The organism is Mumia zhuanghuii (assembly GCF_042681565.1).
Lineage (GTDB): Bacteria > Actinomycetota > Actinomycetes > Propionibacteriales > Nocardioidaceae > Mumia.
In genome coordinates this window covers 880,086-994,739 of the sequence record NZ_JBHUFT010000008.1, presented here as the reverse complement: position 1 = coordinate 994,739, position 114,654 = coordinate 880,086, and the positions used below count along the sequence as shown (strand labels likewise).

The following is a 114,654-nucleotide window of genomic DNA, read 5'->3' as shown; positions in this document are numbered from 1 at the left end:
AGACCTTCGGCCCGGGCAGCTGACCGCCCTCGCCGGGCTTGGCACCCTGCGCCATCTTGATCTGGATGTCGTCGGAGTTCGTGAGGTACTCCGCCGTGACGCCGAAGCGACCCGACGCGACCTGCTTGATCGCGCTGCGACGCTCCGGGTCGTAAAGACGCTCCGGATCCTCGCCACCCTCGCCGGTGTTGGACTTGCCGCCGAGGCGGTTCATCGCGATAGCGAGGGTCTCGTGCGCCTCCTGGCTGATCGACCCGTACGACATCGCACCGGTCGAGAACCGCTTGACGATCGCGGAGACCGGCTCGACCTCGTCGATCGGCACGGCCGGGCGGACGTCCTCCCTGAGCTTGAGGAGCCCACGCAGCGTCATCAGCCGCTCCGACTGGTCGTCGACACGCTGCGTGTACTGCTTGAAGACGTCGTAGCGGCCCGCGCGCGTCGCGTGCTGGAGCCGGAAGACGGTCTCGGGGTCGAACAGGTGCTCGGCACCGTCGCGGCGCCACTGGTACTCGCCGCCGACGTCGAGCTGGCGGCGCGACGCGGAGATGCCGGACGTCGGGTACGCCTTGGCGTGCCGCATCCGCACCTCCTCCGCGACGACGCCGAGGTCGATGCCGCCCAGACGCGAGGTCGTCCCCGTGAAGTAGCGGGCGACGAGCTCGCCGGACAGGCCGACGGCCTCGAAGATCTGCGCCCCCGTGTACGAGGCGACCGTCGAGACGCCCATCTTGGACATCACCTTGAGCACGCCCTTGCCGAGCGCGTAGCGCAGGTTGGCCACGGCCTTCTCGGGTGCGACTCCGTCGACGTAGACGGCGCTGCGGGCGAGGTCCTCGGCCGTCTCCAGCGCGAGGTACGGGTTGACCGCCGACGCGCCGTAGCCGAGCAGCAGCGCGACGTGGTGCACCTCGCGGACGTCGCCGGTCTCGACGAGCAGGCCCACGCGGGTGCGGGTCTTCTCGCGGACCAGATGGTGGTGCAGCGCGCCGGTCATCAGCAGCGACGGGATAGGAGCCAGCTCGTGGTTGGAGTGGCGGTCCGACAGGACGATGATGCGCGCGCCGTCGGCGATCGCGGCGGAGACCTCGGTGCACAGGTCGTCGAGGCGTTTGCGTAGCGCGTCCGCGCCACCGCCCACCTCGTACAGACCGCGCACCACGTACGTCGACAGGCCCGGCATGTTGCCGTGCCGGTTGACGTGGCGGATCTTGGCCAGCTCGTCGTTGGTGATCACCGGGAAGGACATCTGCAGCTGGCGGCACGACGCCGGCGTCGCGTCGAGCAGGTTGCCCTCGGCGCCGACCGTGCTCAGCAGCGACGTGACAAGCTCCTCGCGGATCGCGTCGAGCGGCGGGTTCGTGACCTGCGCGAACAGCTGGTTGAAGTAGTCGAACAGCAGTCGTGAGCGGTTCGACAGCACGGCGATGGGCGTGTCGGTGCCCATCGAGCCGATCGGCTCCGCACCCGTGCGCGCCATCGGCGCGAGGAGGATGCGCAGCTCCTCCTCGGTGTAGCCGAAGACCTGCTGGCGTCGCGTCACCGACGCGTGGGTGTGGACGACGTGCTCGATGTCGGGGAGGTCCGAGAACCGGACCAGGCCCGAGTAGAGCCACTCCTCGTACGGGTGGTCGCCGGCGAGCGCGGACTTGATCTCGTCGTTGCCGACCACGCGGTGCTCGTCGAGGTCGAGCAGGAACATCTGCCCGGGCTCGAGGCGGCCCTTGCGGACGATCGTCGCGGGGTCGAGGTCGAGGACGCCGGCCTCGGAGGCGAGCACGACGAGCCCGTCCTCGGTCTGCCAGAAGCGGCCCGGGCGCAGCCCGTTGCGGTCGAGCACCGCCCCGATCTGGGTGCCGTCGGTGAAGACGACGCAGGCCGGTCCGTCCCAGGGCTCCATCATCGTGGAGTGGAACTCATAGAAGGCCCGCAGCTTCGGGTCCATCTCGGGGTTGTTCTCCCACGCCTCCGGGATCATCATCATCACGGCGTGAGGGAGGCTGCGACCGCCGAGGTGCAGCAGCTCGAGCGCCTCGTCGAACGACGCCGAGTCGGAGTCCTCCGGGTCGACGATCGGGAAGAGTCGCGTCAGGTCGCCGGGGATCAGGTCGGATTCGAGCAGCGCCTCACGCGCCCGCATCCAGTTGCGGTTGCCGCGCGCGGTGTTGATCTCGCCGTTGTGCGCGATGAAGCGGAACGGGTGAGCGAGCGGCCAGCTCGGGAAGGTGTTGGTCGAGAACCGGCTGTGCACGACCGCGAGCGCCGATGCGATCCGGGGATCGGTGAGGTCGGCGAAGAAGTTGTCGAGCTGGTCGGTCGTCAGCATGCCCTTGTAGGTGAGCGTGCGCGCGGACAGCGACGGGAAGTAGACGTCAAGCTCGTGCTCGGCGCGCTTGCGCAGCGCGAACGTCACCCGGTCGAGGGCGATCCCCGCACGCTCACCGGCCGCGTCGGCGACGAAGAGCTGGGCGAACGACGGCATCGCGCCGCGCGCGGTCGAGCCGAGGATCATCGGATCGATCGGCACCTCGCGCCATCCGAGGACCTCGAGGCCCTCCTCGGCCGCGAGCGCCTCGACGGCCTTGCGGGCTGTCGCCGCCGCGTCCGTGTCGACCGGCAGGAAGCCGATCCCGACCGCATAACAGCCGGCCTCAGGCAGCACGAAGTCGACCACGTCACGCAGGAACGCGTCAGGCACCTGGATGAGGATGCCGGCACCGTCGCCGGAGTCGACCTCCGCGCCCACGGCACCGCGGTGGTCAAGGTTGCGCAGGGCGGTCAGGCCCTGCGCGACGATCTCATGGGTGGCCTGGCCCGTCAGGGTCGCGACGAAGGCGACGCCACAGGCGTCGTGCTCGTCCTCGCCGGAGTAAAGGCCTTGAGCTGGGGGAATCCCGCGCATGCCGCTTCTCCCGTCGTCATCGCTATGGCGCTGCGGACGGGGGCTCGCAAGACTGAGTTGCTCAAAAGTGCGAGATGCCGGTCCGTCAGCGGGGAACAACCACACCGAAGGGACGACCTTGGCCCTCACATGGCCTGCCCAGGTTACACGATTGTTGCCGGCTCCGACTCTGCGGTACGTCTCGTCCGTACGGGGACACCGGAGCGTGTCAGGCCGAGACTCCGCCGACCAACGTCCCGACCAGGAACGTCAGGCCCGCGGCGGCACTGCCGAGAACGAGCTGACGCAGACCGCCGAACCACCACGGGCGGTCGGTGATCGCCGTGACGAGCGCCCCCGTCCCGAACAGCGCCAGCAGCGACACGGCGACCGTCGGCACCATCGACGTGATGCCGAAGATCAGCGGTAGCAGCGGGATGAGCGCGCCGACGGCGAACGAGAGGAACGAGGAGACCGCCGCGAGCATCGGCGAGGGGAGGTCCTCCGTGTCGACACCGAACTCCTCGCGGGCATGAACCCGTACGGCGTTGTCAGGGTCGCTGTGGATCTGCTGGGCCACCTCGCGCGCCACGCTCTCGTCGACGCCCTTCGCGACGAACATCGACGCCAGCTCGGCCTGCTCCTGCGCGTCGTGACGCAAGATCTCGCGCCGCTCGCGCTCGACCTCGGCACGGGCGAACTCGGCCTGGCTGGCCACCGACGTGTACTCGCCGACGGCCATCGAGAAGGCACCGGCCGCCAGCCCGGCAACGCCGGCGATGATCACCGGCTTGGGGTCGTCCGTGCCGCCCGCCATGCCCATGATGAGCGCGAAGTTCGACACGAGACCGTCAGAGGCGCCGAACACCGAGGGGCGCAGCCAGCCGCCCGTGACGTCAGGATGCTCCTTGCCGATCGTCTCGGGATCGGGGAGCGGGTACGGCTCCCCGGACGACTCCTGCGGCGCCCGTGCCTCGGTCATGCCACGAATCTACGACCGGGAGCCGTCGCCGTCATCCAAGGATGGGCTTGCCTCAGCCGTGTCGTCAGACACGTCCCCCTTGGGCTCCGCGTCATCCTTGACCGCCGCGTCGCCGTCACCGGCGTCGGACGAGTCGTCGGCGTCGTCGTCCGCCGCAGAGTCGTCACGAGAGGCAGACGGGTCGACCTGGACGACCGTCTCGCGTGCACCACGGCCTGTCTTGGTGAGCCACACGAACAACGCGACGGCCGCGACGAACAGCACCAGCGACGTCCACTGGTTGAGGCGCAGGCCGAGGAACTCGTGGGCGGTGTCGATGCGCATGCCCTCGATCCAGAACCTGCCCGCGGTGTAGATCGCCACGTACAGCGCGACCACGCGGCCACCGCCCAGCTTGAAGCGGCGATCGGCCCAGATGAGGACGAAGAACCCGGCGAGGCTCCACAGCGACTCGTACAGGAAGGTCGGGTGGAACGTCTCGAACTGCTCGTAGCCGACCGGTCGGTGCGACGCGTCGATCTCGAGGCCCCACGGGCTGTCGGTCGGGCTGCCGAAGAGCTCCTGGTTGAACCAGTTGCCCCAGCGACCGATCGCCTGTCCGAGCAGGACACCCGGCGCGAGCGCGTCGGCGAACGGCGCGAACTTGATGCCGTGGCGACGGCAGCCGATGTAGGCCCCGAGCGCGCCGAGCGCGACCGCGCCCCAGATGCCGAGGCCGCCCTCCCAGATGTAGAGCGCCTTGATCGGTTCCCGACCCTCTGCGAAGTAGAGCTCGGGGTTGGTGACGACGTGGTAGAGGCGAGCGCCGACCAGGCCGAACGGGATCGCCCACACGGCGACGTCCGCGACCGCGCCGGGCTTGCCGCCCCGGGCCTGGAACCGCTTCTCGCTGACCCAGATCGCAGCGACGACGCCAGCGATGATGCACAGGGCGTACGCGCGGAGCGGGAACGGGCCGAGCTCCCAGACGGACTGGGACGGGCTCGGGATCGAGGCGAGGATCACGGGAGGGCTCCCTTGTCAGGGGTGGGAACGAGGGTACGGGCGCGCTCGACGCCGGCACGCAGGTCCTCGGCCAGGCGGCGTACGCCGGCGATGCCGCGGGCGGTGTCGGTGCCCGCGTCGAGTAGCTGCGAGACGAGGGCAGAGCCGACGATCACGGCGTCGGCGAACGCGCCGACCTCGGCCGCCTGGTCACCGTTGCTGACGCCCAGCCCCACGCCGACCGGGATGTCGGAGTGGGTACGGACGCGCGCGACGAGCGCCGGCGCCGCCGTGCTGGTCGCGGCGCGCGCACCGGTCACACCCATCACTGCCGTCGCGTACAGGAAGCCACTGGAGGCCTTCGCGGTCATCGCGAGGCGCTCGTCGGTCGAGGACGGGGCGACGAGGAACACGCGGTCGAGCCCGTGCGCGGACGACGCCTCGACCCACTCCCCCGCCTCGTCAGGGATCAGGTCAGGCGTGATGAGCCCCGCACCGCCGACCGCTGCGAGCCGGGAGGCGAACGTGTCGACGCCCACCCGCTCGATGGGGTTCCAGTAGGTCATCACGAGCGTCGGCGCACCGGTCGCGGCGACTGCCTCGACGGTGTCGAACACGTCGGCGATCTTCGTACCGGCCGCCAGGGCCGCGTCAGCGGCGCGCTGGATCGTCGGGCCGTCCATCACCGGGTCGGAGTAGGGGAGACCGATCTCGACGATGTCGACACCGCCCTCGACCATCGCCACCATCGCGTCGATCGCGGTCTGCTTGTCAGGGAAGCCGGCGGGGAGATAGCCGACCAGGGCCGGGCGGTTCTCCGCGCGCGTGCGCGCCAGCAGGTCGGCGAGCGCGCTCATGCCTTGCCTCCGTCGTCGAGCAGGCCGAAGTATTCCGCGGCGGTGTGCACGTCCTTGTCGCCACGCCCCGAGAGGTTGACCAGAATGGTCGCCGGCCGTCCCAGCTCCTCGGCGAGCTGCGGCGCGATCCGCAGCGCACCCGCGATCGCGTGCGCCGACTCGATGGCCGGGATGATGCCCTCGGTCTTGCAGAGCAGGTCGAACGCGGCCATCGCCTCGTCGTCGGTCACCGGCTCGTACGTCGCGCGACCGGTCTCCGCGAGATAGGCGTGCTCGGGTCCGACGCCGGGATAGTCGAGCCCGGCCGAGATCGAGTGCGACTCGATGGTCTGACCGTCCTCGTCCTGGAGGAGGTAGGAGCGGGTGCCGTGCAGGACGCCGACGTCACCGGCCGTGATGGTGGCCGCGTGGCGTCCGGTCTCGAACCCGTCGCCACCGGCCTCGAAGCCGTACAGGCGCACCGCCTCGTCGTTCAGGAAGCCGGCGAACAGCCCGATCGCGTTGGACCCGCCGCCGACGCAGGCCACCGCCGCGTCGGGGAGGCCGCCGATCCGCTCGAACGACTGCGCGCGCGCCTCGTCGCCGATGCCGCGGGTCAGGTCGCGCACGATCTCGGGGAACGGGTGCGCGCCCGCGGCCGTGCCGAGCAGGTAGTGGGTGTCGTCGACCGTGCTGACCCAGTCACGCAGGGCCTCGTTGATCGCGTCCTTGAGCGTACGGCTGCCGGTGGTCACCGGGATCACCGTCGCGCCCAGCATCTGCATGCGGGCCACGTTGAGGGCCTGGCGCTGCGTGTCGACCTCGCCCATGTAGACGACGCACTCGAGGTCGAGGTAGGCGCAGGCCGTCGCGGTCGCGACCCCGTGCTGGCCGGCACCGGTCTCGGCGATCACGCGGTGCTTGCCCATCCGCTTGGCGAGCAGCGCCTGACCGAGCACGTTGCGGACCTTGTGGGCGCCGGTGTGGTTGAGGTCCTCGCGCTTGAGGAGGATCCGAGCCCCCGCCCGCTCCGACAGCCGCGTGGCCTCGTACAGCGGGCTCGGGATGTTGGCGTACTCACGCAGCATCCGGTCGAGCTCGGAGGTGAACGTCGGGTCGACGAGCGCCTCTCGCCAGGCGCGCTCGAGCTCGTCGAGAGGCGCGATGAGCGCCTCGGGCATGAAGCGCCCGCCGAACCGGCCGAAGTGGCCGTGCTCGTCGGGGAGGCTCGAGGGACGCGGGTCGGCCGAGGCCGAGGTGCTGGTCATGCGTCGATCCTTGCAGGTGGCGTCAACAGGTGTGTCGACGAGGACGGTGAGGGCCGAAGAAGTCGTCCACCGTCACCATCGGTGCTGCAGAGCGGGGTGCGACCCGGCCGCAACCAGGTCGGCGACGGTCGAGCGCGGGTTGCCGCCCGTCACCAGCGTCTCTCCGACCAGGACGACCTGTGCGCCCGCCCGGGCGTACTCGATGACGTCCTTGGTGTCACGCACTCCCGACTCGGCGACCTTCACGACCGAGTCAGGGATCAGCGGAGAGAGCCGGGAGAACGTGGTGCGGTCCACCTCGAGCGTCTTGAGGTTGCGGGCGTTGACACCCACGAGGTCGGCGCCGGCCGCGACCGCGCGCTCGACCTCCTCCTCGTCGTGCACCTCCACCAGCGGGGTCAGGCCGATCGAGCGCGCACGCTCGATCAGCGACTCCAGCGCCGGCTGGTCAAGTGCGGCGACGATCAGCAGCGCCATGTCGGCGCCCGCCGCACGGGCCTCCCAGAGCTGGTAGGAGGTCGTGATGAAGTCCTTGCGCAGGACCGGGCAGTCCACCTGAGCCCGGACCGCCTTCAGATCGTCCAGGCTGCCGGAGAAGCGCCGGCGCTCGGTCAGCACCGAGATCGCGGCCGCGCCGCCCTCGGCGTAGTCCACAGCCAGGGCTGCCGGATCCTTGATGTCGGCGAGGGAACCCTTGGACGGACTGGCTCGTTTGACCTCTGCGATGACCGAGACCCCGTCGGCGCGGAACGCCGGCATGGGGTCGAGCGCGAGGTCCTGACGGCTCGCACGCTCCTTGAGATCGTCGAGCGGGACCGCGGCCATGCGGTCCCCGAGGTCCTCGAGCACTCCTTCGAGGATGTCGTCGAGTACGGACATCGCCGACCTGCCTTCCCACCCGTAGACACCGCGTCGCGCTCGCCGCTGCGCCGCAGTCTGTCCTTCCCAGGGTAGCCAGCCGGGTGTGGGGAGGATCACCGCCCCCTGGTGGCATGGCTGTGCGGCAGAATGCACGCTGCGACGCCGCGCTACCGTGCGGCGCTCGGACGAGAGGACATCTGTGAGCGCTCCCCCGCCGCCCGGCCCGTACGGGTACGGCACGCCGCCCCCACCTGGCGGGTACGGCGCCCCGCCCCCACCCCCGGGATGGCATCCTCCTCGCCCCACCTCGCAGAAGGCCGTCTGGGCGTTCGTGTGCAGCCTGATCGGCGTCGTCCTGTGCTGCTTCCCCGTCGGGATCGCCGGCATCGTCCTCGGCGCGCAAGCCAAACGCGAGATCGCCGAGTCGTACGGGCAGCTGGACGGCGCAGGCCTGGCGCAGGCGGGCTTCATCGTGGGAATCGTCGTCACCACGATCTCCGCGCTCTACCTGCTCTTCACGCTCGGGACCTTCTTCCTGCCGCTGGCCCTGCTGAGCGCCTGACGGGGGCTTTCTCTCCCCCACCGACCGCTACGGCACAATGGCGCACTCCGAGCCCTGACGAAGGAGCACCATGAGCTATCCCCCTCCGGGCGGCCCGACGCCCCCGGGCAACGAGCCCCCGAGCTACAACCCGCCCCCGGGCGGTGGGTACGGCGGACCTCCCCCGGGCTACAACCCGCCCCCGGGAGGTGACCCGTACGGCGTGCCGCCGCAGACCTCCAACAAGGCGATCTGGGCGCTCGTCACCGGCCTCCTCGGCCTGCTGTGCTGCGGTGTGATCGGCATCGCCGGCATCATCCTCGGCAACCAGGCGAAGGCAGAGATCGAGGCCTCGCAGGGTCGCCTCACCGGCACCGGCATGGCCAAGGCGGGGTTCATCCTCGGCATCGTCTCGATCGTGCTGACCGTCCTTGGCGTCCTCCTCTACGTCGGCCTCTTCGCGACCGGAGCGATCGACGCCGAGTCCGGCACGTACTGAGCCGTACCGGCACGGCGAGGCGCCACCCGCTGTCCGGGGTGGCGCCTCGTCACGTCTGCGGGCCGGTCGCTGCTGCTAGGACGCGAACCAGGCGCCCCACGGGGTGTTGCGCAGGAGCGTGAACACGAGTGCGACGCCGAGCACGGCGACCCCGACGCGCGACGTCAGGACGATCATCCGCGCCCGCGGGTCTCGCAACCGCCGAGGGAGCCACGCCACCCAGGCCACTACGAGCGCGACAGCGAGTGCCACCGCGAGGATGTTGCTCGACGCGGCTGTGGCGATGTCGAGGTCCGTCAGCGCGTGCGCGGCACGCAGTCCGCCGCACCCTGGGCAATCGAGCCCGGTGAGCAGCGCGAACGGGCAGTAGCCGTAGCTCCCGGAGACGTTCGGGTCACGGAAGTGCAGCAGCGCGGCCGCCGCGAGGCCGCCGCCCCCGACGAGCAGCGGCGTCCGCAACGCCTGCCACCGCGAGACGGGGCGGGCTGCGGTCGCGGTCGTGGTCACGCCTTCACGACGACGGACGACACGATCATGTCGTGCCACGTCTGCTTCTTGGCGTCCCACAACGGCCACAGTACGTCGAGGAAGCACGCGTTCGCGAGGACGGCGTACAGGACGTAGCGGAGCACGCCCTTGGCCGCGCCCTGCGGCTCCCCCGTGCGCATCTCGATCACCTTGATGCCGAGCAGCTGCTTGCCGAGGCTCTGACCGCCCTGCCCCTGACGGATACCTTGGTTCCAGATCTGGAAGACGAGGCCGATCAGCACGCCGAGCAGGATGAGACCGAGCCCGAGGGCGAACTGGCCGCCATTGGTGATCTCGCTCCTCGTCTCGTCGAGCGAGGTGTTCGTGGTCTCCGTCGCCCCTGCGAGGACGATCACGCCGACGATGACAGGCACCACGGTCAACAGCGAGGCGATCAGGCCGTCGATGAGGACGGCGGCGACGCGTGCCCACCAGCTCGCGTACGGCGACGGCGGCACGTACTCCGGGACCGGGGCGTAACCGCCGCCCCCGTACTGGCCGAACTGCGGCGGCTGTTGGCCGTACGGCCCCTGCGGCGGCGGCCCGTAGGGACCCTGCGGGGGCTGTTGGGGGTACGGAGGCTGGTCGGAGGACACGAGGACTCTCCCTTCGTCGCCGGTGTCGCAGACGTCGGCGTGCGGTCTAGGGGAGCAGTGTCCCGTAGATCAGTGCGCCTTGACGCCCAGACCCGCCGCGGACATCACCTTGGCGACGACTGCGGAGCCGAGGGTCAGGGCGACGCCGACCCAGAAGAGCACCCAGTTCGGCCCCATCAGCAGCGCCACTCCGCCGACCGTGAATCCGATCAGGCAGATGACGACCGCGGTCCAGGCTGCGGGGGAAGAACCATGCATCGTTCTCAAAACCTCTCTGGGGCGACTGGCGCTCGGGGATAGTGCCCAAGCCTAGACTGTCGGGTCCTCGCCACGGTCGAGTGCCTTCCACGGGTCGTCGTCGACGGTCTCGGCCCGCTGCTGGCCGACAGACTCGTAGCGGCTCCCCATCGACGGCCACGCGCGGCCCCAGCGCACGACCGCCGCACCCGCCGCCGCGCTGACCAGCAACGACACGAGACATGCCCACCGCCAGGCGGTCGTCGACGCCTCGTCGGCGAGGCGACTCTGCAGCGCGGCGTCTCCGGCCATCGCGGGCGACTCGGCCAGCGAGGTGACGAGCGCGTCGTGGACGGCGTCGCCGCCGAGCGCTACCGCGACCGCGGCCGCCAGCGAGGCGAGCGTCACGACGACGCCGACGGCCGTACGGACCCGGCCGCGCGACGCCAGCACCGCGACGATGCCGGCGAGTGCCACCAGGGCGAGCCCGCCGACGACCGGGAGCGCCTCGTTGCCGTTGACGCTCACCACGTCGCGCGCCAGGCCCTCGGTCTCGACGGTGACGCGCGACCACGGCTGCGAGGCCGTGAAGAACGCGGCAGCACCGCCCACGACGCCGAGAAGGACGGTCGAACCGTAGCCGCGAGCGCTCACGCCGGCGCCTCCAGGAGCACGTCGTCGTCGAAGCAGGTCGTGGCACCGGTATGGCACGCCGGACCGGTCTGCGAGACCGTGACCAGAAGGGTGTCGCCATCGCAGTCGAGGCGGACCTCGCGGACGTGCTGGACGTGGCCGGAGGTCGCGCCCTTCACCCAGTACTCGTGGCGGCTACGGCTCCAGAACGTCGAACGGCCCGTCGTCAGCGTCCGGCGGAGGGCCTCGTCGTCCATCCAGCCCACCATCAGCACCTGGTGCGTGTCGACCTCCTGGACGACGGCAGGCACGAGGCCGTGCTCGTCGCGCTTGAGCCGTGCGGCGATCGCGGGGTCGAGGCGAGCGGAGTCAGTCACGCGTCCCATTCTCCCAGGCCGTTCCAGGCTCGGCGTCGTCGATGCCCTCGCCGGAAGGCGCGGCCTCGATGCCGAGGTGGGCCTGCGCGACCCAGGAGGCGTGCAGCCGGGCGTAGACGCCGTCCTGCGCCACGAGCGCGGCGTGCGGCCCGTCCTCGACGAGGATGCCCGCGTCGAAGACCAGAACGCGGTCGGCGGCCTCGGCCGTGGAGAGCCGGTGGGCGACGACGACGGAGGTACGACCGGCGAGGAGCCGCTCCAGCGCCCGCGAGGCCCGCATCTCGGTCTGGGGGTCGACGGCGCTCGTGGCCTCGTCCAGGACCAGCAGGTCGGGGTCGGCGAGGTAGGCGCGTACGAGCGCGACGAGCTGCCGCTCCCCCGCCGACAGCGACTCGCCTCGCTGTCCGACCTCGGTGTCGAGCCCGTCGGGCAGCGACGCGAACCAGTCGTCGATGCCGAGCTCGGTGAAGGCGTGGCGCATCCGCTCTCGCGAGGCGTCGAGATCGCCGTAGCGCAGGTTCTCGGCGAGCGTCGCGTCGAACAGGAAGCCCTCCTGGGGCACCATCACGACACGTGAGCGCAGCGTGGCGAAGCCGATCGTCCGCAGGTCGACGTCGTCCAGCGTGACCGTGCCCGCCGTCGGGTCGGACAGGCGGGTCAGGAGCTTGGCGAAGGTGCTCTTGCCCGAGCCGGTCTCGCCGACGACGGCGACGCGCTGACGCGCCGGGATCGTGACGTCGACGTCGTGGAGCACGTCCGGCCCACCGGGATAGGCGAAGCGGACGTGGTCGAACCCGATCTCGAGCGCTCCAGCCGGCAGCGCGACACCCTCGCCGGGGTCGCGCACGTCAGCCGGGGTGTCGAGGATCTCGATCACCCGCCGCCACGAGGAGATCGCGTTCTGGGCCTCGGTGATCACCTGGGTCGCCGTCTGCACGGGGCCGACGAACAGCGACACGAGGAACGCGAACGCGATGACCCCGCCGAGCGTGAGGTCGCCGGCGACTCCGAGCATGACGCCGACGACGATCACGGCCGCGTTGGCCAGACCGCCCGCGACGCCCGCAGAGGCGAAGGTCCCCGCGACGAGACGCTGGGCGCGGATGTTGGCTCGCAGGTTGACGTCGATCGCCTCGTCGATCCGGCGCTGCGTGCGGCGCTCCACCCCGTACGCACGAACCACCGAGGCACCCACCACGGGCTCGGCGATGACCGCCAGCATCGTGCCGACGGTCGCGCGGGCATGGTCGTACGCCCGTGCCATCCGGCCCTGAAGCGCCACGAGCGTGACGACGAGCGGGACGAAGCAGATCCACACCACGATCGTCAGCTGCCAGCTGTAGAACGCCATGATGACGGTCGCGACCGCCACCTGACCGAGACTGGTGACGATCATGATCCCGTTGAACTGGAGGAACAGCGAGACCTGGTCGATGTCGGAGGTCACCCGCGACACGAGGGCGCCACGGCGCTCGCGGTCCTGGGTGAGCACGGAGAGGTCGTGGACGTGGCGGAACGCCTTGACGCGCAGGTCGGTCAGGCCGCGCTCGCTGGCGACGAACAGGCGGATCTTCATCGCCCACGCGCACACCGCGGTGAGCAGCACGATGCCGGCGGCCACCATGCTCCAGCGCACCACCAGGCCCTCGTCGGGTCCGCCTTCGACGGCGAGCCCACGGTCGATCGCGACCTGGACGACGACCGGGACGACGGCGCCGCCGACCGTGCTCAGCGCCGCGAGCAGCAAGGTCAGAGGGAGCCCCGTGGCGAGGGAAGGCGTCAGCGCGAAGCCACGACGGAGCACGCCGAGGCCACGCACGCGCGGGGTCTCGGCTCCGCCCACGGCGCTGCTGGTCGTGGTCACCCGGGTGCTCACGGTGCCTCCCGGGTCGTGTCGTACGCCTGGACGATGTCGGCGTACTCGGGCGAGCGCGCGACGAGCTCGGCGTGCGTCCCGCGGTCGACGACGCGGCCGCCCCGCAGGAACAGGACCTCGTCGGCGAGCGCGATGGTCGCCTTGCGGTACGCGACGACGAAGACCGTCGGCCCGCTGCCCGACGCCGTCGAGCGCGCCAGCGCAGACAGGATGCGCTGCTCGACGTCGGGGTCGAGCGCGCTCGTCGCGTCGTCGAGGAGGAGCAGCCGAGGGTCACGGACGAGCGCCCGCGCGAGCGCCAGGCGCTGCCGCTGGCCGCCGGACAGCGTCGTGCCCCGCTCCCCCAGCCGGGTGTCGACACTGTCGGGCAGCGCGTCGACGAACTCGGCCGCCTGGGTGAGGGCGAGCACCTCGCGGACCCGTGCGTCGTCGACGTCCGCGCCGAGCGTGATGTTGTCGCGGACGGTGTCGTCGAAGATGAACGTGTGCTGCGGCACGAGGGCGACGGCCTCGGCGAGCGCCTCGTGCGACAGGGAGGCGATGTCGGTGCCGTCGAGGAGGATCCGGCCGTCGTTCGGGTCGACCAACCGGTCGAGGAGCGAGGCGAGCGTGCTCTTGCCGGAGCCGGTGAGCCCCACGATCGCGGTCACGGTGCCCGGCTCGAGGGTGAGATCGAGGTTGTCGAGGACGGGGCGGCGCGCCTCGTACCCGTACGACACGTCCTTGACCTCCACCCGCAGCGGGCCGTCTCCGGCCAGCGCGGCTTGGCCGTACGGCATGTCACCGGTGGCGCGCAGCACGGCCTGGACTCGCTCCCAGCCGACGACCGTACGAGGCAGCTCGCCCAGCACCCAGCCGAACGCGCGGACAGGCCACCCGACGACCGTGAAGAGGTAGGCCACCTGGACGACCGCACCGGCCTCGATGTCGCCGGCGAGGACGCGCTCGACCCCGAGGACGACGACGAGGAGCACCCCGAGGTTGGGCAGCATCTCGATCACGGGATCGAAGATCGAGCGGATCCGCCCGGCCGCCACGTTCGCGTCGCGCAGCTCCTCGGCCGTGGCGGCGAAGCGTGCGGTCTCCTCCGCCTCACGGCCGAGGGTCTTGACGACGAGCGCGCCGTCGAACGACTCGTGAGCGACGGCGCTGACGTGCCCGCGCAGCTCCTGGGCTCGGGTGACGCGCGGCGAGAGCAGGCGCTGGTAGCCGACGTTGATCGCGAACAGCGCCGGGAACACCACCAGCCCGACCAACGTCAGGACCACGTCGGCGGTGAGCATCACGACGACCGCGGTGACCAGCATCGCGATCACGCCGACCGCCATCGGCAGGGGCATCATCACGCCCCAGGTCGCCTCGACGTCGGCGTTGGCGTTGGAGAGGAGCTGGCCGGTCGGGTGGCGCGAGTGCCACGACATCGGGAGCGCGAGGTAGCGGCGCGTGACGCGGCGCCGGTACGAGGCCATGAGCCGGTAGTAGACGATGCCGCCGATCAGCCGGCGCATGATCACGCCCCAGGCCCGCAGCAGCGCGACCGAGAGGAACAGCAGCGACGCGATCACCGCCGCGCCGGTGACGATCTCGCCGTCGCGGAACGACGGGGTCACGACGTGGTCGGTGGCCCACCCGAGGACCCACGCGTCGGCGACGGTCATCGCGCCGTAGACCAAGGAGCCGATGACGGCGAGGGTGAAGCGGCGCTTCTCCTCGGCGACGCCGACACCGATGATGCCGAAGCCGCGGCGGGTGACGCTGCGCGCCGGACGGACACCGCTGGTCGAGCGGCCCTCGCCGCTGGTCGAGCGGCCCTCTCCGCTGGTCGAGCGGCCCTCTCCGCTGGTCGAGCTCTGTCGAGACCTCACCGTACGACGTGCCCGGCGGCGCGCAGTGCGTCCTTGACCTGACCGATGGTGAGGACGCCGAAGTGGAAGACGCTCGCCGCGAGCAGCGCGTCAGCACCGGCGTCGACCGCCTCGCAGAAGTGCGCGGGTGTGCCTGCTCCCCCGCTGGCGATGAGCGGGACGTGGGTGACGGCGCGCGCGGCGCGGATCATCTCGAGGTCGAATCCGTCGCGCGTCCCGTCGGCGTCCATCGAGTTGAGCAGCACCTCGCCGATGCCGAGCTCCGTGGCCGTCCGGACCCAGGCGATCGCGTCACGCCCAGCCGACGTACGGCCGCCGTGGGTGGTGACCTCGAAGCCGGAGGGCTGGTCCGCGGCGCGGCGGGCGTCGACGGACAGGACGAGCACCTGGTTGCCGAAGCGCGCCGCGATCTCGGCGATGAGCTCGGGCCGCTGGAGGGCCGCCGTGTTGACGCCGATCTTGTCGGCGCCGGCGCGCAGGAGGCGGTCGACGTCGTCGACGGTACGGATGCCGCCGCCGACCGTGAGCGGGATGAACACCTCCTCGGCCGTCTGCGCGACGACGTCGAACGTGGTCGCGCGCGCGTCGGAAGAGGCGGTGATGTCGAGGAAGGTCAGCTCGTCGGCACCCTCGGCGTCGTACACACGTGCCATCTCGACGGGGTCCCCCGCGTCACGCAGGTCGACGAAGTTGACACCCTTGACGACGCGCCCGGCGTCGACGTCGAGGCACGGGATGACGCGGACGGCCAGGCTCACGAGGCTGCGCCCTCGGTGCTCTCGCCGATCTGCGCGACCGCCGCGAGGGCGTCGGGGAGCGTGAAGTTGCCGGCGTACAGAGCGGTGCCGATGATCGCGCCCTCGACGCCCTCGTCGACGAGGCCGGCGATCGCCCGCAGGTCGTCGAGCGTGGTCACGCCGCCCGAGGCGACCACAGGTCGGTCTGTCGCCGCGCACACGTCGCGGAGGAGCTGGAGGTTGGGGCCCTGGAGCATGCCGTCCTTGTTGACGTCCGTGACGACGTAGCGCGCACAGCCCTCGGCGTCGAGACGGGCCAGCACCTCGTACAGGTCACCGCCCTCGCGGGTCCAGCCGCGCGCGGCGAGCGTACGGCCGCGGACGTCGAGGCCGACCGCCACCCGGTCGCCGTACGTGGCGATCGCCTTGGCGCACCAGTCCGGGTTCTCGAGCGCGGCCGTGCCGATGTTGACGCGACGACAGCCCGTCGCCATCGCCCGGTCGAGCGAGGCGTCGTCGCGGATGCCGCCGGACATCTCGACCTTCATGTCGACGGCGGCCACGATCTGCGCGAGGAGCTCGGCGTTGGAGCCGCGCCCGAAGGCGGCGTCGAGGTCGACCAGATGCAGCCACTCCGAGCCGCCGTCCTGCCAGCGCAGCGCCGCCGAGACAGCGTCGCCGAACGTTTTCTCAGAGCCGGCCACCCCCTGGACGAGCTGGACGGCCTGTCCTTCAATGACGTCGACGGCGGGGAGGAGTTCGAGCGTGGTCACGTCCTCGATCGTACCCACGGCCTAGGACACGCCCGGCCCTGCCCGCACCTCGGACCCCGGGTCACTCCCGGGCGCCCCCGGGTCACTACGCCACGGACACCGGGTGCCGGACGACCGCCGAGAACAGGTAGCCGTTGTCGTTGTACGGCACGGTCTCGGGCTGCGTACGGCCGGCGCGGTCGGTGGCGCGGGCCAGCAGGACGTGTTGGCCGGAGGTCCGGGGACGCCATGGGTACGCCCACTGCGCCCACCCGCCGCCGTGCCCGCGCCGCGTCAGCTGCGCGTTGTCCCACGACTCTCCCCCGTCGGTGCTCACCTCGACGCGCGCGACGGGCGCGGCTCCCGACCATGCGCGGCCGGTGAGGACGGTACGGCGGCCCACGGGGAGGACGGCGTCACGAGCCAGCTCGAACGCCGACTTCACCGGCAGGACGGTCAAGGGGGGCGAGTCGACCGGGTAGTCACCGCCCGTCATCCGATACCACTTCGTGTTCCATGGCGACGTCAGCGCCGCCCGCGAGACCTCAAGCTCGCCTAGCCACTTGATGTTGGCGATCCCGACCCATCCCGGCAGCAGGAGCCGTACGGGGAAGCCGTGGTCGGGCAGCAGCGGGCGTCCGTTCATCGCGTAGACGAGCAGGGCGTCGTCGAGCGCCTTCGAGACAGGGAACGGGCGCCGGACACGGCCGTAGTCGACTCCCCCGCTCACGAACGGCGCATCGAGCCCGGCCGCCTGGACGTCCACGGCGTCAGGCCGCACTCCGAGCCGCCGCAGCACGGTCGCGAGCGGGACGCCGGTCCAGCGGACCGTGCCGACGGCGCCGAGCTGCCACGCAGTCCCGCTCGCGGGGGTGCCCTGCTGGCTCGCGAAGAAGCTGCGCCCGTTGCCCGTGCACTCCAGCAGGCTCGTGACCGTACGAGACGGCAGCCGCAGGAGGTCGTCGTACGAGAGGACGTGCGCGCGCTCGGGCGTCCGGGCATCAGCGAGGCCGTCACCGAAGATGCGCAGCGTGTATGACGCCGGATCGATCGTCGGCGTGGTCGTGTGGTTGCGGACGAACAATCGCTCGGTCGCCGTCAGGTAGCGGCGAGGATCGACAGAGTCCCATCGCATCTCGGCGTTGGTCCCGTAGGTGACGAACCACTCGGGCGGGAGCGGCTTGAGGATCGGGCCCGCCACCGCCGGCGTGAAGGGAGAGGTCAACGGCGACGGCGTTGCGGCGGCGGCACCGCTGCCCACCGTACGGGCGGCGACGAGCGCGGCGGCTGTCCCGCCGCCGAGCCGGAGAACGTCGCGGCGGGCGAGGGAGGGCGAAGGCGCAGGATCGGGCGACATGCCCGCGAGGCTAGGGACGCGAGGGCGCCCGGGGCAGGGTTTCGCGCACGCGGATCGGAAGCCACGGTGACCCGGCGCCGCCAGAAGGCGACCCGGCGTGCGCAGGCAGCGACCCGGCCCGGGCAGAGACAGACCCGCGGGCGTTAGGAGAGGGAGGTGACCCAGTTGCGCAGCAGCGCGGCGCCCGCGTCGCCGGACTTCTCCGGGTGGAACTGCGTCGCCGACAGCGGACCGTTCTCCACCGCCGCAACGAAGCGGTCGCCACCGTACGAGGTCCAGGTCACCCGCGCCGGCATCGCCGGGTTGGGCTCGTCGAGCTCCCAGCGGCGCACACCGTACGAGTGCACGAAGTAGAACCGCTCGTCCTCGACACCGTCGAAGAGCACCGAGCCTGCGGGGACCTCCACGGTGTTCCAGCCCATGTGCGGCACGATGTCGGCCTCGATCCGCTCGACCGTGCCCGGCCACTCGTCGCACCCCTCGGTCGTGACGCCGTGCTCGATGCCGGTGCCGAAGAGGATCTGCATGCCGACGCAGATGCCGATCACGGGCCGACCGCCCGCGAGCCTGCGCCCGATGAGGCGCTCACCACGGACCGCACGCAGACCCTGCATGCACGCCGCGTACGCGCCGACACCGGGGACGACGAGCCCGTCGGCCTCGAGCGCCGTATCGAAGTCCGACGTCAGCGTGACCTCCGCCCCGGCACGTTCGAACGCGCGCACGGCAGACCGCAGGTTGCCCGACCCGTAGTCGAGCACGACGACGTTCGGTGCCATCTAGAGCGCGCCCTTGGTGCTGGGCACCCCGGTCTCGCGGGGGTCACGCTCGACGGCCTGACGCAGCGCACGCGCCACCGCCTTGTACTGCGCCTCGGCGATGTGGTGCGGGTCGCGTCCCGCTACCAGGCGGACGTGCATCGTCAGCCCCGCGTGGTGCGCGAGCGACTCGAGGACGTGCTGCGTCAGCGAGCCGCTGTACTGGCCGCCGATCACGACCGTGACCTGCGACTCCGGCTCGCCGGTGTGCACGAAGTACGGGCGGCCCGAGACGTCGACGACCGCCTGCGCGAGCGCCTCGTCGAGCGGCACAAGCGCGTCGCCGTACCGGCGGATGCCCGCCTTGTCGCCCAGCGCGGCCTTGATCGCCTCGCCGATGCAGATGGCCGTGTCCTCGACGGTGTGGTGCGCGTCGATGTGGAGGTCGCCCTCGGAGCGCACCGTGAGGTCGATCAGCGAGTGCCGTGAGAGCGCCGTCAGCATGTGGTCGTAGAAGCCGACCCCGGTCGCGATGTCGTGCGCGCCGGTGCCGTCGAGGTCGACCTCGACGACGACGTGGGACTCCGACGTCTTGCGCTCGACACGGGCGCGACGGGGACCGGCGGTCTCGATCGTCGTGGTCATGCGTCCTCCTGGTCGGTACGTCCGTCGGTCGAGCCCGTCGAGACCCCGTCGGTCGCGACCACGCCGCTCAGCGCCTCGCGGAACGCCGCCATCTCCTCGGGCGCGCCGATGCTGACGCGAAGCCAGCCGTCGGGCCCGGTCTCGCGGATCAGCACCCCCCTGTCGAGAAGACCCTGCCACACGGCGTGCCGGTCGGCGAACGTCCCGAACAGCACGAAGTTGGCGTCGGAGTCGACGACGTCGTGCCCCCGCTCGCGCAGCCAGGCTGCCGTCTCGTCGCGAGTCGTCCGCAGGTCCGCGACGCGCGCGAGCATCTCGTCGGCATGCCGCAGCGCCGCGAGGGCGACGGTCTGCGTGACGGTCGAGAGGTGGTACGGAAGGCGCACGATGCGCAGCGCGTCGACGATCGCGGGATCGGCGGCGAGGTAGCCCAGCCTGCCTCCGGCGAACGCGAACGCCTTGCTCATCGTGCGCGTCACGACCAGTCGCGGGTAGTCGCCGAGCACCGACAGGGCGGTCGGCGTCCCCGGACGGCGGAACTCCGCATACGCCTCGTCGAGCACGACGATCCCCGGCGCGGCGTCGCACACCGCGCGCACCGCGTCGAGCGTCAGCGACTCGCCCGTCGGGTTGTTGGGCGAGGCGAGCAGCACCACGTCCGGCTGCTCCTCGGCGATCAGCGCGAGCGCGGCGTCGACGTCGAAGGTGAAGTCGTCGGCGCGGCGCCCGGCGAGCCAGCGCGTGTGCGTGTTGCGGGCGTATTCGGGATACATCGAGTACGTCGGCGTGAACGACGCCGCCGTGCGTCCGGGGCCGCCGAAGGCCTGCAGGATCTGCTGCATGATCTCGTTGGACCCGTTGGCGGCCCAGACCGAGCCCGCACGCAAGCCGTGCCCGAGGTAGCCGGCGAGCGCCTCGCGCAGCGCCCACGCCTCGCGGTCGGGATAGCGGTTGAGCTCGGTCGCGGCCACGCGCAGCGACTCCGCGATGTCGTCGGCGGTCGCCTTGGACGGGCCGTACGGGTTCTCGTTGACGTTCAGCTGCACCGGCACGTCGAGCTGCGGCGCGCCGTACGGCTCGTACGGGCGCAGGTCGTCACGGATCGGCACCCAGTCGGGGAGGGTCACGACGCGCTCCCCTCAGGGGCGTCGAGGCGCACCGTCACGGCCTCGCCGTGCGACGGGAGGTCCTCGGCCTGAGCGAGCACCACGACCTTGGGACCGATGTCGCGCAGCGCGCCCTCGTCGTACGAGACGACCTGCATGCTCTTGCAGAACGACCGGACCGACAGGCCCGACGAGTGGCAGGCGCACCCGGCGGTGGGAAGCACGTGGTTCGAGCCAGCGGCGTAGTCGCCCAGCGAGACCGGCGACCAGCTCCCGACGAAGACCGCGCCCGCGTTCTCCACGCGCGACGCCACCGCGGCGGCGTCGGCCGTCTGGATCTCGAGGTGCTCCGCGGCATAGGCGTTGACGACGTCGAGGCCCTGCGCGACGTCGCGGACCAGCACGGTCGCGGACTGCGGCGAGGTGAGCGCGGTCTCGATGCGCTCCGCGTGCTTGGCAGCCGGCACCTGGCGCGCGAGCTCCGCGTCGACGGCGTCGGCGAGCGCGACGCTCGGCGTGACCAGCACCGCGGCCGCGAGCGGGTCGTGCTCGGCCTGGCTGATGAGGTCTGCTGCGACGAACGACGGCACTGCGGTGTCGTCGGCGAGGATCGCGATCTCGGTCGGACCGGCCTCGGAGTCGATGCCGGTGACGCTCTGCACCAGTCGCTTGGCGGCGACCACGTAGATGTTGCCCGGTCCCGTCACCAGGTCGACCGGCTCGCACGGAGCAGCCCCGTACGCGAACATCGCGATCGCCTGCGCACCGCCGACCGCGTACACCTCCTCCACGCCGAGCAGCGCGCACGCCGCGAGGACGGTCGGGTGCGGGGCGCCCCCGAACTCCTGCTGCGGCGGCGTCGCGAGCGCCAGCGAGGACACACCCGCCACCTGGGCGGGGACGACGTTCATGAGGACGCTGGAGACGAGCGGGGCGAGACCGCCCGGCACGTAGAGACCGACACGCCCGACCGGGACGATCCGGCGCTCCACCCGCGCCCCGGGCGCGACCGCGGTGACCACGTCGTGCTCGAGCTCGGCCTCGCACGTCGTACGCAGCCGGACGATCGACTCCTCCAATGCCTCGCGCACGTCCGGCGCGAGCGTCTCGAGGGCCATCCGGATGTCGGCCGGGTCGACGGCGAGGGTCTCGCGGCGCACGTGGTCGAACCGCTCCGTCGCGTCCAGGACCGCCTCGACGCCCCGGTGTCGCACGTCCTCGACGATGGGCCGGACGACCGCGACGGCCGCCTCGACGTCGAACGGCGCGCGCGGGAGCACCGCACGGTATTGCGCGGCGGTCGTCCCGGCAGGAGTGTCCCGCAGGTCGGTGCGACGGATCATGGGTCAAGTCTACGGAGGCCGGATGGGCGACACCCACCGCCGCATGGCGAACATGCCGATCCTGACTCCCTCGCGTGGTTAGGCTGGCGACGTGGCCCGCTCGATCCCGCTGTTCCCGCTCGGGAGCGTCGTCCTCCCCGGACAGACGCTGTCGCTGCACGTCTTCGAGGACCGCTACCGCGAGCTCGTCGCCTACCTCCTGACCCTCCCCGAGGCCGAGCGCCGGTTCGGCATCGTCTCGATCCGCGAGGGGTACGAGGTCGGCGAGAGCGGCGTCCAGTCGATCCACCGGGTCGGCGTCGAGGTCGCCCTCACCGACGTGACCGGCTACGACGACGGCCGGTACGACCTCACGGTGGACGCGATCGGGCGGATCCGCCTCGACGCGGGCGTGACCGGCGAGAGCTTCATGTGGGGGCACGTCGAGGATCTGGACGAGCCGGTCGGGGAGGACGTCACCGTCGCCGCCGACCGTGCGCACGCCGTGTTCGACGCCTACCGGATCGAGCTCAACCGCTTCCGGCTGGACGCCCAGGTCGAGGAGCTGCCGGGCGACCCGGTCGACCTGTCATACCTGCTCGCCTCCAGCGCCGTCCTCACACTGCCCGACCGGCAGGAGCTGCTGGAGGCCGACGACGCCGCCGAACGGCTGCGCTACTACCACCACCTGATGGTGACCGAGATTGCCGCGATGCGTGCCGTCCCCAGCCTCCCCGCCGTCGACGTCGCACGGACGTCCTGGTCCCCCAACTGACCCCGTGGCCAAAAGCATTCCGCAGGCACGCCGGCGACCAGTGTGCTCGAGAAGGCGGGAGTCGCCTGGACGGCGCACCCGTACGACCACGACCCGCGCGCCGTCTCGTACGGGCTCGAGGCCGCCGAGGCGCTCGGCGTGCCCGCCGCTCAGGTGTTCAAGACCCTCCTCGCCGACTGCGACGGGACGCTCGTTGTCGGTGTCATCCCCGTCGACGCCCAGCTGGACCTGAAGGCGCTCGCGAAGGTGGTCGGCGCCAAGAAGGCCTCGATGGCCGATCCCGCGCTCGCCGAGCGGGTGACCGGCTACGTCGTCGGCGGGATCGCGCCGCTCGGTCAGAAGCGTGCCCTGCGCACGGTCGTGGACGCCAGCGCCGAGGAGTGGGATCTCGTGTACGTCTCCGGTGGCAGGCGCGGGTACGACATCGGCCTCGCCCCAGCCGACCTCGTCGCGCTCACCCGCGCCACGCTCGCCCCGGTCGCGCGGCGCTGAGCGGCCCGCCCGCAATCGCGCGGCGCGGCCGTCCGCGCGTTGCTAGAGTCCGCGCGTGCCGGTTCGGTCTGAGGAGGGCGCCGCGATCCGTCGGCCAGGCCGATGGGTGCTCGAGCGTGCCGACGGGATCGGCGGGTTCACGACAGGTCTGCGCTGGGAACGCCACGACGGGACGTCCGCACAGTGGGAGTCTCGTACGGCGCGCCGCCGCGGACGCATCCAGGTGCACGGCGCGGAGGGCGGCACCTCGGCGGTCGAGGCCGAGCCCACGACCGTACGGCGCCTGCGACGACTCAACGTGGTCGCGGCCGTGTCGTTCGTGCTCGGCGGGTCGCTCTTCGCCCTCGGGGCCTACCTCGCGCAGGCGGGGATCGGCGCGGCGCGGACGGTGGACGACGTCTATCTCGTGGGAGGCGTCTTCTTCAGCCTCGGCGGGTACGTCTCGGTCCTGCAGGCGACGAACGCACCGACCGAGATCGACGAGCACGGCACCCTGCGGTCGGCGCGGTGGCGCTGGTGGAGGTCCCGGCCGCACGACCTCGGGTGGGCGAGTGCCGTGGTCCTCTTCGCCGGGACGCTGGCCTTCGGCGTCTCGCTGGTCGCCGCGTTCGCCGAAGACCTGACCGTACGACAGACCAACACGTGGATGTGGCTCCCGGACATGGCCGGCTGCGTGTGCTTCCTGGCGTCCGGCCACCTCGCCCAGCTGGAGATCGGGCACGGCCACGTGCGAGTGAGGAGCGCCGAGCTTGGCTGGTGGGTGGTCGCCGTCAACCAGGTCGGGTCGATCCTGTTCTTCTTCGCCGGCCTCGCCGCGTACACCCGTCCGGCGACCGAGGCCGTGCTCTACCTCGGCCTGGTCAACTGGGGGACGTTCGCCGGCGCGGCGGGCTTCGTGATCGGCGGGTTCCTGCAGATCTTCGAGAGGCCCGTCGCGCCGTCGGACAGGTGAGCCGGCGCCGTCAGCCGGGCTCGACGACCCCTGACGGCTTCGCCGGGTCCCACCGCAGGAGAGCGCCGACACCGTCGGTGAGGATCTCGTCGTCGTGGTAGACGATCGTGATCCCCGCATCCTGGACCGCAGCGGCGGTCCCGAGCGCCAGGTCCGCCCGCCGTGCCCGTGCGTCGCCGGACGACAGCTGTCTGATCTCGTCGCGGTGCATCGACAGCTCGAGCGGCTTGTCGCCGACCCAGACCTTGGAGTCGGCGAGCGTGCTCACCGGGCCCGCGGCCTCGTCGGAGATCAGCAGCTCCTCGACCTGGGCCTTGCGCAGGGCATCGAGCACACGGTTGATGCCGGTGACGGCCATCGCGTTGCGGCCCAGCTCCTGGCGGAACCGGTCGATCACCACCGACCGCCTGCGGACACGGAACTCCTCCAGCGCCTCGTCGATGCGCGTCTCGAAGGCACCGTTGACGCCGTTGTGACGGGCACCTCCCTGGACGTGCTCGGTCATCTCGCGTGCCGCGGCGCCCAGCGCGCCCTGCACCAGCGCCACCGCGCGTACGTCACCGGTCACGACGACCAGGTCGGGACGACGCTCGAGGACGATCCGGTCGAGATCTGCCGCGACCGTCTCGGCGTTGCGGTCCCAGGAGTCCTCGACCCTGCTCTCGATGCGCTTGTGCGACAGCCCGCCGCCCCGGATCTTGTTGAGCACGTCGTGCTCACCGTCGACGCTCTCGCGGTGAGGCTCGCCACCGACCGCGCCGGACGTCGAGTCGTACAGCGTGATGTCGGCACCCGTACGGTCGATCTCCGCGAGCAGATAGCGGACCGTGTCGTCAGCCTCGCGGGCCAGCGCGAACACGTCCGGGCCGATCGAGAGCACCGCCTCGTCCTTGCGAGGCGGGAACAGCAGCAGGCGATCCATGAGGATGCCGCTCTCCCCCGCGACGATCAGCCGCCCGTGCGGGCCCGAGGCCCGTGTCGGCTGCAGCGCCTGTTCCTCGAGGACGGCGGCCATCTCCTTGGTGATGCCCTGGCGGTCCAGGGACCGGCGAAGCTCCGACCATCGCGCGGCGACCGTTCTGTCTCCGCTCTCGGTGTCCCTGCTGGCATCCATCACCACCGTCGCCAGCATCTCGTCGGAAGGAAGCTGCTCGGTCAGCCACTGAAAGTGCATCCGCGCCCCTCTCTGCGTGGGTTCCCGGGACCTGCCGAGGCGACGCCGCGAGGCGGCCGCCGTCGTACGAGGTCACCGGCCTGCCTCCACCCTGCCCCAGGCAGGCGAAGCCGACAACCGCGATAGGCAGGCCGACGCATAGGCGCAGAGGGCCGGGGCGGTCAGACGGGCTCGGCGACGTGGATCTCCTCGACCGGCTCACGCAGGAGCATCAGCCAGGAGATCAGAAGGAGCGCCAACAGTGCGGCAACAGGCCAGACGAACAGAATCCCGTAGGCGTCGATCCCGAGCCGCGCGGGGACCTCGGCGCCGGCCGGCCGTGAGCCGACCTCTGGTGTGGGCGGCCCGAGCAGGACCCCGACACCCCACGCCACCAACGCGGCGACCGCGGCGCCGATCGCCGTACGGGCGACGACCCCGACCCCGCCCTCGCGCCCCCAGCGCCAGGTCGCGAACGCCGACCACACCGCCGCAGCGACCGCGCTGACCCACGCGTACGTGAGGAGGACACCGAAGGCCGCCGAGGCGGCGACCTCGTCGGCACTGAGTCCGGACCGGTCGTCGACCCGGACGACGGTGTACTGGAGGGGGTCGGCGAGCAATGCCCAGGCGACACCCGCCACAGCGCCGGCGACGAGGAAGCCGGCGATGGTCGCGACCGTCCCCCGAGTCGCGGAGCCCTCGGTCCTCACGAGGCGAGACACCCTGGTCCGAGCAGGGCCTTGAGGTCGGCGATCAGCGACGACGACGGGCTCACCCGCAGCCGTGCGTCGAGCCGCATGAGCTTGGTGCTCCTGGTGCCGACCAGACGCAGATGCACCTCGGTCGCGCCGGGGTGGCTCGAGAGCACGTCGCGCAGCTGGTCGAGGGTCGGCGGGGTGCAACGCGCTGTCGGCAGCGTGAGCACGACCGGGCCGTCGTGACCGACGCTGAGGTCGGCCGCGGTCAGCTCGGTCGCCGAGAGCTCCGGAGTGTCTTCCTTGCGCTTGAGCCGCCCCTTGACGACCACGACGGCGTCCTCGACGAGCAGGTGGCCCGACAGCGTGTAGACCGACGGGAACAGCATCACGTTGACCGCGCCCTCGAGGTCCTCGACGGTCACGATCGCCCAGGGGTCGCCCTTTTTGGTGAGTTTGCGCTGGATCGAGGTCACGAGGCCGGCGACGGTCATCTGCGCACCGTCGGGGCGCTCTTCGTCGGCGATCAGGTCACCGATCGTGCAGTCGCTGGCGGCGCGCAGGACGTGCTCGAGCCCGAACAGCGGGTGGTCGGAGACGTACAGGCCGAGCATCTCCCGCTCGTGGGCGAGGAGCGTCGTCTTGTCCCACTCGTCGAGGTCGGGGACGACGACCGACGTCCCTGCGAACCCGGCGTCGCTGTCGTCCAGACCGGCGAACAGCGAGTCCTGGCCGATCGCCTCGTTGCGCTTGAGGTCGATGTACTGGTCGACGGCGTCCTCATGGATCGTCACCAGCGCGCGGCGGTAGTGCTTGAGCGAGTCGAACGCGCCGGACTTGATCAGCGACTCGATCACCCGCTTGTTGCAGACGACCGGAGGCACCTTGTCCATGAAGTCGGAGAAGTCGGTGAAGGCGCCCTTCTCGGTCCGTGCCTCGGCGATCGCGTCGACGACGTTGTGGCCGACGTTGCGGACCGCCGACAGGCCGAAGCGGATGTCGGGCCCCACGGCGGTGAAGTTGGCCTCGGAGTCGTTGACGTCCGGCGGGAGCACCTTGATGCCCATGCGACGGCACTCGTTGAGATAGATCGCCGACTTGTCCTTGTCGCCGCGCACGCTGGTGAGGAGCGCGGCCATGTACTCGGCGGGGAAGTGCGCCTTGAGGTACGCGGTCCAGAAGGAGACCACACCGTACGCGGCCGAGTGCGCCTTGTTGAACGCGTAGTCGGAGAACGGCAGCAGGATGTCCCACAGCGTCTTGATCGATGCTTTCGAGAACCCGCGCTCCACCATGCCGGCCGAGAAGTTCGCGAACTGCTTGTCCAGCTCAGACTTCTTCTTCTTGCCCATCGCGCGGCGGAGCAGGTCGGCCTGTCCGAGCGAGTAGCCCGCGAGCTGCTGGGCGATCGCCATGACTTGCTCTTGATAGACGATCAGGCCGTACGTCTCGCCGAGGATGTCCTCGAGGGCCTCAGCGAGGTCGGGGTGGATCGGCTCGACGTTCTCGCGGCCGTTCTTGCGGCGGGCGTACTTGTTATGGGAGTCGGCGCCCATCGGGCCCGGTCGATAGAGCGCGCCGACGGCCGAGATGTCCTCGAAGCTGTCGGGGCGCATGCTGCGCAGCAGGGCCCGCATCGGACCGCCGTCGAGCTGGAAGACGCCGAGCGTGTCACCGCGCGACAGCAGCGCGAACGTCTCGTCATCGCGCAGCGGGAGGTCTTCGAGGACGACTTCCTCGCCCCGGTTGTTGCGGATGTTGTCGAGCGCATCATCGAGGACGGTGAGGTTGCGCAACCCCAGGAAGTCCATCTTGATCAGCCCGAGCGACTCGCAGGTCGGGTAGTCGAACTGGGTGATGATCGCGCCGTCCTGCTCGCGCTTCATCACGGGGATGATGTCGAGCAGCGGCTCGCTCGACATGATCACGCCGGCGGCGTGGACGCCCCATTGGCGCTTGAGGCCCTCGAGGCCGACGGCGGTGTCGACGACCTTCTTGGCGTCGGGGTCGGTGTCGTACAGCGACCGGAACTCGCCGCCCTCGTTGTAGCGAGGGTGCTCGGCATTGAAGATGTCCTTGAGCGGGACGTCCTTGCCCATCACCAGCGGCGGCATCGCCTTGGTGATCCGCTCCCCCATCGAGAACGGGTAGCCGAGCACGCGGGAGGCGTCCTTGACGGCCTGCTTGGACTTGATCGTGCCGTACGTAACGATCTGCGATACCCGGTCGTCGCCGTACTTCTCGGTGACGTATCGGATGACCTCGCCACGACGACGCTCGTCGAAGTCGACGTCGAAGTCCGGCATCGAGACGCGGTCGGGGTTGAGGAACCGCTCGAAGATCAGGCCGTGGACGATCGGGTCCAGGTCGGTGATGCGCATCGCGTACGCGACCATCGAGCCGGCGCCGGAGCCACGGCCCGGACCGACGCGGATGCCGTGCTCCTTGGCCCAGTTGATGAAGTCGGCGACGACGAGGAAGTAGCCGGCGAACCCCATCTTGAGGATGACGTCCACCTCGAAGTCGGCGCGCTTGCGCACGTCCTCGGTGATGCCGTCGGGATAACGCACGGCGAGGCCCCGGTCGACCTCCTTGAGGAGCCACGTCTCCTCCGACTCGCCCTCGGGGACCGGGAACCGGGGCATGAACGTGCCGTTGCCCTCGGTGAACTCGACCTCGCAGCGCTCGGCGATCAGGAGGGTCGACTCGCACGCCTCGGGTAGACCCGCATCGCGCTCCCACAGCTGGCGCATCTCCTGCGGGGACTTGATGTAGTAGCCGTTGCCGTCGAACTTGAACCGCGTCGGATCGGCGAGCGTCTTGCCGGACTGCACGCACAGCAGCGCCTCGTGCGCGGTGGAGTCGGCGGGGTGCGTGTAGTGCGAGTCGTTGGTCGCCACGAGGCGCAGGTCGAGGTCCTTGGCGAGCCTCAGCAGGTCGTCGCGCACGCGGGTCTCGATCGAGAGCCCGTGGTCCATCAGCTCCACGAAGAAGTTCTCGCGGCCGAAGATGTCCATGAACTCGGCTGCTGACTGACGCGCCTTGGCGTAGTTGCCGATGCGCAGCCAGGTCTGCACCTCGCCCGAAGGGCACCCGGTCGTCGCGATGAGGCCGTTGGCGTACTCGGACAGCAGCTCACGGTCGGCACGGGGCTTGTAGAAGAACCCCTCGAGCGACGAGCGGGACGACAGCCGGAACAGGTTGTGCATGCCGGCGGTGCTCTGGGCGAGCAGCGTCATATGGGTGAACGCACCCCCGCCGGAGACGTCGTCACCGCCGCCCTTGTTCCACTGGACGCGCTTGCGCTCCGTACGGTGCGTGTCGGGCGTGAGGTAGGCCTCCATGCCGATGATCGGCTTGACCCCGGCCGCCTTGGCCTTCTTGTAGAAGTCGTACGCGCCGAACACGTTGCCGTGGTCGGTCATCGCGATCGCGTCCATGCCCAGCTCGGCCGTCCGCGCGAACATGTCGGTCAGCCTCGCCGCGCCGTCGAGCATGGAGTACTCGGTGTGGACGTGCAGATGCACGAACGAGTCGGCGCTCGACATGGGGGTGGGGCCTCCTCAGGCACATGTTCGGGCGGGGAAGAGAAGTTCAGATTAGACGACCGGCACCGACAGATTCGACAGGCGCTCCGACGCAACCGCCACGGCGCCCGCGGGCACACTTCGGTCGGACTGGGGCACGGCTCAGTCGGCCGCGCGGATGACCTCGAGCGCGTGCTGGAGGTCATCGGGGTACGGGGACTCGAAGTCGACCCAGTCCCTCGTACGGGGGTGCTCGAACCCGAGCCGTACAGCGTGCAGCCACTGGCGCTCCAGGCCCACCCTCTTGGTCAGCGTCGGGTCGGAGCCGTAGAGCGGATCGCCGACGCACGGGTGCTTGAGCGCCGCCATGTGTACCCGGATCTGATGGGTGCGTCCGGTCTCGAGCTTGATCTCCACGAGACTCGCGAACCGGTGGGCCTCGAGCGTCTCGTAGTGCGTGACGCTCGCGCGCCCGTCGGCCATGACCGCAAACTTCCAGTCATGCTTGGGGTGCCGTCCGATCGGAGCGTCGACCGTGCCCTCGAGCGGGTCCGGATGCCCCTGGACGAGTGCGTGATAGGTCTTGTCCACCTCGCGGTTGCGGAACGCCCGCTTGAGCACCGTGTAGGCGTGCTCGGACTTCGCGACGACCATGAGGCCGCTGGTGCCGACGTCGAGCCGCTGGACGATGCCCTGCCGCTCCGGGGCTCCCGACGTGCTGATCCGGAAACCCGCGCCCGCGAGCCCGCTGACGACGTCCGGCCCGGTCCAGCCGACGCTCGGGTGGGCCGCGACACCTGACGGCTTGTCCACGACCACGATCTCGTCGTCGTCGTGCACGATCCGCAGGTTCTCGACGATCTCGGGGACGACCTCCGTGACGTCACGCTGACGCGGGATGGTGACCTCGAGGAAGGCCCCCGCCTCGACCCGGTCCGACTTGGCAGCCGGACGGTGGTCGACGGTCACGAGGCCGTCCGCAACCAGGTCGGCGACCCGGGTGCGCGACAGTCCAAGCAGCCGGGCGAGGGCCGCATCGAGGCGTTCGCCCGCGAGGCCGTCGGGCACGAAGTACGCCCGGTGCTCGGCCCCGACTGGATCAGCGGTCATGCCGGGCCCTTGTCCGGGTCGTCGGCGGCATCGCCGTCGGCGCTCCTGTCTTCGCCGGCGTCGGCTTCCTTCTTGGTGACCTTCGTCCCGTCCAGGCCGACTCCGCGGACCGTCTGGACCACGATGATCACCGCCGCCAGGTTGATCATGACGTCGGCGATGTTGAACACCGGCCAGTTGGGCGGCCAGTCCGGGAACTGGAGGAAGTCGACCACGTGGCCCTGCAGCGGCGACGGCTCGCGGAAGATCCGGTCGGTCAGGTTGCCCAGGGCGCCGGCGAGGAGGAGACCGAGGCCGATCGCCCAGAACGGGTCCCGCAGCTGGCGCGCCATCCGGATCACGACCACACAGACGGTGAGCGCGATGACCGTGAGCACGATCGTGAACCCCGTGGCCATGCCGAAGGCGGCTCCGGGGTTACGGACGAACGTCAGATGGAGGACGTGGGGGATCACGACGACCGGGTCCGCATCTTCGAGGCGGGCGACGGCGACGATCTTGGTGATGAGGTCGGTGAGGTAGCCGAGAACTGCCACCACCCCGAAGAGCACGATCCTTCTGGACCGTGCTCGGGGGTGGACGGAGTCGCTCTCGGGGGTCAGCGACGTTCCTCGCGTTGCTTGCATGTCATGCACAGTGTGGCACGCGGGAACGCCATCAACCGCATCTTCCCGATCGGCTGCCCGCAGTTCTCGCAGTTGCCGTAGGTCCCGGTCTCGATGCGCCCTAGTGCCTTCTCGACCTGGACGAGGAGGTCGCGGTGGTTCGCCACGAGCGACATCTCGGCGTCACGCTCGAGCGACGTGGAGCCCACATCGGCCTGGTCGTTGCCCGCGCCATCGACGCCGCCGCTGAGGAGATCGGCCAGCCCGCGCTCGGCGATCCCGATCTCGTCGAGGAGCCGCGTCCGGTCTGCCAGGAGGCCGTCGCGCACCTCTCCCAGCTCCTCGGCGGTCCACGGAGTCTCGTCCGACTTGACGGCAAGCGACCCGGGCGCTGCCACAGTGGGGTTGGTCACAGTCTTCTTCGCTCCTGTCGTACGGGGCTTCGACACCGTTCTCTTCTTCGGTGGCGCCGTCTTCTTCGCCGTCGTCTTCTTGGCGACGGACTTCTTCGTCACGGTCTTCTTGGCGGGCGCCTTCTTTGCGGGCGTCGCCTTCTTGGCCGTGGTCTTCTTCGCCGTGGTCTTCTTGGCGGTGGTCTTCTTGGCGGTGGTCTTCTTGGCGGTGGTCTTCTTGGCGGTGGTCTTCTTGGCCGTCGTCTTCTTCGCCGGCGTCGCCTTCTTGGCCGCAGTCTTCTTGGCCGGCGTCGCCTTCTTGGCCGCAGTCTTCTTGGCCGGCGTCGCCTTCTTGGCCGCAGTCTTCTTGGCCGTGGCCTTCTTCGCCGCGGTCTTCTTGGCCGGCGCCGCCTTCTTCGCCGCGGCCGTCGCCTTCTTAGTCCGGCTCGCGGCCGCGGACTTCGTCGCGCCGACCTTGCGTGCGGCAGCCTTGATCGCCGCGGCGCCACGGCCCACGGCGTTCGTTCCTCGTGTCTTGGTCGTGCTTGCCATCTCTGTGCCCCCTCGATGTGCACGAAATGCCACACATCGAGGCGATCCGATCCGGATTGCCTCGATGTGACGTGGTGCCCGAACTGTAGGCGCGCCTCGAGAGGTTCACAAGCCGATTTGCCGTGTGTCGCCCAGAGCGTTCGCTTCCGGACAACGACCGACACCAGAACTCGTCCCCCGTCACCACGTCGGGCGTACTGGACTAGACTTTGTCCCAGCCGCAGGTATCGATGGGGACACGCGACGCGCGACCACCTGTGCCGAAGCGATCTGGGGACGGTGGGAGCCCGGAGCACAGCGCATGCCGCATCACCCCGGAGCCGCCGGAAGAACCGCCCCGTACGGGTTGACCGTACGAGGCGCAGTAGACCCGCGCAGCGGCGCGCCAAGAGAGGGCGTACGCCTCGCCGTACGTCAAGGAGGGTGGTACCGCGGGGCCCACAGGCCTCGTCCCTTCGCCAAGCCGAGCACCGCTCCAGACTTGTCGGAGGAACACCGTGACCGCCGCGTACCGCCCCGTCCCCGCCCACGTGGACCTGCCTGCCATGGAGCGCGACGTCATCGCGCTCTGGGAGAGCGAGGGCACCTTCGAGGAGTCTCTCGCCCGCCGTGAGGGCGCGCCCCGTTGGACCTTCTACGAGGGACCGCCCACCGCCAACGGCACCCCTGGCGTCCACCACGTGGAGGCCCGCGTCTTCAAAGACGTCTTCCCCCGCTTCCGCACGATGCAGGGCTACCTCGTCGAGCGCAAGGGCGGCTGGGACTGCCACGGCCTCCCGGTCGAGATCGCCGTCGAGAAGGAGCTCGGCTTCAACGGCAAGCCCGACATCGAGGCGTTCGGCGTCGCAGAGTTCAACGCCAAGTGCCGCGAGGCCGTGCTGCGCAACGTCGACCTATTCGAGCAGATGACCGAGCGGATGGGCTACTGGGTCGACACCGACGACCCGTACCGCACGATGGACACCCCGTACGTCGAGAGCGTCTGGTGGGCGCTGCAGCAGATCTTCGACAAGGGGCTGCTCACCGAGGACTACCGCGTCGCGCCCTACTGCCCCCGCTGCGGCACCGGCCTGTCCGACCACGAGCTCGCCCAGGGGTACGAGACGGTCGTCGACCCCTCGGTCTACGTCCGCTTCCCCCTGACCTCCGGGCCGCTGGCGGGTGAGGCGTCGCTCCTGGTGTGGACCACCACGCCGTGGACGCTCGTGTCCAACGCCCTGGTCGCCGCCAAGGCCGACGTCACGTACGTCGCCGCGAGCAACGGCCACGAGACGCTGGTCGTCGCCGAGCCCCTTCTCGAGCAGGTGCTCGGCGAGGGTTGGACCGTCGACGCCCGGTTCGAGGGCACCGAGCTCGTCGGCTGGACGTACGACCGCCCGTTCGACCTCGTCGAGTGGCCCGGTCGCGCGCACTTCGTCGTCAACGAGGAGTACGTGACGACCGAGGACGGCACCGGCCTCGTCCACCAGTCCCCTGCCTTCGGCGAGGACGACTTCCAGTCGTGCCGCCGCAACGGCGTCGCGATGGTCAACCCGATCGACCCGACCGGCCATTTCGAGGCCGGGATCGACCTCATCGGCGGCGCGTTCTTCAAGAAGGCCGACGCCACCCTCGTCGACGACCTCGACTTCCGCGGACTGCTGTTCCGCCACGTCCCGTACGAGCACACCTACCCGCACTGCTGGCGCTGCCACACGCCGCTGATGTACTACGCCTCCCCCGCGTGGTACGTCCGCACGACGGCGGCCAAGGACGCGCTGCTGCGTGAGAACGAGGGCACCAACTGGTTCCCCGAGACGATCAAGTGGGGCCGGTACGGCGACTGGCTGCGCAACAACATCGACTGGTCGCTGTCACGCAACCGCTACTGGGGGACGCCGCTGCCGATCTGGCGCAACGACGTCGACCCGAGCAAGCTCGTCTGCGTCGGGTCGCTCGCCGAGCTGTCGGAGCTGACCGGCCGTGACCTGTCCGACCTCGATCCCCACCGCCCGTACATCGACGACGTCACCTTCACCGTCGACGGCGAGGAGGGCACCTACCGACGCGTCCCCGAGGTCATCGACGCGTGGTTCGACTCCGGCTCCATGCCGTTCGCGCAGTGGGGATACCCGCACCTGCCCGGGTCCGAGGAAAAGTTCCAGCAGGCGTTCCCGGCGCAGTACATCTGCGAGGCGATCGACCAGACCCGCGGCTGGTTCTACTCCCTGATGGCGGTCTCGACCCTCGTCTTCGACAAGAACTCGTACGAGAACGTCGTCTGCCTCGGCCACATCCTGGCCGAAGACGGTCGCAAGATGTCCAAGCACCTCGGCAACATCCTGCTGCCCGTGCCGCTGATGGACGACCACGGCGCCGACGCCGTCCGCTGGTTCATGGCGTGCTCCGGCTCGCCCTGGCAGGCACGGCGCGTCGGCCACGGCGCCCTCCAGGAGATCGTCCGCAAGGTGCTCCTGACCTACTGGAACACCGTGGCCTTCCACGTCCTGTACGCCCGTACGGCTGGCTGGTCGCCCGCAGACGGCGCTCCGCCGGTCGCCGAGCGCCCGGTGCTCGACCGCTGGCTAGCCTCGCGGACGCAGGAGCTCGTGGGCGAGGTGACGACCTGCCTCGAACGGTTCGACACGCAGCGGACGGGCGCACTGCTCTCGCAGTTCGTGGACGACCTCTCCAACTGGTACGTCCGCCGCTCGCGCCGCCGGTTCTGGGACGGCGACCCAGCCGCGCTCGCGACGCTGCACGAGACGCTGGACGTCCTGACCCGCCTGATGGCGCCGCTGACCCCGTTCGTGACCGAGCGGGTCTGGCAGGACCTCTTCCGCACCTCCGCCCCCGATGCCGCGCCCTCGGTGCACCTGGCATCGTGGCCCGTCGTCGACGAGACGCTGGTCGTGAAGGGGCTCGACGAGCAGGTCTCCCTGGCCCGGCGCATCACCGAGCTGGGCCGTGCGGCGCGTGCCGAGGCGAAGGTCCGTACCCGTCAGCCGCTGCGCCGGGCGCTCGTGCCCTCGCGCGCGTGGGACCAGCTCGGCCCCGAGCTGCGGGCGGAGGTCTGCGACGAGCTCAACGTCGGCACGCTCGAGTCGCTCGCCGGTGCGTCCGGCGACCTCGTCGAGTACTCCGCAAAGGGCAACTTCCGCAGCCTCGGCAAGCGCTTCGGCAAGCAGACCCCAGTGGTCGCGTCCGCTGTGGCGTCGGCGGACGCCGCCGCGCTTGCGGCCGGCGTCGCCGACGGCGGCGCGTACACGCTCGACCTCGAGGTCGACGGCGAGGACGTCTCGGTGACCGCCGACGACGTCATCGTCTCCGAGCGCCCGCGCGAGGGCTGGGCGGTCGTCAACGACCAGGGCGAGACGGTGGCGCTCGATCTCGAGCTCGACGACGCGCTGATCCGCGCCGGCGTGGCCCGCGAGGTCGTACGGATGCTCCAGGAGGCCCGCAAGAACGCCGGCTTCGAGGTCAGCGACCGGATCCGCGTCACCTGGGCGGCGTCGGGCGAGACGGCGGACGCCGTCCGCGCGCACACCGACCAGATCGCGGGCGAGGTGCTGGCGGTCGCGCTCGAGGAGGGCGCCGCCCTCCTCGACGGCTTCACCGCCACCGACGAGGACCTCGGCGTCACCGTCTCCCTCGTGAAGGCCTGACCGGCCGTTCGCTCCTCCCCTCCGAGCCCCAACGGCCACCCGCCACCCGGGCCCGCCCCGGCGGACGGGCAATACAGAAGGGCCCCGCTCGACCTCTCGGTCGGGCGGGGCCCTCTGCGTCGTACGAGTGGCTCAGGAGCGCACGTCGTCGTCGCCGAAGAGCGACTTGAGACGGCGCGGAGCGTGCTCCGGCGTCGACGAGTGCACGGCGGCCGGCGCAGCGGCCGTCGGCAGCGCTGCCGCGACCGACTGCTCACCCTCGAGGTTCGAGAGCTGAGCCTGGAAGTAGCTCTTGAGGCGGCTGCGGTACTCGCGCTCGAAGGTGCGCAGGCGCTCGAGCTCACGATTGAGGTCGTCACGCTCCTTCTCGATGTTGCCGAAGGCCTGCTGGCGGCGCTCGGCGGTCTCGGCATCAAGCTTCTGGGCACGCATCCGGGCCTCGCTCTCGAGGCGCTCGGCCTTGCCACGCGCCTCGTTCTCGACGCGGTCGGCCTTGGTGCGGGCCTCGCCGAGAATCCGGTCGGCCTCGTTCTTGGCCGCCTCGACGAGCTCGTCGGCGTTGTGCGTCGCGATCTCCAGCAGCCGTGCGGCGGCACTCGACGCGTCACCGACCGAGGTGGTCGGGGCGGGAGCCGGGGTAGGAACGGGCGGGGGCGGCGGCGGAGCAGCGATCGGGGCCGGAGCCGGGGCGGGCGCGCGGAAGGAGTCGAACGACGAGGTCGGCGAACCTGAGCCGGTCGAGGCGGCGGCAAGCTTGCTCCGCAGGTCCTCGTTCTCCAGGGTCAGACGCTCGAGCTCGGCCTCGACCTCGTCGAGGAACTGGTCGACCTCGCCCATGTCGTAGCCCTCACGAAGCCTGACCGGGGTAAATCGCTTGTTCCGCACGTCCTCTGGCGTCAACGGCATGGTCTCACCTCGGGGTCATGTTTCATCGGACAGTCCTGACAACGGTACTCGGTGGGGGAAACAGCACCTGCGGCACCCCGCGGGACACCACACTAGTGCGCGACCCCTCCACCGAAGAAGGGTCCTGCTCACCTGAAGAAGATCTGTGCATTGACGATCTGCAGGAGATAGAGCCCGATGAGCAGCACCATCGGCGACAGGTCGAGCGCCATACCGCCGAAGCGGATGGGCGGGATGACCCGGCGCACGGCGCGCATCGGGGGGTCGGTCACCGAGTAGACGGCCTCGCAGATGACGAGGACGAAGCCCTTGGGCTGCCACGAGCGCGACAGCACCTGAACCCAGTCGATGACGAAGCGGGCCAGCAGGAGCAGGATGCAGGCCCACAGGATGAAGTTGATGATCTCGCCGACAACGACCATGGACGTCAGTGTGCCTCGCGTCAGCTCTGGTTGAAGAACCCGCCCTGCGCGAGGCGCTGGCGGTCCTCGGCCGTGACGGTCACGTTGGGGGGCGAGAGCAGGAAGACCTTGTTGGTGATCCGCTCGATCGAGCCGTACACGGCAAAGATGAGGCCGGCCGCGAAGTCGACGAGACGCTTGGCGTCGTTGTCGTCCATCTCGGTGAGGTTCATGATGACGGGCGTGCCCTCGCGGAAGTGCTCGCCGATCGTCCGTGCCTCGTTGTACGTCCGCGGGTGGAGCGTCGTGATCCGAGTGAACTCGGCGGCCGCGGGGACCGCGGTCGGCCCGGGTGTCGGCGTCGGCCGACGCCGCTCGTCGATGCGCGCCACGGTCCGGGAGTCGGCCTCGTGCACAGCAGGACGTGCCGTTGTGCGACGGGATGTCTCGGCGTCCGCCTCGTAGTCGTCGTAGTCGTCGTACTCGCCCGACTGCTCGACGAGGCCGAGGTACTCACCCATCTTGCGCATCGCGCCAGCCATCGCCTGACCTCCTGGACCCACTGCGGGTTTGAACGGTGCTCACTGTCTCAGTCAACCTACCCGAGCGCGGGCCTCTCTCCGAGCACTGAACGCCCTATCCGTACGTGTGTCGCGCCGTGTCGTACGGCGGACTCGAGGTCGCCGCTCATGCCGGCCGAGATCGTCGTCGCGCCCGGGTACGACGCGGCCACGCTGGCCGAGATCTCGGACAGGCGGGCGAACGCGGGGTCCGGATCAGCGCCGAGCGGCGCCACCGCCATCACTCCCCCGAGCACGAGACCATCGGCGGCGTCGATGCGACCAGCGAGCGCGAGGATGTCCGCAGGGTCAGCCCCCGCGCGGCCGACCGGGTCGTCGTCACGCCCCTCGAGGTTGACCTGGATCAGCACCTCGACCTCGCGTCCCGCCAGCGCGGCGCCCCTTGCGAGCGCGTCGACGAGCCGAGGCCGGTCGACCGAGTGGACGACGTCCGCGTAGCGGGCGACGGCGCCGGCCTTGTTGGTCTGGAGCCCGCCGACGAAGTGCCAGCGCAGCCCTGCCCCCGCCTCACCGGCCTCCTCGCGCTTGCGGGCCGCCTCGGGGTGACGATTTTCACCGACGTCGGTGACGCCAAGGGCCGCGAGGTGCGCCACGTCGGAGGCGGGGTAGGTCTTGGTCACCACGACCATCGTCACGTCCTCGGGGGCGCGTCCCGCCTCAGTCGCGGCCGCCGCGATCCGCTGCCGTACGGAGGCGAGGTTGTGCGCGAGCTCCGCGCGCCTGTCGGTCACGGGCGGATCCGTACGAGGCCGCCGAGCCGGCCGGACTGCTCCCCTTGGCGCCGGTACGAGAAGAAGTCGGACTCTCCTTCGTACGTGCAGACCGGGAGGTCACCCGCGAGATCATGGACACGCGCGCCGGCCTTCTCGAGCTGCTCGGACGCTGCAGCGGCCAGGTCGAGCGCCGGGGTCCCCCACGACGTCTGTGCCCACGCGACCGGGAGCCGGCCGGCGACGTCGTCGCGCATCTGTGCGGGGACTTCGTAGCAGCGCCCGCAGATGCGCGGCCCGATCCAAGCCCTGATCTGTTGCGCGCCGAGGTCGCGCATCGCCTCGACGGTCGCTGTCGCGACATCGACGACGACACCGCGACGACCCGCGTGGGCGACTCCGACCACGCGCGCCTCGTCGTCAGCCAGCACGATCGGGAGGCAGTCGGCCACCCGGACGACGAGCACGGCGCCGGGCACAGCGGTGACCAGCGCGTCGGCCTCGGGGTACGGCTCGGTCGGGGAGCCGGCGGTGACGACGTGCACACCGTCCCCGTGGACCTGCCGCATGAGCCGGGCTTCGGAGGGGTCTCCTCCGAGGGCACGGGCGGCGGCCACGACGTTGCGTGCGACTGTCTCCGCGTCGTCGCCGTTGCCCGCCGCCAGGTTCAGCGACGCCCACGGACCAGCACTCTCACCGCCGTGCCGGTCCGTGAACGCGAGGTCGACGTGCGACAAGGACTCGTGGAAGGCGAACATCTACTACTTCAGGAAGTCGGGGATGTCGAGGTCGTCCTCGAAGGGGTCGGCCTGGCGCTTCGGCGCGACCGGACGGGTGCCGTTGCCGACGCCGGTGGCCGACGTGCCGTTCGACGACGGGCGATCGCTCGACGACTCGGCCGCGCTGGCCCGGACGCCGACAGGCATCCGCTCGTTGCCGTTCGATGACGACTCCTCGCGAGCCGCCGGCGTGGCCGGCGCCTCCTTCTGGACCGGACGCGCCGGCGCGGCGTCGCGGCGAAGCGCCGGGCGCGACGCATCGCGACGCTTGGGCGTGCCGCCGTCGAACCCGGCAGCGATGACCGTGACACGGACCTCGTCGCCGAGCGCGTCGTCGATCACGGCGCCGAAGATGATGTTGGCCTCGGCGTGCGCAGCCTCGCTGACCAGTGCCGCGGCCTCGTTGATCTCGAACAGACCCAAGTCGGAGCCACCCGCGATCGAGAGCAGCACACCGTGCGCGCCGTCGATCGAGGCCTCGAGCAGCGGACTCGACACCGCCATCTCGGCAGCGGCGACCGCACGGTCGTCGCCTCGGGCGGACCCGATGCCCATGAGTGCAGAGCCGGCATCGGACATGACCGACTTCACGTCGGCGAAGTCGAGGTTGATCAGACCCGGGGTCGTGATCAGGTCGGTGATGCCCGAGACGCCCTGCAGGAGCACCTGGTCAGCCTGCATGAAGGCGTCGATCATCGTGACGTTGCGGTCGCTGATCGAGAGCAGCCGGTCGTTGGGGATGACGATGAGGGTGTCGACCTCTTCGCGCAGCGACTCGATGCCGTCGTCGGCCTGGTTGGCGCGGCGGCGTCCCTCGAAGGAGAACGGCCGCGTGACGACGCCGATGGTCAGCGCACCGAGCGAACGCGCGATGCGCGCGACGACAGGAGCACCACCCGTACCGGTGCCGCCACCCTCGCCCGCGGTCACGAACACCATGTCGGCGCCCTTGAGGACGTCCTCGATGTCGTCGGCGTGGTCCTCCGCCGCCTGACGACCGGTGTCGGGGTTGGCGCCTGCGCCGAGACCCCGGGTCAGCTCGCGCCCGATGTCGAGCTTGACGTCGGCATCGCTCATCAGCAGCGCCTGCGCGTCGGTGTTGATCGCGATGAACTCGACTCCCTTGAGGCCAGCCTCGATCATCCGGTTGACGGCGTTGACACCGCCACCTCCGATACCGACCACCTTGATCACGGCCAGGTAGTTCTGAGCTGCCACGATGGTGCCCCTCACATGCTTGGTGTCTCGAGCCGGAACCCTAACCCTCTACTTCAGGGTTATAGTTATGTCAACCTCGGCGTTCTGTGACGAACTTACGGGGTGACCGACGGCCCTCGGCGCCGACACGCCGCCACAGCACGCGACGTCCCCGATTTGTGCACTTTGCCGTGGAATGCCCGAGCGACTGCACGGTTAGGTGCACAAATCGGGGACGGGACCTCAGCGTGCGAGCGGCGGGTGCGCAGACGACGTCGGGGTGCGCAGGAGGAGCCCGAGCACGACGTTGGCGGCACCGGCGACCACCCCGAACGCGACCACGCCCGGCATCGCGTCGTCGACGACAAGATCCTGGTACGACGCCACGGCGATCCAGCACAGCGGCGCGGCCGGCACCCACGCCAGCGCGAGCACGGTGAAACCGAGCACTCTGCGCCGCCACACCATCGCCGCCGCCACGCTCACCAGGACGAGCACCGCCACCGCGCCGACGAGCGACCAGAACAGCACCCTCTCGGAGTCGAGTGGGTCGGTCGAGAGCGCGAGACGCTTGGTCAGCTCAAGGAACGCCCACGTGGCGACCACGAGCGAGGCCAGGCCCAGCAGGACGCACTGCGCGATCCCGACGGCGATCGCGCCAGCGTTGGCCGACCGGCCCGGAGCGGCGACGCTCATGTCGCGCACGCTACTCGTGCCCACGAGGGCTCGCGATTCGTGCGCCGCTCAGGGGACGATCGTCGGCCGCTCCGGCGCACTGACGTCGTACGCCGTCGCCTTCTGCTTCAGCAGGGCGGAGAGCACGTCGGCCTTGAGCTCCGCGTGGTCCGCGCTCCCCCACGCGACCTCGGCGCCGTCACGCAGCTCGAGGGTGATCGCGTCACGACTGCTGACACGCACCTCGCGGACCTTGCGGGCGAGACCGGCGTCCATCGCAGCGACGGCCTGGGCGACCTCCCGCAGTGCCTCGGCGCGCGGGCCGGCACCGGACGCCAGCTCCACCGACGGCAACCTGCGGGGCGGCTTGCCGGCGGGCGGGTACACCACGCCGTCGGAGTCGATCAGCCGCACATCGTTGCGCCCGGCCAGGCGCGCCACCGGCCGGCGTTCGGTGACCTCGACCACGACCGTACGCGGCCACTGGCGACGGACATCGACGGAGGCGACCTGCGGAATCTCCTCGACTCGGTCGCCGACAGCGCCGAGGTCGAGCCGCGCCAGGGGGCGGCCGTCCGGCACCGCCGCCTGCGCACGGACGACCTCGGCACCGACGGTGCTCGCACCACGGACGTCGACGTGGTGGGCCCCCAGCACGGGCGTCTCGAGCACCGTCCACGCCACACCACCCGCGGCCGCGAGGACGGCGGCGACGAGGAGGTACGGACGCAGCCGCTGAAGGCGCGCCCGCCAGCGCCTCCCAGCGAACCGGTCCGTCACCGTCACCTCGTCCGGGTCCTCTCCTCCAGCCGCGCCACGAGGCGCGGGCCCACGGTCGTGATGTCGCCGGCTCCCAGGAGCAGGACGAGATCGCCGCGGCGGGCGAGCGACGCGAGCTGCGCGTCGAGCGTCGCCGGCGGCTCGCCGGCGTGCACGGCGTCCGCGGGCAGACCGACCGCCTCTCGGACGAGCGCGCCGGTCACCTCGGGATCGGGATCCTCGCGCGCCAGGTAGATCTCGGTCACGACGACCTCGTCGGCCGCACCGAGCGCCCGGCCCATCGCCGCGCCGAAGATCCGCGTCCGGCTCACCAGGTGCGGCTGGAACGCGACGAGCACGCGTGCACCGCCGGCAAGGGCCCGAGCCGCCTGGAGGTCGCCCGCGATCTCGACGGGGTGGTGGGCGTACGAGTCGTACACACGCACGCCGTCACCCTCGCCGATCAGCTCCATGCGACGGCTCGCTCCCGAGTACGCGGCCAGGCCGGCGGCAGCGTCAGCGAACGTCGCCCCGCACTCCAGTGCCGCGGCGAGCGCACCGAGCGCGTCGACGACGTAGTGCTGCCCCGGCACCTGCAGCATGACGCGACCGAGCTCGTCGTCGCCGCGGACCACCGTGAACGACGTGCCGCCCCCGGAGGTGAGCAGGTCCACGCCGCGCAGGTCGGTGCCCTCGGAGAGCCCGGTGCTGATGACGCGAAGGCCTCGCCGGCGCGCGCGGACGGCGAGCGCGGCGGCGCCCGGGTCGTCGGCACACAGCACGAGGAACCCCGCGGGATCGATCCGGTCGACGAACTCGGCGAACGCGGCCTCGTACGCCTCGGGCGTCCCCCACACGTCGAGGTGGTCGGCGTCGACGTTGGTGACGACCGCGCCGTACGGCTCGTAGACAAGGAAGGCGCCGTCGCTCTCGTCGGCCTCCGCGACGAACCACTGCCCCTGACCTGCATGGGCGTTGGTCCCGAGCGAGGCGACGGGCGCGCCGATCGCGTACGACGGGTCGAGCCCGGCACGGACCAGGGCCGTCGCGAGCATCGAGGTCGTCGTGGTCTTGCCGTGCGTGCCGGCGACGGCGACCACGTCGCGGCCGATCATCACCGACTGCAGACCAGCCGAGCGCGGATAGAGGCGAAGGCCACGCGCGCGCGCCGCGACGATCTCGGAGTTGTCGTCGCGTACGGCGGTCGAGGCGATCACCGTCTGCGCGTCGCCGAGGTTGTCGGCCACCTGACCGACGTGGACGACCGCGCCGTCCGCCTCCAGCGCCCGCAGCGTCGGCGAGTCCTGGGCGTCGCTGCCCTGGACGCTCACCCCGCGCTCGAGCATGATCCGCGCGATCGCGGAGAGACCTGCGCCGCCGATACCGATGAGGTGGACCGTGCCGAGATCCTCTGCGGGCTCGATCACGGAAGGGACGTCGATCCTCATCCCTGGCCCGCCTCGGAGCCGGCTGCGGCGAGGATCTCGCGGGCGAGCACGTCGTCGGCGTCGCGCGGCATCAGGTCGGAGGCCGCCGCGGACATCCGCTCGAGACGAGCGGAGTCGCGCAGCAGCGAGACGACGGCCGTCGCCACCCACTCGGGGGTCAGCGCCGCGTCCTCGACGAGGATGCCGCCCCCCGCGCCCACGACCGGGTGCGCGTTGAGGGCTTGCTCACCGTTGCCGATCGGCAGCGGCACGAACACCGCGGGCAGCCCGACGGCCGCGACCTCGGCGACGGTGTTGGCCCCGGAGCGGCACACGATCCCGTCGGCGGCCGCGTACGCGAGGTCGATCCGCTCGATGAACGGAAGGGTTACGTACGGCGGCTCGCCGGGCGCGCGCTCAACCTGCGCCTCCTCGACGCGACCGGCGGCGTGCAGCACCTGGATGCCGGCGGCGGCGAGCTCGTCGGCGGCACCGGAGACGGCTTGGTTGATCCGGCGCGCACCCTGAGACCCGCCGGTGACCAGCAGCGTCGGGCGGTCGGGGTCGAGGCCGAACTCCGCGCGCGCCCGCGCACGCTCCGCCTCCCGGTCGAGGTGCGCGATCTGCTCACGCATCGGCAGGCCGATGTAGCGCGAGTGGACGAGTGGGGTCTCGGGAAAGCTCGTGAACACCTGCTGCGTGAACCGCGCACCGAGCTTGTTGGCGACACCCGGAAGCGCGTTCTGCTCGTGCACGACGATCGGGACTTTGCGCTTGCGCGCGACGAGGTACGCCGGGACCGACACGTACCCGCCGAACCCGACGACGACGTCGGGGCGCACACGGTCGAACACCTCACCGGTCGCCTTCACCGTGCCCGCCAGCTTGCCCGGGACCTTCAGGAGGTCGGCGCCGAGGCTGCGGGGCAGCGGGACGGCCGGCACCAGCTCGAGGGGGTACCCGGCCTGCGGCACCAGCGTCACCTCCAGCCCACGCGGTGTCCCGAGCGCCGTGATCTCGGCGTCGGGAGCGAGCCGGCGAACCGCGCCCGCGGTCGCCAGCAGGGGTGAGGTGTGGCCGGCGGTTCCTCCGCCGGCCAGCAGGACGCGTAGCGCCACCAGGTCATCCTTCCTCTCGGACAGTGCGTCCGACGGGTCGTGGTGCGGGAGTCGAGGGTTTCTGCACTCCCCCGGGCTGCTGACCGGTGCGCGGGCCGCGTCGACGGCGGTGCACGCGCAGGGCAGCGGCCGCCCCCGGCTCGGTCCGCGCGAAGCTCGCCAGCAGGGCGAGCGCGATCACGGTCGGGACGAGTGCAGACCCACCGTACGAGATGAGCGGGAGCGGGATGCCGATGACCGGCAGCATGCCGAGCACCATGCCGATGTTGATGATCGTCTGGACCATCAGCCACACCGTGATGCCGGCGGCCGCGTAGCGGGCGAAAGGGTCACGAGCACGGCGGGCGATGCGGAACCCCACGTACGCGAGCAGCCCGAAGAGGATGAGCACGGACAGCGCCCCGACGAGCCCGAGCTCCTCCCCGACGACCGCGAAGACGAAGTCCGTGTGGGCCCCCGGGAGCGCCCCCCACTTCTGACGGCTGCCGCCGAGTCCCACGCCCAGCCACTGCCCGGTCGCCAGCCCCATCAGCCCGTGCGCGGCCTGGTAGCCGCTGCCCTGGGCGTCCGCGAACGGGTCGGTGAACGACGTGATGCGCTTGATCCGCTCGTCGCTGGACTGGACGAAGAAGAGCGCGATGGCGGCGGTGCCGAGCAGCGCGACGAGGAACGCGCGCCCCGGCAGACCGGCGACGAACAGCATCCCGAGGATGATCGCGAACAGCACGAGCGCCGTCCCGAGGTCACGCTGGAGCACGACGAGCATCGCGACGAAGCCGGTGACCGGCAGCATCGGGATCAGCACGTGCTTGGGGTCACTCAGGAGGCGCTGCTTGCGGGCGTAGAGGTCGGCGGTCCACAGCACGATCGCGAGCTTGGCGATCTCGGAGGGCTGGATGAGGAACGGTCCGCCGAAGTTCAGCCAGTTCTGGTTGCCCCGGACCTCGTAGCCCAACGGCGTGAAGGTGAGCGCGAGCAGCACGAGCGCGAGGAGCAGCAGCGGGTAGACGAACCAGCGCAGCACGCGCAGCGGGAGCTGCCAGGCGATCGCGCCCAGGACCAGCGCCGCCACGAGGAAGCCTGCTTGCCGCGCCGCGAGGGCGTACGGGCTGCCGCTGTTCTGGTACGAGGTGACCGAGCTCGCGCTGAGCACCATCACCATCCCGAAGCCCACGAGGAGCGCGGAGACGGCGAGGACGAGGTAGTACGACGTCAGCGGCTTCTCGAGCACCTCGCGAACGGTCGCGGTCCACGAGTGCCTGCCGGACCTGCTCACCGCGCGCCTCCCGATCTCCTCGACGTCGAGGGCGACGAGGTCACCGCCGCGACGCTGCGTACCTGGCCACGGCTGCGGCGAAGGAGTCCCCTCGTTCGGCGTAGCCCGTGAACTGGTCGAAGGACGCGCATCCTGGCGCCAGCAGCACGGTGTCACCCATCCGGGCGAACCCTGCGGCCGCGTCCACGACACGATCCATGAGCACATCCTTGCCCGCGTCGACCTCGACGACGGGTACCTCGGGCGCGTGTCGCCGCAACGCCTCGTGGATCGTCGCGCGATCAGCACCGATCAGGACCACGGCCCGCAGGCGGTCCGCCGCGCGCGTGACGAGGTCCTCGAATCGGGTGCCCTTGGCCTGACCGCCCGCGACCCACACGACCGAGGGGTATGCCTGGAGGGACGACAGCGCCGCGTGCGGGTTGGTCGCCTTGGAGTCGTCCACGTACGTCACGCCCTCGACCTCGTCGACGCGCTGGATGCGGTGGGCGCCTGGCTCGTAGCCGCGGAGCCCATTGCGCACCGCGGCCGGGGCGACGCCGTGCGCCCGGGCGAGCGCAGCCGCCGCCAGGGCGTTCGCGACGACGTGCGGTGCCGGAGGCTCGCCCGCGGGACCCGCGAGGTCGGAGAGCGTCGCGAGCTCGGCGGCGCTCGTACGGCGCTCCTCGACGAACGCCCTGTCGGCGAGCACATCGTCGACCATCCCGAGCATCCCGACCGAGGGGACGCCGAGAGTGAACCCGACCGCCCGCGCGCCCTCGGCGACGTCGGCCGCGCGGACCAGCTGCTCCGTCGCCGGATCGGCCACGTTGTAGACGCACGCCCGCGCGACGTGCTCGTAGATCCGCCCCTTGTCGGCCGCGTAACCGTCTCGACCTCCGTGCCAGTCGAGGTGGTCGTCGGCGACGTTGAGGACCGCTGACGCCTCGCAGGCGATCCGGTCGGCGAAGTGCAGCTGGAAGCTCGACAGCTCGACCGCCAGGACGTCGTAGCCGAGCGGGTCCATCACCGCCTCGGTGACCGGGACGCCGATGTTGCCGACCGCAGGGCCGCGTAGCCCCGCAGCGGCGAGGATCGACTCGAGCATCTGGACGGTGGTGGTCTTGCCGTTGGTGCCGGTCACCGCGAGCCATGGCGCAGCGCCGGGTGCGCGCAGCCGCCAGGCCAGCTCCGGCTCGGACCACACGGCCACGTCGCGCCCGAGCGCCTCGGCGACGATGGGCGTACGTGGGGGGAGCCCCGGGTACGGGACGAGCAGGTCCACGCGGTCGGGCATGGTCGCCGTGGCGCCGGAGCCGAGACGGACGTCGGCGCCCAGCACCTCGAGGATCTGGGCGCGGTCGCGCAGCTGGTCGGTGTCGCCGTCGTCGAGGATCGTGACCTGGGCGCCGACCTGGACCAGCGCGTCCGCGGCCGCATAGCCGCTGACGCCGAGCCCGGCGACCACCGCACGAACGCCTTCCCAGGAGTCCTCGCGGCCGAGACGGTCGACGTCTGGCGCACTCACAGGCCGCTGACCCACTCGGAGTAGAAGATGCCGAGTCCGAGCGCGACGAACAGTCCGCTGATGATCCAGAACCGGACCACGATCGTGATCTCCGCCCAGCCCATCAGCTCGAAGTGGTGCTGGAGCGGCGCCATCCTGAACAGGCGTTTGCCGCCGGACATCTTGAACCAGCCGACCTGCAGGATCACCGACACCGTGATGATGACGAAGAGGCCGCCGAGCACGAGCAGCAGGATCTCGGTGCGGGTCATGATCGCGAAGCCGGCGATCACACCGCCGAGCGAGAGCGAACCCGTGTCGCCCATGAAGATCTTGGCCGGAGAGGCGTTCCACCACAAGAACCCGAAGCACGCACCGGTCAGAGCTGCCGCGACGACGGCGAGGTCCAGCGGGTCTCGGACGTCGTAGCACTTGGGCCCGGGGTTGAAGGCGCAGGACTGGTTGCTCTGCCACAGGTTGATGAGCATGTAGGCGCCGAACACCATCACCGAGGCACCGGTGGCGAGGCCGTCGAGCCCGTCGGTGAGGTTCACGGCGTTGCTCGTGCCCCAGATCATCACGAGCACCCAGACGACGATCACGGCCGCCGGGAGCGTCCAGCCGGGGATGTCACGGATGAAGGAGATGCCTTCGGAGATCGGCGTCCGACCGTTGCCGTCGGGGAAGCTCAGGGCCAGCAGCGCGAAGCTCAGGGCCACGATCGCCTGCCCTGCCAGCTTCGCCTTGGAGCGCAGCCCGAGGCTGCGCTGCTTGATGACCTTGATGTAGTCGTCGAGGAACCCGACCAGCCCGAGTCCGACGAAGAGATAGAGCAGCAGCAGCGCGGAGGCCGACGGCGACGTCCCGGTGATCAGCTTGGCGAGCGCGTACGCGACCACGACCGAGACGATGATGACGAGACCGCCCATCGTGGGCGTGCCGCGCTTGGTGTGGTGAGAGGTCGGTCCGTCGTCTCGGATGAGCTGACCGTAGCCCTTGCGCACCAGTAGGCGGATCGCGAGCGGCGTGCCCAGCAGCGTGCCGATCAGCCCGAACCCGCTGGCGATCAGAATGGCCCTCATCGAGCGTCGTTCCCTTCGTCGTCGCTGGTGGACTCGGCGTCCGCGACTCTTCTCTGTGGGTCTGGCTCGGCCAGCAGCGTCGCCGCCAACCGCTCCAGACCGCTGGCCCGTGAAGCTTTGACCAGCACGATGTCACCCGCACGGAGGTATCCGCGCAACCACGCCAGCGCGTCGTCGAGGTCGTCGACGAGCACCGAGTCAGCGTCGGCGGCCGCGGCGGCCTCATGGATCTGATGCGCACCGACACCGACGGCGACGACCTGGGTGACACCGAGGTCGGCTGCGAGACTACCAACGGAGGCGTGCGCGGCACCCGCCGCACCGCCGAGCTCGAGCATCTCACCGAGCACCGTCACGACCCGCCTCCCGTGCGCCATCGCGACGACCGCGCGAAGGGCGGCGGCCACGGACTCCGGGTTGGCGTTGTAGGCGTCGTTGACGACCATCAGCCCGTCAGACCGGACGGACCGCTCCATCCGCCAGGCCGACCGGTTCGTCACGTGCGCGAGCGCCTCCACGACGGAGTCGAGCGAGAGCCCGGCAGCGAGCGCGGCAGCCGTGGCAGCCGCCGCGTTCGACGCCTGGTGGGCGCCCAGCAGCGGGACGTGCACCGCGGCTGAGAGCCCGTCGGCACGCAGGACGAAGCGGGGTTCACCGTCGTCGCCGACGCGTACGTCGTCGGCGACGACGTCGGCACCCGGCGTGGTGCCGTACGTCCGCACCGTCGCGACCGTGCGCGACCGCATGGCGGCGACCGCGGGGTCGTCGGCGTTGAGCACGGCCACTCCGTGCGCGGGGAGAGACTCGACGAGCTCACCCTTGGTACGGGCGATCGCCTCGACCGACCCGAACTCTCCGACGTGTGCCGTGCCGACGTTGAGGACGACGCCGATGTCGGGTCGGGCGATCGCACAGAGCGCGGCGATGTTGCCGACCGCGCGTGCGCCCATCTCGACGACCAGGTAGCGGGTCGCAGCCTCGGCGCGCAGCACCGTCAGCGGGACGCCGAGCTCGTTGTTGTAGTTGCCGGCGGTCGCCACGGTCGGTGCGCTCGCGTCGAGCACCTGGGCCAGAAGGTCCTTGACGCTGGTCTTGCCCTGCGACCCCGTGACGCCGACGACCACGCAGCCGTCGAGCCGGTCCCGGACGTCGCGTGCGAGGCGCGCGAGCGCTGCCTCGACGTCGTCCACGACCACGCAGGGACCATCGACACGACGCTCGCCGAGCACGGCGGCGGCACCTGACGCATAGGCAGCAGGCGCGAAGTCGTGACCGTCCACGTGCTCGCCGCGCACCGCGACGAAGAGGCCTCCCGACTCGACACGACGCGAGTCCAGGGTCGCGGGAGCCGTCACATCGACACCCTCGACGCCGTACGGAGTCCCGCCGACGATCTCGGCGACCCGTCCCAGTGCGGTCGTGATCACGCGTCGCCCCCGAGCCGGGTACGAAGCGCCTCGGACAGCACGCTCCGGTCGTCGAACGGGTGCACGACGTCTCCCACGATCTGGCCACGCTCGTGCCCCTTGCCCGCCACGACGACCACGTCGCCGGGACGTGCTTGAGCGACGGCACGGGCGATCGCTCCGCGGCGGTCGCCGATCTCGACGAGCTCGGCCGCGGCTCCTGCCTCGCGGGCTCCCTCGAGCACCGCGGCACGGATCGTCGCCGGATCCTCGCTGCGCGGGTTGTCGTCCGTGACGACCACCACGTCCGCCAGCTCGGCGGCGACGGCACCCATCAGGGGGCGCTTGCCGGGATCACGGTCTCCCCCGGCACCGACGACCACGAGCAACCGTCCGTCACCGAGCCCGCGCAGGGACGACAACACGGCCCGCAGCGCATCGGGCTTGTGGGCGTAGTCGACGATCGCGGTGAAGTCCTGGCCCTCGTCGACGGGCTCCATGCGTCCGGGGACGCCCTCGCAGGCGGCGATGCCGGCGAGCGTGTCCTCGACCGCTCGTCCCGTGGCCGTCACCGCCGCGAGGACGGCCAGGGCGTTGGCGACGTTGAAGCGGCCGGGCAGCCGGACCACGAGGTCGTGCTCGACCTCGTCCGGACCGACGACGCGGGCCCGGGACCCCGACGCGGTGGTCTCCAGCGCGACGACGCGCCAGTGCGCCTCCACGCGTCCCTCGAGCGACACGGTCGTCACAGGCAGGGACGTCGCGTCCGCGAGCCGTCGTCCGTACGGGTCGTCGATGTCGATCACCGCCTGCGCGGCGCGCTCGGGCGTGAAGAGCGCGGCCTTGGCGGCGAAGTAATCCTCGACGTCGGCGTGGAAGTCGAGGTGGTCACGCCCGAGGTTGAGGAACACCGCGACGTCGTACACAACGCCGTCGACCCGGTGCAGCGCGAGCGCGTGGCTCGAGACCTCCATCACGACGGCGTCGGCGCCGTGGGCCTCCATCACCGCGAACAGTGCGTGGAGCGCGGGTGCCTCGGGCGTCGTGAGGGCGGAGGCCATCGGGCGCCCGCCGAGGAAGGCACCGGTCGTTCCGATCGCACCGACCTGGTCGCCGCACGCCCGCAGCGCCGAGGCGGCGAGGTAGGCGCTGGTCGTCTTGCCCTGGGTGCCGGTGATCCCCAACGTCGTCAGACGCTGCGCCGGATCGCCATAGACCGTGACGGCCACGGCGCCGAGGACGGTACGAGGATCGTCCACGACCACCAGCGGGACCGTTGCCGGGCCGTCCGCGATGATCGCGGCCCCCTCGGCGTCGGTCAGGACGGCGACCGCACCGGCGTCGACCGCCTGTGCGGCAAAGCGCGCGCCGTGGGTGCGTGCACCCGGCAGCGCCGCGTACAAGTCACCCACGCGGACGTCCGACGAGGCGAGGGTGACCCCGGTCACGACGGTCTCGGGCGGTGCGCCGACGACCCGGCCGCCGATCGTCGTCGCCAGTGCGGTGACCGGCACGGGATCGACCGACGGTGGTCGGGTGTCGAGCGGGAGTGGAGGCTCAGCAGACATCGTGGCCGAGCGTATCGAGAGTCACCACTTGACCGGAGTCCTGGGCGCTCGCGACCCGCTCGGAGCGATGCCGTAACGCTGCAGCGCCTGCTGCATGATGTCCTTGAACACCGGCCCTGCGGTTCCGCTGCCCGAGCCCCCGCCACGCGGGTTGTCGAGCACGACGTACGTGAGGAAGCGCGGGCGCTCGGCCGGCGCGAAGCCGATGTACGACACGGTGTTCTGCCCGCGGACGTAGCGTCCCGTGTCGGGGTCGACCCTCCAGGCGGTGCCGGTCTTGCCCGCCACGCGGTAGCCCGGGACCACGGTGTCCGGGGCCGACCCGTCGGGGCCGGTCACCGCCTCCATCATGGTCGTGACCATCTTCGCGGCCTTCGGCGAGACGACCTCGCGGCTCTCGGGCGGCTCCTGGTCCACCGTCGTACCGTCGGCGCGGCGCACCTCGGTCACCAGCGTCGGCGCGGTGTAGCGGCCCCCGTTGGCGATGGCGGCGACGGCGGCGACCTCCTGCAGCGCGGTCACCGAGATGCCCTGGCCGAACGAGATCGTCGCGTGCTGCGCCGACGACCACCGCTCGGGCTCGGCGAGGATCCCTCGCGACTCCGACGGCAGCCCGACGCCGGTGGTCCGTCCGAAGCCGAACTTCGTCAGGTAGTCGTGCAGGGTGGCGTCGTCCATCTGCTGCGCGAGCGCGATCGTGCCGAGGTTCGACGACTTCGCGATGACCCCCGTCGCGGTCAGCTTGAGCCGCCCGTGGTCCCACCAGTCGCTGATGGTGAAGCCGTCGAGCCGCAGCTCGCGCGGCACCCTGACCTTGGTCTGCGGCGTCACGAGCCCCGCGTCGGCCAGTGCCGCCATCGTGACGACCTTCTGGACCGAGCCCGGCTCGTAGACGTTCTGGACGGCGCGGTTGTTCATCGACGCCGGAGTGACCGTCGAGCGGTCCTCGGCGTCGAAGGTCGGCAGCTGCGAGAGCTGGAGGACCTGCATCGACTCGAGGTCGACGGTCACCGCGATCCCCCAGTCGGAGCCGCTCTGGCGCACGGCCTCGGCCAACCGCTTGTCGGCGTACCACTGTAGGTCGCGGTCGAGCGTCGTCACCACGTCGGAGCCCGGCACCGGCTCACGCGTCGTCTGCCGCGCGAGGGGGATGCGCACACCCTTGGGCGACGTCTCGTACGTGGCCTTCCCGTCGACGCCGGTGAGCTCCTCGTCGTACTGCTTCTCCAGGCCGCTGGTGCCCTCGCCGGTCTCCCCCGAGACGAGCCCCACGAGCGTCGCGGCGAGGGTGCCGCCGGGGTACGTCCGCACCGCGTCGCGCTCGGTGGTGACGCCGTTGACGACACCCAGCTCGGTGAGCTTGGCCATCGCGGCGTTCGCCTGGTGAGCCGGGATCTTGCGCGCGACGTAGACGAACTGCGTGCCTTCGCGGCGCAGCTTCTCCAGGGCGTCGAAGTAGTCGAGATCGAGCTCCGCGGCGAGCACACGGGCGATCTCGGGTGCCTTCTCCGAGGTGAAGCGCGGGTTCGCGATGATCGCCGACGCGTCGAGCGAGGTCGCGAGCGGCTGGCCGTCCCGGTCGACGATCTCGCCCCGGTCGGCATGCAGCACGGCCGGCTGCATCGTCTCCTCGAGCGCCTTCGCCGCGTACGCGTTCGCGTCCACGCCCTGGATCTGGACGAGCCGTCCAGCGAAGACCACGAGGAGGGTCGCGACCACGACGAAGCAGAACCGCGCGCGGTTCCGCACCGCCGGGCTCACCCGCGGTCTCCCACCGAGGCGGGTGAGGGTCCTCCGACTCCGGACGCGGCGCGGCCGTCGCGCGACGCGGGCACCGGGTCGCCGACCACCGTGCCGTCCGGTAGGCGGAGGAATACAGGGTTGGTGTTGGGCACCATGCCCAGACCGGACGCCTGCTCGGCCAGCGCCGCCGGCGTCGAGCGCCGCTCGACCTCCAGTGCCAGTTGTGCGTGCTCGCTCTGCAGCGTCTCGGCCTTCTTCTCCAGCTTTGCGAGCTCGAACGCGCCGTTCTGCATCGACGTGTTGAGCAGCAGGAGGCCGATGAGGCCTCCGGCGAGCAGTGTGACGACCAGGAGCACGAACGGAGCGCGAGGGCTGCCCGTACGGGGTGCCGGGACGACCCGCAGGTCGCGGCGCGGCTGCTGCGCCGGGCGTACGGGCGCGCGGCGGGGCGCGTTCTGCGCGAGGCTCATACCGCCTCCCTCACTCGCTCGACCGCACGCAGCCGTACCGGCTTCGCGCGGGGGTTCTCGGCGATCTCTGCCTCCGATGCCGTCTCGGCGCCCCTGGTCAGCGACCTGAACCGCGGCTGCCGCTCCTCGGGCACGACCGGCAGCCCCGGCGGGACGTCCAGGGTCGTCACGGCGGCAAATGCCTTCTTGACGATGCGGTCCTCGAGCGACTGGTACGCCATGGCGACGACGCGGCCGCCGACGTGGACGGAGTCGAGCGCCTCGGGCACGGCACGGCGCAGGACGCCGAGCTCGTCGTTCACCTCGATGCGCAGCGCCTGGAAGGTCCGCTTGGCGGGGTTGCCGCCGGTCCGCATGGCGGCCGCGGGCAGTGCCTCGCGGACCAGCGCGACGAGCTCGTCGCTCGTGCGCAGCGGCGCGGTCTCACGGCGACGCACGATCGCGTCGGCGATGCGTGCGGCGTGCTTCTCCTCGCCGTACGCGCGCAGGATGCGGATCAGCTCGGCCTTGTCGTACGTCGCGAGGATCTCGGCGGCGGTGATCCCCTCGCGTCCCATCCGCATGTCGAGCGGCGCGGGGCGTGCGTAGGAGAATCCGCGCTCGTCGACGTCGAGCTGCATCGATGACACCCCGAGGTCGAAGAGCACGGCGTCGACCGTCGTACGGCCGGCTGAGGCGATGGCCTCGGCGATCTCGTCGTACACGCCCTCGAAGAACGTCACCCGGCCCTCGAACGGCGCGAGCCGCTCGCGTGAGAGCCGCAGCGCCTCCGGGTCACGGTCGATGCCGATGACGTGCACGTCCGTGAAGCGCGTCAGGACCGCCTCGGTGTGCCCGCCCAGCCCGAGCGTCGCGTCGACCAGGACCGCGTCGCTGCGGGACAGGGCGGGCTCGAGGAGCTCGACCGTCCGCTCCAAGAGCACAGGCACGTGCTGTGCCTCATCCATTCGTCCCGGCCCCCCTAGGACGTCCGACCACCATCTCGACCCCTCGTTCCGTGTGGTTCAGCGTGTGTCGCGCCTCGGGGCCGCTACCCGTGCGTCCCGATCGCCTGTGGTTCGTCCGACCAGGTCCCTGGCCGCTTGCCCTGGGAAGTCACCTCTGGCACCGGGGAAGTGGTGCCAGGTGGTGGAGCAAGCGGCCCAGAGGCCTCGTCGTACGACCCCGCTCAGAGCAGACCCTCGATCACCTCTTCCGACAGCGAGGAGAAGCTCTCCTCCTGCGCGTCGGAGTACTCCGACCAACGCGCCGCGTCCCAGATCTCGACCCGCTCCATCGCGCCGACCACGACGCAGTCGCGACCCAGACGGGCGTACTCGCGCAGCGGAGGCGGGACGGTGATGCGGCCCTGCTTGTCGGGCACCTCGTCCGAGGCTCCCGAGAAGAGCACACGGATGAAGTCGCGGGTCGCCTTGTTGGTGAACGGTGTCTTGCTGATCCGGTCGCTGAACTCCTCGAAGCTCGCCTGAGGCCAGACGTAGATGCAGCGGTCCTGCCCCTTCGTCAGCACGAGGCCCTCCGTGAGTCGGTCGCGGAACTTGGCGGGGAGGAACAAGCGGCCCTTCTCGTCGAGGCGAGGGGTGTACGTGCCGAAGAACATCGCACCGTAACCCCCCGTCTCGCCGCAGCCGGCGCGAGTCCGGCGACTGCTTGCTCCACTTTGCGCCACTGTACTCCACAACACACCACCGGCAACCGTTCTTGCACCCTGGCGCGCCCCGCCGCTCCCTGACACCGGGCAGACCATGGGTCGCCACCACCGATGCCCGTGATCGCAGCATTCCCCTCGCCCGGACCGCCGAGATGGTGAAGAGTGGAGCGTGGGTGGGGAGGACCGCGATCCCTCGCCGTCAGCGGGGCCCGTGGCATTGATCGCGCGGGTAGTCTCGGCATCCTGGGGGGGTCGCCGGGACAGCCGTCGCCCGCTCCGATGCGTGGATCCGAGGAGGACCGCAGTGACGACGACACCTCGGCGAGAGCCGCCAGCTCCGCCCGGCCCCGACCAGACCGACGAGCTCGTCGCCGCCGCAGGACGGCTGGCGGCCAACATCGAGACCGTCATCGTCGGCAAGTCCGAGGTGGTCCGCACCGCCGTCGTCGTGCTCCTCGCAGGCGGGCACCTCCTCCTCGAGGACGTCCCCGGGGTCGGCAAGACGATGCTGAGCAAGGCGCTCGCCCGCTCGATCGACGGATCGATGCGCCGCATCCAGTTCACGCCCGACCTGCTCCCGAGCGATGTCACCGGCACCTCGGTGTGGGACCCGGAGTCGCGCACGTTCGAGTTCCGACCGGGTGCCGTCTTCGGCAACGTCGTCGTCGGAGACGAGATCAACCGCGCGTCGCCCAAGACGCAGTCCGCGCTGCTGGAGTGCATGGAAGAACGCCAGGTCACCGTCGACAGCACCTCGTACCCGCTCGAGGACCCGTTCATGGTGGTCGCCACCCAGAACCCCCTGGAGATGGAGGGCACCTACCCGCTCCCCGAGGCGCAGCGCGACCGCTTCATGGCGCGCGTCTCGATGGGCTACCCCTCGGCGGAGGCCGAGGCCGCGATGCTGCGCGAGCACGGCGGTGCCGACCCGCTGTCCGACCTCGCGCCGGTCACCGACGTCAAGCAGGTCGCCGATCTCGTCGCCACCGTCCGTACGGTGCACGTCGCACCCGCGATCGAGCAGTACGCGGTCGCGCTGACCCACGCCACCCGCTCCACCTCACGACTGCGCCTCGGCGCTTCACCGCGCGCCACGCTCCACCTCGTGCGCGCCGCACGGGCACGGGCTGCCCTCGACCGGCGCCCGTACGTGCTCCCCGACGACGTCGCGGCATTGGCCGAGCCCGTGCTCGCCCACCGTCTGCTCCTCTCCCCCGACGCCGTCGTCGCGGGATGGCAGGCGTCGGACGTCGTCCGCGAGGTCCTCGCCGAGGTCCGCGTTCCCGAGCCCGGTCGGTGACATGCGCGCGACGCTCTCGGCGCTGACGTCCCGCGGCCGGGCGTTCGTCGCCGCGGGACTGACGGTCCTCGTCGGCGGCCTCCTCCTCGGGCTCGACGTCCTTGTCCGGATCGGGGTGCTCGCGCTCGCGCTGCCGCTCGTCGCCGTGCTCGTCGTCGCCCGCAGCCGCAGCACCGTCAGCGCCTTCCGAGAGGTCACGCCTCCCCGCGTCCCCGCCGGCACCGACGTGGAGGTCGCGCTCCAGGTCGACGGCGGTGGGCACGGCGCCTCGGGGACCCTGCTCCTCGAGGACCAGCTCCCCGACGCTCTCGGCGGTCGGCGCCGCTTCAGCGTCGTGAGCCGCGGCAGCCAGTGGCACTGCCTCGTCCGGTACGGCGTCACACCCCGGCGACGCGGCTTCCATGCGATCGGCCCGCTCACCGTACGTGTCGGCGACCCGTTCGGGTTCTTGTCGGTGGGCCGCACCTTCCACGCGACGACGCCGCTGGTCGTGACGCCGACGGTTCACCCGCTCGGCCGCATGTGGGCCGGTGGCGTCGGCGCCGAGCGCGGCGATCACCGTGTGCGCCTCGGCGCCATCGGCCGGCCGGACGACGCTTCTGTTCGCGAGTACCGCACGGGGGACGACCTGCGCCGGATCCACTGGCGGACCACCGCCCGTACGGGTGAGCTGATGGTCCGGCGCGAGGAGGAGGGGCGGCACGCCGACGTCACCGTCTTCCTCGACACCCGCCGCGACGTCCACCGACCGGGCAAGGACGGCACGTTCGAGTGGGCGGTCTCTGCCGCCGCCTCGGTCGCCGCCCACTTCTCCGGCAACGGCTGGGACGTCCGGCTCGCGACCGACACGACAGACTCCCACGACTCGGCCCCCGACGAGCTCGGCCTGATCCTCGACGAGCTCGCGGCCGTACGGACCTCCGCCCGCCGCACCACCGCGCTCGTGCCCGCCGACGTCCTGGCCTCGCGAGGGACGGTCGTCGCAATCGTCACCGGTGCCGACCCCGAGGCGCTCGACCACCTCGACCGGTGCTCGACCGCGGCCGGACGCCGCCTCGCGCTGGTCCTCGACGCCGACGGCTGGCTGTCGCGCGCAGGCGTCGGCACCGGTGCGTCGGCCGACCTCGCCACGACCGCCCGTTCGCGCGGGTGGGACGCCGTCGCCGTCGGTGGCGGACAGAGTGTCGGCGACGCGTGGCGCGCGCTCGCCGTGATCGCGGCCAAGGACTCCGTCCGATGACCGCCGCTCGTGCCGCGCACGCGGCCTGGACGGGTCTGTGGGTGTGGCTGCTCGCCGTCGCCGTCGGTGCCGGATTCGCTCCCCTGGTCGTGGACGGGTCCTTCCTCGCCGAGGGCGCGCTCGGTGCCGCCGCCGTCGTCCTCACCGGGGTCCTGCTGCGCGCCGTCGCCACTCCCCGCGCCCTCGTCGTCACCGGCCAGGCCGCGGTCGCCGTGGGCTGGCTCACCGCCGCGTACGGCGCGGGCACCGGCATCGCCGGCCTCGTCCCGACCGGTCGGACCGTGGAGCAGGCCCGGGCGATCGGCGAGGCGACCTACACGCACGCCCAGCGGTACGCCGCGCCCGTCCCCGACGCGCCGGCGCTCGACGCCACTCTCGCCACGCTGATCATCGTCGTCGCACTGGTGATCGACGTGATGGCCTCGGAGCTGCGCTGGACCCCCGCGCTCGGACTCGTGCTGCTCGCCGTCCTCATGATCCCGGCGACGCTGCTCGGCGGCGAGGTGCAGCCCTGGGCGTTCGTCCTCGGAGCGACGGCGTACGCGGCCCTGCTCGCCGTGACGCGGCGCGACGACACCGCGTACTGGGGGCCACGGATGGTCGGGACCACCGACGCCACGACGAGCATGCTTGCCCCCACCGCGCTCGCCCGGGTGGGGGCCTCGCTGCCCGCGGCGGGCATCACCGTCGCGGCCGTCGCGATCGCGATGCTCGTCCCAGCGCTGACGCCCGCAGCGTCCCAGAACCTGTTCGGTGGGGGCAGCAGCGGCTCCGGCGGCAACGGAACGGGCCTGGACAACCCCGTTCTCGACATGCGGCGCAACCTGCGCGGACAGAGCCATGAGGTGCTGCTCACGATGCAGGAGCTCGAAGGCTCTCCGCGGCCCCGCTACGTCCGGCTGGCCTCGCTCCAGTCGGTCGGCGCGCGCGGATGGACCCTCGGCGACCGGGTCGGCGCCGGTCAGGAGCTCGACGACGACCTTCCCGCCATCCCTGGCCTCAATGTCGGCGTGGGCCGGCGAGACGCCCGCTACTCCGTCGCGGTCTCGCCCGGGTTCGAGACCCGCTGGCTCCCTCTCGTCTACGCACCGAGCGCGATCACGCTCTCCGATCCCGAGGGCGTCGAGATCAACCGGAGCATGCTGGACGTCAGCCGCATCGCGCGGCTGGGGAGCTTCGCCGGCGAGACCTATGCGTTCGACGCGGTGCTCGCCCGACCCACTGAGAGCGACATGCGGACCGCACCGGCGTCGACCCTGACGATGTCCTCGTTCGTGGACCTCCCGAGCGGGACACCCGAGGTCGTCGCCGAGCGTGCGGAGGAGGTCACCGAGGGTGCCGACAACGCGTTCGACCGCGCAGTCGCCCTCCAGCGGTGGTTCCGCGAGGACGGTGGCTTCGAGTACTCCCTCGACCAGCGGGCCGGGTCCGGGATGGGGACGATCGAGGACTTCCTCACCGACGACCGGGTCGGCTACTGCGAGCAATTCTCGACCGCGATGGCGATGATGGCCCGCTCGCTCGGGATCCCCGCCCGCGTCTCGATCGGTTTCCTCTCCGGCGAGCCCGGCCGCGCCGCCGGCTCGTGGGTGTTCCGCGGGACCGACATGCACGCCTGGCCAGAGCTGTACTTCGCGGGGATCGGATGGGTGGCCTTCGAGCCCACTCCAGGCGGCAGCGGCTATGCGGCGCCGTCGTTCGCGGAGGGTGACCAGTCGGCCCCCACGGAGCCCGAGTCGTCGCTCGCACCGACCACGGCGCCGACGAACGCCCCCAACGCTTCGCAGGGTCGTGAAACCGGACCGGCATCCCAGGACGGTGCGGGCGACGCCTCGTCACGGATGGTGCTGCTCGTCGTCGTCGGCGTGGTGCTCCTGCTCCTTCTCGCCGCGCCTGCCGTCGTCCGCACCACCCGGCGTCACCGTCGCCTCCACGCAGGCGGCGGCGAGACGACGGTCGAGGACGCATGGGCGGAGGTCCGCGACACGGCGACCGATCTCGGCCTCGGCTGGACCGACGGCGCCTCACCACGCGCGACGGTTGCTCCGCTGCGCGCGCGGCTGCGCGACGACCCCGACATCCGTGGCGCGCTCGACACGCTGGTCGATGCCGTGGAGCGCAGCCGCTATGCCCCTGCGTACGAGCCCGTCGACCTCGCCGACGTGGTCAGCCGGCTGCGGACGGCAATGGCCGACACCACGTCACGAGGCCAGCACCTGCTCGCGGCCGTGCTCCCGAGATCGGTGCTCGCCGTCCGCGACCAGCGCGGGACGGCACGCGAGGCGGACGAGGTGCTGTCGTTGAGGGAGTGAGCTTGAGAAAGTGAGCTTGAGGGAGTGAGATGCGGGCGGTCAGGCGCCGGAGTCGCGGCGACGCTTCCAGCGCTCCTCCATGCGGTGCATGAAGGACTCCGAAGCGGGAGCACGGCTGGCTCCGTGACCCGGATGTGCCGGCGGCGCCTGGCGCGGGTCCGAGGGCGAGTCGACGTCTCGCGACTTCCAAGCAGTGAGGAAGAAGTAGGCGCCCGCGACCATCAGGACGAATCCGAGGACGCCCAGTGGCGTCGAAGCGGCGATCACGCCGGTCATGAGCAGACCGACACCGGCCACGAAGCCGATCGCCGCGAGAACGACGATCCGGCGTGCACGTGCCCGGAGCTTCGAGCCGCGCAAGGTCGACGCGAGCCTCGGGTCCTCCGCAGCGAGGGCATGCTCCAACTGCTCGAGCAACCTCTGCTCTTCCTCTGAGAGCGGCACTTCGGGCCTCCCTGACACTCGACCGGCCGTTGCCAGCACCTTCAGCGCCCAGTCTAGGCAGGCGCCCACGGCAACGCCACAGCACGGGCTATTGTTTGTCCGCACGGGGGCGTCGGTTCCCCCTCCCTGCCCTCGGAAGGACGTCGATGCTCCGCCTCACCGCGCTCGTCAGCTCTGCCACTCTCGTGCTGTCCAGCGCCCTTGTCGCGGTCGCCTCGGCCGCCCCGGCGACCGCGGCGCCCGCTGCCGCCTCGACTGCTGCGCCCACGGGCGTGCCCGCGTCGCTCGCCCGCGCGAAGGCGTCGAAGAAGGACCGGTTCTACCGCGCCACGACGCGTCCGGGCGATCGTGACCGTTCGGTGACCTCGATCAAGCACGTGCGCGAGCTCCAGTACCGCCTGCGTTGGGCCGGCGTCTACGGCGGCGCGGTCAACGGGACCTACACGGCACGCACCGAGAAGGCCGTCAAGAAGTTCCAGAAGCGGGTCGGGCTCAAGCGCACCGGCGTGGCCAACACCGCGACGTGGAAGCGACTCATCCAGAAGACGGTCCGCGGCAAGTCCAGCATCCCGAAGCGCTGCAAGTCGTCCGGCTGGCACGCCTGCTACGACCGCAATCGGCACCAGGTGGTCCTCTACAAGAACGGCACCCTCTGGAACTCCTGGCTCGTCCGCGGCGGCGCGTCGTCGTCCAAGACGCGCACCGGCTCGTTCTCGGTCTTCTTCCGCAGCAAGAGCCACGTCAGCTCGATCTACGAGGCCAAGATGCCGTACGCCCAGTTCTTCTCCGGGGGCCAGGCCTTCCACGCGTCGTACCTGATGATGGATCCGTTCGTGGGGCACAGCCACGGCTGCGTCAACATGTACATCCCCGACGCCAAGCAGCTGTGGGCACTGACGGCCAACAAAAAGCTCAAGGTCACGGTCTACGGCGCCTGGAGCTGATCCCCGCCCGGGCGCGGCGCGCTCACGCCCGGGCGATGACGTGCAGGGCGCCGGCGAGCTCTCGCAACCGGTGATCCGCGGCGGCGGCTTCTTCGAGCGACAGCAGTGCCTGACGGTCGGCCTCCGACTCGACGAGCGCCCTCGGGACGAGGTCGGCGAGCACGCGCACGCCGTCGGCGCTCTCGACGAGGAGCCCCTCGGACTCGATGAGCGCGACGAGCTCGACCAAGACGTAGCGGCGGGGCCCGTCGACCGTGCGGTCCCAGCCCTCGGCGTCGAGCGCAAGGAGCCGTCGGGCCCGTACGAGGTCGCCCGCCAGCGCTCGCGCCAGCACGGACCGGAGCCGGCCCGCGGCCAGGATGCTGGCGTGCCCGCCCGGCCGCAGCGCCCGCGCCACCGCGGCGAGCAACGCTGCCGGGTCGTCGACGACCTCGAGGATCCCGTGGCAGAGCACGAGGTCGACCTCGCCGTCCGCGACGTGCGCGCCGAGCTCGGACACGTCCGCCTGCACCTTGTCGATCCGAGCGGCGACGCCGGCAGCCGACGCGCGCTGGTCGAGCATCGCGAGGGCGTCGGCGCTGCGATCGACGACCAGCACGTCGTGGCCGCGCCTAGCCAGGTCTACGGCGCGCCCGCCGGTCCCACCACCGAGGTCGACGACCCGCAGAGGGCGTCCAGCGGTCTCCGCGATCGCGGCGAGCGTCGCGGCCACGACGTCGCTGGGACGTTCCGTGCGGGGCAACGATGACGGTTCACTCACCCGTCCACTGTCTCAACCCACACTGAGGGCGCGCCACCGCGAGCTGCCGACGCAGTACGGTCTCCCGTGTGAACGTCATGCATCCTCGGATCCAACAGGTCGTCGACGCGCTCGCCGCGCACGGAGTCGTCGATGAGGTCGTCCGCGTGCTCCCGGACTCCGCCCGTACGGCGCGTGAGGCGGCCCACGCACTCGGGGTCGAGGTCGGCGCGATCGCCAACAGTCTCGTCTTCGCCTCGGGCGGCGAGCCGGTGCTCATCCTCACGAGCGGGTCGCACCAGGTCGATACTGCCGTGGTCGCCGCCGCACACGGCATGGAGCCGCTGGAGCGGGCCGACCCCGCGTTCGTCCGCGCCTCGACCGGCCAGGTCATCGGCGGCGTCGCGCCGGTCGGGCACCCCCGTCCGATCCGGACCTTCGTGGACGTGGCGCTTCGCGACTACGACGTCGTGTGGGCGGCGGCGGGTCACCCGCACGCGGTGTTCGCGACCTCGTACGAGCAGCTGGTAGCGATCACCGGAGGGACGCCGACCGAGGTCAGCTGACCCGCCCAGACGAAAGGAGGAGGCGCCGGACGGGAGATCCGCTGGCGCCTCCGATGCCTCCCGCCCGGCCCGACCCCCGACGCGAGCCGGACGAGTGACATCGCAACCAGTGTGCAGCGGCCGGGCACCGACGCGCTATGGGCGTTCATACTCATTCCCTCCTGAGCACCCCGGGCCGTCCGAGCGCCCGCAGGCGGCGTTCGTCACCGCCGGACGTGTCGGTAGCCTGTCCGGGTGGCTGACGTGGTCGTGGTCGGAGGTGGGTTCGCCGGCATCGCAGCGGCCGTACGCATCGCCAAGCTCCGGCACCGCGTGACCCTCCTGGAGGAGTCCGAACGGCTCGGTGGCCAGCTCGTCCCGTACGAAAGCGCCGGCTGGTCGTTCGACCACGGATGGTCGGAGGTCACGCTCCCGGCGACGGTGCGCGACCTCTTCAAAAAGTCGGGCCGCCCGGTGGACCGTGTGCTCGACCTGGTCGCCCTGCCGGTCGCGCGCCGCCACGTGCTGGCCCGCGACATGGTCCTCGACCTCCCTACCGGGAGCCGCGGCGCCCAGACCGACACGATCGACGCGGTCCTCGGCAGCGGAGCCGGCGAGCGATGGACCAGATGGCTCGACGCCTTCGACGAGGTCTGGGAGGTGCTGCGACGGCACGCCCTCGAGCAACGGCTGGTCGGGCGTACGTCCTTCACCCGTGACCAGTGGCGCACGCTGAGCCCTCGCACCGGGCTGGAGCGCGCCGCTCGGCGCGCACTGCGTGATCCGTCGTTGCGCGCGATGGTGCTCGACCGCCACCGCCTCAACGGCCAGCAGCCCCGCGCGCTCCCTGCGTTCCTCGGCGTGTACGACCTGGTGGAGCGCTCCTTCGGACGGTGGCGGATCGACGGTGGCACGACCGCGCTCCTCGCCGCGCTCGAGAGGCGGCTGGAGGAGCGGCGCGTCGACGTCCGCCTCTCCACCCGCGCGCACGACGTCGTCGGCGCGAGCGCGGTGACCGGAGTCGTGACCGAGGGCGGCACGATCCGCGCCGACGTCGTGGTGTGGGCGGCACCGGGGCCCCCCGGAGGCCGCCAGGAGTGCGGGGCCCTCCCGCTCGTGCCCGCGGCACGGACGTACCTCGGGCTCGGCCCGCACGCCCCACGGCTCGTGCAGCAGACCGTGGTGCACGGCGGTACGCCGGTGCGCATCCTGCCGAGCGCGACCCATGCCGGCGACGGTCAGGCCTGGACGGTCGAGCACGTCGGCGCCGAGGATCCCCTCGTCAGCATGCGACGGCTCGGGATTGACGTCGAGGACCACGTCGTGCACCGCGAGGACGTCAGCGCGGTCGACCTCGTCCGCGGGGGTGCGCGATTCGGGTGGCAGTGGTCGGGCTGGCCTACGGCGTTCGCGGTGCCCGGAGTCGGCCCGCTGCGTCCGGGCTACCTGCGCGTCGGAGTCAACGCGCACCCGGGACCATCCACGGAGCTGGTCGCCCTCGGTGCAGCGGCCGCCGCCGAGACGCTCCGCCCGTGAGTTCGGCCGGTGTGGTCAGCGACGCGGCGTGGAGTCGCGCTCGGCGTGGCTCCACTCCTGGCGCAGCCCCGTGACGAGCGAGCCGAGGTAGCGCGGCCGCTCGATGCCGTCGTCCTCCACCTTGCACGCGGCGACCGCGAACGCGAGCACGACGAGCCCGCTCAACCACCACGCGACGACGAGCAGGTCGCCGCGGACGCCGACCTGCAGATAGCCGAGGGCACAGCCGACGAACACGGCGGCCCCGATCAGTCCGCCGAGCACCAGCATCCCCCGTTTGCGGTGCTGCTCCCGAGTCACGCTTTCAGGATCGCACCGGGAGGAGTCTCCCGCCGGACGTTGCACTCCCCGGCGGGTCGCGGCTCACACGACGGCGGCGTGAGCGAGGTTCTGGTAGATCTGCCGCGTCGCGCGGGACCGGTTGAGGGTGTAGAAGTGCAGCCCCGGCGCCCCCTGCTCGAGCAGGGTGTTGCACAGCTCGGTGGCGATCAGCGTGCCCTCGGCCCGCAGGCCATCCGGGTCGTCGACCCACGGCTCGAGGCGCGAGACCACCGATGCGGGGACGGGGTGCCCGGACAGCTCGGCCATGCGGGTGATCTGGGCGAGGTTGGTGACGGGCATGATGCCGGGCACGATCGGGATGTCGCAGCCGCGCGCCCGCACCCGCTCGACGAGCCCGAGGTAGTCGTCGGCGAGGAAGAAGAAGTCGGTGACCGCGAACTCCGCACCCGCGCGCGCCTTGGAGACGACGACCTCGGCATCGGCATCGAGGCCGGGGGCCTCGCGGTGACCCTTGGGGTAGGCGGCGGCGCCCACGCAGAACGTGCCGAGACCCGAGACCAGGGAGACGAGCTGGTCGCCGTGGTCGAGGCCGTCGGGATGGGAGGTCCACGGTGCGCCGGGACCGCCGACCGGGTCTCCGCGCAGCGCGAGGATGTTGCGCACGCCTGCCGCGGCGTACTGGCCCAGGACCGTCCGCAGGTCGTCGCGCGACTGCCCGACGCAGGTGAGGTGGCCGACGGGGCGAAGCGTCGTCTCGGTCGCGATGCGCTCGGTGATGCGGACCGTGCGGTCGCGCGTCGTGCCGCCCGCGCCGTACGTCACGGAGACGAAGGTCGGGCGCAGCGGCTCGAGCTCACGGATCGCCGTCCACAGAGTCCGCTCGCCAGCATCGCTCTTCGGGGGGAAGAACTCGAACGAGAAGCTCGCCGTGGGTGCGGCGATGTCCTCGCTGAGACGGCGTGCGGTCGGCATGCGGCCCACCTTAGCCGCGGCGCGGGCGCGCGCCCGCGCCGCGATCAGCTCGTGGGACAGCGCGGGTAGGGTGACGAGCGTGAACGACGCCGCCGCCTTCGCCGTCCGGGTCGGCGAGGAGCTCGAGGCGTTCGCCGCCCTCCAGCGCGAGCGCCTCGCCCTCCTCGGACCTCGCCTCTTCCCCTTCCTCGACGCCGCCGAGGCGTCCGCGCGCGGGGGCAAGCGCCTGCGCGCGACGTTCTGCCGAGCCGGTTGGACGGTCGCCGGCGGGAGCGGTGACGAGGCAGCGGTGGTCCGCGCGTCGGCAGCGTTGGAGTGGCTCCAGGCCAGCGCGCTGGTCCACGACGATGTGATCGACGCGTCGCTGACCCGCCGCGGCAATCCGGCCGCGCACGCCGCGTTCGCGATCGCCCACCGCGAGCAGGGCTGGCAGGGCTCCCCCGAGGCGTACGGCACCGGCGCGGCGATCCTGCTCGGCGACCTGCTCCTGTCGTGGTCGGACGAGATGTTCCGTACGGCCGGCTTCGCGCCCGAGGTCGTCACACGCGCCACCCCGTACCTCGACGCCTGCAAGACCGAGGTCGTCGCGGGCCAGTTCCTCGACCTCGTCGGCGGCGCGATCGGGCAGAGCTCGGTGGACGAGTCGATGCGTGTCGTGCGCTACAAGGCCGCGAAGTACACCGTCGAGCGACCGCTCCACCTCGGTGCTGCCCTCGCCGGCGCACCCGCGCAGACGCTTGACGCCCTCAGCGCGTACGCGCTCCCGGTCGGGGAGGCGTTCCAGCTGCGCGACGACGTCCTCGGCGTCTTCGGCGACCCCGAGATCACCGGCAAGCCCGCGGGCGACGACCTGCGCGAGGGCAAGCAGACGGTGCTCGTCGCCCACGCCTACGAGCGCGCGACGCTCGAGCAGCGCGCCACGCTCGATCTCGGGATCGGCGATCCCGACCTCTCCCCCGCCGCCGTCGACGGGCTGCGCGACGTCATCCGCGACACCGGTGCGCTGCGGCGGCTCGAGGACGACATCGCGGCACTCGAGGACCAGGCCGCGGCTGCGCTCGCCCTCGCACCGCTCGCCCCGTACGCGGACGAGCTCGCCGACCTCGCGTCGCGGGCCGTGCGACGGACGGCGTGACGCGCGTCTCGTACGCCGCCTCAGAAGCCCAGGGCCTGCGCCCGCCTGCGGACCTCGCGTCCGCGCCCCTCACGCAGCGCGTCGACCGGTCGACCCGGCAGGGTGTCGTCGGCGGTGAACAGCCACTCCGCCGCTTCCTCGTCGGTGAAGCGTGCGTCGTCGAGCAGCACCAGGGTGCCGCGCAGGCCTTCGAGCGGGGCGGAGTCGGCGATCAGCAGAGCGGGGATGCGCGGGCGCGACGAGGACGCCGACCGTACGGCCAGGAGCTCCCTCTCGCGGATCCGCTGCCGTATGCGGCTCACCGTCGTCTCGAGCTCGGCGGCGGCCTCCTCCCACGTCAGCCAGTCGTCGATCAGCGCGTCGAGCCGGACAGCCGTCGTTTCGGTGCCGGAGGTGTCGTCTGCCATAGGACAAGACTCGCACGACGCCGTCGGCTCGCCTTCCACGGTCGGCTCCCCGGGCTCACCTACACTGAGGCGGGGCCGCCTGGCACGTCCACGCGCCCGCGCGAGGGCCGACCGCGACGCCCGACGTGGAGGAGGTGACCGTGACGACGACCGACGACGAGATGCTCGTGGGCCGCGTGATCGACGGCCGCTACCACCTTCGTCAGGTGCTCGCCCGCGGCGGCATGGGCACGGTCCTGCTCGCCACCGACACGCGCCTCGACCGTACGGTCGCTGTCAAGGTCATGCAGAACGCGGCCGGCGGCGACCAGGACTTCACCACCCGGCTGCAGGCCGAGGCGCGCGCCGCCGCTCGCCTCAACCACCCGAACGTGGTCGCCGTCTTCGACCAGGGTGACGACGCCGGGCTGCTCTATCTCGTGATGGAGTACGTGCCCGGCCACACCTTGCGCGACGTGATCAGCCGTGAGGCCCCGCTGCCGCCGCGGCGCGTGCTGACGCTGGTCGAGCCCCTCCTGCTCGCGCTGTCGGCGGCGCACGACGCCCGCATCATCCACCGCGACGTGAAGCCGGAGAACGTCCTCATCACCCCCAGCGGGCACGTGAAGGTCGCCGACTTCGGGCTCGCCCGCGCCATCACCGCGCGCTCCCAGGCGACGACGGGCGTGCTCATCGGCTCCGTCTCGTACCTGGCACCCGAGCTCGTCCTCAACGAGGGCGCCGACGCGCGCTGCGACGTCTATGCCGTCGGGGCGGTGATGTACGAGATGCTCACCGGCGCCAAGCCTCACACGGGCGAGACTCCGATCCAGGTCGCCTACCAGCACGTTCACGCCGACGTCCCCGCACCGTCGACGATGGTGACCGGCATCCCCCCGTACGTCGACGCCCTTGTCGCCCGCGCCACCGCGCGTGACCGCGACCAGCGCTCGGCGGACGCGCGCGTGCTGCTGCACCAGGTGCGACGGGTCCGTTCCGCGCTGGAGGCCGGGATCGTGGACGACGTCGAGCTCACCCAGGATCTGCGGCTCCACCGCATCGTGGCCGCCGGGAGCGACGACCTCCTCGAGGCCTCCACGCCGGAGGCGGCGCTCGCGACCACGGTCGCCGGTCACGACGCCTACGCCGGCTACGACGCCTCGGACACGATCGCGGCGACCCACGTGGCCGCAGGACCGCTGGTCGAGCCGTCGCCTCCGTACGACGCCGGCTACGAGGCGACGCGCACGGTCACCCGCGACTCCTCCGGCATCCCCACGGCCCCGGTCGATCCCGCGCGCACCCGTGCCGCGGCAGGACGTCAGCACCGTCGCGGGCGCCGCTTGCTGATCCTCGCGCTCGTGGTGGCGCTCGTCGCGGCAGGTCTCGGCTGCTGGTGGTTCGGCGTCGCCCGTTACGAGTCCGCACCCGATCTGGTCGGGTTGACGCTCGCGCAGGCACGCACCGAGGGCCAGCAGGCCGGATACACGGTCGATACCGGCGACGAGGCCTACAGCGAGACCGTCGCCCGAGGCTCGATCGTCTCCACCGACCCCGGGCCGGGTGGGCGGATCCTTCCGGACGGGACGCTGACGCTGACGGTCTCGAAGGGCAAGGAGCGCTATCCCCTACCCGATCTCGAAGGCATGTCCGAGAGCGAGGCGGAGTCGGCACTGACCGACATCAAGGCCGTCATCGGGCAGGTGGACCGCAAGTACAGCGACTCGGTCGACCTGGGCGACGTGATCTCGATGTCGCTGCCGGTCGGGCGCATGATCCGGCCAGACACCGAGGTGGACCTCGTCGTGAGCAAGGGCCGACGACCCGTCGACGTCGTCGACTACACCGGCAAGTCGCTGAAGCACGCCCAGGCCAAGCTGGAGAAGGCAGGGCTCGAGGTGAAGGTGGAGCGGGTCCACGACGACGAGGTCCGCACGGACGAGGTCATGGCCCAGGACCCCGCCGACGGCACCGCCTACAAGGGCGACACCGTCACGCTCACCGTCTCCGACGGCCCCCAGCCCATCGAGGTGCCGGGTGTCATCGGCAAGAACGTCGACGACGCGACGGCGATCCTGGAGGCCGCGGGGTTCAAGGTGAAGGTCGAGAAGGAGCGCATCCACTTCGGCAGCAACCTGGTGTCGCGTCAGTCCCCCGGCGGTGGGGACGAGGCCCCTCCGGGCTCGACGATCGTGCTGCGCATCGTCTGAGGCGAGATCGTTGCGACCGGACGATCAGCCTAGGATGGCGGCGTGTCCTCCCCCTCGACAAACCACCCTCTGACGCATGCCCGCAACCCGCTCGGAGCGCACGTTCCCGTCGGACCCGGCCTTGCCAAAGGCGCGTGGAAGGTCATGCGCGAGCTCGGCGGCGACACCCTCCAGGTCTTCACCGGCAACCCTCGAGGCTGGGCGCCGTCCTCGGGAGACTCGGCACAGGACGCAGCGTTCCGCGAGCTCTGCGAAGCCGAGGGCGTGCCCGCGTTCGTCCACGCGCCGTACCTCGTGAACCTGGGCAGCCCGAGTGCCGCCACGTACGAGAAGTCCGTCGCCAGCGTGGCGCACAACCTCGGTCGTACGACGGCGATCGGCGCTCGCGGTCTCGTCGTCCACACGGGGTCCTGCGTCGACGACGGCACGTACGACGCCGCGCTGCGTCAGGTCCGTGAGGGGCTCCTCCCGCTGATCGACGCGCTTCCCGACGACGGGCCCCGCCTCCTTCTGGAGCCGACGGCCGGCCAGGGGCGCTCGCTGTGCGCGAAGGTCGACGACCTCGCGCCGTACCTGGAGGCACTCGAGCACCACCCGCGTGTCGGCATCTGCCTCGACACCTGCCACGCCTTCGCCGCCGGTGAGCCGCTGGACGAGCCCGACGGTGTCGGGTCGACCCTGGAGCGCCTGGTCGATATCGCCGGTCCCGGCCGGCTCGGGCTCGTGCACGCCAACGATTCGAAGGACGTACGCGGCAGCTTCAAGGACCGCCACGAGCGCATCGGCCAGGGCCACCTCGGCAAGGAGGCGTTCGCGGCGATGCTCGCCCACCCCGTCACCGAAGGCGTGCCGTTCGTCCTGGAGACGCCTGGCGGTGCCGACGCGTGGCGCGACGACCTCGCGCTCCTGGCAGCGCTCCGCCCGCAGTGAGCACCACCGAACCGACGACGGAGAGGTCGTACGGGTTCCTGGCGGCGGGCGCGCTGCTCATCGTCACCGCAGCGTGGGGCTCGACGTTCTTCCTCATCAAGGACCTGGTGGAGGTCGTCCCTCCGGTCGACTTCCTCGCCGTCAGGTTCGCGATCGCGGCTGCCGCGCTGTTCCTGCTGCGGCCGCGGGCCGTGCTCGCGCTCGGCGGTGGGAGCCTGCGCCGCGGTGTGGTGCTGGGCCTCGTCTACGGCGGGGCGCAGATCCTGCAGACCGTCGGCCTCGCGCACACCGCCGCGAGCGTGTCGGGGTTCGTGACCGGCATGTACGTCGTCTTCACGCCGATCCTCGCCGCGCTCGTCCTTCGACAGCGGATCGGAGCGACAGTGTGGATCGCCGTCGCGGTCGCGACCGCAGGGCTGGCGTTCCTCTCGCTCGAGGGACTCGCGATCGGGTACGGCGAGGGCATCACCCTGTTGTCCGCGGTCCTCTACGCGCTGCACATCGTCATGCTCGGCGCGTGGACATCCGCCCGGGAGGCGTACGCGCTCGCCGTCGTGCAGATGGCGGTGATCGCGGTGCTGTGCTTCGCGATCAGCGCACCCGGCGGCATCGTGCTCCCGCAGACCGGCGGCCAGTGGGTGAGCATGGTCTACATGGCGCTTGTCGCCGGCGCGTTCGCGATGCTTGCACAGACCTGGGCGCAGGCCCACCTCCCGGCGACCCGGGCGGCGATCATCATGTCGATGGAGCCGGTGTTCGCGGCGGCCTTCGCGATCGGGTTCACCGACGAGTCGCTGACCGTGCGCACGCTCGCCGGTGGTGGGCTGGTGCTCGCCGCGATGCTGCTTGCCGAAGCCGCCCCGCGACGGCACATCGAGGCCGAGGTCCCCCACCTCTCGCAATAGCGACCCGGGGCGCGGAAAGAGTGACCCGGGCCGCGGAAAGAGTGACCCGGGAGCGAGGTGGGAGAGTCAGCGCAGGCGTTCGACCACGAACTCCATCGGCGGGTCCGCGATGACGGCCTGCGCCGCCACGACCTCCATCTCGCCCGCGCCCGTACGGCGGGTGTGGTTGAGGATCCCGTAGATCGACGAGGCGACCTTGCCGAGCGCGTCCGGCACGTCCATGCCGGACTGGAGCAGCCGCCCGAGGAACATCGAGGTCGTCGCGTCGCCCGACCCTGCGACGACGTTCATCTCCAGCTTCGGCGTCGTCACCACGTAGGCGCCCGAGTCGTCGACGGCGACCATCGAGATCGTCTCGTCGCTCGGGTCGAGCACCTCGACGGAGGTGACGAGCACGATCTGCGGCCCGCGGGCGCGCAGCGCATCGACGGCGGCCAGGAGCGCGTCGAGCGAGCCGACCTCCGCTCCGGTCAGCAGCTCGAGCTCGAACTGGTTGGGCGTCGTGATGTCGGCCGCCGGGATGATCCGGTCGCGCATGAGCTCGGCGATGCCGGGGCGGACATACACGCCGCGACCGCGGTCACCGATGACCGGATCGGCGCAGTAGACGGCCTCGGGATTGGCAGCCTTGACCTTCGCGACCGCGTCGAGGATCACCTCCGCGACCTCGGGTGACCCTTGGTAGCCCGACAGCACGGCATCGAGCTGCGGGAAGACGCCACGCTCCCCCACGCCGGTGATGACGTCGGCGACCTGCGACGCCTCGAAGACGGCGCCGCGCCACACGCCGTACCCGGTGTGGTTGGAGAAGGCGACCGTGTTGACCGGCCACGCGTCGACGCCGAGGCGTTGCAGCGGGAAGACGGCCGAGCTGTTGCCAGCATGGCCGTACGCGACGGAGGACTGGATCGAGAGGACCTGCACGACCGACAGCGTACGACGTGTCGTACGGTCGCAACGTGCGACCCGCAGACGACCACTACTTCTACCGCCCGTCCGAGGGCCACGGTCTGCCGCACGACCCGTTCAACGCGATCGTCGCTCCGCGCCCGATCGGCTGGGTCTCCACCCGCGGGACCGACGGCGTCGTGAACCTGGCGCCGTACAGCTTCTTCAATGCCTTCTCCTACGCGCCGCCGATCATCGGGTTCGCCAGCACGAGCCGCAAGGACAGCGTCGCGAACGCCGAGGCGACGGGCGAGTTCTGCTGGAACCTCGTCACCGAGGATCTGGCGGAGGCGATGAATGCGACGTCGGCGACCGTGCCGTCCGACGTCGACGAGATGGAGCTCGCCGGCCTCACCCCGGTGCCCGGCGACGTCGTGGATGTGCCGTACGTTGCGGAGTCGCCGGTCGCCTTCGAGTGCCGGACGTCGCAGGTCATCCGGCTGACCGCCGCCGACGGCAGCCCCGCCGAGAGCTGGCTGACGCTCGGCGAGGTCGTCGGGGTGCACATCGCGACCGACCTGCTGGTCGAAGGGGTCTACGACACGGCGGCCGCTCGCCCGCTGCTGCGCGCTGGCGGGCCGACCGCCTACTTCGGGATCCGGCCCGAGCAACGCCTGGACATGCGGCGCCCGCGCTAAGACGGCGGGCAGCCGGCGACGAGGCGCCGGTTTCATGCACCGAGCGCCAGGAATGCGTGGCGCTCGGTGCACACAAGCGGAGCCTCGTCAGCCCCGCGGCACGCGCAGGAAGCGCGTGCCGTCGAGGTCAGCGCCACCGCGCCCCTCGCTCAGCGCGGCAACGCGCAGCTTGCCGCGCAGGTCGCCGAGACACCGATGAGGAATGCTGAAGCGCACCACGTCACGACGCTGGTCGATCCGTACGCGGAACCCCTTGCAGCGCAGGTCCGACGGCTTCTCGTCCAGCTCCGTGAGCAGGCGCTTGCGTTGCTTGCCGTCCTTTGTCGCCATCGTCCACGCCCCGTACCTCTGCCCCCGACGGGTGAGGATGACGAGGCCCAGAGTGGTCTTGCCCCGTACGGCCTTCCGCAGGCTCACCACACCGACGAGCCGCTTGTCACCGTTCACGACCTTGAGCGCCGTGATGTCGGCTCTCGCCGGTGACACCTCGTCCTCGTCGGTGAGAGTACGGGTCGCGGCCTGGGCCGGCAGCGCGGTAGCCAGGACGAGCGCTCCGGTCGACAGCAGGACGGCGAGGGCCTTGTTCATGGGAGACCTCCAGAGTCAGGGAGGTCCGATCATGGCGGGCGTGGCGAGCACCCCGCAATGGCGAGCTCAGCGCTCGCGCAGCATCTCCGCCACGAGGAACGCCAGCTCCAGCGACTGCGCACGGTTGAGACGCGGGTCGCACAGCGTCTCGTAGCGGTGCGTGAGATCGGCCGCCACGAGCTTGCCGCCGCCGCCGACGCACTCGGTGACGTCGTCGCCGGTCAGCTCGACGTGGACGCCACCGGGCCAGGTGCCGAGCGCACGGTGCACCTCGAAGAAGCCCCGCACCTCGTCGATGACGTCGTCGAACTCGCGCGTCTTGTAGCCGTTGTCGGTCGCGAACGTGTTGCCGTGCATCGGATCGGTGATCCAGGCGACCTGCACACCGGCGGCGTGAACCTTCTCGACCAGCTCGGGGAGCAGGTCGCGGATCTTGCCGGCGCCGAACCGTGTGACGAACGTCAGCTTGCCCGGTGTGTTGTCCGGGTTGAGCGTGCGGGCGTACGCCAGCGCGTCGTCCGGCGTCGTCGTCGGGCCGAGCTTGATGCCGACCGGGTTGGCGATGCGGCTCAGCAGCTCGACGTGGGCACCGTCGAGCTGGCGGGTGCGCTCCCCGATCCACAGGAAGTGGCCGGAGACGTCGTACGGCTTGCTGGTGCGCTGGTCGATGCGCGTGAGGGCCTGCTCGTACTCGAGGATCAGGGCCTCGTGCGACGAGTAGAAGTCGACCGTGTGGAACTCGTCGGGATCGATGCCGATCGCGTCCATGAACGCGAGCGCCTTGTCGATCTCGTCGCCGATCGACTCGTACTGGGCACCCACCGGGCTGTTGCGCACGAAGTCGGAGTTCCAGGCGTGCATCTTGCGCAGGTCGGCGTATCCGCCCTGGGTGAAGGCGCGCGCGAGGTTCAGCGTCGCCGCAGAGGCGTGGTAGACCTCGAGCAGCCGCTGCGGGTCGTGCGCACGAGCCTCGGGCGTGAAGTCGAAGCCGTTGACGGCGTCACCCCGGTACGCCGGCAGCGTCACGCCGTCGCGGGTCTCGGTGTCGCTCGAGCGGGGCTTGGCGTACTGGCCGGCCATCCGTCCAATCTTGACGACCGGCACGCTCGCGGCGTACGTCAGCACGACCGCCATCGACAGCAGCACACGCAGCTTGTTGCGGATGTTGTCAGCGTTGACGCCGTCGAACGTCTCGGCGCAGTCGCCGCCCTGGAGGACGAACGCCTCGCCGCGCGCCACCGCTCCGAGCTTCTCGCGCAGCTGGTCGGCCTCACCGGCGAAGACCAGGGGCGGCATCCCGCGAAGACGCTCCACGGCCGCGTCGCGTGCGGCGGTGTCGAGGTAGGTCGGCTGCTGCGCCGCGCCGAGGGCGCGGAGCTCTTCGAGGGTCGGGATGCTCACCCCGCCAGGGTACGACGCGCCTGCCAGCACCCGGGCGGCGTCTCGTCACCCGAGCACGGCAGAGACCGACGCGACGAGCTCGGGCGGCACCGTCTTAAGCCGTCCCACGGCCTCGGCCAGCCGTACGCGGACGATGTCGTCGCCACGCAGAGCGACCATCGCTCCCCAGTCCCGGTCGAGGACGGCTTCGACGGCCTCGAGGCCGTAACGGGTGCCGAGGATCCGGTCGTACGCCGTCGGCGGGCCGCCGCGCTGGGTGTGGCCGAGGACCACGGTGCGTGGCTCCTGCCCGCCCCGCCGCGCCATCTCCGCCGACAGCCACGCGCCGATGCCCCCGAGCTGCACGTGACCGAACGCGTCGGTGCCGCTGCTCGAGAGGACCTCCTCGCCGTCGACCGGCAGCGCCCCCTCGGCCACGACGACGATCGGGGCCCGTCCCCGGGCCCGTACGGCGGCACAGCGCGCGAGGACGTCGTCGACGTCGAACGTCTGCTCGGGGATCAGGAGCGCGTCGGCTCCGCCGGCCAGCGCCGCGCGCAGCGCGATCCACCCGGCGTGACGGCCCATCACCTCGACGACCATCGCGCGGTGGTGCGACTCCGCGGTCGTCCGGAGCCGGTCGACCGCCTCGGCCGCGATGGCGACGGCGGTGTCGTGGCCGATCGTGATGTCGGTCGCCGAGAGGTCGTTGTCGATGGTCTTGGGGACACCGACGACCGACACACCCGCCTCGGCGAGCGCGTGGGCGACGCCGAGCGTGTCCTCGCCTCCGATGGCGATCAGGGCGTCGCAGCCGGCCGCCTCGAGCCCCGCCCTGACCCGGGCGATGCCGTCGTCCATGCCCACCGGATTGGTACGGGACGAGCCGAGCATCGTGCCCCCGCGATCGAGGATGCCTGCGACGTCGTCCCGACCGAGCGGACGGACGTCGCCGTCGAGCGGCCCGCGCCATCCGTCACGGAAACCGACGATCTCGGCGGACGGCGCCGCCGCCGCACGCAGGACCACCGCCCGAAGGACGGCGTTCAGGCCGGGGCAGTCCCCGCCGCCCGTGAGTACTCCGATGCGCATCGCGCCCTCCCGTCCGCGCCAGCCCCCTCCGGACGCTACTCGTCGAGCCCGCGCTCGATGGCGTAGCGCACGAGCTCAACCCGGTTGTGGAGCTGGAGCTTGCGCAACGTGTTTTGCACGTGGTTCTGGACCGTGCGGTGGCTCAGGACCAGCCGCTCGGCGATCTGCTTGTAGGTGAGGCCCTTGGCGACCAGGCGCAGCACCTCGGTCTCGCGGTCGGTCAGCCGCGGCGCGTCGGGCTCGTCGGCCGGCGGCGCCTCCGAGAGGCGGCGGTACTCGCCGAGGACGAGCCCCGCGAGGCCGGGCGTGAAGACGCTCTCACCGCGGGCGACGGCCTGGACGGCGTCGAGAAGAGCCTCACGCGACGCCGACTTCACGAGATAGCCGCTGGCACCGGCCTTCACGGCGTCGAGCACGTCCTGCTGCTCGCCCGAGGCACTCAGGACGAGCACCTTGGTGTCGAGACCGCGCTGGGTCAGCTGCGCGGTCACCTCGACGCCGTCGGGCGCCGGGATGTTGAGGTCGAGCAGCAGCACCTCGGGCCGGGTGGCGACCACCCGGTTGATCGCCTCGGTGCCGGTCGCCGCGGTGGCCACGACCTCGAGTCCAGCCTCCGTCAGGTCGCGGGCCACGCCTTCACGCCACAACGGGTGGTCGTCGACGACCATCACTCGTACCATGCGCGGCACATTACCGTGCCGAGGCAGCGCCGGGCACACGCTGGAGCGGGACGACGAGCTCCCACTCGCATCCATGACCAGCCGTGTCGACCAGGACTGCCTTGCCGCCGAGGTCACGGAGCCTGCCGCGGATCGAGGCCGCGACACCGAGCCTGCCCTCTGCCTCCGCCCGCTCCAGGCGACCTTCGGGGATGCCGGGACCGTCGTCGCGGACACTCACGACGACCCTGTCGCTCTCAGCCTCGAGGAGGATCCAGGTCGAGGCCTCCGCGCCACCGTGGACGAGGGTGTTGGCGCGGCAGGCCAGCACGGCGGCCACGATCTCCCCCACCGTCGCCGCCGGCATCGTCACCGGCCGGCTCGGCGTCGCGACGCTGACCTTCGGCTCGGCGAGCCCGTCGAGCGCGCGCCCGAGGTCGGTCATCTCCCCGTCGCTGGCGGACTCCTCACGTGCCCGCGACTGGATCAGGCTACGCAGCGCGAGCTCCTGCTCGCCGGCCAGGCGTCCCAGCTCGGCCGCGTCGCCACCGATCTCGGCGCCCCTGCGCTGGACGAGCGCGAGGATCTGCAGGACGCCGTCGTGGACGGCGCGGGCCAGCCGCTCACGCTCGGTCGCCATCGCCGCGGCCCGCTCGGCCTCGACGCGTCGTACGGCCGAGACGCGCAGCGCGTGGGCGCAGTAGCCGACGAGCATGGCCGCCAGCACCATGAGGAAGATGTTGCCGACCGTCGACGAGTTGACCGTCGGGCGCATCGTGACGTCGACGCTCTGCACGATCGCCGTCGCGAGGAGGCCTCCGGTCACGCCCCAGCGCACCGCCCAGCACAGCACGACGGTCGTCACCCAGTACGTCGTCAGGGTGAACGTGTGCTCGGCCAGCATCTCGGGCGTGTGGACGTACTGGGTCGAACGCAGCAGCGCCAGCGTGACGAGCATGTCGACGATGAACACCCACGACGTGCGATGACGCGGCTCGTACAGCCAGGTGACGACGCCGGACCACACGACCATCACGCCGATCAGCACCCAGGCCGTGACCGGGTGCTCGAAGTCGCGCCACCGGGCCGCGTTGACGCCGACCGCATAGACGAGCGTGACCGCCCGCAGCACCGTGAGGACACGATAGAACTGGTCGTCCACCTGCTGCGCGGCGCGCGTGACGCGGTCCATCGCGCTGGTCCCTACGACGCCTTCGGGAGCTCGTGGACGTCGGGCTCCGCCGCGGCCTCGGGCTCCGCCTTGCGCGACCGCGAGGCGTACGTGTCGACGTACTCCTGACCCGAGAGCCGCATGATCTCGTACATGATCTCGTCGGTGATCGCGCGGAGGATGTAGCGGTCGTCGGCCATCCCCTCGTACCGGCTGAAGTCCAGCGGCTCGCCGAAGCGCACGCTCGGACGGGTGTAGCGGCCGAAGATCTTGCCCGGAGGCGCGACGACGTTGGTGCCCGTCACCGCGACCGGGATCACCGGCACGCCGGACTCCAGCGCGAGCCGCGCGACGCCCGTACGGCCGCGGTAGAGACGCCCGTCCGGCGAGCGCGTGCCCTCGGGGTAGATCCCGCAGACCTCGCCCTTGGACAGCAGACGCAACTGGGTGCGCAGGGCCCCCTCAGAGGCACGCCCGCCCGTACGGTCGATCGGGACCTGCCCGGTGGAGGAGAAGAACGTCTTCTGGAACCAGCCCTTGATGCCGGGACTCGTGAAGTACTCCGCCTTGGCGACGAACGTCACCCGGCGCGGCACGACGAGGGGCATGAACAGCCAGTCGCTGTAGGAGAGGTGGTTGCTCGCGATGATCACCGGCCCCTCGGCAGGCACGTTCTCCGTCCCCGAGGCCTCCGGCCTGAACACGACCTTCAGCACCGGGCCTAGGACTACGAACTTGAGCAGCCAGTAGAGCAAGACTTCCCCTCTCGATCAGCGAAAGCGTACATTGCGCGAGCCGTCAGCTGGCGAGGACTGCACCCGTCGGCCGCTCCTCGAGGTCGCCGGAGGTGGCGATCCCCTGGCACGGACGGGGCCCCGTGGGAGAAGATGGAGGTATGGCTCAAGCCCCCATGCTGCACCCGCTCGCGCACCCGCTGGCACTCGACAGCGGCCGGACCGGTGTGCTGCTCTGCCACGGGTTCACCGGGTCGCCCGCCTCAATGACGCCATGGGCACGTCACCTCGCCTCGCAGGGGTTCACCGTGCGCGTGCCGCGGCTGCCTGGCCACGGCACGACGTGGCAGGAGCTCAACCGCACACGCTGGGAGGACTGGTACGCCGACGTCGACCGCGCGCTCGACGACCTGCGGAGCCGCTGCGACCACGTCGCCGTCGCCGGCCTGTCGATGGGCGGCGCGCTCGCGCTGCGGCTCGCCGAGCAACGCCCCTCCGACGTCGACGCGATCGTCCTGGTGAACCCGGCGGTCAACCTGGTCGATCGCCGGCTCGCCGCGCTCCCCGTCCTGCGCCACGTGGTCCCGTCGCTCCCCGGCATCGGCAACGACATCAAGAAGGCCGGGGTGGACGAGTCGGGCTACGACCGTACGCCGCTGCACGCTCTGTGGTCGCAGACGAGGCTGTGGGCCGACGTCCGCGCCAACCTGCACCGCGTCATGCAGCCCCTGCTGCTGTTCCGCTCCGTGGACGACCACGTGCTCGACCCGTCGTCCGCCCGGATCGTCCTCGCCGGGGTCTCCTCGGCGGTGGCGGTCGAGGTCGTCCTGGAGGACAGCTATCACGTGGCGACGCTCGACCACGACGCCGATCGGATCTGGCAGGAGTCGGCGGCGTTCATCGCCCGCCACACCAGCCCCAGCCCGCAGGAGAGTGATCCGGCCCGATGAGCGGATCGACCTCCGACGACGAGGAGTTCGAGCGGATCGTGGCAGGTCTGGAGCTCTCGCTCCCCGACGCCGACGAGGACCCACCCGACACGAGCGCGACCAACGCGCTGGCGCCACCGGCGGGCGCGCAGGAGGTGTTCCAGCCGCGCTGGTCCGACCCGCTGCCGGACGAGGAGGATGACGACGCCTGGCAGGACGGCGACTTCGTGCCGCCGGAGCCCGAGCCGTTGCCGCCGGGCGACCGCTGGACCCGCGCCGCGTGGGCGGGGCTGATCGGCGGGCCGGCGCTGCTGTTCGTGCTCGCGGTCGTCGGCGCCCCGGTCCCCGGCGTCATCCCGGGCGCCGCGGTCGTGGCGTTCGTGGCGGGCCTGCTCGTGCTGCTCGTACGCCGTGGCGACCACAATCGCGGTGACGACCCCGACCACGGCGCTGTCCTCTGACCCTCACTCCACCGTGAACGCCTCACGAAAGCGCTCGAGCGCGAGGTCGGAGCCGCCTGAGGCCCAGGCTTCCAGGGCGACCACGCCGTCGTAGCCCGTGGCGGCCAGCTCCTGGGCGACGTACGACCACCGGACCTCGCCGGTGCCGGGCTCGCAGCGGCCCGGCACGTCGGCGACCTGCACCTCACCGACGTACGGGGCCGCCCTGCGGACGAGCTCGACGAGATTCCCCTCGCCGATCTGTGCGTGGTAGAGGTCGAGGTTCATCTTGAGGTGGTCGCTGCCAACGGCCCGCACCAGCGCGAGCGTGTCTGCGGCCCGGCCGAACGGCGTGCCCGGGTGGTCGACCTCGGTGTTGAGGTTCTCGAGCACGTACGTCACGCCCTCGCGCTCGGCGAGCGCGGCGACCCGCTCGAGCGTGCGCAGCGCCGACAGCCACATCTCGCCGGTGACGACCTCGACCGGGCGTACGGGGATGCCTCCGTCGCCGAGGCCGGTGCCGTGGATGTTGAGCGTGGGACAGCCGATCGCGTGCGCGAACGGGATCGACTCGGCCGCCGTACGCAGCAGCTCGTCGGCGCCGTCGGGCGTGACCAGGTCGCCGCTCACGTAGCCGGTCATCGACGTGAAGCGTGCGCCGGTGCCGGCGAGCAGGGCCGCGTCTTTGCTCGTCCAGTCCCAGATCTCGACCGCGAACCCGGCGTCGTGGATCGTGCGCACCCGCTCGAGGTGGGGCAGGCCGAGATAGACCATCTCCGAGCAGACGGCGAGGGTGAAGGTCACGCCGGGAGCCCCTTGTCGACCTCGACGCGAGCGTCGGAGCGCATCGACGCGATGCACGCCTGCGCGATCGCGAGGGCGGCGCGCGCGTCGGCCCCGGTGACGTACGGGGCCCTCCCCTCCTGCACCGCGGCGACGAACTCGGCGAGCTCGGCCGCGTACGCGTCGCCGAGCAGCTCGACGTCACCGCGCGCCGTACCGGCCAGGCGCCCGGACGCGACGTGCAGCCGCATCGACGACGAGGCGCCGTCGCCCGCAGTCACCATGCCCGCCGAGCCCAGGACTTCGCCCCGTACGTCGTAGCCGTACGCCGCGGCGAAGCTCGCCTCGGCGGTGGCGATCGCTCCGTTGTCGTAGCGGATCACCACGACGGCGGAGTCCAGCAGCCCGGAGGCCTTGAAGTCGGGCGCCACCAGCGCGTCTGCCGTCGCGAGCACGTCGACGGCGCGCGCGCCGGGGTTGAGCCAGTTCAGCGTGTCGAAGTCGTGGATGAGCGTCTGGGTGAAGATCGTCCACGGCGGCACCGCACCGGGGTCGGCCGGGCCGTCCCCGGGGTCGCGGGTGAGCGACCGCATCATCCGCACACTGCCGATCGTGCCGTCGGCGATCGCCTCGTGAGCGGCACGGAAGTCGCGGGCGAAGCGCCGGTTGAACCCGACCTGGAACACCACGCCCGCCGCAGCCGTCGCCGCGAGCCCCTGGTCGATCTCGGCGAGCGTCATGCCCGCCGGCTTCTCGCAGAACACGTGCTTGCCGGCCTGCGCGGCGGCGACCACGAGGGCCGTGTGCGCGGTCGACGACGCCGCGATCACGACCGCATCGACGTCGTCGGCGCCGATCACGGCCTCCGCGGAGGTCTCGCCCCGTGCGCCGAGCGACTCGGCCAGTGCCGCCGCAACGCCGGGACGCGGGTCGGCCACGGCGACGAGATCGGCCCCGTGGACCCTGCGGGCGAGGGTCTCGGCGTGGGCCGCTCCGATCCGTCCGGCACCGATCAGCCCGATGCGGACCGCGCTCATCGCTCGCCCCGGGCGTACAGGTCGGGGCGCGTCGCGCTGACCACGGCCTGGCGGCTGCCGCCGAGGAGCGCGGCGACCCCGGCCTCGGCGACGACGTTCGCGAGATAGCCGTCCCACGCGGTCGGACCGTCGACCCCGCCGGCGCGCGCGGCACGGGCCCACGCCGCCAGCTCGTGCCGGTAGGCGTCGGCGAAGTGGACCACGAAGTCGCGCGCGACCTCGACGCCCTCGACGCCGGCGATCCTCGTGCTGACCGCGGGGGTCGGGACGAGGGAGGCCGTGCCGGTCGTGCCGACGACCTCGCAGCGGACGTCGTACCCGTAGCCGGCGTTGACGAAGACCTCGACCGTCGCGAGCGCTCCCCCGGCCATCTCCAGCATCGCGAGCTGGGGGTCGGGGAGCCCGTCGCGCACCGGCGACTCGACCCGGATGCCGACGATCTCGTCGTCGAGCAGCCAGGCGACCGTGTCGAGCTCATGGATCATCGACCCGGTGATGATGCCGGGTCCGGTCGCGCTCGTGGCGCTGGAGGCGTTGCGGTGCACGTTGTGCACGACCCGCACGTCGCCGAGCACGCCAGAGGTCACCGTCTCCTTCAACCGCGCGTAGCCGGGGTCGTACCGGCGCATGAAGCCGACCTGGACCAGCCGTCGGCCCCCAGCGACCTCGGCCTCGACGACGCGGAGCGCGTCCTGCGCGGTGACGGCCAGCGGCTTCTCGCACAGCACGGGCTTGCCCGCGGAGATGCAGGCCACGGCGAGGTCGGCGTGGGTCATGTCCGGCGAGGCGATGATGACGGCGTCGACCTCGTCGGACCCGATCAGCTCCTCGGCCGACGCCGCGACCTCGCCGCCAGCCGGCTGCGCCAGCTGCTCGGCTCGCGCGGTGTCGCGGTCGTAGACCCTCGTCACGGCGGTGCCGGGAACGGCCGTCGTCAGAGTACGGACGTGGTCGGCGCCCATCGCCCCCGCACCGACGACCCCGACCCGCAGCGCGGCCGTCACAGTGTCACCCACCGGCGCTCTGCGAGCGACGCACGCATGGCGTCGATCGTCTGCGCAGCGACGACCGCGTCGTGGATCGTCGCACCGTGCGGCTTGCCGTCGGCGATCGACCGTACGAGGCGCTCGGCCTCGATCACCTTGAGGTCGTCGTAGCCCATCGCGATGCCGGCGCCGGGCTGGAAGGCGCCGAGCTCACCGTCGCCCGGCCTCACCAACCAGGTCGCGTACGAGGCGTCCTGATAGTCCTGGTCGAGGCACACCCGGAGCTCGCCGATCCGGCGGAAGTCCCAGACGAGCGCGCCCTTCGTGCCGTGCACCTCGATGCCGTACGTGCACTGCTCGCCCACCGACGCGCGGCTCGACGAGAGCGTCCCGCGCGCGCCGCCGGCGAAGCGGAGCAGCGCGCCCACGTAGTCCTCGTTCTCGACGTCGACGAGCGGCCCCCCGCCGCCGCGCGAGAAGTGCGACGCCGCCCCGACCGAGGGCGGACGCTGAGGGATGAACCGCGCATCGTCGGCGACGAGCTCGGCGATGTCGCCGACGACGAAGCGGGCCAGGTCCGTCGCGTGGCTGACAAGGTCGCCGAGGACACCGGAGCCGGCGTACGCGTCCTGGAAGCGCCAGGTGAGCGCGCCCTGCGGGTGCGCGGCGTAGTCGGAGACGAAGCGGACGTCGACGTGCGTCAGCGTGCCGAGCCGGCCCGATTCGACGAGCTCCTTGGCACGCTCGACCGCCGGCGCGTTGCGGTAGTTGAACCCGACCGCCGACTGCACGCCGGCCGCGTCCACCGCCGCGCCGATCGCGCGGGTCTCGTCGGCGCTCCGTCCGGCCGGCTTCTCGATCCAGAGATGCTTGCCTGCCTCGGCGACGGCTACACCGACCTCGGCGTGGATGTCGTTCGGCCCCGTCACCGACACGACGTCGACGTCCTCGCGCTCGAGGAGGTCGCGCCAGTCGGCGTAGGTCCGCTCGAACCCGTATGCGGCAGCGGCGCGTGCGAGCCGGTCGTCGTCGGCGGTGTCGGCCACTGCCACGAGGCGTGGCCGCCGCGGCGCGTCCGGGTAGTGGTGGAGGAGCCGCGCGTAGGCGCGGGCGTGGGCCTGGCCCATCCACCCGAACCCGACCACCGCCACCCGCAGGTCGTGCGTCATGCGCGCGTACGCCCTTCCGGCTCGGTGGGGGTGTCGATCGCCGCCTCGACCCCGGCGGCATCGGCGACCAGTTCCTGCGCGATCGCCGAGTCGGCACCGAGGTCGCGGCTCAGTTCGTGGCCCAGCGCCTCCAGCTCGGCGCCGCCGGCCATCATCGCGGTCAGCTCGTCGAGCGTCATCTCAGACTTCGGGAAGTCACCCATGCTGCGTCCGCGGCGCAGCAGGACGAACCGGTCTCCGACCGGGTACGCATGGTGCGGGTTGTGCGTGATGAACACGACGCCGAGGCCGCGCTCACGGGCCTTCGCGATGTACTTGAGGACCACGCCGGACTGCTTCACGCCGAGGGCGGCGGTGGGCTCGTCGAGGATCAGCACCCGCGCCCCGAAGTAGACCGCCCGGGCGATGGCGACGCACTGACGCTCGCCGCCGGACAGCGTGCCGATGGGCTGATCGACATCGCGCAGGTCGATGCCCATGTCGGCGAGCTCCTTCTTGGTGGTGCGCTTCATGAGGTCGATGTCGAGCCGCCTCAGAGGGCCCACCCCCTTCGTCGGCTCCGACCCGAGGAAGAAGTTGCGCCACACCGGCATCAACGGCACGACCGCCAGGTCCTGGTAGACCGTCGCGATGCCGAGGGCGAGCGCAGCGCGCGGGCTCGCGAACTGGCGCGCGATGCCGTCGACGAGAAGCGTCCCCTCGGAGTGCTCGTGCGCTCCGGCGAGGATCTTGATGAACGTCGACTTGCCCGCGCCGTTGTCGCCGAGGACGCATGTCACCTCACCGGCCTTCACGGTCGTCGAGACGTCGCTCAACGCGTTGATGTTGCCGTAGTGCTTGCCGATGTCGCGGACCTCGATGATCGTCGTCCCGGGAGGGGGCGGCGCGCTCGTGGTGACGCTCGTGCTCTCCTGCTGCTTGCCCGCGCTGCTCATCGTGCGTTCTCCGCCCTCTTGCGAACCCAGTTGTTGATCAGGCACGCCCCCAGGAGCATCACGCCGAGGACCGCCTTCAGCCAGTTGCTGTCCCAGCCGGAGTACGGGATGCCCTGGTTGACCATCCCGTAGATGAGGGCCCCTAGGGCGGCGCCGATCGCCGATCCGTACCCGCCGGTGAGCAGGCATCCGCCGACGACCGCGCAGATGATGTAGATGAACTCCTGGCCGATGCCCGTGTTGCTCTGCACGGTCGACGTCCGGAACAGGACCAGCATCCCGACCAGCCAGCCGGCGAAGGCAGTGGTCATGAACAGCCCGATCTTGGTCCGGAACACCGGCACGCCGACCTGGCGCGAGGCGGACTGTGCTCCCCCGACCGCAAAGATCCAGTTGCCTGCGCGGGTCCGCATGAGCACCCACGACGCGATGATCGTGACCGCGATCCACCAGAGCACCGAGACGTGGATGGTGGCGCCGCCCACGGAGAAGGTCGACCCGAAGATCTTCTGCGGCTGGGCGTAGAAGGGGACGTTGGACATCCCCTGGATCGCGACCTGTCCGATGATCAGCTTCACGAGCGCGAGGTCGATGCCTTGGAGCACGAAGAACGTGCCGAGCGTGACGATGAAGCTCGGCAGGCCGGTCTTCATCACCATGAAGCCGTTGAGGGCGCCCACCGCCAGCGCGAGGACCAGGGCCACCACGATCGCGACCCAGATGTTCAGCCCCCAGTGCGTGGTGAGAACCCCGACCGTGAGCCCTGTGAAGCCCGTCATGACGCCGGCCGAGAGGTCGAACTCGCCACCGATCATCAGCAGCGCGACGGCGACCGCCATGATGCCGATCGTCGACGACGTCTGGAGCCACGTGCTGGCTCCTGCGGGGGTGGCGAAAGTCTCCGTCGTTAGCGCGAAGAAGAGGAACACCACGAGCGCGGCGATGAGCGCGCCGATCTCAGGGCGTTTGAGGAGCCGCGCCACCGGACCTGTCGTGGCGAGCCGTTCGTCTGGTTGTGCGGTAGCTGTCGCCATCGTCCTTCTCCTGTCGCGGTGGCTGCGGGGGTGGTGGGGCCCCGTTCCCCCGACCGGGGCCCCACCGGGCACGTCAGCGCGTGCCGTTCTTCGCGAACTCGAGCACGTCGTCGGCATTCTCCTGCGTGACGAACGCGGGTCCGGAGTTGACCGGCTGGCCACCGCCGACATCGTTGCCGTTGAGATCCTTCAGGTACAGCGTCGTCACGCCGAGGTAGCCCTGGACGTACGGCTGCTGATCGACGGCGAAGAGGATCTTGCCGTCCTGGACGTTGGTGATCACGTCCTCGGAAAGGTCGAAGGTGGCGACCTTCGCGGCGCTCCCCGCCTGCTCGACGGCGCCGACCGCGTCGATCGCGTACTGGCCGCCGAGGGTGAGGACGCCGTCGATGGAGGAGTCGGCCTGCAGCTTCGACGTGATGCTCGCCTGGACGGCGGCGTCGTCGGTGCCGTCGACCTGAAGGTTCTCGACCTTGCCGCCGAGGGTCTCCCCCACCGCCTTGCAGCGCTCCTCGAGGCCGACGTTGCCCGCCTCTTGGATCACGCAGACCACGTTGGACAGGCCCTCGTCCTTGAGTCGCTGGCCCACCGCCTGGCCGGCGATCGTCTCGCTCTGGCCGACGTGGGTGATCGCGCCGAACTCCTGGAAACGGTCGACGCCCGAGTTGATCGTCACCACCGGGATGCCGGCCGCGACGGCCGCCTTGATGCTCGTCTCCAGACCGTCAGGGTTGGCCATCGAGACGACGATGCCGTCGACCTTGTCGGCGACCGCTCCGTCGATCTTCTGCGACTGGCCGGCCGGGTCCGGGTCGCTGTCGTACTGCACGGTGACGCCGTAGTCGTCGCCGGCCTGCTCAGTGCCGGACTTGACGCGGTCCCAGAACGCGTCGCCCGCGCTGGAGTGCGTGATGACGGCGTACGTGAAGTCCCCCTTGTTGCCCGAGGCGCCGTCGTCGTCCTGGCCCGTCCCGCTGCACGCGGTCAGCGCGAGGGTGGCAGCCGCGACGACTCCGAAGAGTCTGAATCTGTTCATGGCAGGCGATCTCCTTGATTTCTGTGAGGTTCGAGATGGTGACGCTGGTTCTGCTTGTGCGCGTCGTACGTCGCGCGGGCCTCGCGGGTCGCGTCGAGGGTCGACACCTCCGCGACGGGCACGTCCCACCAGGCCGGGCTGTCCGGTGCCGGGACGAGCGGGTCTGTCTCGACGTGGATCACGGTGGTCCGCGTCGAGGCTTTGGCACTGCGCAGGGCCGCACGCAGGTCGTCGAGGCTCTTCGCGGAGATGACGTCCGCGCCGAGCGACGCGGCGTTCGCCGCCAGGTCGACCGGGAGGCGGCCGCCGTCGAGCCCGGACGGCGTCCGGTAGCGGTAGCGCGTGCCGAACCGGTGCGAGCCCAACGAATCCGAGAGCGCACCGATCGACGCGTAGCCGTGGTTCTGAACGAGCACGACGACGATCTTGACATCCTCGGCGACCGCGGTGACCAGCTCGGTGCTCATCATGAGGTAGGAGCCGTCACCGACCATGACGACGACATCGCGCGGATCGCCCGCATCGTCGGCCGCCAGCTTGACGCCGAGACCGCCTGCGATCTCGTATCCCATGCACGAGTAGCCGTACTCGACGTGGTAACCCTTGCGGTCGCGCGTACGCCACAGCTTGTGCAGGTCGCCCGGCATGGAGCCCGCCGCGCACACCACCACGTCGCGCGGATCCGTCCCCTCGTTGACGACCCCGATCACGGCCGACTGGGCGAGCAGCGGCTCGTGTTCGAGCCCGTACGCCTCCTCGACGACCGCGTCCCAGGCGCGGGCCCGCTCGGTCGCGTCGGCGGTGTGCTCGGCGGGTGCGCGCCACCCCGAGAGCGCATCGGTCAACGCCTCCAGCCCGGTAAGGGCGTCCGCGACCAGCGAGAGACCGGCGTGCTTGTGCGCGTCGACGGCGGCGACGTTGAGGTTGATGAACCGGACGTCGGGGTGGGCGAACACCGTCCGCGACGCGGTGGTGAAGTCGCTCCACCGCGTCCCGACGCCGAGGACGAGGTCGGCCTCGTTCGCGAGCGCGTCCGCGGCCTCCGTCCCGGTCGCCCCGATCGCGCCGACCGCCTGCGGGTGGTCGTACGGGAGCGAGCCCTTGCCCGCCTGCGTCTCCGCCACCGGGATGCCGGTCGCCTCGGCGAACGTACGGAGCGCGTCGTCGGCACCTGCGTAGAGGACGCCACCGCCCGCGACCAGGAGCGGGCGCTGCGCCGAGCGGATCAGCGCGGCCGCCTGCGCGACGAGGCTCGGCTCGGGGAGCGGCCGCGCAATGTGCCAGACCCGCCGCTCGAACAGCGCATCGGGCCAGTCGTACGCCTCGGCCTGCACGTCCTGCGGCAGGCACAGCGTGACCGCGCCGGTGTCGGCCGGGTCGGTAAGGACCCGCATCGCGGCGAGCAGCGCGGACGGGAGCTGCTCGGGGCGCTCGATGCGGTCCCAGTAGCGCGAGACGGGTCGGAAGGTGTCGTTCACCGAGGCCTTCATGCTGGTCGGGTCCTCGAGCTCCTGCAGCACCGGGTTCGCGACGCGGGTCGCGAAGACGTCTCCCGGCAGGAGCAGCACCGGCAGGCGGTTGATCGTCGCGAGCGCGGCACCGGTGACCATGTTGGTCGCGCCCGGTCCGACCGACGCCGTCACCGCGAAGGCGGCCATGCGGTCACGCTGCCGGGCGTACGCGACGCTCGCGTGGACCATCGCCTGCTCGTTGCGGCCCTGCAGGTAGCGCAGGTGGGACGGGTCGCCGGAGAGCTCCCGTTCGAGCAGGGCCTCGCCGATCCCGGCGACGTTGCCGTGGCCGAAGATGCCCCAGCAGCCGGCGAAGAACGCGTTCTCTTCGCCGTCGCGCTCGACGTGCTGCGCCTCCAGGAACCGGACGAGGGCCTGGGCGACGGTCAGTCGGGTCGTGCTCATCGGGGTCCTCCCTTCGGGAGCCGGGGGTCGATGGGCTGGTCTGCCCAGGTGTCGCGCACCCAGGCGTGCTGCGGGTCGTCGCTGATCAGCCACGCCCGCTCGTCTCCGGGGCCCGCCATCACGTTCAGGTAGTAGAGGTCGTACCCGGGTGCGGCCATCGACGGGCCGTGCCAGCCGTACGGGATGAGGACAACGTCGCCCGAGCGCACCTCGGCGAGCTCGTCGATCGGCGCCCCGTCATGGCCGTACACGCGCTGATAGCCCAGGCCAGGCCCGTTCGGCCCGTCGGCGACCTCGAAGTAGTAGATCTCCTCCAGCTCGCTCTCGTGCTCGCCCTGCTCGTCGTGCTTGTGCGGCGGGTACGACGACCAGTTGCCGGCAGGCGTCAGCACCTCGCAGACGATCAGCCGGTCAGCCTCGAACGTGCCGGGCAGGCACAGGTTGTGGACCTGGCGGCTGGCGCTCCCGGCTCCCCGCAGCTCCACCGGGACGTCGGCGGCGGCCACGCGACGGAACGGGAGCGTACGGTCGCATCGGGCCGAGGCGAGCGCGAACCGGCCGCCGTTCTCGCTCACGATCGTGACGTCTGCCCCTCTCGGGACGTAGATGAAGTCGCTCGGCCCCGCGAACACGTCCGGCCGTCCGGCGACGACGAGCTCGTCGTCGCCGCACCGCACCCGGCACGAGCCGGCCAGGGCGAGCACCAGCACCTCGGCGTCCCCGGTCGCGGCGTCATACGACTCCCCCGGTGCGAGCCGCAGGACGCGCAGGCCGCTGAAGCCCCACCCGGCGCTCTCCGGCGTCACGTCGAGCGCGACCTGCCCCTCGCGGGCGCTGTGCAGAACGCGCCCGCTCATCGGGAGATCATCTCCACCGTGGCGTCCACGGCTGCCTCGACGTCGCCGTCAGGCGGGTACAGCAGCGAGCGGCCGACGACCATCCCCCGGACCTGGGGACTGGCGAGCGCCTTGGACCACGCGGCAAACTGCGCCCCCTGGTCCGACGACACCTCGCCACCGAGCAGGACGACCGGCAGCGTGGTGGCGGCGAGGACCGCGTCCATGTCGTCGACGACCGGCAGCTTCAGCCAGGTCCGCGACGAGGTCCCTCCGAGCCCGGCGGCCACGGTCGCCGACCGTACGACCGCCTCGGTCGTGAGATCGTTGCGGATCCGCCCCCGCTCGTCGCGGTGCGAGAGGAACGGCTCGACCATCGCCGTCAGCCGGTGTGCGGCGAGGTCGTCGACCGCTCGTGCGCACGCCTCCATCGTTCGCACCGTAGCGGGGTCCGACGGATCGATGCGCAGCAGCATCTTGCCGCCTTGAAGACCTGCCCGGCGGATCGAGGCCGCGTCGTACCCGGTGAAGCGGTCGTCGATCTCGAACGCGGTGCCCGCGAGGCCGCCACGGTTCATCGATCCGAAGACGACCTTGTCCTCCAGCACCCCCATCAGCAGCAGGTCGTCCACGAGGTCGGCCGTCCCGAGGAAGCCGTCGACGCCGGGCCGCTCCAGCGCCCGGACCACCCTGTCGAGCAGCACGGCACGGTCGCCCATCGCCAACGGGTCGTCGCCGGCCCGCAGCGCGCCACGGGCGGGATGGTCCGCGGCGACGAGCAGGAGCCGGCCGGTCTGGCCGACGAGACTGTCAGGCCGGCGCCGTTCCTCGGCAAGGCGTCCGATGCACTCCGGGTCGCGGACCCGGGCGTCGACGAGCTCGGCGACGGTGGATCCGGTCACGCGCGTGCTCATGCGTGACCGCCCAGCATCGTCGTGACCTGCGCGACGTCCGGCATCGCGTCGGCGCAGGCCAGCTGCCCGGCGACGTACGCGCCGGCGGCGTTCGCGAACGACAGCGTCCGTCGCAGGTCCCACCTCTCCAGCAGCCCGTGGCACAGCGCACCCCCGAACGCGTCGCCGGCGCCGAGGCCGTTGACCACCTCGACGGGCACCGGCGGCACGACAACGTGCTCGCGGCCCTCCGTGCCGAGCACTCCGGCCGGCCCCTGCTTCACGACCGCCAGACCCACGCCGGCGTCGCGCAGCGCCTTCGCCGCGGCCTCCGGGTCGGACTCGCCGACCGCGACCTCGCACTCCTCGCGGTTGCCGACGGCCACGGTCACGTACGGCAGCGCGCGGGCGACCTGCGCGCTCGCCTCGTCCGCCGACGCCCAGAACATCGGCCGGTAGTCGAGGTCGAGCACCGTCACGCCACGCCCGCCGCGCGCCTCGAGCGCGGTCAGCGTCGCCTCCCGGCTCGGCTCCTCGGACAGACCCGTCACGGTCACCCAGAACACGTCTGCCGCGCGTACGGCGTCGAGGTCGAGCTCGTCGGCGCGGATCTGGAGATCGGGAGCGGTCGGGAGGCGGTAGAAGTACAGCGGGAAGTCGTCCGGAGGGAAGATCTCGCAGAACGTGACCGGGGTCGGAAGACCGGCGACGGAGGTGACGAACCGGTCGTCGACGCCGAAGCCGTCGAGCGCCCGGTGCACGAACCGGCCGAAGGGATCGTCGCCGGTACGGGTGATCACCGCCGACCGGCGACCGAGCCGCGCAGCGGCAACCGCGACGTTGGTCGCGCTGCCGCCGAGGAACTTGGCGAACGACGTCACGTCCTCCAGCCCCACGCCCACCTGCTCGGGATAGATGTCGACCCCGACCCGGCCCATCGTCAGCACCTCGAAGGGTGTCGTCTCGTGTGGCGTCACGGGGCGACACCCTCGAGGTAGGTGAGGCTCGCCCGGACGTCGCCGAGCGGGCCCTCGCCCTCCGGCTCGTGGTCCAGCATCACGTCCTGCTCCAGCACGTACCAGCCGTCGTAGCCGTGCGTCTCGAGCAGCCCGACGAGGCCTGCGACGTCGACGTCACCCTGCCCGAGCGGGCGGAACAGGCCAGCCCGTACGGCGTCGCTGAACGTGGAGCGGCCCTCGTGCACGTCGCTCGCCAGCTGCGCGTCGACGTCCTTGAGGTGGACGTGCGCGATGCGGTCCGGGTGTTCCTTGGTCAGCAGGACCGGGTCGGCGCCCGCCGCCATGAGGTGTCCTGTGTCGACGCACAGGGACACACGCGAGCGGGTCAGCACGGTCTCGACCTCCTCGGCACCCTCGACCATCGTCCCCACGTGCGGATGGAGGGCGGCGACCAGCCCGCGGGCCTGGGCGCGGTCGTGCAAGGCGTCCAAGCGTGCACAGAGGGTCGCCCACTGGGCCTCGCCCAGCTCGGGACGCGCGTCGTACCCGTTCACCCCGGTCGCGGCGGCGAGGACGACGACCCCGGCACCGGCGGCGACGCACGCGTCCGCGAAGGCGTCGAACGCGGCGGTCGGGTCGGAGTCGGCGTCGTGGAGCACGACCGGCAGGAAGCCCCCGACCGCCTGCAGACCGTGCTCGCGGAGCACCGCGGCCTTGGCCACCGGGTCGTCGGGAAGCCAGCCCTCCGGCCCGAACTCGGTCGCCTCGAGGCCCACCTCCCGCATCTCGTCGAGCACACGCTCTCTCGACAGCTGGAGGCCCCACCCCTCGACCTCGCACACACCCCACGAGATCGGAGCCCCGGCGATCCGGCCACGCATCATGTCCACCTTGCCTTTGTCGCTGGTCGTCCTGATGCCGTCAGTGTGGCGACCCTCACATAAGGTGTCAATACTTTGTCAGGACATATAGACGTTCTTACGTCAGCTGGTCCTATAGTTCTCGCATGGGTGCTGGGCCAGACATCTCGCTCGACCGGTCGAGTCCGGTGCCGCTGTACTTCCAGATCGCCGAGCAGCTCGAGGGGGCGATCGTCAGCGGCACGCTCGCGCCCGGCGACCGGATCGACAACGAGCTCGCCCTCGCAGGTCGTCTCGGCCTCTCCCGCCCGACGGTCCGCCAGGCGATCCAGGTCCTCGTTGACAAGGGCATGGTCGTCCGCAAGCGCGGGGTCGGCACCCAGGTCGTGCACGGCAAGGTCCGGCGCTCCGTCGAACTCACCAGCCTTTACGACGACCTCGCCGCCGCTGGGCAGGACCCGCGTACGGAGGTGCTCGGGCTGCACCGCATCGAGGCCGGCGAGGATGTGGCCCGTGAGCTCCAGCTCGAGCCGGGCACGCCCGTGTGGTCCCTCGAGCGCGTCCGCTACATCGGCGACGAGCCGCTCGCGCTCATGCACAACCTGCTCCCGGCGCCGCTGCTCGACCTCGGCGAGATCGACCTCACCGACGTCGGTCTCTATGCGGCGATGCGCAGCGCCGGGATCTGGATGCGGGTCGCCAAGCAGCGGATCGGCGCCCGGCGCGCCGACGCAACGGAGGCACGGCTCCTGTCAGAGCGCAAAGGCGCTCCCCTGCTGACCATGCAGCGCACCGCATACGACGATGCCGGACGCGCGGTCGAGTACGGCGAGCACGCGTACCGGCCCGACCTCTACGCCTTCGAGATCACGCTCGTCGACCGCTGAGCCGCACCAGCGACCCCTCCGTGAGGGGACGCCTGCGGCGGCCTCGACGCGCGCGGCGCCGGACGGTGCGTGCCATGTCGGCGGCACCGATCATGCCCGCGTCGTTGCCCAGGTGTGCACGGACGATCAGCGCCTCCGGCCGGAAGCCGCGCCCCGTCAGCGTGTGTCGGAAGGCAGCCCGTGCCGGCTCGAGCAGCAGGTCGTCGGCATCGGATACTCCTCCGCCGACCACGAAGAGGCCCGGGTCGAACGCCGCGGCCAGGTTGGCGATCCCGACCCCGAGCCACGTCCCCACGTCGTGCAGCGATCGGATCGCGTCCTCGTCGCCCTCGCGCGCCAGCTCCGACACGACAAGACCGTTCACCCGGTCGGCATCACCGTCGACGCGCTCGAGCAGTCGCTTGCCATAGACTTCGCCGCGCTCCACCGCCGCCTGAGCGTCACGGATCAGCGCGTTTCCGCTCGCGTACTGCTCGAGGCACCCTCGGTTGCCGCACTCGCACGCCCGACCGTCGGGCACCACGATCATGTGTCCGAACTCGCCGGCGATGCCGAACCGGCCCCGGTGAGGGCGTCCGTCGATCACGAGCGACCCGCCGATGCCGGTGCCGAGGGTCAGACAGACCATGTCCTCCTCGTTTTGGGCGGCGCCGAAGCGCCACTCCGCCCACGCGGCGGCGTTGGCGTCGTTGTCGACGAGGACCGACAGGCCGGTACGCCGCTGCACCGCGTCGCGCAGCGGCTCGTGCCTCCACGCGAGGTGGGGAGAGAAGAGGACCGTCGACTGTGTCGCGTCGACGAACCCCGCCGCACCGATGCCGACCGAGGTGACGTGGTGGTGCTGGCGCAGCCTCGCCACGATGCCCGCGATCGCGTCGAGGACCGCCGCCGGGCTCGTGGTCGGCGTGTCACGGCTCAGGCGCTCGAGCACGTGCCCGTCGAGGTCGACGACGCCGGCCTTGACCCGGGTGCCACCGATGTCGATACCGATCGAGAGACGCTCAGCCATCCGTGCTCCCCGTCACCGTGTCCGGGCCAGATCGGCTGCGCCGATCATGCCGGCATCGTTGCCGAGGCTTGCGGGGCGCAACGCCGCCTGCGGCCGGTAGACGGGGGCCGACAACGACCGCAGGAACGCCGTCCGTGCCGGCTCCAGCAGCAGGTCGCCGGCGCGAGCGACACCGCCACCGATCGCCACCACGCTCGGGTCGATCACCGCGGCGAGGCTCGCGATGCCCTCGCCGAGCCAGCGGCCGACGTCGGCGATCAGATCGATCGCCATCGGGTCGCCCTTCTGCGCCTGCTCGGTCACCATCTGGCCGGTGATCAGCGAGACGTCACCGTCGACGAGCGTGGCCAGCGGCTTCGCGAGATCGATCTGCGCGCTGATGCGGTCGCGGGTCTCTCGCACGAGCGCGCGCCCGCTGGCGTACTGCTCCCAGCAGCCGTACTGGCCGCAGCCGCAGCGGATCCCCGCCGGGACCATCCGCAGGTGCCCGATCTCGCCCGCGACGCCGAAGGCGCCGCGGTCGAGGCGGCCGCCCTGGATGATGCCGCCACCGATCCCGGTGCCGACCGTGACCAGCAGCATGTCGTCGACGTCGGCGCCCGCACCGAAGCGGAACTCGCCCCACGCCGCGGCGTTGGCGTCGTTCTCGATGACGACGGGGAGGTCGACCAGAGCCTCGAGGCGGTCGGCCAGCGGCTCGTCGATCCACTTGATGTTGGGGGCGAACAGCACCGTACGACGGGCTGCATCGACGAAGCCCGCGGCGCCGACGCCCACGGCCTCGACGTCGTGGTCGCGCTTGAGCGCGTTGACTGACTCCGCGACAGCGTCGACGATCAGCGTGGGGTCGGTCGCCGGCGTCTTGCGCCGGTCGTGGGCCACGACGGCGCCGTGCTCGTCGACGACCGCGACGGCGATCTTCGTCCCGCCGATGTCGACTCCGACCGTCACTGCCATGGCCCGTCCTCCACATCGATGTTCTCCACCGGGTCGTCGGCACGCTTGCCGTCGTCCCCCGCCTCTCGGGGCGTTGCCCACGACTCCACCACACCACGAGCCGCGAGCGTCAGCGAGGTCAGCGCTGAGACCAGGTGCTCGGCCACCTCGGGGCGTGCATGGCGCACGACCGTGAGCAGCTGGCAGAGCGGGCAGTAGTCACAGACCTCCGGACGGTGCTCGTGCGGGATCGCGCCCGCTTCACCGTCCGTGTCACCGTTCGCCTCACCACCGGCGGCGAACCGACCCTCGGTCGCCTGCTGGGCAAGCACACGGGCCAGCTTCATCGCCTCGTGCGCCAGGGTCCCGACGTCGTCGCCGCCGCTCGGTGCAGTCATGCCTCTCCTCGTACGGATTCCGGTGGGGTGCAGCGCGGGTGGGGTCGTCAGATCCTACCGAGGGCCGCGACCACGACGGTATCGCTCAGGGTGTCGCCCGCGTCTCGGGCGGCGGTGCAAACCGTACGGCGAGGTGACCGGCATCGAGGTGCGCTCCTGTGACCGCGTACCTAGTGAGCATCGAAGGGAGCGCCAGCACCCGCCGGTACGACCCCACAGTGACCACCAGATCGCCGCCGTGACGGGTCAGCCCGACCTCTCCCCCGGTCGCGAACGGCAGCGCCAGACGCAGCTCGACCTCGGCGCCGCGGCGCACCACGTCCATCGGCGGTGGCGCATCGACGACCGCGACCGGGTCGGACTCCCCGTACGCGGCGCGTGCCAGCTCGGCGAGGGCGGCTGCGCCCACCGGCTCCCTCGGCGCGTACTCGGCGCGCCACACCGGGAGCGGCGCGAAGGACGCCTCCACGTCGGCCAGGGTCTCGCGCTGCGCCTCGGCCCACGTGCGGCGCCACTTGTCGTCGTCCGAGTCGGGGAAGACGCGGTTCGCGACCACCCCGTCGACCGTGTAGCCGTACAGCGACAACGTCGTCAGCGCCCTGCGCGCCTCGGCGACCACCACCGACTCCGGTGTGAGCACCAGTCGCACCGACGAGGTGGGAGCAGCCAGGAGCGTCCGCACCTCACGCAGGTCGGCGTGCAGGCGCTGCACGGCCTCACCGACCCTCGGTTCGGGGACCGGTACGCCCGCCGCGCGAGCGAGCGCCGGTGTCACGGCCCGGACGACCCGGCTGCCGGAGGTGGCGAGGCGGTCGAGGTACCAGCCGAGCGCCTCCGGCAGCGCGAGGAGCCGGAGCGTCTCGGCGGTCGGGGCGCAGTCGACGACCACGAGGTCCCACGCGCCCGAGACGACCTCGTCGCGCAGCGCCAGGAGCGCGAGCACCTCCTCGGCACCCGGGAGGACGGTGATCTCCTCGGCGGTGATCGGGTCGGTGCCGGCGGCGTCGAGGACCGCCCGCAGGTAGTCCTGGATCGACGCCCACGAGTCCTCGAAGCGTCGCTGCGCGTCGACCTGCTGGATCCACACGCGCTCCGCCACGGGCGTGTGGCCGTCGGCCGACCCTCCGGCCGAGACGCCGAACGCGTCGGAGAGCGAGTGCGCGGCGTCGGTCGACAGCACCAGCGTCCGCAGGCCTCGCTCGCCGGCGAGCACCGCCGTACCGGCCGCCGTCGTCGTCTTGCCGACTCCGCCCTTGCCCGTCAGGAGCACCACGCGGGTCACCCCGCGGCCTCGTACGGTCATTCCGGCGTCGACTCGACGCGCTTCTTCAGACCTTTGAGGGCGGTGTCGATGATGACCTTCTCGGCCTTGCGCCGAAGCATGCCGAGGAGCGGGATCGAGACCTCGACGGCGAGCCGGTAGGTGACGCGGGTCGACCCACCGCCCAGCGCGTCGAGGACGTACGCACCGTCCATGCCCTTGAGCATCGCGCCCGGCTCGGCGATCTCCCACTCGACCTTGTGGTCGCCGTCCCAGGTGTAGGCCAGCGTGTAGGTGTCGCGGATCGGCGTCGCGTCCAGGATGAACTGGACCTGCGTCGCACGGGCGCCGAACTCGTCGAGGGCGACGACCTGGGCCTCCTTCACGCCGGTCGCCCAGGTCGGGTACGTCGCGAAGTCCGCGATGACTGCCATGATCGCGCTGGGCTCCGCGTCGACCACGATGTCGCTGGTCGTCTGATCGGTCATCGAGAGCCTCCTGCTCGATCGTTGCTGGGCCCGACCTTATCGCGCGGTGCTGTCGGCCCCGGCACGCCCACGCGGCTCGCGCTCGACGTGGTCGGGAGCCGCTCCGACCACGCGGTCGGCGTCGAGGGTGTCGCGAACCTCGGTCACCCAGCGCTTGAGCCGGACCCGGTACGCCCGGTCGAGCGCGGAGCGCGCCCGCTCCGACCGCGGCGCGACCGCCGGATCGGCCTGGAGGAAGACATGGATCACCGTGCCTTCGGCGACCTCTTCCAGCCACACCTCGGCAGTGCCCTCGAGCCCACGTGAGACCGTCCAGCGCTTGCCCCGCAGACCCCGGTCCTCGAAGCAATCAAGCCGCACGTCGGCCAGCACATCGCCCCACGCGGCCTCGGCGCAGAGGACCTTCCGCAACGCCGACGGTGGAACCGCCGCGTACGTCTGGTCGATCACATCGACGGCCGGCATCGGGTCTCCTTTGGGGGTGCTCCGGTCGATGACTGTAACCTGCCCGAGGGGAAGTACGTCTTCTCGACGTACCCGTAATTCTTGAACGGAGGCAGCGTGCGTACCTACGCAACCCCGGCCACATACCAGGTCCCGGGCACCGGGAGCATCACGAACGACGTGCTGGCGTGGCTGGACAAGGACCCGGGACGGGTCGCTTTCCAGCGTCGGGTGGACGACGCGTGGGTCGACCTCACGATCACCCAGTTCCACGACCAGGTCGTCGCCGTCGCCAAGGGGTTCATCGCTGCCGGTGTGGCACCGGGTGACCGCATCGGCATCCTCGCGCGCACCAGCTACGAGTGGACCCAGGTCGACTACGCGCTGTGGTGGATCGGCGCCGTGAGCGTCCCGATCTACGAGTCGTCCTCGGTCGAGCAGATCGCCTGGATCCTGGCCGACTCCGACTCTGTCGGCTGCGTCGTCGAGAGCGACGTCCACGCGAAGCGGGTCGAGGAGTCGCGCGAGCACCTCCCCGCACTCAAGACGCTCTGGCGCATCGACGAGGGCCTCGACGGGCTCGCCGAGTCCGGCGCGAGCATCTCCGACGAGGACGTGGCCGCGCGCCGCGACGCCGTCGCACCGTCCGACCTCGCGACGATCATCTACACGTCGGGCACCACCGGCCGGCCCAAGGGCGCCGAGCTGACCCACGCCAACTTCATGTTCGAGCTCGCCGGCTGCATCGAGATCCTGCCTGCGATCTTCGACCGTGACGACGCGGTGACACTGCTGTTCCTCCCGCTCGCGCACGTGTTCGCCCGGATCATCGAGGTCGGGTCGATCCGCGCAGGCGTCAGGCTCTCGCACACGCCCGACGTCAAGAACCTCCTGCCCGAGCTGGCAGAGATCAAGCCGACGTTCATCCTGGCCGTCCCGCGCGTCTTCGAGAAGGTCTACAACGGCGCCAGCCAGAACGCCCATGCCTCGGGCAAGGGCAAGATCTTCGACCTCGCGACCTCCACGGCCATCGCGTACAGCCGTGCCCGTGAGTCCGGCAAGCGCATCGGTCCGGTGCTCAAGGCGAAGCACACCGTGTTCGACAAGCTGGTCTACACCAAGCTGCGTACGGCCATGGGTGGCCACGTTGAGCACGCCATCTCCGGCGGCGCCCCGCTCGGCGAACGCCTCGCGCACTTCTTCTCTGGCGTCGGCATCACCGTCATCGAGGGGTACGGCCTCACCGAGACGACCGCCGCGCTCGCCGCGAACATCGTCGAGGACTCCAAGATCGGCACCGTCGGACGCCCGCTCCCCGGCACCGAGGTGCGTGTCGCCGAGGACGGTGAGCTGCTGTTCCGCGGTGGCCAGGTCTTCCGCGGCTACTGGAACGCCCCCGAGGCCACCGCCACGGCGATCGACGCCGACGGCTGGTTCCACACCGGCGACGTCGGCGAGATCGACGCCGAGGGCTTCGTGTCGATCACGGGTCGCAAGAAGGAGATCATCGTCACCGCAGGCGGCAAGAACGTCGTCCCAGCCGTGCTCGAGGACCGCGTCCGCGCCCACGTCCTGGTCAGCCAGGCCGTCGTGGTTGGTGAGGGCAAGCCGTTCGTCGGCGCGCTCGTCACGCTCGACGCCGAGGCGGTCGGCCCCTGGCTGGAGCAGCAGGGCCGAGCTGTCGACACCCCGATCGCGGAGCTCGCGGAGGACATTGACGTCATCGCAGCGGTCCAGACGGCCGTCGACGAGGCCAATACGCACGTCTCGCGCGCGGAGTCGATCCGCAAGTTCCGTATCCTCCCGATCGACTGGACCGAGGAGGGCGGCCAGGTGACGCCGACCCTCAAGCTCAAGCGCAACGTCGTGATGCGCGAGCACCGCGACGACGTCGAGTCCCTCTACCAGTAGCTCGGCATCTGCTTGCGTGGTGAGCGCACCGTTGGCGTGCGGCCGTTGGTGGGGCTGGGCGTCCACCCCACACGCACTCGTGGACGCTGCCGCACCGACGTACGGGTGGGCCTGCGGCTGCCGTCGGTGCCTGCGGATGTCGGTTGCTCAGTAGCCACGTCATCTGGCCGCGTGACGACAAAGCCCCGGCCCACCGCGAGGTGGACCGGGGCTCTTGCCGCACGCGCGTCACCCGACGCGGTGCCGCACGCGCGTCACCCGACGCGACGGACTCCGCTCACGGGCATCACGTCCACCGACACGACCTCGACGCTGCGGCCGGGACGCGGGGCGTGGACCAGCTTGCCGTCACCGAGGTAGATGCCAACGTGGCTGACCGGGCTGTAGTAGAACACGAGGTCGCCCGGGCTCATCGACGAGCGGGACACGGACGTGCCCATGCCCGACTGCGCCGACGACGAGTGCGGCAGCGACACGCCCGCTGCGCCGAACGCGGCCATCGTCAGACCGGAGCAGTCCCAGCTGCCCGGACCCGCTGCACCGTACACGTAGGGCTCACCGAGTTGCGCAAGCGCGAAGTCGATCGCCTTCTTGGCGCGGCCGGAGGCGTTCACCTTGGGCGCGCTCGACGAGGCACGGTCGTCGTCACGCGAGGTGCCGCCGCCGTGATCGCCGTTGTAGACCTCTTCGCGCTCCGCGGGCGTCAGCCGCGCCACCACGGCCTCGGCCTCCGCGACACGCTTGTCGAGGGTCGCCTGCTGCTTCTTCATCTCGCCCTGGGCATCGGAGATGACCTCGAGCTTGGACGAGAGCTGCGTGCGGCGCACCTTCAGCTCGTCGGCCTCGCGCTCGAACGCTGCCAGGCGGTCGGCCTGCGTGCTGTTGTACGACTGCAGCGCCGCCAGGCCGTTGAGGAACTCGTCGGGATCACCGCTCGCGAGCAGCTGGGTCGTAGGGCCCATCGGCGAGCTGGTAAGACGGTCGGTGATGGTCTTGGCGAGATCGTTGCGGACCCCGTCGACCTCGGACTCCTGCACCTTGACGTCCGCGCGGAGCTTCTTGATCTGCTTCTTGGCGCCCTCGACCTCTGTCTTGAGCTCGAGGTAGCGCTCGTTCGCCTGCTCGGCTTCGTGGCTGAGCTTGGCCACCTTGCGCTGGGCCTCTGCAAGGCTCGGCGCCTGGGGGTCTGCTGCACTCGGCGACGCACTGAGCGTCGCGGCGAGAACCACTCCTGAGCCAGCGGCGATGGCTGCCTTCATCGACAGCTTGCGGCCGTTCCGCACGTGGGACGGTCTCCTTCGCGTTCTCGACGCCTACCGGGTGAGCTGACGGGTTCGGGCCAAGAACGTGCCCTACCGCGCCCGTGGTGCAGCGCGGATTCACCCCAGGAACGCGTGGGTCCCCGGCTCCGGCGTCGATCGGGGGACCTCGGCCGAACTAGGCGGCTTGCCTGCGCTCTCCGGGGTAGAGAACTCCTCAGGCACGCGAGCCTCACCCTACGCAAGGTGGGGGCCAAGAATCAACGACGACAGGGCCCGATTGTGCACGGTGTGCTTACTCACCCTGAACCTCACGGCTCGTCGGGCGCCTCGCTCTCGACCGACGTCACGAGCCGGAGCGGTGGCACGAGGCCGGCAGAGCTCAGTGCGGCGAGTGCTGCCCCCTCCTCGGCGTCGAGCCGTACGGCGTCGTCAGGAGGCCCGAGGAGCGCGGTGACGACGCAGTCGCCGCACGCCCGGGGGCGCGCCAGGCAGCGGGCGCAGTCGATCGTGAGGGACTCGCCGTGGCCCGTCGCCGGTCCCGGCTGCTGGTGGAGCACGCGAGATTCGTTCATGCTCGGCACGCTACGACCGTGGGCTGACAGAAAGCGGGACCAGCGACACGCCGTACGACCCGGCGATTCGTCCGTGATGTCAGAGCCGCGACCTAACGTCACCCTCATGAAAGCCCCCTCCCCCGCGTCGCCCGTCCCCGTCCAGGGGACTCTCGACGAGCTGGGCCGCGACCTGTCCGCCGTCACGTTCTGTGTGGTCGACCTGGAGACCACAGGCGGCTCGGCGTCCGCCGGCTCGATGATCACCGAGATCGGCGCGGTCAAGGTACGCGGTGGCGAGATCCTCGGCGAGTTCCAGACCCTCGTCGATCCCGAGGGCGAGATCCCGACCTTCATCGCGGTGCTGACCGGCATCACCGACGCAATGGTCGTCGGCGCTCCCCGCATCGGCGAGGCGCTGCCGTCGTTCCTGGAGTTCGCGCGCGGCACGGTGCTCGTCGCGCACAACGCGCCGTTCGACGTCGGGTTCCTCAAGCACTTCTCGGCCGCGCTCGACCTCATGTGGCCCGGCTTCGAGACCCTCGACACCGCACGCCTCGCACGCCGCGTCCTCGTGCGCGACGAGGTCCCCAACTGCAAGCTCGGCACCCTCGCACGCCACTTCCGCTCCACGACGACGCCCAACCACCGCGCCCTTGCCGACGCGCGGGCCACTGTCGACGTGCTCCACGCGCTACTCGAGCGCGTCGGCACGATGGGCGTGACCACGATGGAGGAGCTCGCGACCTTCAGCGCGCGGGTCAGCCCGGCCCAACGTAAGAAGAGCCGGCTCGCCGACCACCTCCCGCACTCCCCCGGCGTCTACCTGTTCCGTGACCGCCACGAGCACGTCCTGTACGTCGGGACGTCCAAGGACCTCCGTACCCGGGTGCGCTCCTACTTCACGTCGAGCGAGACCCGCACCCGCATGGGCGAGATGATCGCGCTCGCGACCCGCGTCGAAGGCATCACCTGCGCCACCGCGCTCGAGGCGCAGGTGCGCGAGCTCCGGCTGATCGCGCACCACAAGCCGCCCTACAACCGGCGCTCGCGCCATCCCGAGCGGGCAACCTGGATCAAGCTCACGCGCGAGCCGTGGCCGCGCCTGTCGTACGTCCGCAAGACCGACGACGACGCCGACTACCTCGGCCCGTTCACCCGGCGCGCCTCGGCGGAACAGGTCGCGTCCGCGCTGCACGAGGCGTTCCGCATCCGCCAGTGCTCCGGCCGTCTGCCGCTTCGTCCGTCCCGTACGGCGTGCGCGCTCGCCGAGATGGGGGGCTGCCTCGCCCCGTGCGACGGGTCGACCACCGACGCCGAGTACGCCACAGAGGTCGAGCGTGTCCGTGCCGCGATCCTCACCGACCCGGTCGAGGTCGTCGAGGCCTCCACCGACCGCATGCGGACCCTCGCCTCGCAGGACCGCTTCGAGGACGCCGCACGAGAGCGGGACCGCCTCGTCAGCCTCCTGCAGGCCACGCACCGCAGCCAGCGGCTCTCGGCGCTGCTCTCGTGCAGGGAGGTCGTCGCCGCTCGCCCGCTCGACCCGGCACGGCGCGAGTGGGAGGTCCACATCGTCCGGCACGGTCGGCTCGTGGCGGCGGGCGTCATGCCGGCGACGACACCGTCCCGCCCGTGGGTCGACGCCCTCCGGGCCATCGCGGAGACAGTGGTCCCGGAGCAGGCCCCGGCCGCGACGGCCGCGGAGTCCGAGCTCGTGCTGCGCTGGATGGAGTCCGAGGGCGTCCGCCTCGTGGACCTCGACGGCGAGTGGGCGAGCCCTGCCCGCGGGGCCGGCCGGCACCTTCCGATCGTCGAGGCCGCAGAGCGATCACGTGCGCTGGCCGCCCCCTTCGACGAGGCCGGGGGCGACGGCTGGCGCACCGAGCACCGGCCCCGTCGATGACGAGTAGGCTGCCCCGCGTACCCCGACTCGTCCGCCAGGAGGGCCCGTGATCACCGCGATCGTGTTCATCAATGCCGAGGTCGACCGCATCCCCGAGGTCGCTGAGGAGATCGCCGCCCTCGACGGCGTCAGCGAGGTCTACTCGGTCACCGGGCACATCGACCTGATCGCGCTCGTGCGCGTCCGTCGGACCGAGGACATCGCCGACGTCGTCGCCGACCGCGTCAACAAGGTCGCCGGCGTCCGCTCGACCGAGACGCACATCGCCTTCCGGACGTACTCCCAGCACGACCTTGAGTCGGCGTTCAGCATCGGCGGTGACCTCGAGTAGCGAACCCGGCCCTCAGACCTCGCGCTGAGAGGCCGCGGCCCACTCGTCGAGTGCACGCAGCGCCGCACCGGAGTCGAGCGCCTCGCGCGCCAGCGCCGTGCTGCGTTCCATCCGCGCGAGAAGGTCGTCCGTGGACCCCTCGTATGCGGCCAGACCCGCGCCGGCGTTGAGCACCACGGCGTCCCGTACGGGGCCCTGCTCGCCCTCGAGCACGCGCCTGAACACCGCGGCGTTGTACGCCGGGTCGCCACCGCGCAGCGCCTCGGCCGACGACAGCGCGATGCCGAGGTCGCGGGGGTCGAAGGTCTGCTGAGTGACCGACTTGGCCCCTTCCGGACCTCCGACGACCCACACCTGCGACGTCGTCGTGGTGGTGATCTCGTCGAGACCGTCGTCCCCGCGGAACACCAGCGCGTCGAGGCCCCGGCGTGCGAACACGCCGGCGACGACTGCGGCCATCCGGGCGTCGGCGACACCGACTGCCATCGCAGCGGGCCGGGACGGGTTGGTCAGCGGGCCGAGGAAGTTGAACGCGGTCGGGATGCCGAGCTCCTTGCGCGGAGCGGCGGTGTAGCGGAAGGACGCGTGGAACACCGGGGCGAAGCAGAACGTGATGCCCGTCTCGGTCGCCAGCTGCGCGACCCGCTCCGGTGTGAGGTCGAGACGGACGCCGAGCTTCTCCAGGACGTCGGCGGCGCCGCTCGCGCTCGACGCAGCGCGGTTGCCGTGCTTGACGACCAACGCTCCGGCCCCGCGCATCGTGACCGCTGACATCGTGGAGATGTTGACCGTCTTCGCCCGGTCACCCCCCGTACCGACGATGTCGACCGTACGGCCAGGGACCTCGATCATCCGTGCGTGGTCGAGCATGGTGGCCGCCAGCCCCTCGACTTCGGCCACCGTCTCGCCCTTGGCGCGCAGCCCGACGGCGAATCCGGCGATCTGCGCGGGCGAGGCGTTGCCGCTGAGGATCTCCTCCATCGCCCAGGACGTCTGCTCCTGGGTGAGATCTTCACCACCGACGAGCGCGCCCAAGATCTCCGGCCAGCGAGGGGCCTCGGTCATGCCGACGCCGCCGGGGCGGGCGCTAGGAGGGCGACCACCGCGTCGGCGAGACGCAGCGGGTCGACCGGGTGGTTCGAGACGCCGTCGGCCCGCGACCAGGTCGCGAGCCAGGCGTCCTGCTCGCGCGCGGTGAGCACGAGCAGGGGCGGGCAGCGGTAGATCTCGTCCTTCAGCTGCCTCGCCACACCCATGCCGCCTGCCGGCGTCGCCTCACCGTCAAGGATCGCCAGGTTGAAGCCGCCGGCGTCCATCTGCTGAAGGACGACGGGCAGCGTGGCGCACTCGACGTACTCGACCGGCGGGAGGTCCGGGTGGATCCTCCGCCCCAGGGCGGTCACCACCTGGGCCCGGGTTTCGGCGTCGTCGGAGTAGACGAGCACGCGCAGAGAGGCCTGGTGTTCGGATGCGGCTTCGGTGTTGGGATCGCTCACAGCGCGATCGTAGCGACTCCCGAGTCACTTCAGGCAGGGGTCGGGGATGCCTCGCCCACCTCAGGGGTTAATAATGACACCCGTGGCGACGACATCTGTGATCCCAGCATCCCGCCTGCACGGGCAGCCCAACCGACCGTCGCAGGTGACGGTCGGAACCGTGGTGTGGCTTTCGAGCGAGCTGATGTTCTTCGCGGCGCTCTTCGCCGCATACTTCACGATCCGCGCGGTGAGCCCCGAGCTGTGGGACCTTGAGACCGCCAAGCTCAACATCCCGTTCGCCACGGCGAACACGACGATCCTCGTGCTGTCGTCGGTCGCCTGCCAGTGGGGCGTCTTCGCCGCAGAACGGGGCAAGGTCGGCCGCAGTGGCAAGATCTGGCAGTTCCGCGAGTGGGGCCTTCGCGAGTGGTTCGCGTTGACCTACATCATGGGCGCGGTCTTCGTCGCCGGCCAGGCGCTGGAGTACGTCGAGCTCGTGCACCACGGCATCACGCTCTCCTCGTCCGGCTACGGGTCGACGTTCTACCTCGCGACCGGCTTCCATGGCATCCACGTCATCGGCGGTCTGATCGCCTTCCTGCTGATCATCGGCCGTACGTTCATGGCGCGGCGATTCACCCACGAGCAGGCGATCTCAGCGATCGTCGTCTCGTACTACTGGCACTTCGTCGACATCGTGTGGGTCGGGCTGTTCCTGACGATCTACGCCCTGCAGTAACGGTTCGCCACCAGGGAGCCGTCTTCGACGACCCCAGCGGCGAACCTCCAACAGAAGAACGCAAATAAGGCTTTAATCGAGAGATGACGTCCCCGCCGGGACGTCGCTGGCAAGGGGAACGAGGTTCACTCCGTGCGGTTCTTGTCCACCCACCGAAGGCACCCGCTCGCGGGTTACGCGGTGCTGCTCTTCGGCCTGCTCCTCGCGGGCGCGCTCTATGCCGCCCTCGCGCCCGGGAAGGCCGATGCCGACACCGCGGGTGACACAGCCAAGATCGAGCAGGGCCGCGAGCTGTTCCTGGTCGGATGCGCCAGCTGTCACGGTCTGAACGCCGAGGGCATCATGACCAAGAGTGGCGGCAACTACGGGCCGTCGCTGATCGGCGTGGGAGCTGCGGCCGTCGACTTCCAGGTCGGCACCGGCCGTATGCCCATGGCGCAGACAGCCCCCCAGGCTCCGCGCAAGGCCCCGGTGTTCAACGGTGAGGAGACCGAGGCGCTCGCCGCCTACGTCGCGAGCCTCGGCCCCGGTCCGGCCATCCCTGAGGAGGAGTACACCGACGTCTCGGACCTCTCCCAGGAGGACCTGACCCGCGGCGGTGAGTTCTTCCGTACGAACTGCACCGCTTGCCACAACTCGGTCGGCGCCGGTGGCGCCCTGCCCAGCGGGCGCTTCGCGCCGACGCTGCGCGACGTCAGCGGCAAGCACATCTACGAGGCGATGCAGACCGGTCCTCAGCAGATGCCCGTCTTCAACGACGACGTCATCACCCCCGAGGACAAGCGCGCCATCATCGGCTACATCAAGAACGTGCAGGCCCAGCCGCAGGGCGGCTTCGCCGGCGGCGGCCTCGGCCCCGTTGTCGACGGCATGTTCGCCTGGATCATCGGAATCGGCGGTCTGGTCGCTGTCGCCGTCTGGCTGGCAGCCCACGGCGCCCGGGTGAAGAAGAAGAGGTCATGAGCTCCGAATCCCACGACGCGCAGTCGACGAACGGCGTCGCCAAGCCGACCGGTGACGAGGTCGCCACGTCGGCACGCAACGACATCGAGCCGGCCGAGCCGATCGAGAACCCGGGGCTGCCCGAGCACCTCCCCCGTCCCACGGACGTAGATCCCAAGCTCGAGAAGCGTGCCGAGCGCCAGGTCGCCGGCATGTTCACGGCCGCGATCATCCTCACGATCGCCTTCTGCGTCGCCTACTTCGCCATCCCCAAGGATGCCGAGATCTTCGGCTGGTTCTCCCTGAACCTCGCCCTCGGCGTCACCCTCGGCGGCGCGCTCTTCCTCATCGGCATCGGCGCCATCCAGTGGGCCAAGAAGCTGATGAACGACCACGAGGTCATCGAGATGCGTCACCCGGCGCGCTCCTCCGATGACGACCGTGAGGCAGCGCTCGACGTCCTCGACGAGGGCGTTGCTGACTCCGGCTTCGGCCGCCGTCCGCTGATCCGCCGGTCCCTGATCGGCGCCGTCGCGATCCTCGGCTTGCCGGCGATCGTCATGCTGCGTGACCTTGGCCCGCTGCCGGGCAACAAGCTCTTCCACACCGTCTGGCGCAAGGGCATGCGAGTCGTCAACGACGTCTCCGGCATGCCGCTGCGTCCGGCCGACATCGAGGTCGGCCAGCTGGTCAACGCCCAGCCCGACGTCTTCTTCGAGACCGACAGCCACGGCCACGCGGTGTTCCACGGCACGAAGCTTCTCCAGGCCAAGGCCAAGGCGTCCGTGATCGCGGTCCGGATCCGTCCCGATGACATCAAGCCTCGCAAGGGGCAGGCCAACTGGGACGTGGACGGCATCATGGTCTACTCCAAGATCTGCACGCACGTCGGCTGCCCGATCAGCCTCTGGGAGCAGCAGACGCACCATCTGCTCTGCCCGTGCCACCAGACCACGTACGACCTCGCCGACGGTGGCAAAGTCATTTTCGGCCCTGGCAAGCGCCCTCTCCCGCAGCTCCCGCTCGCGGTGGATGCGGACGGCTACCTCATCGCCACCAGCGACTTCCATGAGCCGGTCGGCCCGAGCTTCCCTGAGGTGAACCAGAACCGTGACTGAGACAGCGAGCCCCACCTCAACTCCGCTCAAGGACACGAACTTCGGCAAGAAGTCCGCTGGTCCCGTCGAGTGGCTCGACGACCGCCTCGGCCTCGCCGGCGTCGTTCGCAAGAACATCCGCAAGGTGTTCCCCGACCACTGGTCGTTCCTGCTGGGCGAGATCGCCCTGTGGAGCTTCATCGTGCTCCTGCTGACCGGGACCTTCCTCACGTTCTGGTTCCAGCCGAGCATGGCCGAGGTCCCCTACAACGGGTCGTACGAGCCGTTGCGCGGCCTGGAGATGTCGCAGGCGTACGCCTCAACGCTCAACATCTCGTTCGACATCCGTGGCGGCCTGCTGGTCCGTCAGATCCACCACTGGGCAGCCGCGCTGTTCATGGCGGCACTCATGGCCCACATGCTTCGGGTGTTCTTCACGGGTGCCTACCGCAAGCCGCGCGAGATCAACTGGCTGATCGGCATCGGCCTGTTCGCCGTGGGCCTGATCGAGGGCTTCGCCGGCTACTCGCTCCCCGACGACCTGCTGTCGGGCACCGGCCTGCGGTTCGTCGACGGTCTGATCCGGTCGATCCCGGTCGTCGGCAGCTATCTCGAGTTCTTCGTCTTCGGCGGCGAGTTCCCAGGCGACCTGATCATCGCGCGCCTCTACATGGCGCACATCTTCCTGCTCCCCGGGATCCTGCTCGGGTTGATCGCTGCCCACATGCTGCTGCTCGTCTACCACAAGCACACGCAGTGGCCTGGCCCCGGACGTACCGAGAAGAACGTCGTGGGCTACCCGATGCTCCCCGTGTACGCAGCCAAGGCCGGCGGCTTCTTCTTCGTCGTCTTCGGTTTCACGGCATTGATGTCGGCGTTCCTCCAGATCAACCCGATCTGGACGTACGGCCCCTACAACCCGTCCGAGGTCACGGCTGGCTCCCAGCCCGACTGGTACATGGGCTGGGTCGAAGGTGCGGTCCGCATCATGCCCAACTGGGAGTTCACGGTCGGCCCAGAGACGTTCTCCTTGAACGTCTTCATCCCGGGCGTGCTCCTGATGGGGTTGCTGTTCACGGTGCTGGCCATCTGGCCATTCTTCGAGTCCTGGGTGACCGGCGACAAGAAGGAGCACCACCTCCTGCAGCGTCCGCGCAACGCTCCGACCCGTACGGCGTTCGGCATCGCCGGTATGACGTTCTACGGCATCTGCTGGATCGCGGGTGGCAACGACATCATCGCGTTCAAGTTCAACCTGGACATCTTTACGATCACGTGGATCGCACGCATCGGTGTCTTCGTCGGACCGGTCATCGCGTTCATCATCACGCGGCGGATCTGCATCAGCCTGCAGCGAAAGGACAACGACACCGTCCTCCACGGCTACGAGACGGGCGTCATCGTCCGCTCCGCCGAGGGATCGTACGCCGAGGCGCACGCACCTCTGCCGGCTGACGCGGCGTACACGCTCACGGCGCGTCCCCGTGTCCCGGAGCTCACCGCTACGGAGGCCGAGGACGAGCACGGTGTCCGCAACCCCGAGGGCCGCAAGGCTCGTCTGCGGGCGTGGGCCAAGCGGTTCTTCTACGCGCACGACGTCGACAAGCCGACGACGGCCGAGGTCGAGCAAGCGGAGCACCACCTCCACGACGAGGTCTACCCGCCGCACGACTTCCCGGACGACTTCTCCGGCGTCAGCGAGACGGGTGTCCCGAAGCAGCACTGAGGAGACCGCTCCCGCGAAGGCCCCGCTCCCCCGCTCTGGGGGGCGGGGCCTTCCGCTGTTCCCGCTCCCCCAACGCGTACCCGCCCGCCCCGAACGGCGGCACCTCAGCGTCCACCGACACGCGCGCCGTGGACGCCCAGCGACCGACGCAGGCCCGTACGGAGGTGTGCCTCGCGGGCGAGCTCAGGAGAGGGCGGAGCCCTTGGCGAACTCGGTGTACGAGATGTTCCAGTCGGTCCAGCCGTTCTGCGGCTCGAGGACCTTCCGGTCGGAGTTGACGAATTTCACGGGATCGCCGATGTGCGAAATGCCGTACAGCCAGGCGGCGTTGCTCGTGCTCAGGCCAGTGCATCCGTGGCTGACGTTGGCGCTGCCCTGCGATCCCGTCGACCAGGGCGCCGCGTGGATGAACTCACCAGAGTTGGTGACGCGCATCGCGTAGCGCACGTTCTCGATGTTGTAGTACTCCGAGGAGCCTTCGGAGATCCCTGTCGTGGCGGCGTCCATCCGCTTCGACGGGTGCTTCTCCATGATGATCTTGGTCCCGTTGCGGGTCTGGAACCCCGCCTTGCCGGTCGTCGCCGGGAGCACCCGTGCGACCTTGCCGTTGATCTTCACCGTCGCCTTGTGGCGCGAGACGTCGACGACCGTGGTCACGGCCTGCTTGGTCACGCGGAACGACGTGTCACGGTCCTCCTGACCCCAGACGCCCTTGCCTGTACGGACGCCGTTGATGCCGGCGTGAACCTTCACCTTGGTGCCGGCAGGCCAGTACTTGCGGGGCCGGAAGTGGACCTCGGAGTCGCTCACCCAGCTCCAGGTGCCCTCGACTTTCGGGGTGGACGTCACGACCAGCCGCTTCTCGACCTCCGTCCGGCGCTTCACCGGGATGTCGAACCGCAGGATGACCGGCATCGCCACGCCGACGGTCGCACCGTCCATGGGTGAGACGGAGGCATAGGCCTGCTGGTCGAGAGATAGGTCCTGGGTACGGAACCGCCGCGACTCGGTGGACACGCGTCCGTCGTCGTCGCGCGTCGTCACCGCGACGGTGTAACGCTTGCCAGGCTCAAGGAGGGACGAGGCGGTCCAAGAGGCGCCGTCGGAAGTCACGGCGCCGTTCAGCGTGTTCTTGCGGGTCGGCTTGCCGCCGTAGTGGGCGGTGACCGCCGTGATCGTGCCATGACTGGCCCCGACGGTGACAGCAGTGTCGACCGGAATGTCCGCGTCGCCGTCGTCGACGTTGAAGGTCAGCTCGGTGGCGGGCGTCGGGGAGGCGGACGATGTCGGTGCGGCATCGCCTGCGCGGTCGCCAACGCCGTCGTCGCCTCCGGCCGAGCTGCAGCCGGCGATGAGCGCAGCCATCAGCAGGACGCCGAACAAACGGCGTCCTGAGTGCACGGCGGACTGGCGTCCCTGAACCTTCATCATCTCCCTACGAACACATACGGCCTCTCAGGGTAGCAATCGCTACCCAAAGAGGCCGTACATGGCTCGAGGCGGAGGTGTCAGTGGGCGTAGAGCCCGCGGTAGTACTCGAAGACCCAGCCGCAGAGCGCGATCACGCCGAAGACGCTCGCCATGGCGAAGAGCCACCAGCCGAAGATCGCACCGATCACCATCACGAGGATGGCCAGCGCCGACCAGAGCGGCCACCAGCTCCACGGAGGGTAGAAGCCGTACTCGCCGGCGCCTTCAGCGATCTCGGCATCGTCACGATCCTCCAGACGCGCCGGGATCTGCTTGGCGACGACCGCCAGGAAGAAGGTGAGGAGCAGGCCCAACAGAGCTGCCATCGCCAGGGCCGTCGTGCCCGTCGGGTCCTCGGACGCGATCCAGTAGATCGGCGTCACGATGGCGAGGAAGACGGAAACCGACGCGATGATCCACGCTTCGGCCTTCATCGGGTGCCACCTTCCGGCGAGTTGTCGGTCTGCTCGCGCAGAGCCTCTTCATGACCCTCGAGGTTCGGGGCGTCGGCCAGCGGGCTGTCGAGATCGTTGTCCGCGTGCTCGAGCATCGACAGCTCCGGGTGGTGGAGGTCGAACGCCGGGCTCTCGGAGCGGATCCGGGGCAGCGAGGTGAAGTTGTGCCGCGGCGGCGGGCTGGATGTCGCCCACTCGAGCGAGCGTCCCCAGCCCCACGGGTCGTCCACGCCGACCTTCGGGTTGTTGCGCGAGATCCACACGTTGTAGAAGAACGGCAGCGTGGAGATCGCGAGGACGACCGCGCCGATCGTCGACACCTGGTTGAGGACGGTGAACCCGTCAGTCGGCGAGTAGTCGGCGTAACGGCGCGGCATGCCCTCCACACCCAGCCAGTGCTGGACGAGGAACGTCAGGTGGAAGCCGACGAACAGCAGCCAGAAGTGGATCTTGCCGAGCCGCTCGTTGAGCATGTGCCCCGTCCACTTCGGCCACCAGTAGTAGAAGCCGGCGAACATCGCGAACACGACCGTGCCGAAGACGACGTAGTGGAAGTGAGCAACCACGAAGTATGAGTCGGACAGGTGGAAGTCGAGGGCGGGCGACGCGAGGATGACGCCGGTCAGACCACCGAAGAGGAAGGTCGTAAGGAAGCCCAGCGAGAACACCAGCGGGGTGTCGAAGCTGATCGACCCGCCCCATAGCGTGCCTATCCAGTTGAAGAACTTGACGCCTGTCGGCACCGCGATCAAGAACGTCATGAAGGAGAAGAACGCGAGGTCCACCGCCCCTGTGACGAACATGTGGTGGGCCCACACGGCGACGGAGAGGGCTGCGATCGCGAGCGTCGCGGCGACGAGGCCGATGTAGCCGAAGATCGGCTTGCGGCTGAAGACGGGCAGGATCTCACTGATGATGCCGAAGAAGGGCAACGCGATGATGTAGACCTCTGGATGCCCGAAGAACCAGAACAAGTGTTGCCAGAGGATCGGGCCGCCTGTTGAGGGGTCGAAGACATGGGTGCCGAGCTGACGGTCGGCGAACAGCGCGAGGAGCGCGGCAGCCAGGATCGGGAACGCGATCAGCACGAGGAGGCTCGTGACCAGGATGTTCCAGGTGAAGATCGGCATCCGGAACATCGTCATGCCGGGGGCGCGCATCGTGAAGATCGTCGTCACGAAGTTGACCGCACCGAGGATCGTGCCCAGGCCCGACATGTAGAGGCCGAGGACCCACATGTCACCGCCGACTCCCGGCGAGTTCACCGCGTCGGACAGCGGGGCGTACGCGAACCACCCGAAGCTGGCCGCACCACCAGGGACGAAGAAGCCTGCGACGGCCAGCGAGCTGCCGAACAGGAACAGCCAGAAGCTGAACATGTTGAGTCGCGGGAACGCCACGTCGGGCGAGCCGATCTGCAGCGGCATGATCCAGTTGGCGAAGCCGACGAACAGCGGCGTCGCGAACATCAGCAGCATGATCGTGCCGTGCATGGTGAAGAGTTGGTTGTAGGTCTCTTCGTCGACCACCTGCGTGCCCGGAGCGGCGAGCTCGGCACGGATCAGGAGGGCGAGGATGCCGCCGATCAGGAAGAAGGCGAACGACGCGACCAGATACATCGTGCCGATCTGCTTGTGATCGGTCGTCGTGAGCATCGAGACGACGCGCCTGCCCAGAGGCCGACGCTGCGTGGTCTCACTCAGGGGTTCGGCAACCGCAGTCACTCGTGCTCTCCGTTCTCTGCGTTCTGCGCCTCGGCAAGGCCGGCGATCTGGTTGGCCTCGACGCCGCCCTCAGGCTCACCGATCTGGCCGGCGGCCTGGAGCTTCTGCAGGTGAGCGTCGTACTCGTCACGCGAGACGATGTGCACCTTGAAGATCATGCGCGTGTGGTAGAGGCCGCACAGCTCGGCGCAGCGGCCGGTGAAGACACCCTCGCGGGTCGGGGTGAGGTCGAACGAGCCCTCCCGGCCGGGGACGATGTCCCGCTTGAAGTAGAACTCCGGGATCCAGAATGAGTGGATGACGTCCGGCGAGACGAGGTCGAAGCGGACCGACTCGTCGACCGCGAGCCAGAGCTCGGTCGGGTCGGCCGTGTCGCCGAAGTCGAAGACCGGCGTGCCGCCCGTCGCCTCTTCGTCGAGGTAGTTGAAGGTGAACTGCCACTTGCTGCCGACGACCGTGATGTGGTGCTCCGGGTCGTCGACCTCCTCGAGCATCTCGGTCTGCGACTTCACCGTCTGCGCGAAGAAGATCGCGACCACGATGACCGGCGCGACGGTGTAGAGCACCTCGAGCGGCAGGTGGTAGCGCAGCTGGTTGGGCACCTCGTTGCCCGGGCGGCGGCGATAACGCACCATCGCCCAGAACATGAGCCCGAGCACCAGCACCAGCACCACGGCACACGCGATCCACGCCCCCACCCACAGGACGAACATGTAGTCGACACGGTCGCTCGCACCCGGCGGAAGCGCCAAGCGCTCCCACTGGTTGGGGGAATCGGGCGAACAACCACTCAGCAGCACGATCGCTGCGACGGCGAAACCGAGCGCGACCGCCTTCGACCTGACCGGCCGTCGACGCTCGTCTTGTGCTCGCTCACCGCGCGCGAAGAGTTCCAGACCCACCAGGCGCCTTTCTGGCTCGTATCGACTCACACCGCAGTGTGCTTCCCGGCGCCGCTGACGCGACGTGTACCGGCCTCACTGCGAACAAAAACACCCTACTCCAGAGCGCTCCGCCCGTCCGGCAGAGGTCCCCTCAGAACGACGGGAGGCGTTCGTCTACGATGTCGGCCGCCGCGGCACCGTACTCGCTCCTGATGCGGGCGAGCAGGGCGTGACGCTCGAGCCGGTACTCCTGCGTGCCGGTCGTCTCCACGACGCTCGCGGCAAGCGCACAGCCGAGCTGGGCGCACTGCTCGTGAGGGAGGTCGACGCCGAGGCCGGCCAGGAAGCCCGCACGGAAGGCGTCGCCCACGCCGGTCGGGTCCACGGCGTTGATGCCGGCGATCGCGGGGACGTCGATCACGGTGCCGTCGGCCTCGTACACGCTCACGCCGTCAGCGCCGCGCGTCACGACACGGGTGCCGACGCGCTGCTGGATCTCGCCGGCGCTCCAGCCAGTCTTCTTCTCGGTCAGCGCGGCCTCGTACTCGTTGCTGAACAGGTATGTCGCGCCGTCGATGAGAGTACGGATCAGCGCGCCGTCGGCGAACGCCAGCTGCTGCGAGGGGTCGGCCGCGAAGCGGTAGCCGCGCGTCCGGCACTCCTCGGTGTGTCGGACCATCCCCTCTGGGTCGTCGGGGCCGATGAGCACGATGTCCCACCCGCCGACACGGTCGTGGATCGGCTTGAGCTCGATCTCACGGGCCTCGGCCATGGCACCGGCATAGAAGGTTGCGATCTGGGCCTGCGCCGCGTCGGTCGTGCAGACGAAGCGGGCGGTGTGCCGGGTCTCGGAGACGTGGACGCCGGAGCAGTCCACGCCGTGCCGCTCCAGCCACGAGCGGTAGTCGTCGAAGTCCTCGCCGACCGCGCCGATGAGGACGGGGTCCTCGCCGAGAGCAGCCAGCCCGAACGCGATGTTGGCACCGCACCCGCCGCGGCGTACGACGAGGTCGTCGACGAGGAACGACAACGAGATCTTGTCGAGCTGGTCGACGACGAGGGAGTCCGAGAACTTC

At 70.8% G+C, this 114,654-nt stretch carries 110 protein-coding genes, 1 pseudogene and 1 riboswitch (1 of these 112 cut by a window edge); of the genes and pseudogenes, 27 read left to right on the top strand and 84 right to left on the bottom strand.

Annotated features, from left to right (window positions below):
- The 6 genes from gltB to trpC all read right to left on the bottom strand — a co-directional run.
- Positions 1-2,902 carry the 5' portion of a glutamate synthase large subunit gene (gene gltB / locus ACFSDF_RS13215; protein ID WP_167008512.1) on the bottom strand. Its footprint begins 1,622 nt before the window's first position, so the window shows 2,902 of its 4,524 coding nt (coding positions 1-2,902); the start codon lies at positions 2,900-2,902; its stop codon lies off the left edge, out of view.
- 208 nt (positions 2,903-3,110) lie between these two features.
- Entirely contained in the window at positions 3,111-3,863 is a 753-nt protein-coding gene (locus ACFSDF_RS13210) for a VIT1/CCC1 transporter family protein (RefSeq protein WP_167008510.1), read from the bottom strand.
- Between the two features lie 9 nt (positions 3,864-3,872).
- Entirely contained in the window at positions 3,873-4,868 is a 996-nt protein-coding gene (gene lgt, locus ACFSDF_RS13205; protein WP_377157813.1) for a prolipoprotein diacylglyceryl transferase, read from the bottom strand.
- Positions 4,865-5,704 carry a tryptophan synthase subunit alpha gene (gene trpA, locus ACFSDF_RS13200; RefSeq protein WP_167008504.1) on the bottom strand — a complete coding sequence of 280 codons (840 nt, stop codon included), beginning with the start codon at positions 5,702-5,704 and terminating at the stop codon, positions 4,865-4,867. The genes lgt and trpA overlap by 4 nt, the downstream gene beginning before the upstream one ends.
- A complete protein-coding gene (gene trpB / locus ACFSDF_RS13195) occupies positions 5,701-6,951 on the bottom strand; it encodes a tryptophan synthase subunit beta (RefSeq protein WP_167008501.1) in 1,251 nt (416 codons plus the stop codon). The genes trpA and trpB overlap by 4 nt, the downstream gene beginning before the upstream one ends.
- 72 nt (positions 6,952-7,023) lie before the next feature.
- Positions 7,024-7,830 (bottom strand): indole-3-glycerol phosphate synthase TrpC, encoded by an 807-nt coding sequence (trpC, locus tag ACFSDF_RS13190; RefSeq protein ID WP_167008499.1) that lies wholly within the window; start codon positions 7,828-7,830, stop codon positions 7,024-7,026.
- Positions 7,831-8,011: 181 nt separating this feature from the next.
- Between trpC and ACFSDF_RS13185 the strand changes: the two genes are divergently transcribed.
- Positions 8,012-8,374: a DUF4190 domain-containing protein gene (locus ACFSDF_RS13185; protein WP_182397158.1), complete on the top strand. Its 363-nt coding sequence runs from the start codon at positions 8,012-8,014 to the stop codon at positions 8,372-8,374.
- 70 nt (positions 8,375-8,444) lie between these two features.
- Entirely contained in the window at positions 8,445-8,852 is a 408-nt protein-coding gene (locus ACFSDF_RS13180; RefSeq protein ID WP_167008492.1) for a DUF4190 domain-containing protein, read from the top strand.
- A 75-nt stretch (positions 8,853-8,927) separates the two neighbouring features.
- Here the strand turns inward: ACFSDF_RS13180 and ACFSDF_RS13175 are convergent, their stop codons facing one another.
- The 14 genes from ACFSDF_RS13175 to hisD form a co-directional block, all read right to left on the bottom strand.
- Positions 8,928-9,359 (bottom strand): DUF2752 domain-containing protein, encoded by a 432-nt coding sequence (locus ACFSDF_RS13175; protein WP_167008489.1) that lies wholly within the window; start codon positions 9,357-9,359, stop codon positions 8,928-8,930.
- Complete coding sequence (locus tag ACFSDF_RS13170) at positions 9,356-9,976, bottom strand: RDD family protein (RefSeq protein ID WP_167008486.1); 621 nt, start codon at positions 9,974-9,976, stop codon at positions 9,356-9,358. Before ACFSDF_RS13170 ends, ACFSDF_RS13175 begins: the two co-directional genes overlap by 4 nt.
- A gap of 69 nt (positions 9,977-10,045) precedes the next feature.
- Positions 10,046-10,234, bottom strand: a complete 189-nt coding sequence (locus tag ACFSDF_RS13165; protein ID WP_243843121.1) for an HGxxPAAW family protein — start codon at positions 10,232-10,234, stop codon at positions 10,046-10,048.
- A 51-nt stretch (positions 10,235-10,285) separates the two neighbouring features.
- Positions 10,286-10,867 (bottom strand): Trp biosynthesis-associated membrane protein, encoded by a 582-nt coding sequence (locus ACFSDF_RS13160; RefSeq protein ID WP_167251881.1) that lies wholly within the window; start codon positions 10,865-10,867, stop codon positions 10,286-10,288.
- Positions 10,864-11,223 carry a phosphoribosyl-AMP cyclohydrolase gene (hisI, locus tag ACFSDF_RS13155; RefSeq protein WP_370465459.1) on the bottom strand — a complete coding sequence of 120 codons (360 nt, stop codon included), beginning with the start codon at positions 11,221-11,223 and terminating at the stop codon, positions 10,864-10,866. The genes ACFSDF_RS13160 and hisI overlap by 4 nt, the downstream gene beginning before the upstream one ends.
- Positions 11,216-13,099 (bottom strand): ABC transporter ATP-binding protein, encoded by a 1,884-nt coding sequence (locus ACFSDF_RS13150; protein ID WP_167008475.1) that lies wholly within the window; start codon positions 13,097-13,099, stop codon positions 11,216-11,218. Before ACFSDF_RS13150 ends, hisI begins: the two co-directional genes overlap by 8 nt.
- Positions 13,096-14,964 (bottom strand): ABC transporter ATP-binding protein, encoded by a 1,869-nt coding sequence (locus ACFSDF_RS13145; protein WP_167251882.1) that lies wholly within the window; start codon positions 14,962-14,964, stop codon positions 13,096-13,098. Before ACFSDF_RS13145 ends, ACFSDF_RS13150 begins: the two co-directional genes overlap by 4 nt.
- Positions 14,961-15,722, bottom strand: a complete 762-nt coding sequence (gene hisF, locus ACFSDF_RS13140) for an imidazole glycerol phosphate synthase subunit HisF (protein WP_377157807.1) — start codon at positions 15,720-15,722, stop codon at positions 14,961-14,963. Before hisF ends, ACFSDF_RS13145 begins: the two co-directional genes overlap by 4 nt.
- Positions 15,719-16,474, bottom strand: coding sequence for a bifunctional 1-(5-phosphoribosyl)-5-((5-phosphoribosylamino)methylideneamino)imidazole-4-carboxamide isomerase/phosphoribosylanthranilate isomerase PriA (priA, locus tag ACFSDF_RS13135; RefSeq protein ID WP_377157805.1), 756 nt, complete (start codon positions 16,472-16,474; stop codon positions 15,719-15,721). Before priA ends, hisF begins: the two co-directional genes overlap by 4 nt.
- 85 nt (positions 16,475-16,559) lie before the next feature.
- A complete protein-coding gene (locus tag ACFSDF_RS13130) occupies positions 16,560-17,810 on the bottom strand; it encodes a sulfite oxidase (RefSeq protein ID WP_377157803.1) in 1,251 nt (416 codons plus the stop codon).
- A gap of 143 nt (positions 17,811-17,953) precedes the next feature.
- A complete protein-coding gene (gene hisH, locus ACFSDF_RS13125; RefSeq protein WP_167008460.1) occupies positions 17,954-18,589 on the bottom strand; it encodes an imidazole glycerol phosphate synthase subunit HisH in 636 nt (211 codons plus the stop codon).
- Positions 18,590-19,213 carry an imidazoleglycerol-phosphate dehydratase HisB gene (gene hisB, locus ACFSDF_RS13120; RefSeq protein ID WP_167251884.1) on the bottom strand — a complete coding sequence of 208 codons (624 nt, stop codon included), beginning with the start codon at positions 19,211-19,213 and terminating at the stop codon, positions 18,590-18,592. It lies immediately after the preceding gene.
- Positions 19,210-20,340 (bottom strand): histidinol-phosphate transaminase, encoded by a 1,131-nt coding sequence (locus tag ACFSDF_RS13115; RefSeq protein ID WP_377157800.1) that lies wholly within the window; start codon positions 20,338-20,340, stop codon positions 19,210-19,212. The genes hisB and ACFSDF_RS13115 overlap by 4 nt, the downstream gene beginning before the upstream one ends.
- On the bottom strand, positions 20,337-21,662 hold the full coding sequence (hisD, locus tag ACFSDF_RS13110) for a histidinol dehydrogenase (RefSeq protein WP_377157798.1): 1,326 nt from the start codon (positions 21,660-21,662) through the stop codon (positions 20,337-20,339). Before hisD ends, ACFSDF_RS13115 begins: the two co-directional genes overlap by 4 nt.
- A 91-nt stretch (positions 21,663-21,753) precedes the next feature.
- Between hisD and ACFSDF_RS13105 the strand changes: the two genes are divergently transcribed.
- The 3 genes and pseudogenes from ACFSDF_RS13105 (at position 21,754) to ACFSDF_RS13095 (ending at position 23,860) form a co-directional block, all read left to right on the top strand.
- Positions 21,754-22,416: an LON peptidase substrate-binding domain-containing protein gene (locus tag ACFSDF_RS13105; protein ID WP_167008449.1), complete on the top strand. Its 663-nt coding sequence runs from the start codon at positions 21,754-21,756 to the stop codon at positions 22,414-22,416.
- Between the two features lie 24 nt (positions 22,417-22,440).
- A pseudogene (ybaK, locus tag ACFSDF_RS13100) lies at positions 22,441-22,908 on the top strand (Cys-tRNA(Pro) deacylase); the annotation flags it as partial.
- Positions 22,909-22,963: 55 nt separating this feature from the next.
- Positions 22,964-23,860: a hypothetical protein gene (locus ACFSDF_RS13095; protein ID WP_377157796.1), complete on the top strand. Its 897-nt coding sequence runs from the start codon at positions 22,964-22,966 to the stop codon at positions 23,858-23,860.
- A 10-nt stretch (positions 23,861-23,870) separates the two neighbouring features.
- Here ACFSDF_RS13095 and ACFSDF_RS13090 read toward each other — a convergent pair whose 3' ends face one another.
- From ACFSDF_RS13090 to ACFSDF_RS13065, 6 genes are all read right to left on the bottom strand, one after another.
- A complete protein-coding gene (locus ACFSDF_RS13090; RefSeq protein WP_377157794.1) occupies positions 23,871-25,034 on the bottom strand; it encodes a baeRF2 domain-containing protein in 1,164 nt (387 codons plus the stop codon).
- A 161-nt stretch (positions 25,035-25,195) separates the two neighbouring features.
- Positions 25,196-25,726 (bottom strand): hypothetical protein, encoded by a 531-nt coding sequence (locus ACFSDF_RS13085; protein WP_377157792.1) that lies wholly within the window; start codon positions 25,724-25,726, stop codon positions 25,196-25,198.
- Complete coding sequence (dnaE, locus tag ACFSDF_RS13080; RefSeq protein ID WP_377157790.1) at positions 25,723-29,259, bottom strand: DNA polymerase III subunit alpha; 3,537 nt, start codon at positions 29,257-29,259, stop codon at positions 25,723-25,725. Before dnaE ends, ACFSDF_RS13085 begins: the two co-directional genes overlap by 4 nt.
- 141 nt (positions 29,260-29,400) lie before the next feature.
- Positions 29,401-30,348 (bottom strand): RluA family pseudouridine synthase, encoded by a 948-nt coding sequence (locus tag ACFSDF_RS13075; protein ID WP_167008434.1) that lies wholly within the window; start codon positions 30,346-30,348, stop codon positions 29,401-29,403.
- Positions 30,345-30,899 (bottom strand): signal peptidase II, encoded by a 555-nt coding sequence (lspA, locus tag ACFSDF_RS13070; RefSeq protein WP_243843120.1) that lies wholly within the window; start codon positions 30,897-30,899, stop codon positions 30,345-30,347. The genes ACFSDF_RS13075 and lspA overlap by 4 nt, the downstream gene beginning before the upstream one ends.
- A 47-nt stretch (positions 30,900-30,946) precedes the next feature.
- On the bottom strand, positions 30,947-31,897 hold the full coding sequence (locus ACFSDF_RS13065; protein WP_377157788.1) for a TraR/DksA family transcriptional regulator: 951 nt from the start codon (positions 31,895-31,897) through the stop codon (positions 30,947-30,949).
- A 497-nt stretch (positions 31,898-32,394) separates the two neighbouring features.
- Between ACFSDF_RS13065 and ileS the strand changes: the two genes are divergently transcribed.
- Positions 32,395-35,541: an isoleucine--tRNA ligase gene (gene ileS / locus ACFSDF_RS13060; protein ID WP_279587747.1), complete on the top strand. Its 3,147-nt coding sequence runs from the start codon at positions 32,395-32,397 to the stop codon at positions 35,539-35,541.
- Positions 35,542-35,673: 132 nt separating this feature from the next.
- Here the strand turns inward: ileS and ACFSDF_RS13055 are convergent, their stop codons facing one another.
- The 19 genes from ACFSDF_RS13055 to mraZ all read right to left on the bottom strand — a co-directional run bounded on the left by ACFSDF_RS13055 (position 35,674) and on the right by mraZ (position 54,725).
- Positions 35,674-36,447, bottom strand: a complete 774-nt coding sequence (locus tag ACFSDF_RS13055) for a DivIVA domain-containing protein (RefSeq protein WP_167008428.1) — start codon at positions 36,445-36,447, stop codon at positions 35,674-35,676.
- Between the two features lie 128 nt (positions 36,448-36,575).
- The gene (locus ACFSDF_RS13050) at positions 36,576-36,869 is read right to left on the bottom strand and encodes a YggT family protein (RefSeq protein WP_167008425.1); all 294 of its coding nucleotides are present in this window, start codon (positions 36,867-36,869) and stop codon (positions 36,576-36,578) included.
- Positions 36,870-36,889: 20 nt separating this feature from the next.
- Positions 36,890-37,390: a cell division protein SepF gene (locus ACFSDF_RS13045; RefSeq protein ID WP_167008422.1), complete on the bottom strand. Its 501-nt coding sequence runs from the start codon at positions 37,388-37,390 to the stop codon at positions 36,890-36,892.
- Positions 37,391-37,446: 56 nt separating this feature from the next.
- Positions 37,447-38,160, bottom strand: a complete 714-nt coding sequence (locus ACFSDF_RS13040) for a YggS family pyridoxal phosphate-dependent enzyme (protein WP_167008419.1) — start codon at positions 38,158-38,160, stop codon at positions 37,447-37,449.
- On the bottom strand, positions 38,157-38,897 hold the full coding sequence (gene pgeF / locus ACFSDF_RS13035; protein ID WP_167008416.1) for a peptidoglycan editing factor PgeF: 741 nt from the start codon (positions 38,895-38,897) through the stop codon (positions 38,157-38,159). Before pgeF ends, ACFSDF_RS13040 begins: the two co-directional genes overlap by 4 nt.
- Before the next feature lie 3 nt (positions 38,898-38,900).
- A complete protein-coding gene (ftsZ, locus tag ACFSDF_RS13030; RefSeq protein ID WP_167009319.1) occupies positions 38,901-40,139 on the bottom strand; it encodes a cell division protein FtsZ in 1,239 nt (412 codons plus the stop codon).
- A 219-nt stretch (positions 40,140-40,358) separates the two neighbouring features.
- Positions 40,359-40,811, bottom strand: a complete 453-nt coding sequence (locus tag ACFSDF_RS13025; RefSeq protein ID WP_167008413.1) for a hypothetical protein — start codon at positions 40,809-40,811, stop codon at positions 40,359-40,361.
- A 48-nt stretch (positions 40,812-40,859) separates the two neighbouring features.
- The gene (locus tag ACFSDF_RS13020; protein WP_167008411.1) at positions 40,860-41,570 is read right to left on the bottom strand and encodes a cell division protein FtsQ/DivIB; all 711 of its coding nucleotides are present in this window, start codon (positions 41,568-41,570) and stop codon (positions 40,860-40,862) included.
- A gap of 2 nt (positions 41,571-41,572) precedes the next feature.
- Complete coding sequence (gene murC / locus ACFSDF_RS13015; RefSeq protein WP_377157783.1) at positions 41,573-42,976, bottom strand: UDP-N-acetylmuramate--L-alanine ligase; 1,404 nt, start codon at positions 42,974-42,976, stop codon at positions 41,573-41,575.
- 17 nt (positions 42,977-42,993) lie between these two features.
- Positions 42,994-44,097: an undecaprenyldiphospho-muramoylpentapeptide beta-N-acetylglucosaminyltransferase gene (gene murG, locus ACFSDF_RS13010; RefSeq protein WP_167252070.1), complete on the bottom strand. Its 1,104-nt coding sequence runs from the start codon at positions 44,095-44,097 to the stop codon at positions 42,994-42,996.
- Between the two features lies 1 nt (position 44,098).
- Positions 44,099-45,370, bottom strand: coding sequence for a putative lipid II flippase FtsW (gene ftsW, locus ACFSDF_RS13005; protein WP_243843119.1), 1,272 nt, complete (start codon positions 45,368-45,370; stop codon positions 44,099-44,101).
- Positions 45,371-45,410: 40 nt separating this feature from the next.
- On the bottom strand, positions 45,411-46,877 hold the full coding sequence (murD, locus tag ACFSDF_RS13000) for a UDP-N-acetylmuramoyl-L-alanine--D-glutamate ligase (RefSeq protein WP_377157781.1): 1,467 nt from the start codon (positions 46,875-46,877) through the stop codon (positions 45,411-45,413).
- Entirely contained in the window at positions 46,874-47,938 is a 1,065-nt protein-coding gene (mraY, locus tag ACFSDF_RS12995; protein WP_167008404.1) for a phospho-N-acetylmuramoyl-pentapeptide-transferase, read from the bottom strand. The genes murD and mraY overlap by 4 nt, the downstream gene beginning before the upstream one ends.
- Positions 47,935-49,365 (bottom strand): UDP-N-acetylmuramoyl-tripeptide--D-alanyl-D-alanine ligase, encoded by a 1,431-nt coding sequence (locus tag ACFSDF_RS12990; RefSeq protein WP_377157778.1) that lies wholly within the window; start codon positions 49,363-49,365, stop codon positions 47,935-47,937. Before ACFSDF_RS12990 ends, mraY begins: the two co-directional genes overlap by 4 nt.
- Positions 49,362-50,912, bottom strand: a complete 1,551-nt coding sequence (locus tag ACFSDF_RS12985; RefSeq protein WP_465264198.1) for a UDP-N-acetylmuramoyl-L-alanyl-D-glutamate--2,6-diaminopimelate ligase — start codon at positions 50,910-50,912, stop codon at positions 49,362-49,364. Before ACFSDF_RS12985 ends, ACFSDF_RS12990 begins: the two co-directional genes overlap by 4 nt.
- Before the next feature lie 21 nt (positions 50,913-50,933).
- Positions 50,934-52,673 carry a peptidoglycan D,D-transpeptidase FtsI family protein gene (locus ACFSDF_RS12980; protein WP_167251890.1) on the bottom strand — a complete coding sequence of 580 codons (1,740 nt, stop codon included), beginning with the start codon at positions 52,671-52,673 and terminating at the stop codon, positions 50,934-50,936.
- Positions 52,670-53,125 (bottom strand): cell division protein FtsL, encoded by a 456-nt coding sequence (ftsL, locus tag ACFSDF_RS12975; RefSeq protein ID WP_167251891.1) that lies wholly within the window; start codon positions 53,123-53,125, stop codon positions 52,670-52,672. Before ftsL ends, ACFSDF_RS12980 begins: the two co-directional genes overlap by 4 nt.
- A complete protein-coding gene (gene rsmH / locus ACFSDF_RS12970; protein ID WP_465264197.1) occupies positions 53,122-54,054 on the bottom strand; it encodes a 16S rRNA (cytosine(1402)-N(4))-methyltransferase RsmH in 933 nt (310 codons plus the stop codon). Before rsmH ends, ftsL begins: the two co-directional genes overlap by 4 nt.
- Before the next feature lie 239 nt (positions 54,055-54,293).
- Positions 54,294-54,725: a division/cell wall cluster transcriptional repressor MraZ gene (gene mraZ / locus ACFSDF_RS12965; RefSeq protein ID WP_167008385.1), complete on the bottom strand. Its 432-nt coding sequence runs from the start codon at positions 54,723-54,725 to the stop codon at positions 54,294-54,296.
- A gap of 355 nt (positions 54,726-55,080) precedes the next feature.
- Here mraZ and ACFSDF_RS12960 point away from each other — a divergent pair, with 355 nt between their 5' ends.
- From ACFSDF_RS12960 to ACFSDF_RS12950, 3 genes are read left to right on the top strand one after another with little or no spacing between them, the layout of a single operon-like run.
- Complete coding sequence (locus ACFSDF_RS12960; RefSeq protein ID WP_182397157.1) at positions 55,081-56,076, top strand: AAA family ATPase; 996 nt, start codon at positions 55,081-55,083, stop codon at positions 56,074-56,076.
- 1 nt (position 56,077) lies between these two features.
- Positions 56,078-57,316, top strand: coding sequence for a DUF58 domain-containing protein (locus tag ACFSDF_RS12955; RefSeq protein WP_167008379.1), 1,239 nt, complete (start codon positions 56,078-56,080; stop codon positions 57,314-57,316).
- Positions 57,313-59,628, top strand: coding sequence for a transglutaminase TgpA family protein (locus ACFSDF_RS12950; protein ID WP_377157774.1), 2,316 nt, complete (start codon positions 57,313-57,315; stop codon positions 59,626-59,628). The genes ACFSDF_RS12955 and ACFSDF_RS12950 overlap by 4 nt, the downstream gene beginning before the upstream one ends.
- A 39-nt stretch (positions 59,629-59,667) precedes the next feature.
- On the opposite strand, the gene ACFSDF_RS12945 is transcribed toward ACFSDF_RS12950, so the two are convergent.
- The gene (locus tag ACFSDF_RS12945; RefSeq protein ID WP_167008373.1) at positions 59,668-60,072 is read right to left on the bottom strand and encodes a DUF3040 domain-containing protein; all 405 of its coding nucleotides are present in this window, start codon (positions 60,070-60,072) and stop codon (positions 59,668-59,670) included.
- Positions 60,073-60,218: 146 nt separating this feature from the next.
- Between ACFSDF_RS12945 and ACFSDF_RS12940 the strand changes: the two genes are divergently transcribed.
- Entirely contained in the window at positions 60,219-61,016 is a 798-nt protein-coding gene (locus tag ACFSDF_RS12940) for a L,D-transpeptidase family protein (RefSeq protein WP_167008370.1), read from the top strand.
- Positions 61,017-61,038: 22 nt separating this feature from the next.
- Here ACFSDF_RS12940 and ACFSDF_RS12935 read toward each other — a convergent pair whose 3' ends face one another.
- The gene (locus tag ACFSDF_RS12935) at positions 61,039-61,776 is read right to left on the bottom strand and encodes a methyltransferase domain-containing protein (RefSeq protein WP_208322514.1); all 738 of its coding nucleotides are present in this window, start codon (positions 61,774-61,776) and stop codon (positions 61,039-61,041) included.
- Positions 61,777-61,853: 77 nt separating this feature from the next.
- On the opposite strand from ACFSDF_RS12935, the gene ACFSDF_RS12930 reads away from it, so the two are divergent.
- Together ACFSDF_RS12930 and ACFSDF_RS12925 are read left to right on the top strand one after the other, a co-directional pair.
- Positions 61,854-62,321, top strand: a complete 468-nt coding sequence (locus tag ACFSDF_RS12930) for a YbaK/EbsC family protein (RefSeq protein WP_167009310.1) — start codon at positions 61,854-61,856, stop codon at positions 62,319-62,321.
- Positions 62,322-62,555: 234 nt separating this feature from the next.
- Positions 62,556-63,836, top strand: a complete 1,281-nt coding sequence (locus ACFSDF_RS12925) for a phytoene desaturase family protein (protein ID WP_167008367.1) — start codon at positions 62,556-62,558, stop codon at positions 63,834-63,836.
- Between the two features lie 15 nt (positions 63,837-63,851).
- Here ACFSDF_RS12925 and ACFSDF_RS12920 read toward each other — a convergent pair whose 3' ends face one another.
- Together ACFSDF_RS12920 and metF are read right to left on the bottom strand one after the other, a co-directional pair.
- Positions 63,852-64,136 carry a hypothetical protein gene (locus tag ACFSDF_RS12920; RefSeq protein ID WP_167008364.1) on the bottom strand — a complete coding sequence of 95 codons (285 nt, stop codon included), beginning with the start codon at positions 64,134-64,136 and terminating at the stop codon, positions 63,852-63,854.
- 63 nt (positions 64,137-64,199) lie between these two features.
- Positions 64,200-65,090 (bottom strand): methylenetetrahydrofolate reductase [NAD(P)H], encoded by an 891-nt coding sequence (gene metF, locus ACFSDF_RS12915; RefSeq protein WP_167008361.1) that lies wholly within the window; start codon positions 65,088-65,090, stop codon positions 64,200-64,202.
- A 79-nt stretch (positions 65,091-65,169) separates the two neighbouring features.
- On the opposite strand from metF, the gene ACFSDF_RS12910 reads away from it, so the two are divergent.
- Positions 65,170-66,225 (top strand): polyprenyl synthetase family protein, encoded by a 1,056-nt coding sequence (locus ACFSDF_RS12910; protein WP_377157770.1) that lies wholly within the window; start codon positions 65,170-65,172, stop codon positions 66,223-66,225.
- Positions 66,226-66,245: 20 nt separating this feature from the next.
- On the opposite strand, the gene ACFSDF_RS12905 is transcribed toward ACFSDF_RS12910, so the two are convergent.
- The gene (locus tag ACFSDF_RS12905; protein WP_167008356.1) at positions 66,246-66,632 is read right to left on the bottom strand and encodes an Rv2175c family DNA-binding protein; all 387 of its coding nucleotides are present in this window, start codon (positions 66,630-66,632) and stop codon (positions 66,246-66,248) included.
- A 140-nt stretch (positions 66,633-66,772) separates the two neighbouring features.
- Between ACFSDF_RS12905 and pknB the strand changes: the two genes are divergently transcribed.
- The 3 genes from pknB to ACFSDF_RS12890 are packed head-to-tail and all read left to right on the top strand — an operon-like array spanning position 66,773 to position 70,656.
- Positions 66,773-68,821: a Stk1 family PASTA domain-containing Ser/Thr kinase gene (pknB, locus tag ACFSDF_RS12900; protein WP_377157768.1), complete on the top strand. Its 2,049-nt coding sequence runs from the start codon at positions 66,773-66,775 to the stop codon at positions 68,819-68,821.
- 42 nt (positions 68,822-68,863) lie between these two features.
- Entirely contained in the window at positions 68,864-69,751 is an 888-nt protein-coding gene (locus ACFSDF_RS12895) for a deoxyribonuclease IV (protein WP_377157766.1), read from the top strand.
- Complete coding sequence (locus ACFSDF_RS12890) at positions 69,748-70,656, top strand: DMT family transporter (protein ID WP_377157764.1); 909 nt, start codon at positions 69,748-69,750, stop codon at positions 70,654-70,656. The genes ACFSDF_RS12895 and ACFSDF_RS12890 overlap by 4 nt, the downstream gene beginning before the upstream one ends.
- Positions 70,657-70,722: 66 nt before the next feature.
- Here the strand turns inward: ACFSDF_RS12890 and pdxY are convergent, their stop codons facing one another.
- Positions 70,723-71,580 (bottom strand): pyridoxal kinase PdxY, encoded by an 858-nt coding sequence (pdxY, locus tag ACFSDF_RS12885; protein ID WP_167251896.1) that lies wholly within the window; start codon positions 71,578-71,580, stop codon positions 70,723-70,725.
- A gap of 35 nt (positions 71,581-71,615) precedes the next feature.
- On the opposite strand from pdxY, the gene ACFSDF_RS12880 reads away from it, so the two are divergent.
- Positions 71,616-72,242, top strand: a complete 627-nt coding sequence (locus tag ACFSDF_RS12880; RefSeq protein WP_167008347.1) for a flavin reductase family protein — start codon at positions 71,616-71,618, stop codon at positions 72,240-72,242.
- 87 nt (positions 72,243-72,329) lie between these two features.
- Here the strand turns inward: ACFSDF_RS12880 and ACFSDF_RS12875 are convergent, their stop codons facing one another.
- The 6 genes from ACFSDF_RS12875 to ACFSDF_RS12850 all read right to left on the bottom strand — a co-directional run bounded on the left by ACFSDF_RS12875 (position 72,330) and on the right by ACFSDF_RS12850 (position 77,887).
- Positions 72,330-72,830 (bottom strand): hypothetical protein, encoded by a 501-nt coding sequence (locus ACFSDF_RS12875; RefSeq protein WP_167008344.1) that lies wholly within the window; start codon positions 72,828-72,830, stop codon positions 72,330-72,332.
- 66 nt (positions 72,831-72,896) lie between these two features.
- Entirely contained in the window at positions 72,897-74,231 is a 1,335-nt protein-coding gene (locus tag ACFSDF_RS12870; RefSeq protein ID WP_208322512.1) for a class II 3-deoxy-7-phosphoheptulonate synthase, read from the bottom strand.
- Positions 74,232-74,276: 45 nt separating this feature from the next.
- Positions 74,277-75,302, bottom strand: coding sequence for an ATP-dependent 6-phosphofructokinase (locus ACFSDF_RS12865; protein WP_167008341.1), 1,026 nt, complete (start codon positions 75,300-75,302; stop codon positions 74,277-74,279).
- A gap of 35 nt (positions 75,303-75,337) precedes the next feature.
- Positions 75,338-75,982, bottom strand: a complete 645-nt coding sequence (locus ACFSDF_RS12860) for a response regulator (protein ID WP_167008339.1) — start codon at positions 75,980-75,982, stop codon at positions 75,338-75,340.
- 10 nt (positions 75,983-75,992) lie between these two features.
- A complete protein-coding gene (gene macS / locus ACFSDF_RS12855) occupies positions 75,993-77,153 on the bottom strand; it encodes a MacS family sensor histidine kinase (protein ID WP_167008335.1) in 1,161 nt (386 codons plus the stop codon).
- Positions 77,154-77,164: 11 nt separating this feature from the next.
- Positions 77,165-77,887: a lysophospholipid acyltransferase family protein gene (locus ACFSDF_RS12850; protein WP_167251900.1), complete on the bottom strand. Its 723-nt coding sequence runs from the start codon at positions 77,885-77,887 to the stop codon at positions 77,165-77,167.
- A 140-nt stretch (positions 77,888-78,027) separates the two neighbouring features.
- Here ACFSDF_RS12850 and ACFSDF_RS12845 point away from each other — a divergent pair, with 140 nt between their 5' ends.
- Together ACFSDF_RS12845 and ACFSDF_RS12840 are read left to right on the top strand one after the other, a co-directional pair.
- Positions 78,028-78,816, top strand: a complete 789-nt coding sequence (locus ACFSDF_RS12845; RefSeq protein ID WP_243845175.1) for an alpha/beta hydrolase — start codon at positions 78,028-78,030, stop codon at positions 78,814-78,816.
- Positions 78,813-79,256 (top strand): hypothetical protein, encoded by a 444-nt coding sequence (locus ACFSDF_RS12840; protein WP_167008329.1) that lies wholly within the window; start codon positions 78,813-78,815, stop codon positions 79,254-79,256. Before ACFSDF_RS12845 ends, ACFSDF_RS12840 begins: the two co-directional genes overlap by 4 nt.
- Before the next feature lie 3 nt (positions 79,257-79,259).
- Here ACFSDF_RS12840 and ACFSDF_RS12835 read toward each other — a convergent pair whose 3' ends face one another.
- From ACFSDF_RS12835 to ACFSDF_RS12780, 12 genes are all read right to left on the bottom strand, one after another.
- Positions 79,260-80,039, bottom strand: a complete 780-nt coding sequence (locus ACFSDF_RS12835) for a TIM barrel protein (protein WP_377157760.1) — start codon at positions 80,037-80,039, stop codon at positions 79,260-79,262.
- The gene (locus tag ACFSDF_RS12830; protein ID WP_377157758.1) at positions 80,036-81,055 is read right to left on the bottom strand and encodes a Gfo/Idh/MocA family oxidoreductase; all 1,020 of its coding nucleotides are present in this window, start codon (positions 81,053-81,055) and stop codon (positions 80,036-80,038) included. Before ACFSDF_RS12830 ends, ACFSDF_RS12835 begins: the two co-directional genes overlap by 4 nt.
- Positions 81,052-82,071, bottom strand: a complete 1,020-nt coding sequence (locus ACFSDF_RS12825) for a Gfo/Idh/MocA family protein (protein ID WP_377157756.1) — start codon at positions 82,069-82,071, stop codon at positions 81,052-81,054. The genes ACFSDF_RS12830 and ACFSDF_RS12825 overlap by 4 nt, the downstream gene beginning before the upstream one ends.
- Positions 82,056-83,210 (bottom strand): Gfo/Idh/MocA family protein, encoded by a 1,155-nt coding sequence (locus ACFSDF_RS12820; protein WP_377157754.1) that lies wholly within the window; start codon positions 83,208-83,210, stop codon positions 82,056-82,058. The genes ACFSDF_RS12825 and ACFSDF_RS12820 overlap by 16 nt, the downstream gene beginning before the upstream one ends.
- Positions 83,207-84,145 (bottom strand): ATP-binding cassette domain-containing protein, encoded by a 939-nt coding sequence (locus tag ACFSDF_RS12815; protein ID WP_167008320.1) that lies wholly within the window; start codon positions 84,143-84,145, stop codon positions 83,207-83,209. The genes ACFSDF_RS12820 and ACFSDF_RS12815 overlap by 4 nt, the downstream gene beginning before the upstream one ends.
- Positions 84,142-85,179 (bottom strand): ABC transporter permease, encoded by a 1,038-nt coding sequence (locus ACFSDF_RS12810; RefSeq protein ID WP_167008317.1) that lies wholly within the window; start codon positions 85,177-85,179, stop codon positions 84,142-84,144. The genes ACFSDF_RS12815 and ACFSDF_RS12810 overlap by 4 nt, the downstream gene beginning before the upstream one ends.
- Before the next feature lie 73 nt (positions 85,180-85,252).
- Positions 85,253-86,215: a sugar ABC transporter substrate-binding protein gene (locus ACFSDF_RS12805; protein WP_167008314.1), complete on the bottom strand. Its 963-nt coding sequence runs from the start codon at positions 86,213-86,215 to the stop codon at positions 85,253-85,255.
- Positions 86,212-88,131, bottom strand: coding sequence for a 3D-(3,5/4)-trihydroxycyclohexane-1,2-dione acylhydrolase (decyclizing) (gene iolD / locus ACFSDF_RS12800; protein WP_377157751.1), 1,920 nt, complete (start codon positions 88,129-88,131; stop codon positions 86,212-86,214). Before iolD ends, ACFSDF_RS12805 begins: the two co-directional genes overlap by 4 nt.
- Positions 88,128-88,988: a 5-deoxy-glucuronate isomerase gene (iolB, locus tag ACFSDF_RS12795; protein ID WP_377157749.1), complete on the bottom strand. Its 861-nt coding sequence runs from the start codon at positions 88,986-88,988 to the stop codon at positions 88,128-88,130. Before iolB ends, iolD begins: the two co-directional genes overlap by 4 nt.
- Positions 88,985-89,881, bottom strand: a complete 897-nt coding sequence (locus tag ACFSDF_RS12790; protein WP_167008305.1) for a Cgl0159 family (beta/alpha)8-fold protein — start codon at positions 89,879-89,881, stop codon at positions 88,985-88,987. The genes iolB and ACFSDF_RS12790 overlap by 4 nt, the downstream gene beginning before the upstream one ends.
- Entirely contained in the window at positions 89,878-90,837 is a 960-nt protein-coding gene (iolC, locus tag ACFSDF_RS12785; protein ID WP_465264196.1) for a 5-dehydro-2-deoxygluconokinase, read from the bottom strand. The genes ACFSDF_RS12790 and iolC overlap by 4 nt, the downstream gene beginning before the upstream one ends.
- Entirely contained in the window at positions 90,834-91,700 is an 867-nt protein-coding gene (locus ACFSDF_RS12780; protein WP_208322511.1) for a TIM barrel protein, read from the bottom strand. The genes iolC and ACFSDF_RS12780 overlap by 4 nt, the downstream gene beginning before the upstream one ends.
- A gap of 125 nt (positions 91,701-91,825) precedes the next feature.
- On the opposite strand from ACFSDF_RS12780, the gene ACFSDF_RS12775 reads away from it, so the two are divergent.
- The gene (locus tag ACFSDF_RS12775) at positions 91,826-92,566 is read left to right on the top strand and encodes a GntR family transcriptional regulator (protein WP_167008301.1); all 741 of its coding nucleotides are present in this window, start codon (positions 91,826-91,828) and stop codon (positions 92,564-92,566) included.
- On the opposite strand, the gene ACFSDF_RS12770 is transcribed toward ACFSDF_RS12775, so the two are convergent.
- From ACFSDF_RS12770 to ACFSDF_RS12745, 6 genes are all read right to left on the bottom strand, one after another.
- Positions 92,547-93,575: an ROK family glucokinase gene (locus ACFSDF_RS12770; RefSeq protein ID WP_167008298.1), complete on the bottom strand. Its 1,029-nt coding sequence runs from the start codon at positions 93,573-93,575 to the stop codon at positions 92,547-92,549. The two genes, ACFSDF_RS12775 and ACFSDF_RS12770, sit on opposite strands and share 20 nt — an antisense overlap.
- Before the next feature lie 12 nt (positions 93,576-93,587).
- Complete coding sequence (locus ACFSDF_RS12765; protein ID WP_167008295.1) at positions 93,588-94,532, bottom strand: ROK family glucokinase; 945 nt, start codon at positions 94,530-94,532, stop codon at positions 93,588-93,590.
- Positions 94,523-94,909 carry a hypothetical protein gene (locus tag ACFSDF_RS12760; protein ID WP_167008292.1) on the bottom strand — a complete coding sequence of 129 codons (387 nt, stop codon included), beginning with the start codon at positions 94,907-94,909 and terminating at the stop codon, positions 94,523-94,525. The genes ACFSDF_RS12765 and ACFSDF_RS12760 overlap by 10 nt, the downstream gene beginning before the upstream one ends.
- A gap of 85 nt (positions 94,910-94,994) precedes the next feature.
- Positions 94,995-96,182, bottom strand: coding sequence for an ArsA family ATPase (locus ACFSDF_RS12755; RefSeq protein WP_377157745.1), 1,188 nt, complete (start codon positions 96,180-96,182; stop codon positions 94,995-94,997).
- A 26-nt stretch (positions 96,183-96,208) separates the two neighbouring features.
- Complete coding sequence (locus tag ACFSDF_RS12750) at positions 96,209-96,658, bottom strand: SRPBCC family protein (protein ID WP_167008285.1); 450 nt, start codon at positions 96,656-96,658, stop codon at positions 96,209-96,211.
- Between the two features lie 36 nt (positions 96,659-96,694).
- Positions 96,695-97,123, bottom strand: a complete 429-nt coding sequence (locus tag ACFSDF_RS12745; protein ID WP_167008282.1) for a polyketide cyclase / dehydrase and lipid transport — start codon at positions 97,121-97,123, stop codon at positions 96,695-96,697.
- A 96-nt stretch (positions 97,124-97,219) separates the two neighbouring features.
- Here ACFSDF_RS12745 and ACFSDF_RS12740 point away from each other — a divergent pair, with 96 nt between their 5' ends.
- The gene (locus ACFSDF_RS12740; protein ID WP_167008279.1) at positions 97,220-99,013 is read left to right on the top strand and encodes an AMP-dependent synthetase/ligase; all 1,794 of its coding nucleotides are present in this window, start codon (positions 97,220-97,222) and stop codon (positions 99,011-99,013) included.
- A gap of 254 nt (positions 99,014-99,267) precedes the next feature.
- On the opposite strand, the gene ACFSDF_RS12735 is transcribed toward ACFSDF_RS12740, so the two are convergent.
- Both ACFSDF_RS12735 and ACFSDF_RS12730 read right to left on the bottom strand, forming a co-directional pair.
- Complete coding sequence (locus ACFSDF_RS12735) at positions 99,268-100,296, bottom strand: C40 family peptidase (protein WP_167008276.1); 1,029 nt, start codon at positions 100,294-100,296, stop codon at positions 99,268-99,270.
- An 11-nt stretch (positions 100,297-100,307) separates the two neighbouring features.
- A riboswitch (cyclic di-AMP (ydaO/yuaA leader) is annotated at positions 100,308-100,457 on the bottom strand.
- Positions 100,458-100,583: 126 nt separating this feature from the next.
- Complete coding sequence (locus ACFSDF_RS12730; RefSeq protein ID WP_167008273.1) at positions 100,584-100,847, bottom strand: hypothetical protein; 264 nt, start codon at positions 100,845-100,847, stop codon at positions 100,584-100,586.
- A gap of 106 nt (positions 100,848-100,953) precedes the next feature.
- Here ACFSDF_RS12730 and ACFSDF_RS12725 point away from each other — a divergent pair, with 106 nt between their 5' ends.
- Together ACFSDF_RS12725 and ACFSDF_RS12720 are read left to right on the top strand one after the other, a co-directional pair.
- On the top strand, positions 100,954-102,732 hold the full coding sequence (locus ACFSDF_RS12725; RefSeq protein WP_243843111.1) for a DEDD exonuclease domain-containing protein: 1,779 nt from the start codon (positions 100,954-100,956) through the stop codon (positions 102,730-102,732).
- Between the two features lie 46 nt (positions 102,733-102,778).
- Positions 102,779-103,063, top strand: coding sequence for an Lrp/AsnC family transcriptional regulator (locus ACFSDF_RS12720; RefSeq protein ID WP_167008268.1), 285 nt, complete (start codon positions 102,779-102,781; stop codon positions 103,061-103,063).
- A gap of 12 nt (positions 103,064-103,075) precedes the next feature.
- On the opposite strand, the gene trpD is transcribed toward ACFSDF_RS12720, so the two are convergent.
- Both trpD and ACFSDF_RS12710 read right to left on the bottom strand, forming a co-directional pair.
- Complete coding sequence (gene trpD, locus ACFSDF_RS12715) at positions 103,076-104,128, bottom strand: anthranilate phosphoribosyltransferase (RefSeq protein WP_167008265.1); 1,053 nt, start codon at positions 104,126-104,128, stop codon at positions 103,076-103,078.
- Complete coding sequence (locus ACFSDF_RS12710; protein WP_167008262.1) at positions 104,125-104,559, bottom strand: Rv3143 family two-component system response regulator; 435 nt, start codon at positions 104,557-104,559, stop codon at positions 104,125-104,127. Before ACFSDF_RS12710 ends, trpD begins: the two co-directional genes overlap by 4 nt.
- 73 nt (positions 104,560-104,632) lie before the next feature.
- Here ACFSDF_RS12710 and ctaE point away from each other — a divergent pair, with 73 nt between their 5' ends.
- From ctaE to qcrB, 4 genes are all read left to right on the top strand, one after another.
- On the top strand, positions 104,633-105,280 hold the full coding sequence (ctaE, locus tag ACFSDF_RS12705; protein ID WP_167008259.1) for an aa3-type cytochrome oxidase subunit III: 648 nt from the start codon (positions 104,633-104,635) through the stop codon (positions 105,278-105,280).
- Positions 105,281-105,412: 132 nt separating this feature from the next.
- Complete coding sequence (gene qcrC, locus ACFSDF_RS12700) at positions 105,413-106,243, top strand: cytochrome bc1 complex diheme cytochrome c subunit (protein WP_167008256.1); 831 nt, start codon at positions 105,413-105,415, stop codon at positions 106,241-106,243.
- Entirely contained in the window at positions 106,240-107,340 is a 1,101-nt protein-coding gene (gene qcrA / locus ACFSDF_RS12695) for a cytochrome bc1 complex Rieske iron-sulfur subunit (protein ID WP_167008254.1), read from the top strand. Before qcrC ends, qcrA begins: the two co-directional genes overlap by 4 nt.
- Positions 107,333-109,045 carry a cytochrome bc1 complex cytochrome b subunit gene (gene qcrB / locus ACFSDF_RS12690; protein WP_167008252.1) on the top strand — a complete coding sequence of 571 codons (1,713 nt, stop codon included), beginning with the start codon at positions 107,333-107,335 and terminating at the stop codon, positions 109,043-109,045. The genes qcrA and qcrB overlap by 8 nt, the downstream gene beginning before the upstream one ends.
- 183 nt (positions 109,046-109,228) lie before the next feature.
- On the opposite strand, the gene ACFSDF_RS12685 is transcribed toward qcrB, so the two are convergent.
- From ACFSDF_RS12685 to ACFSDF_RS12665, 5 genes are all read right to left on the bottom strand, one after another.
- Positions 109,229-110,473 carry a L,D-transpeptidase gene (locus ACFSDF_RS12685; RefSeq protein ID WP_167008249.1) on the bottom strand — a complete coding sequence of 415 codons (1,245 nt, stop codon included), beginning with the start codon at positions 110,471-110,473 and terminating at the stop codon, positions 109,229-109,231.
- Between the two features lie 80 nt (positions 110,474-110,553).
- Positions 110,554-110,949 carry a cytochrome c oxidase subunit 4 gene (locus tag ACFSDF_RS12680; protein ID WP_167008246.1) on the bottom strand — a complete coding sequence of 132 codons (396 nt, stop codon included), beginning with the start codon at positions 110,947-110,949 and terminating at the stop codon, positions 110,554-110,556.
- Positions 110,946-112,694: an aa3-type cytochrome oxidase subunit I gene (ctaD, locus tag ACFSDF_RS12675; RefSeq protein ID WP_465264195.1), complete on the bottom strand. Its 1,749-nt coding sequence runs from the start codon at positions 112,692-112,694 to the stop codon at positions 110,946-110,948. The genes ACFSDF_RS12680 and ctaD overlap by 4 nt, the downstream gene beginning before the upstream one ends.
- Positions 112,691-113,596, bottom strand: coding sequence for an aa3-type cytochrome oxidase subunit II (gene ctaC / locus ACFSDF_RS12670; protein WP_243843110.1), 906 nt, complete (start codon positions 113,594-113,596; stop codon positions 112,691-112,693). The genes ctaD and ctaC overlap by 4 nt, the downstream gene beginning before the upstream one ends.
- Before the next feature lie 133 nt (positions 113,597-113,729).
- Positions 113,730-114,654: carbohydrate kinase family protein (locus tag ACFSDF_RS12665; RefSeq protein ID WP_377157738.1), on the bottom strand; the 925-nt coding region annotated here is incomplete at its 5' end.

Coding starts and splice junctions, on each gene's coding strand:
- ACFSDF_RS13075 (WP_167008434.1), bottom strand. CDS start 30,348: ATGACCGCTGATCCAGTCGGGGCCGAGCACCGGGCGTACTTCGTGCCC.
- ACFSDF_RS13025 (WP_167008413.1), bottom strand. CDS start 40,811: ATGAGCGTCGCCGCTCCGGGCCGGTCGGCCAACGCTGGCGCGATCGCC.
- ACFSDF_RS13050 (WP_167008425.1), bottom strand. CDS start 36,869: ATGGTCGTTGTCGGCGAGATCATCAACTTCATCCTGTGGGCCTGCATC.
- hisD (WP_377157798.1), bottom strand. CDS start 21,662: ATGATCCGTCGCACCGACCTGCGGGACACTCCTGCCGGGACGACCGCC.
- ACFSDF_RS12680 (WP_167008246.1), bottom strand. CDS start 110,949: ATGAAGGCCGAAGCGTGGATCATCGCGTCGGTTTCCGTCTTCCTCGCC.
- ACFSDF_RS12745 (WP_167008282.1), bottom strand. CDS start 97,123: ATGCCGGCCGTCGATGTGATCGACCAGACGTACGCGGCGGTTCCACCG.
- ACFSDF_RS12985 (WP_465264198.1), bottom strand. CDS start 50,912: ATGTCTGCTGAGCCTCCACTCCCGCTCGACACCCGACCACCGTCGGTC.
- ACFSDF_RS13165 (WP_243843121.1), bottom strand. CDS start 10,234: ATGCATGGTTCTTCCCCCGCAGCCTGGACCGCGGTCGTCATCTGCCTG.
- ACFSDF_RS13045 (WP_167008422.1), bottom strand. CDS start 37,390: ATGGCTGGCGCGATGCGCAAGATGGGTGAGTACCTCGGCCTCGTCGAG.
- trpD (WP_167008265.1), bottom strand. CDS start 104,128: ATGACCGAGGCCCCTCGCTGGCCGGAGATCTTGGGCGCGCTCGTCGGT.
- ACFSDF_RS12780 (WP_208322511.1), bottom strand. CDS start 91,700: ATGCGTGGCCGGATCGCCGGGGCTCCGATCTCGTGGGGTGTGTGCGAG.
- iolD (WP_377157751.1), bottom strand. CDS start 88,131: ATGAGCACGACCCGACTGACCGTCGCCCAGGCCCTCGTCCGGTTCCTG.
- dnaE (WP_377157790.1), bottom strand. CDS start 29,259: ATGTCGAGCGCCGACTCGTTCGTGCATCTGCACGTCCACACCGAGTAC.
- hisB (WP_167251884.1), bottom strand. CDS start 19,213: ATGACCACGACGATCGAGACCGCCGGTCCCCGTCGCGCCCGTGTCGAG.
- ACFSDF_RS12775 (WP_167008301.1), top strand. CDS start 91,826: ATGGGTGCTGGGCCAGACATCTCGCTCGACCGGTCGAGTCCGGTGCCG.
- ACFSDF_RS12905 (WP_167008356.1), bottom strand. CDS start 66,632: ATGGCAGACGACACCTCCGGCACCGAAACGACGGCTGTCCGGCTCGAC.
- ACFSDF_RS13180 (WP_167008492.1), top strand. CDS start 8,445: ATGAGCTATCCCCCTCCGGGCGGCCCGACGCCCCCGGGCAACGAGCCC.
- ACFSDF_RS12685 (WP_167008249.1), bottom strand. CDS start 110,473: ATGAAGGTTCAGGGACGCCAGTCCGCCGTGCACTCAGGACGCCGTTTG.
- ACFSDF_RS13055 (WP_167008428.1), bottom strand. CDS start 36,447: ATGCCGTTGACGCCAGAGGACGTGCGGAACAAGCGATTTACCCCGGTC.
- ACFSDF_RS12790 (WP_167008305.1), bottom strand. CDS start 89,881: ATGAGCACGCGCGTGACCGGATCCACCGTCGCCGAGCTCGTCGACGCC.
- iolB (WP_377157749.1), bottom strand. CDS start 88,988: ATGAGCGGGCGCGTTCTGCACAGCGCCCGCGAGGGGCAGGTCGCGCTC.
- ACFSDF_RS12815 (WP_167008320.1), bottom strand. CDS start 84,145: ATGAGCAGCGCGGGCAAGCAGCAGGAGAGCACGAGCGTCACCACGAGC.
- mraZ (WP_167008385.1), bottom strand. CDS start 54,725: ATGTTCTTCGGCACGTACACCCCTCGCCTCGACGAGAAGGGCCGCTTG.
- ACFSDF_RS12730 (WP_167008273.1), bottom strand. CDS start 100,847: ATGAACGAATCTCGCGTGCTCCACCAGCAGCCGGGACCGGCGACGGGC.
- macS (WP_167008335.1), bottom strand. CDS start 77,153: ATGGACCGCGTCACGCGCGCCGCGCAGCAGGTGGACGACCAGTTCTAT.
- ACFSDF_RS12950 (WP_377157774.1), top strand. CDS start 57,313: ATGACCGCCGCTCGTGCCGCGCACGCGGCCTGGACGGGTCTGTGGGTG.
- pgeF (WP_167008416.1), bottom strand. CDS start 38,897: ATGTTCGCCTTCCACGAGTCCTTGTCGCACGTCGACCTCGCGTTCACG.
- trpB (WP_167008501.1), bottom strand. CDS start 6,951: ATGACCAGCACCTCGGCCTCGGCCGACCCGCGTCCCTCGAGCCTCCCC.
- ACFSDF_RS12770 (WP_167008298.1), bottom strand. CDS start 93,575: ATGGCTGAGCGTCTCTCGATCGGTATCGACATCGGTGGCACCCGGGTC.
- ACFSDF_RS12930 (WP_167009310.1), top strand. CDS start 61,854: ATGCATCCTCGGATCCAACAGGTCGTCGACGCGCTCGCCGCGCACGGA.
- ACFSDF_RS12940 (WP_167008370.1), top strand. CDS start 60,219: ATGCTCCGCCTCACCGCGCTCGTCAGCTCTGCCACTCTCGTGCTGTCC.
- qcrA (WP_167008254.1), top strand. CDS start 106,240: ATGAGCTCCGAATCCCACGACGCGCAGTCGACGAACGGCGTCGCCAAG.
- ACFSDF_RS13065 (WP_377157788.1), bottom strand. CDS start 31,897: ATGGCAAGCACGACCAAGACACGAGGAACGAACGCCGTGGGCCGTGGC.
- ACFSDF_RS12840 (WP_167008329.1), top strand. CDS start 78,813: ATGAGCGGATCGACCTCCGACGACGAGGAGTTCGAGCGGATCGTGGCA.
- ACFSDF_RS12760 (WP_167008292.1), bottom strand. CDS start 94,909: ATGACTGCACCGAGCGGCGGCGACGACGTCGGGACCCTGGCGCACGAG.
- trpA (WP_167008504.1), bottom strand. CDS start 5,704: ATGAGCGCGCTCGCCGACCTGCTGGCGCGCACGCGCGCGGAGAACCGC.
- ACFSDF_RS13210 (WP_167008510.1), bottom strand. CDS start 3,863: ATGACCGAGGCACGGGCGCCGCAGGAGTCGTCCGGGGAGCCGTACCCG.
- ACFSDF_RS12765 (WP_167008295.1), bottom strand. CDS start 94,532: ATGGCAGTGACGGTCGGAGTCGACATCGGCGGGACGAAGATCGCCGTC.
- ACFSDF_RS12820 (WP_377157754.1), bottom strand. CDS start 83,210: ATGACGCACGACCTGCGGGTGGCGGTGGTCGGGTTCGGGTGGATGGGC.
- ACFSDF_RS12845 (WP_243845175.1), top strand. CDS start 78,028: ATGGCTCAAGCCCCCATGCTGCACCCGCTCGCGCACCCGCTGGCACTC.
- ACFSDF_RS12725 (WP_243843111.1), top strand. CDS start 100,954: ATGAAAGCCCCCTCCCCCGCGTCGCCCGTCCCCGTCCAGGGGACTCTC.
- ftsL (WP_167251891.1), bottom strand. CDS start 53,125: ATGAGCCTCGCGCAGAACGCGCCCCGCCGCGCGCCCGTACGCCCGGCG.
- ACFSDF_RS12860 (WP_167008339.1), bottom strand. CDS start 75,982: ATGGTACGAGTGATGGTCGTCGACGACCACCCGTTGTGGCGTGAAGGC.
- ACFSDF_RS12810 (WP_167008317.1), bottom strand. CDS start 85,179: ATGGCGACAGCTACCGCACAACCAGACGAACGGCTCGCCACGACAGGT.
- ACFSDF_RS12805 (WP_167008314.1), bottom strand. CDS start 86,215: ATGAACAGATTCAGACTCTTCGGAGTCGTCGCGGCTGCCACCCTCGCG.
- ACFSDF_RS12750 (WP_167008285.1), bottom strand. CDS start 96,658: ATGACCGATCAGACGACCAGCGACATCGTGGTCGACGCGGAGCCCAGC.
- ACFSDF_RS13130 (WP_377157803.1), bottom strand. CDS start 17,810: ATGTCGCCCGATCCTGCGCCTTCGCCCTCCCTCGCCCGCCGCGACGTT.
- mraY (WP_167008404.1), bottom strand. CDS start 47,938: ATGAGGGCCATTCTGATCGCCAGCGGGTTCGGGCTGATCGGCACGCTG.
- ctaE (WP_167008259.1), top strand. CDS start 104,633: ATGACACCCGTGGCGACGACATCTGTGATCCCAGCATCCCGCCTGCAC.
- hisH (WP_167008460.1), bottom strand. CDS start 18,589: ATGGCACCGAACGTCGTCGTGCTCGACTACGGGTCGGGCAACCTGCGG.
- ACFSDF_RS13090 (WP_377157794.1), bottom strand. CDS start 25,034: ATGCACTTTCAGTGGCTGACCGAGCAGCTTCCTTCCGACGAGATGCTG.
- ACFSDF_RS12830 (WP_377157758.1), bottom strand. CDS start 81,055: ATGAGCGCGGTCCGCATCGGGCTGATCGGTGCCGGACGGATCGGAGCG.
- ACFSDF_RS12865 (WP_167008341.1), bottom strand. CDS start 75,302: ATGCGCATCGGAGTACTCACGGGCGGCGGGGACTGCCCCGGCCTGAAC.
- metF (WP_167008361.1), bottom strand. CDS start 65,090: ATGCCGACCGCACGCCGTCTCAGCGAGGACATCGCCGCACCCACGGCG.
- ACFSDF_RS12955 (WP_167008379.1), top strand. CDS start 56,078: ATGCGCGCGACGCTCTCGGCGCTGACGTCCCGCGGCCGGGCGTTCGTC.
- ACFSDF_RS12875 (WP_167008344.1), bottom strand. CDS start 72,830: ATGAACAAGGCCCTCGCCGTCCTGCTGTCGACCGGAGCGCTCGTCCTG.
- trpC (WP_167008499.1), bottom strand. CDS start 7,830: ATGTCCGTACTCGACGACATCCTCGAAGGAGTGCTCGAGGACCTCGGG.